Annotated in this window: 116 protein-coding genes (2 of these 116 cut by a window edge); 81 read left to right on the forward strand and 35 right to left on the reverse strand. The window is 69.0% G+C overall.

Annotated elements, in window-relative coordinates; translation table 11 throughout:
- The 3 genes from ACNI65_RS01755 to ACNI65_RS01765 form a co-directional block, all read left to right on the forward strand.
- On the forward strand, positions 1–1,583 hold the 3' portion of the coding sequence (locus tag ACNI65_RS01755; RefSeq protein ID WP_416760828.1) for a molybdopterin-containing oxidoreductase family protein. The gene continues 508 nt to the left of window position 1, outside the view; the window shows 1,583 of its 2,091 coding nt (coding positions 509–2,091); the start codon falls outside the window, past its left edge; its stop codon occupies positions 1,581–1,583.
- 16 nt (positions 1,584–1,599) lie between these two features.
- Positions 1,600–2,670: an aminopeptidase gene (locus ACNI65_RS01760; protein WP_416760829.1), complete on the forward strand. Its 1,071-nt coding sequence runs from the start codon at positions 1,600–1,602 to the stop codon at positions 2,668–2,670.
- A 365-nt stretch (positions 2,671–3,035) separates the two neighbouring features.
- Positions 3,036–3,182: a hypothetical protein gene (locus ACNI65_RS01765; RefSeq protein ID WP_416760830.1), complete on the forward strand. Its 147-nt coding sequence runs from the start codon at positions 3,036–3,038 to the stop codon at positions 3,180–3,182.
- Positions 3,183–3,295: 113 nt separating this feature from the next.
- Here ACNI65_RS01765 and ACNI65_RS01770 read toward each other — a convergent pair whose 3' ends face one another.
- On the reverse strand, positions 3,296–3,547 hold the full coding sequence (locus ACNI65_RS01770) for an acyl-CoA-binding protein (protein WP_416760831.1): 252 nt from the start codon (positions 3,545–3,547) through the stop codon (positions 3,296–3,298).
- A gap of 170 nt (positions 3,548–3,717) precedes the next feature.
- On the opposite strand from ACNI65_RS01770, the gene ACNI65_RS01775 reads away from it, so the two are divergent.
- Complete coding sequence (locus ACNI65_RS01775; RefSeq protein ID WP_416760832.1) at positions 3,718–5,316, forward strand: wax ester/triacylglycerol synthase family O-acyltransferase; 1,599 nt, start codon at positions 3,718–3,720, stop codon at positions 5,314–5,316.
- A 109-nt stretch (positions 5,317–5,425) separates the two neighbouring features.
- Here ACNI65_RS01775 and ACNI65_RS01780 read toward each other — a convergent pair whose 3' ends face one another.
- The 3 genes from ACNI65_RS01780 to ACNI65_RS01790 all read right to left on the reverse strand — a co-directional run bounded on the left by ACNI65_RS01780 (position 5,426) and on the right by ACNI65_RS01790 (position 7,039).
- Positions 5,426–5,758, reverse strand: coding sequence for a hypothetical protein (locus ACNI65_RS01780; RefSeq protein ID WP_416760833.1), 333 nt, complete (start codon positions 5,756–5,758; stop codon positions 5,426–5,428).
- Between the two features lie 136 nt (positions 5,759–5,894).
- Positions 5,895–6,197 carry a hypothetical protein gene (locus ACNI65_RS01785; RefSeq protein ID WP_416760834.1) on the reverse strand — a complete coding sequence of 101 codons (303 nt, stop codon included), beginning with the start codon at positions 6,195–6,197 and terminating at the stop codon, positions 5,895–5,897.
- A 167-nt stretch (positions 6,198–6,364) separates the two neighbouring features.
- Positions 6,365–7,039, reverse strand: coding sequence for a TetR/AcrR family transcriptional regulator (locus ACNI65_RS01790; protein ID WP_416760835.1), 675 nt, complete (start codon positions 7,037–7,039; stop codon positions 6,365–6,367).
- A 102-nt stretch (positions 7,040–7,141) separates the two neighbouring features.
- On the opposite strand from ACNI65_RS01790, the gene ACNI65_RS01795 reads away from it, so the two are divergent.
- The 18 genes from ACNI65_RS01795 (at position 7,142) to ACNI65_RS01880 (ending at position 20,478) form a co-directional block, all read left to right on the forward strand.
- Positions 7,142–8,098, forward strand: coding sequence for an ABC transporter ATP-binding protein (locus ACNI65_RS01795; protein WP_416760836.1), 957 nt, complete (start codon positions 7,142–7,144; stop codon positions 8,096–8,098).
- Positions 8,095–8,877 (forward strand): ABC transporter permease, encoded by a 783-nt coding sequence (locus ACNI65_RS01800; RefSeq protein ID WP_416760837.1) that lies wholly within the window; start codon positions 8,095–8,097, stop codon positions 8,875–8,877. The genes ACNI65_RS01795 and ACNI65_RS01800 overlap by 4 nt, the downstream gene beginning before the upstream one ends.
- A gap of 97 nt (positions 8,878–8,974) precedes the next feature.
- Positions 8,975–9,241 (forward strand): BolA family protein, encoded by a 267-nt coding sequence (locus tag ACNI65_RS01805; protein ID WP_416760838.1) that lies wholly within the window; start codon positions 8,975–8,977, stop codon positions 9,239–9,241.
- 117 nt (positions 9,242–9,358) lie between these two features.
- Positions 9,359–10,012 (forward strand): ATP phosphoribosyltransferase, encoded by a 654-nt coding sequence (gene hisG, locus ACNI65_RS01810; protein WP_416760839.1) that lies wholly within the window; start codon positions 9,359–9,361, stop codon positions 10,010–10,012.
- A 13-nt stretch (positions 10,013–10,025) separates the two neighbouring features.
- Positions 10,026–11,336 (forward strand): histidinol dehydrogenase, encoded by a 1,311-nt coding sequence (hisD, locus tag ACNI65_RS01815; RefSeq protein ID WP_416760840.1) that lies wholly within the window; start codon positions 10,026–10,028, stop codon positions 11,334–11,336.
- A gap of 167 nt (positions 11,337–11,503) precedes the next feature.
- The gene (locus ACNI65_RS01820) at positions 11,504–13,054 is read left to right on the forward strand and encodes a methyl-accepting chemotaxis protein (RefSeq protein ID WP_416760841.1); all 1,551 of its coding nucleotides are present in this window, start codon (positions 11,504–11,506) and stop codon (positions 13,052–13,054) included.
- A 62-nt stretch (positions 13,055–13,116) separates the two neighbouring features.
- On the forward strand, positions 13,117–13,335 hold the full coding sequence (locus ACNI65_RS01825) for a CopG family transcriptional regulator (protein ID WP_416760842.1): 219 nt from the start codon (positions 13,117–13,119) through the stop codon (positions 13,333–13,335).
- On the forward strand, positions 13,332–13,850 hold the full coding sequence (locus ACNI65_RS01830) for a PIN domain-containing protein (RefSeq protein WP_416760843.1): 519 nt from the start codon (positions 13,332–13,334) through the stop codon (positions 13,848–13,850). The genes ACNI65_RS01825 and ACNI65_RS01830 overlap by 4 nt, the downstream gene beginning before the upstream one ends.
- Positions 13,847–14,980 carry a histidinol-phosphate transaminase gene (gene hisC, locus ACNI65_RS01835; protein WP_416760844.1) on the forward strand — a complete coding sequence of 378 codons (1,134 nt, stop codon included), beginning with the start codon at positions 13,847–13,849 and terminating at the stop codon, positions 14,978–14,980. The genes ACNI65_RS01830 and hisC overlap by 4 nt, the downstream gene beginning before the upstream one ends.
- A gap of 51 nt (positions 14,981–15,031) precedes the next feature.
- Positions 15,032–15,628 carry an imidazoleglycerol-phosphate dehydratase HisB gene (hisB, locus tag ACNI65_RS01840; RefSeq protein ID WP_416760845.1) on the forward strand — a complete coding sequence of 199 codons (597 nt, stop codon included), beginning with the start codon at positions 15,032–15,034 and terminating at the stop codon, positions 15,626–15,628.
- Positions 15,625–16,278 carry an imidazole glycerol phosphate synthase subunit HisH gene (gene hisH, locus ACNI65_RS01845; protein WP_416760846.1) on the forward strand — a complete coding sequence of 218 codons (654 nt, stop codon included), beginning with the start codon at positions 15,625–15,627 and terminating at the stop codon, positions 16,276–16,278. The genes hisB and hisH overlap by 4 nt, the downstream gene beginning before the upstream one ends.
- A 51-nt stretch (positions 16,279–16,329) precedes the next feature.
- Complete coding sequence (hisA, locus tag ACNI65_RS01850; RefSeq protein WP_416760847.1) at positions 16,330–17,073, forward strand: 1-(5-phosphoribosyl)-5-[(5-phosphoribosylamino)methylideneamino]imidazole-4-carboxamide isomerase; 744 nt, start codon at positions 16,330–16,332, stop codon at positions 17,071–17,073.
- A 3-nt stretch (positions 17,074–17,076) separates the two neighbouring features.
- The gene (hisF, locus tag ACNI65_RS01855) at positions 17,077–17,847 is read left to right on the forward strand and encodes an imidazole glycerol phosphate synthase subunit HisF (RefSeq protein WP_416760848.1); all 771 of its coding nucleotides are present in this window, start codon (positions 17,077–17,079) and stop codon (positions 17,845–17,847) included.
- Positions 17,844–18,485 (forward strand): 16S rRNA (guanine(966)-N(2))-methyltransferase RsmD, encoded by a 642-nt coding sequence (gene rsmD, locus ACNI65_RS01860; protein WP_416760849.1) that lies wholly within the window; start codon positions 17,844–17,846, stop codon positions 18,483–18,485. The genes hisF and rsmD overlap by 4 nt, the downstream gene beginning before the upstream one ends.
- 9 nt (positions 18,486–18,494) lie before the next feature.
- Positions 18,495–19,004 (forward strand): pantetheine-phosphate adenylyltransferase, encoded by a 510-nt coding sequence (gene coaD, locus ACNI65_RS01865; protein ID WP_416760850.1) that lies wholly within the window; start codon positions 18,495–18,497, stop codon positions 19,002–19,004.
- A 122-nt stretch (positions 19,005–19,126) separates the two neighbouring features.
- Positions 19,127–19,381, forward strand: a complete 255-nt coding sequence (locus tag ACNI65_RS01870) for a YfhL family 4Fe-4S dicluster ferredoxin (RefSeq protein WP_416760851.1) — start codon at positions 19,127–19,129, stop codon at positions 19,379–19,381.
- Between the two features lie 128 nt (positions 19,382–19,509).
- Positions 19,510–20,013: a Panacea domain-containing protein gene (locus tag ACNI65_RS01875; protein ID WP_416760852.1), complete on the forward strand. Its 504-nt coding sequence runs from the start codon at positions 19,510–19,512 to the stop codon at positions 20,011–20,013.
- A gap of 228 nt (positions 20,014–20,241) precedes the next feature.
- The gene (locus ACNI65_RS01880; RefSeq protein ID WP_416760853.1) at positions 20,242–20,478 is read left to right on the forward strand and encodes a hypothetical protein; all 237 of its coding nucleotides are present in this window, start codon (positions 20,242–20,244) and stop codon (positions 20,476–20,478) included.
- On the opposite strand, the gene ACNI65_RS01885 is transcribed toward ACNI65_RS01880, so the two are convergent.
- The 3 genes from ACNI65_RS01885 to ACNI65_RS01895 are packed head-to-tail and all read right to left on the reverse strand — an operon-like array spanning position 20,454 to position 23,256.
- A complete protein-coding gene (locus ACNI65_RS01885) occupies positions 20,454–20,984 on the reverse strand; it encodes a histidine phosphatase family protein (protein ID WP_416760854.1) in 531 nt (176 codons plus the stop codon). The two genes, ACNI65_RS01880 and ACNI65_RS01885, sit on opposite strands and share 25 nt — an antisense overlap.
- A complete protein-coding gene (locus tag ACNI65_RS01890; RefSeq protein WP_416760855.1) occupies positions 20,984–21,778 on the reverse strand; it encodes an adenosylcobinamide-GDP ribazoletransferase in 795 nt (264 codons plus the stop codon). The genes ACNI65_RS01885 and ACNI65_RS01890 overlap by 1 nt, the downstream gene beginning before the upstream one ends.
- Before the next feature lie 17 nt (positions 21,779–21,795).
- Positions 21,796–23,256, reverse strand: a complete 1,461-nt coding sequence (locus tag ACNI65_RS01895; RefSeq protein ID WP_416760856.1) for a cryptochrome/photolyase family protein — start codon at positions 23,254–23,256, stop codon at positions 21,796–21,798.
- A gap of 35 nt (positions 23,257–23,291) precedes the next feature.
- Between ACNI65_RS01895 and ACNI65_RS01900 the strand changes: the two genes are divergently transcribed.
- The 7 genes from ACNI65_RS01900 (at position 23,292) to ACNI65_RS01930 (ending at position 28,774) form a co-directional block, all read left to right on the forward strand.
- Entirely contained in the window at positions 23,292–23,870 is a 579-nt protein-coding gene (locus ACNI65_RS01900) for a YqgE/AlgH family protein (RefSeq protein WP_416760857.1), read from the forward strand.
- Between the two features lie 14 nt (positions 23,871–23,884).
- Positions 23,885–24,298, forward strand: a complete 414-nt coding sequence (gene ruvX, locus ACNI65_RS01905; RefSeq protein WP_416760858.1) for a Holliday junction resolvase RuvX — start codon at positions 23,885–23,887, stop codon at positions 24,296–24,298.
- Positions 24,295–24,795, forward strand: a complete 501-nt coding sequence (pyrR, locus tag ACNI65_RS01910) for a bifunctional pyr operon transcriptional regulator/uracil phosphoribosyltransferase PyrR (protein ID WP_416760859.1) — start codon at positions 24,295–24,297, stop codon at positions 24,793–24,795. The genes ruvX and pyrR overlap by 4 nt, the downstream gene beginning before the upstream one ends.
- Positions 24,796–24,799: 4 nt before the next feature.
- Positions 24,800–25,762, forward strand: coding sequence for an aspartate carbamoyltransferase catalytic subunit (locus tag ACNI65_RS01915; protein ID WP_416760860.1), 963 nt, complete (start codon positions 24,800–24,802; stop codon positions 25,760–25,762).
- Entirely contained in the window at positions 25,759–27,084 is a 1,326-nt protein-coding gene (locus ACNI65_RS01920; RefSeq protein ID WP_416760861.1) for a dihydroorotase, read from the forward strand. The genes ACNI65_RS01915 and ACNI65_RS01920 overlap by 4 nt, the downstream gene beginning before the upstream one ends.
- A complete protein-coding gene (locus ACNI65_RS01925; protein ID WP_416760862.1) occupies positions 27,084–27,833 on the forward strand; it encodes a lysophospholipid acyltransferase family protein in 750 nt (249 codons plus the stop codon). Before ACNI65_RS01920 ends, ACNI65_RS01925 begins: the two co-directional genes overlap by 1 nt.
- A 68-nt stretch (positions 27,834–27,901) precedes the next feature.
- Positions 27,902–28,774, forward strand: a complete 873-nt coding sequence (locus tag ACNI65_RS01930; protein ID WP_416760863.1) for a ribose-phosphate diphosphokinase — start codon at positions 27,902–27,904, stop codon at positions 28,772–28,774.
- Positions 28,775–28,868: 94 nt separating this feature from the next.
- Here ACNI65_RS01930 and gpmA read toward each other — a convergent pair whose 3' ends face one another.
- Complete coding sequence (gpmA, locus tag ACNI65_RS01935) at positions 28,869–29,612, reverse strand: 2,3-diphosphoglycerate-dependent phosphoglycerate mutase (RefSeq protein WP_416760864.1); 744 nt, start codon at positions 29,610–29,612, stop codon at positions 28,869–28,871.
- A gap of 218 nt (positions 29,613–29,830) precedes the next feature.
- Here gpmA and ACNI65_RS01940 point away from each other — a divergent pair, with 218 nt between their 5' ends.
- The 8 genes from ACNI65_RS01940 to ACNI65_RS01975 all read left to right on the forward strand — a co-directional run bounded on the left by ACNI65_RS01940 (position 29,831) and on the right by ACNI65_RS01975 (position 36,654).
- Positions 29,831–31,030 carry a hypothetical protein gene (locus ACNI65_RS01940; RefSeq protein WP_416760865.1) on the forward strand — a complete coding sequence of 400 codons (1,200 nt, stop codon included), beginning with the start codon at positions 29,831–29,833 and terminating at the stop codon, positions 31,028–31,030.
- A gap of 25 nt (positions 31,031–31,055) precedes the next feature.
- The gene (locus tag ACNI65_RS01945; protein ID WP_416760866.1) at positions 31,056–31,484 is read left to right on the forward strand and encodes a hypothetical protein; all 429 of its coding nucleotides are present in this window, start codon (positions 31,056–31,058) and stop codon (positions 31,482–31,484) included.
- Between the two features lie 135 nt (positions 31,485–31,619).
- Positions 31,620–33,134: a methyl-accepting chemotaxis protein gene (locus ACNI65_RS01950; RefSeq protein WP_416760867.1), complete on the forward strand. Its 1,515-nt coding sequence runs from the start codon at positions 31,620–31,622 to the stop codon at positions 33,132–33,134.
- Positions 33,135–33,204: 70 nt separating this feature from the next.
- Positions 33,205–33,624, forward strand: a complete 420-nt coding sequence (locus tag ACNI65_RS01955) for a rhodanese-like domain-containing protein (protein ID WP_416760868.1) — start codon at positions 33,205–33,207, stop codon at positions 33,622–33,624.
- Positions 33,625–33,695: 71 nt separating this feature from the next.
- The gene (grxC, locus tag ACNI65_RS01960) at positions 33,696–33,953 is read left to right on the forward strand and encodes a glutaredoxin 3 (protein ID WP_416760869.1); all 258 of its coding nucleotides are present in this window, start codon (positions 33,696–33,698) and stop codon (positions 33,951–33,953) included.
- A gap of 157 nt (positions 33,954–34,110) precedes the next feature.
- Entirely contained in the window at positions 34,111–34,578 is a 468-nt protein-coding gene (secB, locus tag ACNI65_RS01965) for a protein-export chaperone SecB (protein WP_416760870.1), read from the forward strand.
- 100 nt (positions 34,579–34,678) lie between these two features.
- Complete coding sequence (locus ACNI65_RS01970) at positions 34,679–35,689, forward strand: NAD(P)H-dependent glycerol-3-phosphate dehydrogenase (protein ID WP_416763548.1); 1,011 nt, start codon at positions 34,679–34,681, stop codon at positions 35,687–35,689.
- Positions 35,683–36,654: a Bug family tripartite tricarboxylate transporter substrate binding protein gene (locus tag ACNI65_RS01975; RefSeq protein WP_416760871.1), complete on the forward strand. Its 972-nt coding sequence runs from the start codon at positions 35,683–35,685 to the stop codon at positions 36,652–36,654. The genes ACNI65_RS01970 and ACNI65_RS01975 overlap by 7 nt, the downstream gene beginning before the upstream one ends.
- Before the next feature lie 27 nt (positions 36,655–36,681).
- On the opposite strand, the gene trmL is transcribed toward ACNI65_RS01975, so the two are convergent.
- Together trmL and ACNI65_RS01985 are read right to left on the reverse strand one after the other, a co-directional pair.
- Positions 36,682–37,152: a tRNA (uridine(34)/cytosine(34)/5-carboxymethylaminomethyluridine(34)-2'-O)-methyltransferase TrmL gene (gene trmL / locus ACNI65_RS01980; protein WP_416760872.1), complete on the reverse strand. Its 471-nt coding sequence runs from the start codon at positions 37,150–37,152 to the stop codon at positions 36,682–36,684.
- Between the two features lie 23 nt (positions 37,153–37,175).
- Entirely contained in the window at positions 37,176–37,697 is a 522-nt protein-coding gene (locus ACNI65_RS01985) for a ComF family protein (protein WP_416760873.1), read from the reverse strand.
- 300 nt (positions 37,698–37,997) lie between these two features.
- Here ACNI65_RS01985 and ACNI65_RS01990 point away from each other — a divergent pair, with 300 nt between their 5' ends.
- The 7 genes from ACNI65_RS01990 to ACNI65_RS02020 all read left to right on the forward strand — a co-directional run bounded on the left by ACNI65_RS01990 (position 37,998) and on the right by ACNI65_RS02020 (position 44,073).
- Complete coding sequence (locus ACNI65_RS01990) at positions 37,998–38,915, forward strand: biotin synthase (protein ID WP_416760874.1); 918 nt, start codon at positions 37,998–38,000, stop codon at positions 38,913–38,915.
- A gap of 290 nt (positions 38,916–39,205) precedes the next feature.
- Positions 39,206–40,390, forward strand: coding sequence for a cytochrome c oxidase subunit II (gene coxB / locus ACNI65_RS01995; RefSeq protein ID WP_416760875.1), 1,185 nt, complete (start codon positions 39,206–39,208; stop codon positions 40,388–40,390).
- Positions 40,391–40,488: 98 nt separating this feature from the next.
- Positions 40,489–42,120 (forward strand): cytochrome c oxidase subunit I, encoded by a 1,632-nt coding sequence (ctaD, locus tag ACNI65_RS02000; RefSeq protein WP_416760876.1) that lies wholly within the window; start codon positions 40,489–40,491, stop codon positions 42,118–42,120.
- Between the two features lie 25 nt (positions 42,121–42,145).
- Positions 42,146–42,265 carry a cytochrome oxidase small assembly protein gene (locus ACNI65_RS02005; RefSeq protein WP_416760877.1) on the forward strand — a complete coding sequence of 40 codons (120 nt, stop codon included), beginning with the start codon at positions 42,146–42,148 and terminating at the stop codon, positions 42,263–42,265.
- A 7-nt stretch (positions 42,266–42,272) separates the two neighbouring features.
- The gene (locus tag ACNI65_RS02010; RefSeq protein WP_416760878.1) at positions 42,273–42,884 is read left to right on the forward strand and encodes a cytochrome c oxidase assembly protein; all 612 of its coding nucleotides are present in this window, start codon (positions 42,273–42,275) and stop codon (positions 42,882–42,884) included.
- A 27-nt stretch (positions 42,885–42,911) separates the two neighbouring features.
- Positions 42,912–43,163 (forward strand): DUF2970 domain-containing protein, encoded by a 252-nt coding sequence (locus ACNI65_RS02015; protein ID WP_416760879.1) that lies wholly within the window; start codon positions 42,912–42,914, stop codon positions 43,161–43,163.
- Positions 43,164–43,188: 25 nt separating this feature from the next.
- A complete protein-coding gene (locus tag ACNI65_RS02020; protein WP_416760880.1) occupies positions 43,189–44,073 on the forward strand; it encodes a cytochrome c oxidase subunit 3 in 885 nt (294 codons plus the stop codon).
- Positions 44,074–44,179: 106 nt separating this feature from the next.
- On the opposite strand, the gene ACNI65_RS02025 is transcribed toward ACNI65_RS02020, so the two are convergent.
- A complete protein-coding gene (locus tag ACNI65_RS02025; protein WP_416760881.1) occupies positions 44,180–44,389 on the reverse strand; it encodes a DUF2909 domain-containing protein in 210 nt (69 codons plus the stop codon).
- 67 nt (positions 44,390–44,456) lie between these two features.
- Here ACNI65_RS02025 and ACNI65_RS02030 point away from each other — a divergent pair, with 67 nt between their 5' ends.
- Genes ACNI65_RS02030 through ACNI65_RS02050 form a run of 5 tightly spaced genes read left to right on the forward strand, consistent with a single transcriptional unit; the run spans position 44,457 to position 48,769 of the window.
- Complete coding sequence (locus tag ACNI65_RS02030) at positions 44,457–45,260, forward strand: SURF1 family protein (protein ID WP_416760882.1); 804 nt, start codon at positions 44,457–44,459, stop codon at positions 45,258–45,260.
- A complete protein-coding gene (locus ACNI65_RS02035) occupies positions 45,244–45,978 on the forward strand; it encodes an SCO family protein (RefSeq protein WP_416760883.1) in 735 nt (244 codons plus the stop codon). Before ACNI65_RS02030 ends, ACNI65_RS02035 begins: the two co-directional genes overlap by 17 nt.
- Before the next feature lie 37 nt (positions 45,979–46,015).
- Entirely contained in the window at positions 46,016–47,230 is a 1,215-nt protein-coding gene (locus ACNI65_RS02040) for a COX15/CtaA family protein (RefSeq protein WP_416760884.1), read from the forward strand.
- The gene (cyoE, locus tag ACNI65_RS02045) at positions 47,227–48,135 is read left to right on the forward strand and encodes a heme o synthase (protein WP_416760885.1); all 909 of its coding nucleotides are present in this window, start codon (positions 47,227–47,229) and stop codon (positions 48,133–48,135) included. Before ACNI65_RS02040 ends, cyoE begins: the two co-directional genes overlap by 4 nt.
- Before the next feature lie 28 nt (positions 48,136–48,163).
- Complete coding sequence (locus ACNI65_RS02050) at positions 48,164–48,769, forward strand: SCO family protein (RefSeq protein ID WP_416760886.1); 606 nt, start codon at positions 48,164–48,166, stop codon at positions 48,767–48,769.
- 64 nt (positions 48,770–48,833) lie between these two features.
- On the opposite strand, the gene rpoH is transcribed toward ACNI65_RS02050, so the two are convergent.
- From rpoH to ACNI65_RS02075, 5 genes are all read right to left on the reverse strand, one after another.
- Positions 48,834–49,748 (reverse strand): RNA polymerase sigma factor RpoH, encoded by a 915-nt coding sequence (gene rpoH, locus ACNI65_RS02055; RefSeq protein ID WP_416760887.1) that lies wholly within the window; start codon positions 49,746–49,748, stop codon positions 48,834–48,836.
- A gap of 168 nt (positions 49,749–49,916) precedes the next feature.
- Entirely contained in the window at positions 49,917–52,706 is a 2,790-nt protein-coding gene (locus ACNI65_RS02060; protein WP_416760888.1) for an ATP-binding protein, read from the reverse strand.
- Positions 52,707–52,815: 109 nt separating this feature from the next.
- Positions 52,816–54,327 carry an efflux transporter outer membrane subunit gene (locus tag ACNI65_RS02065; protein WP_416760889.1) on the reverse strand — a complete coding sequence of 504 codons (1,512 nt, stop codon included), beginning with the start codon at positions 54,325–54,327 and terminating at the stop codon, positions 52,816–52,818.
- A gap of 20 nt (positions 54,328–54,347) precedes the next feature.
- Entirely contained in the window at positions 54,348–55,913 is a 1,566-nt protein-coding gene (locus tag ACNI65_RS02070; protein WP_416760890.1) for an MDR family MFS transporter, read from the reverse strand.
- Complete coding sequence (locus ACNI65_RS02075; RefSeq protein WP_416760891.1) at positions 55,906–57,063, reverse strand: HlyD family secretion protein; 1,158 nt, start codon at positions 57,061–57,063, stop codon at positions 55,906–55,908. The genes ACNI65_RS02070 and ACNI65_RS02075 overlap by 8 nt, the downstream gene beginning before the upstream one ends.
- 107 nt (positions 57,064–57,170) lie before the next feature.
- Here ACNI65_RS02075 and ACNI65_RS02080 point away from each other — a divergent pair, with 107 nt between their 5' ends.
- The 4 genes from ACNI65_RS02080 (at position 57,171) to ACNI65_RS02095 (ending at position 60,075) form a co-directional block, all read left to right on the forward strand.
- Positions 57,171–57,884, forward strand: a complete 714-nt coding sequence (locus ACNI65_RS02080) for a CerR family C-terminal domain-containing protein (RefSeq protein ID WP_416760892.1) — start codon at positions 57,171–57,173, stop codon at positions 57,882–57,884.
- A 261-nt stretch (positions 57,885–58,145) separates the two neighbouring features.
- A complete protein-coding gene (locus tag ACNI65_RS02085; protein ID WP_416763549.1) occupies positions 58,146–59,015 on the forward strand; it encodes an alpha/beta fold hydrolase in 870 nt (289 codons plus the stop codon).
- A 143-nt stretch (positions 59,016–59,158) separates the two neighbouring features.
- A complete protein-coding gene (locus ACNI65_RS02090) occupies positions 59,159–59,626 on the forward strand; it encodes a BPSL0067 family protein (protein WP_416760893.1) in 468 nt (155 codons plus the stop codon).
- A gap of 20 nt (positions 59,627–59,646) precedes the next feature.
- Positions 59,647–60,075 carry an STY0301 family protein gene (locus ACNI65_RS02095; RefSeq protein ID WP_416760894.1) on the forward strand — a complete coding sequence of 143 codons (429 nt, stop codon included), beginning with the start codon at positions 59,647–59,649 and terminating at the stop codon, positions 60,073–60,075.
- Between the two features lie 78 nt (positions 60,076–60,153).
- On the opposite strand, the gene ychF is transcribed toward ACNI65_RS02095, so the two are convergent.
- A complete protein-coding gene (ychF, locus tag ACNI65_RS02100) occupies positions 60,154–61,245 on the reverse strand; it encodes a redox-regulated ATPase YchF (protein WP_416760895.1) in 1,092 nt (363 codons plus the stop codon).
- A 173-nt stretch (positions 61,246–61,418) separates the two neighbouring features.
- Here ychF and ACNI65_RS02105 point away from each other — a divergent pair, with 173 nt between their 5' ends.
- The 6 genes from ACNI65_RS02105 (at position 61,419) to ACNI65_RS02130 (ending at position 67,599) form a co-directional block, all read left to right on the forward strand.
- On the forward strand, positions 61,419–62,528 hold the full coding sequence (locus tag ACNI65_RS02105; RefSeq protein WP_416760896.1) for an FAD-dependent monooxygenase: 1,110 nt from the start codon (positions 61,419–61,421) through the stop codon (positions 62,526–62,528).
- Positions 62,529–62,604: 76 nt separating this feature from the next.
- On the forward strand, positions 62,605–63,354 hold the full coding sequence (locus tag ACNI65_RS02110) for a DsbC family protein (protein ID WP_416760897.1): 750 nt from the start codon (positions 62,605–62,607) through the stop codon (positions 63,352–63,354).
- Between the two features lie 8 nt (positions 63,355–63,362).
- Positions 63,363–63,830: a DUF3429 domain-containing protein gene (locus ACNI65_RS02115; protein WP_416760898.1), complete on the forward strand. Its 468-nt coding sequence runs from the start codon at positions 63,363–63,365 to the stop codon at positions 63,828–63,830.
- Positions 63,831–63,906: 76 nt separating this feature from the next.
- Positions 63,907–65,673 carry a M61 family metallopeptidase gene (locus ACNI65_RS02120; protein ID WP_416760899.1) on the forward strand — a complete coding sequence of 589 codons (1,767 nt, stop codon included), beginning with the start codon at positions 63,907–63,909 and terminating at the stop codon, positions 65,671–65,673.
- Complete coding sequence (locus ACNI65_RS02125) at positions 65,658–66,755, forward strand: DUF3108 domain-containing protein (RefSeq protein WP_416760900.1); 1,098 nt, start codon at positions 65,658–65,660, stop codon at positions 66,753–66,755. Before ACNI65_RS02120 ends, ACNI65_RS02125 begins: the two co-directional genes overlap by 16 nt.
- A 55-nt stretch (positions 66,756–66,810) precedes the next feature.
- Positions 66,811–67,599: an enoyl-CoA hydratase gene (locus tag ACNI65_RS02130; protein WP_416763550.1), complete on the forward strand. Its 789-nt coding sequence runs from the start codon at positions 66,811–66,813 to the stop codon at positions 67,597–67,599.
- Between the two features lie 132 nt (positions 67,600–67,731).
- Here ACNI65_RS02130 and ACNI65_RS02135 read toward each other — a convergent pair whose 3' ends face one another.
- Positions 67,732–68,361, reverse strand: coding sequence for a PEP-CTERM sorting domain-containing protein (locus tag ACNI65_RS02135; RefSeq protein ID WP_416760901.1), 630 nt, complete (start codon positions 68,359–68,361; stop codon positions 67,732–67,734).
- A gap of 392 nt (positions 68,362–68,753) precedes the next feature.
- On the opposite strand from ACNI65_RS02135, the gene ACNI65_RS02140 reads away from it, so the two are divergent.
- Positions 68,754–69,035, forward strand: a complete 282-nt coding sequence (locus ACNI65_RS02140; protein ID WP_416760902.1) for a DUF4148 domain-containing protein — start codon at positions 68,754–68,756, stop codon at positions 69,033–69,035.
- 117 nt (positions 69,036–69,152) lie between these two features.
- Here the strand turns inward: ACNI65_RS02140 and lysS are convergent, their stop codons facing one another.
- Positions 69,153–70,694: a lysine--tRNA ligase gene (gene lysS / locus ACNI65_RS02145; RefSeq protein ID WP_416760903.1), complete on the reverse strand. Its 1,542-nt coding sequence runs from the start codon at positions 70,692–70,694 to the stop codon at positions 69,153–69,155.
- Between the two features lie 53 nt (positions 70,695–70,747).
- Here lysS and ACNI65_RS02150 point away from each other — a divergent pair, with 53 nt between their 5' ends.
- Genes ACNI65_RS02150 through ACNI65_RS02220 form a run of 15 tightly spaced genes read left to right on the forward strand, consistent with a single transcriptional unit; the run spans position 70,748 to position 86,631 of the window.
- The gene (locus ACNI65_RS02150; protein ID WP_416760904.1) at positions 70,748–71,812 is read left to right on the forward strand and encodes a Gfo/Idh/MocA family protein; all 1,065 of its coding nucleotides are present in this window, start codon (positions 70,748–70,750) and stop codon (positions 71,810–71,812) included.
- A gap of 1 nt (position 71,813) precedes the next feature.
- Positions 71,814–72,419, forward strand: a complete 606-nt coding sequence (locus tag ACNI65_RS02155) for an acyltransferase (RefSeq protein ID WP_416760905.1) — start codon at positions 71,814–71,816, stop codon at positions 72,417–72,419.
- Entirely contained in the window at positions 72,416–73,552 is a 1,137-nt protein-coding gene (locus tag ACNI65_RS02160; RefSeq protein WP_416760906.1) for a DegT/DnrJ/EryC1/StrS family aminotransferase, read from the forward strand. The genes ACNI65_RS02155 and ACNI65_RS02160 overlap by 4 nt, the downstream gene beginning before the upstream one ends.
- A gap of 41 nt (positions 73,553–73,593) precedes the next feature.
- On the forward strand, positions 73,594–74,166 hold the full coding sequence (locus ACNI65_RS02165; protein ID WP_416760907.1) for an acyltransferase: 573 nt from the start codon (positions 73,594–73,596) through the stop codon (positions 74,164–74,166).
- Positions 74,163–75,464, forward strand: a complete 1,302-nt coding sequence (locus tag ACNI65_RS02170) for a DegT/DnrJ/EryC1/StrS family aminotransferase (RefSeq protein WP_416760908.1) — start codon at positions 74,163–74,165, stop codon at positions 75,462–75,464. The genes ACNI65_RS02165 and ACNI65_RS02170 overlap by 4 nt, the downstream gene beginning before the upstream one ends.
- Complete coding sequence (locus ACNI65_RS02175; RefSeq protein WP_416760909.1) at positions 75,461–76,765, forward strand: lipopolysaccharide biosynthesis protein; 1,305 nt, start codon at positions 75,461–75,463, stop codon at positions 76,763–76,765. Before ACNI65_RS02170 ends, ACNI65_RS02175 begins: the two co-directional genes overlap by 4 nt.
- Positions 76,762–77,907, forward strand: a complete 1,146-nt coding sequence (locus ACNI65_RS02180; protein ID WP_416760910.1) for a glycosyltransferase family 4 protein — start codon at positions 76,762–76,764, stop codon at positions 77,905–77,907. The genes ACNI65_RS02175 and ACNI65_RS02180 overlap by 4 nt, the downstream gene beginning before the upstream one ends.
- 17 nt (positions 77,908–77,924) lie before the next feature.
- Positions 77,925–79,139 carry a glycosyltransferase family 4 protein gene (locus ACNI65_RS02185; protein ID WP_416760911.1) on the forward strand — a complete coding sequence of 405 codons (1,215 nt, stop codon included), beginning with the start codon at positions 77,925–77,927 and terminating at the stop codon, positions 79,137–79,139.
- Between the two features lie 13 nt (positions 79,140–79,152).
- A complete protein-coding gene (locus tag ACNI65_RS02190) occupies positions 79,153–79,878 on the forward strand; it encodes a class I SAM-dependent methyltransferase (RefSeq protein ID WP_416760912.1) in 726 nt (241 codons plus the stop codon).
- A complete protein-coding gene (locus ACNI65_RS02195) occupies positions 79,875–81,062 on the forward strand; it encodes a DegT/DnrJ/EryC1/StrS family aminotransferase (RefSeq protein WP_416760913.1) in 1,188 nt (395 codons plus the stop codon). The genes ACNI65_RS02190 and ACNI65_RS02195 overlap by 4 nt, the downstream gene beginning before the upstream one ends.
- A gap of 53 nt (positions 81,063–81,115) precedes the next feature.
- Complete coding sequence (locus tag ACNI65_RS02200) at positions 81,116–81,709, forward strand: sugar transferase (protein ID WP_416760914.1); 594 nt, start codon at positions 81,116–81,118, stop codon at positions 81,707–81,709.
- Positions 81,710–81,750: 41 nt separating this feature from the next.
- Positions 81,751–83,622 (forward strand): polysaccharide biosynthesis protein, encoded by a 1,872-nt coding sequence (locus ACNI65_RS02205; RefSeq protein ID WP_416760915.1) that lies wholly within the window; start codon positions 81,751–81,753, stop codon positions 83,620–83,622.
- Positions 83,623–83,672: 50 nt separating this feature from the next.
- Positions 83,673–83,867, forward strand: a complete 195-nt coding sequence (locus tag ACNI65_RS02210) for a hypothetical protein (protein WP_416760916.1) — start codon at positions 83,673–83,675, stop codon at positions 83,865–83,867.
- A 23-nt stretch (positions 83,868–83,890) separates the two neighbouring features.
- The gene (locus tag ACNI65_RS02215) at positions 83,891–85,189 is read left to right on the forward strand and encodes a methyltransferase domain-containing protein (protein WP_416760917.1); all 1,299 of its coding nucleotides are present in this window, start codon (positions 83,891–83,893) and stop codon (positions 85,187–85,189) included.
- Complete coding sequence (locus tag ACNI65_RS02220; protein ID WP_416760918.1) at positions 85,186–86,631, forward strand: hypothetical protein; 1,446 nt, start codon at positions 85,186–85,188, stop codon at positions 86,629–86,631. The genes ACNI65_RS02215 and ACNI65_RS02220 overlap by 4 nt, the downstream gene beginning before the upstream one ends.
- Before the next feature lie 72 nt (positions 86,632–86,703).
- Here the strand turns inward: ACNI65_RS02220 and ACNI65_RS02225 are convergent, their stop codons facing one another.
- From ACNI65_RS02225 to ACNI65_RS02290, 14 genes are all read right to left on the reverse strand, one after another.
- On the reverse strand, positions 86,704–87,432 hold the full coding sequence (locus ACNI65_RS02225) for a WecB/TagA/CpsF family glycosyltransferase (protein ID WP_416760919.1): 729 nt from the start codon (positions 87,430–87,432) through the stop codon (positions 86,704–86,706).
- Positions 87,429–88,589, reverse strand: coding sequence for a glycosyltransferase (locus ACNI65_RS02230; RefSeq protein ID WP_416760920.1), 1,161 nt, complete (start codon positions 88,587–88,589; stop codon positions 87,429–87,431). The genes ACNI65_RS02225 and ACNI65_RS02230 overlap by 4 nt, the downstream gene beginning before the upstream one ends.
- 75 nt (positions 88,590–88,664) lie before the next feature.
- Positions 88,665–89,972, reverse strand: a complete 1,308-nt coding sequence (locus tag ACNI65_RS02235; protein WP_416760921.1) for a hypothetical protein — start codon at positions 89,970–89,972, stop codon at positions 88,665–88,667.
- Position 89,973: 1 nt separating this feature from the next.
- Positions 89,974–91,170, reverse strand: a complete 1,197-nt coding sequence (locus ACNI65_RS02240; protein ID WP_416760922.1) for a glycosyltransferase family 4 protein — start codon at positions 91,168–91,170, stop codon at positions 89,974–89,976.
- Positions 91,167–92,486 carry an O-antigen translocase gene (locus tag ACNI65_RS02245; RefSeq protein ID WP_416760923.1) on the reverse strand — a complete coding sequence of 440 codons (1,320 nt, stop codon included), beginning with the start codon at positions 92,484–92,486 and terminating at the stop codon, positions 91,167–91,169. Before ACNI65_RS02245 ends, ACNI65_RS02240 begins: the two co-directional genes overlap by 4 nt.
- Positions 92,487–92,541: 55 nt before the next feature.
- Positions 92,542–93,678 carry a dTDP-4-amino-4,6-dideoxygalactose transaminase gene (gene rffA / locus ACNI65_RS02250; protein WP_416760924.1) on the reverse strand — a complete coding sequence of 379 codons (1,137 nt, stop codon included), beginning with the start codon at positions 93,676–93,678 and terminating at the stop codon, positions 92,542–92,544.
- A gap of 1 nt (position 93,679) precedes the next feature.
- A complete protein-coding gene (locus ACNI65_RS02255) occupies positions 93,680–94,441 on the reverse strand; it encodes a hypothetical protein (RefSeq protein WP_416760925.1) in 762 nt (253 codons plus the stop codon).
- Positions 94,442–94,470: 29 nt separating this feature from the next.
- Positions 94,471–95,715 carry an acyl-CoA reductase gene (locus ACNI65_RS02260; RefSeq protein ID WP_416760926.1) on the reverse strand — a complete coding sequence of 415 codons (1,245 nt, stop codon included), beginning with the start codon at positions 95,713–95,715 and terminating at the stop codon, positions 94,471–94,473.
- Positions 95,712–96,827 (reverse strand): acyl-protein synthetase, encoded by a 1,116-nt coding sequence (locus tag ACNI65_RS02265; protein ID WP_416760927.1) that lies wholly within the window; start codon positions 96,825–96,827, stop codon positions 95,712–95,714. The genes ACNI65_RS02260 and ACNI65_RS02265 overlap by 4 nt, the downstream gene beginning before the upstream one ends.
- Complete coding sequence (locus ACNI65_RS02270; protein WP_416760928.1) at positions 96,824–98,182, reverse strand: AMP-binding protein; 1,359 nt, start codon at positions 98,180–98,182, stop codon at positions 96,824–96,826. Before ACNI65_RS02270 ends, ACNI65_RS02265 begins: the two co-directional genes overlap by 4 nt.
- On the reverse strand, positions 98,179–98,916 hold the full coding sequence (locus ACNI65_RS02275; protein ID WP_416760929.1) for an SDR family NAD(P)-dependent oxidoreductase: 738 nt from the start codon (positions 98,914–98,916) through the stop codon (positions 98,179–98,181). The genes ACNI65_RS02270 and ACNI65_RS02275 overlap by 4 nt, the downstream gene beginning before the upstream one ends.
- A gap of 7 nt (positions 98,917–98,923) precedes the next feature.
- Entirely contained in the window at positions 98,924–99,148 is a 225-nt protein-coding gene (locus ACNI65_RS02280; RefSeq protein WP_088386292.1) for an acyl carrier protein, read from the reverse strand.
- 46 nt (positions 99,149–99,194) lie between these two features.
- Positions 99,195–100,313 (reverse strand): GumC family protein, encoded by a 1,119-nt coding sequence (locus tag ACNI65_RS02285; RefSeq protein WP_416760930.1) that lies wholly within the window; start codon positions 100,311–100,313, stop codon positions 99,195–99,197.
- A gap of 17 nt (positions 100,314–100,330) precedes the next feature.
- Positions 100,331–102,370, reverse strand: a complete 2,040-nt coding sequence (locus ACNI65_RS02290; protein ID WP_416760932.1) for an SLBB domain-containing protein — start codon at positions 102,368–102,370, stop codon at positions 100,331–100,333.
- Positions 102,371–102,513: 143 nt separating this feature from the next.
- On the opposite strand from ACNI65_RS02290, the gene ACNI65_RS02295 reads away from it, so the two are divergent.
- On the forward strand, positions 102,514–103,638 hold the full coding sequence (locus ACNI65_RS02295) for an MraY family glycosyltransferase (protein WP_416760933.1): 1,125 nt from the start codon (positions 102,514–102,516) through the stop codon (positions 103,636–103,638).
- Between the two features lie 121 nt (positions 103,639–103,759).
- Positions 103,760–105,322 (forward strand): DEAD/DEAH box helicase, encoded by a 1,563-nt coding sequence (locus ACNI65_RS02300; RefSeq protein ID WP_416760934.1) that lies wholly within the window; start codon positions 103,760–103,762, stop codon positions 105,320–105,322.
- A 75-nt stretch (positions 105,323–105,397) separates the two neighbouring features.
- Here the strand turns inward: ACNI65_RS02300 and ACNI65_RS02305 are convergent, their stop codons facing one another.
- On the reverse strand, positions 105,398–106,189 hold the full coding sequence (locus ACNI65_RS02305; protein WP_416760935.1) for an SAM-dependent methyltransferase: 792 nt from the start codon (positions 106,187–106,189) through the stop codon (positions 105,398–105,400).
- Positions 106,190–106,246: 57 nt separating this feature from the next.
- Positions 106,247–106,867, reverse strand: a complete 621-nt coding sequence (locus ACNI65_RS02310; RefSeq protein WP_416760936.1) for a Maf family nucleotide pyrophosphatase — start codon at positions 106,865–106,867, stop codon at positions 106,247–106,249.
- A gap of 50 nt (positions 106,868–106,917) precedes the next feature.
- Between ACNI65_RS02310 and ACNI65_RS02315 the strand changes: the two genes are divergently transcribed.
- From ACNI65_RS02315 to ACNI65_RS02330, 4 genes are all read left to right on the forward strand, one after another.
- Positions 106,918–107,478 (forward strand): YceD family protein, encoded by a 561-nt coding sequence (locus ACNI65_RS02315; RefSeq protein WP_416760937.1) that lies wholly within the window; start codon positions 106,918–106,920, stop codon positions 107,476–107,478.
- 211 nt (positions 107,479–107,689) lie between these two features.
- A complete protein-coding gene (gene rpmF / locus ACNI65_RS02320) occupies positions 107,690–107,875 on the forward strand; it encodes a 50S ribosomal protein L32 (protein WP_067065736.1) in 186 nt (61 codons plus the stop codon).
- Positions 107,876–108,073: 198 nt separating this feature from the next.
- Complete coding sequence (gene plsX, locus ACNI65_RS02325) at positions 108,074–109,207, forward strand: phosphate acyltransferase PlsX (protein ID WP_416760938.1); 1,134 nt, start codon at positions 108,074–108,076, stop codon at positions 109,205–109,207.
- Positions 109,204–109,483, forward strand: the beginning of a protein-coding gene (locus tag ACNI65_RS02330) for a beta-ketoacyl-ACP synthase III (protein ID WP_416760940.1). 710 nt of this gene lie beyond the right edge of the window; the window shows 280 of its 990 coding nt (coding positions 1–280); the start codon lies at positions 109,204–109,206; the stop codon falls past the right edge of the window. The genes plsX and ACNI65_RS02330 overlap by 4 nt, the downstream gene beginning before the upstream one ends.

Genomic DNA, 109,483 nt, shown 5'->3' on the forward strand with positions numbered 1-109,483 from the left:
CGGCGACGTATGGACGCAAGGTCGGCATGCACCTGCCGCACTTCGCCGAGGCGAAGCTGATCCTGATCTGGGGCAGCAACTCGATCGCGTCCAACCTGCACTTCTGGACCTTCGCCAACCAGGCCAAGCGCGAAGGCGCGAAGCTGATCTGCATCGACCCGCGCAAGACCGAGACCGCCGACAAGTGCCATCAGCACATCGCCTTGCTGCCGGGCACCGACGGCGCGCTGGCGCTGGGGCTGATGCACGAGCTGATCGCGCATGACTGGCTCGATGCCGACTACATCGCGCGGCATGTCGAGGGCTGGGAGGAGCTGCGCGCCAAGGCGCTCGCGTGGACGCCCGAACGCACCGCGGCCGAATGCGGCATCACCGCCGACGAGGTCCGCGGACTGGCGCGCGACTACGGCGACCGCGCGACGAGCGGCCCGGCGGCGATCCGGCTGAACTACGGCATGCAGCGGGTGCGCGGCGGCGGGAACGCCGTGCGCTTGATCGCGCTGCTGCCGTGCCTGACCGGCGCCTGGCGGCATCGCGCGGGCGGGCTGCTGCTGTCGAGCTCGGGCTGGTTCGCGCCGTTCAAGAACCCCGCGCTGGAGCGTCCCGAGCTGCGCGCGGGAGGTCCGGGCCGGCTCATCAACATGAGCACCATCGGCGACGACCTGCTGCGCGAGGCCTCGCCCGCGTTCGGCCCGAGGATCGAGGCGCTGATCGTCTACAACAGCAACCCGGTGGCGGTGGCGCCCGAGTCGCCCAAGGTGGTGGCGGGCTTCCAGCGCGAGGACCTGCTGACGGTGGTGCTCGAACACTTCATGACCGACACGGCCGATCTTGCTGATTACGTGTTGCCAGCCACGACGCAGCTGGAGCACCTGGACATCCACACGAGCTACGGCCACACCGACGTGCTGGTCAACGAGCCGGCGGTGGCGCCGCTGGGTGAGGCCCGCTCGAACACGCGGATATTCCGCGACCTGGCCGCGGCGATGGGATTCGACGATCCCGCGTTCCACGATGACGACGAGGCGCTGCTGCGTCAGGCGATGCGTGAGGACGTGGACCTGGCGCAACTGCGCGAGCGCGGCTGGTTCCCCTTGCCGCTGCCCGAGGCGCCGTTCGCCGAGGGTGGATTCCCGACGGCCAACGGCAAGGCCGATGCGCGCGGCGCGGACCATGTGCCCAACTACGAGAGCCGGTCCAGCGCGCCGGCGCTGGCGGCGCGGTATCCGCTGGCGATGATCTCGCCGCCGGCGCGCAATCACTTGAACAGCACGTTCGTGAACGTGAAGAGCCTGCGCGACATCGAGGGCGAGCAGGTGCTGGAGATGAGCGCGGCCGACGCGGCGACGCGCGGCTTGAGCGATGGACAGCTCGTGCGCGTGTTCAACGATCGCGGCAGCTATGCGTGCCGCCTGGACGTGAGCGCGCGGGCCCGCGAGGGCGTGGTGCACGGTCTGGGCATCTGGTGGCGCAAGCTGGGCGCGGACGGGCGCAACGTCAACGAGGTCACCCATCAGCGGCTCACCGACATGGGCAACGCGCCGTGCTTCTACGACTGCCTGGTCGAGGTGGCGGCGGCCTGATCCGATGACGAGCCCGATGACATCTAGGATGCGCCGCGGATGGCTCGTGGTGTGGGGCGCGTCGGTGCTGCTGATGCTGACCGCGCTGAGCGGCTGCGCGCAGCTCTCGTATTACGGGCAGTCGCTGTCGGGGCATCTGTCGCTGGTGCGCGCGGCCAAGCCGGTGGACGAGTGGCTCGCGCAGCCCGACCTCGATCCGGAGGTCCGGCAACAGCTGACGCTGTCCAGGTCGCTGCGGGACTTCGCGTCCTCGGAGCTCAAGCTGCCGGACAACGACAGCTATCGGCGCTACGCCGATCTCAAGCGCGGCGCGGCCGTGTGGAACGTCGTCGCCACGCCCGAGCTGAGCCTGCAGCTCAAGACCTGGTGTTATCCGATCATGGGTTGCGCGGGGTATCGCGGCTACTTCGATCCGCACGCGGCGCGCGAGCTCGCGCAGGAGTTGCGCAAGGAGGGCTATGAGCCCTACGTGTACGGCGTGCCCGCGTACTCGTCGTTGGGGTGGAGCAACTGGCTGGGCGGGGATCCGCTGCTGAACACCTTCATCCGTTATCCGGAAGGTCAGCTGGCGCGGATGATCTTCCATGAGCTGGCGCACCAGGTCGCGTATGCCAGCGATGACACGACGTTCAACGAGAGCTTCGCGACGGCGGTCGAGCAGATCGGCGTGGCGCGCTGGTTGAAGGACCGGCCCGAGGCCCTGCGCGAGGACGAGGTGTCGCGTCAGCGCCAGGACGAGGTGCAGGTCTTGCTGAAGGCGACGCGGGCGCGCTTGCAGGAGGTGTTCCGCAGCACGGCCAGCGACGACGAGAAGCGCGCGGGCAAGGCGGCGGCCTTCGAGCAGCTGCGCGCGGACTACGACGCGATGAAGTGCGAGCGCTGGGGCGGCGATGCGCGATTCGATCGATGGATACAGGGGATGACGACGCCGGCGCTGGCGATCCAGGGCAGCTACACGGACCTGGTGCCGGACTTCATCCGGCTGTACGAGCGCCAGGGCGCGGACTTCCCGCGCTTCTATGCCGAGGTGCAGCGCTTGGCCAAGCTGTCGAAGGACGAGCGGCGGGCAGAGTTGGAGCGGCGGTGAGATCTCGCTGACGAGGCGCTGTCGATGAGCTGACAGCCCCCCTCCGAGGAGGGGAGGCTTTGAGCCCTTGCGATATGTCATGCCCGGCTGCTGACTGGCGAGGCGGTGCGATCCTAGAGTCGACGGCTTCTTCGCTCTGGATGGAGTCGCCCGTGATCAATCTGAATCGGAATCCTGCGTCGTCGCGGCGCGGGTCCAACCGCAATCGTCCTGGCCACGTCAAGCTGGTGCCTGCTTGTCTCCATGGCCTCGTGCTTCCGAGGCGGGGCAGCGGAGTGCATGTGACAAGGATTGCCGCCAAGCTGTTGGAGTGGTGGCCGTATGGTAGGCAAAGGGCTCTGTACGACCTGCTGGCCTCCGACAAGTTGCGTTTCAGTCGGACCGCATCGGGCTACGACATCTGTCGGCTGGGCATGCAGTTCGAGTGCTACTACGTGGTCGTCAAGCGAGACAGCGGCCGGATCTGGATCGAAGGCCTGCTCAGTCGCCTGCCCGTCTGGGAGGTGCATTGAGATGCAAAGGCCCTGCATTCCGAGTAGTCGAGCGCCCAGAAACAACAAAGCCGCCCTTGCGGGGCGGCCTCATGCGGTGTCGATGGCCGGCGCGGGTGCCGGCGCCTGACGGCTTACTTCAGGCCTTCGACCAGGTCGATGTAGTCCTGCATCGCCTCGTCGTTGGTCTTGCCTTCCAGCGTCTTCCACGCGTCCCACTTGGCGCGGTTCACGAAGTCGGTCATGCCGGGGCGATCACCCTCGACGTCACCGGTCGTGGCCTGCTTGAACAGCGCGTACAGCTTCAGCAGCGTCTGGTTGTCCGGCCGCTCGGGCAGGGTCTTGGAATCGGCGACGGCGGCGTCGAATTGGTCCTTGAGGCTCATGTGGGTCTCCCGTGGCGGTGATCAGGCGTCCCGTTGGCGACAATCGGGACGGACGGCCGCGATGTTACCCATCCCACCCCCTGGTGCCGACTGGGGCTGCCTCTCTAGATGACGCATCATCCGCACTGCGTCGCCCCGTCCCCAGAACAACGCCCGCCCAGGAGACCGCATTGCCCACCCCCGCCGTGTCGACCCCGCCGTCCTCCCGCCGCAGCGCCAAGCCCAAGGCCGCCAAGGCCGCCAAGGCCGACACGGCCGCGAAGGTCGCCAAGGCCGCGCCCCGGCGCTCCGGCACCAACGGCGCCAATGGCCTGCCGCCGGGCGCGGAGCCGATGTCCAAGGTCGACACCGCCTGGCTGCGCCTGGACACCGAGGCCAATCGGATGGTCATCCACGGGGTGCTCTTCCTGAAGCCGGCCCTGGCGTTGCAGCCGCTGCGCGAGCGCGTCGCCGAGCGCCTGCTGCGCTTCCCCCGGCTGCGTCAGCGTGTCGTCGAGTCCGGTGACGCCGCCTACTGGGTCGAGGACGCGGAAGTGGACATCACGCGCCACGTGGTCGCCGAGCCGCTGGCCCGCAAGCGCGGCCGATCGCTCGAGGGCGCGCTGCAGGACCGCCTCGCCGAACTGGCCGCCGAGCCGCTCGATCCGTCGCGGCCGCTGTGGCAGCTCCACCTGATCGAGCATTACGACGGCAGCAGCGCGCTGATCGCGCGCGTGCATCACTGCATCGCCGACGGCATCGCGCTGATCGCGGTGCTGCTGTCCATCACCGATGGCGGCGCCGTGCCGCCCGAGGCCGCGATGGCATCGAAGGCCGCGGCCGGGGCTGATGCCAAGGGCAAGGCGAAGGGCGCCGCGAAGGCCCAGGCAGCGGCGGTCTCCGAATCCGCCGAGCCGGAATGGCTGGCCGACGCGCTGGTCAAGCCGATCAACGCATGGACCGTGCGCGAGATCCAGCAGCGCGCGCTGGAGGGCGAGCCGCAGGCCTCGCCGGCCGAACGGCTGGGCCGCCAGGTGCTCGAGGACGCCGCCGCGCTGACCGACGCGCCCGATGACGCCAAGACGCGGCTCAAGGGCAAGGCCGGACGCGCCAAGCGCGTGGCCTGGGGCTCGCCGATCTCGCTGGACGCCGTCAAGGCGGTCGGCAAGGCGATGAATGTGTCGGTGAACGATGTGTTGCTGAGCTGTGTGGCCGGCGCCATCGGGCTCTACCTGCGCGAGCACGGCGACGACACGCAGGGTCAGGAGATCCGCGTGCTGGTGCCGGTCAACCTGCGGCCGATCGAGACGGCATGGCAACTGGGCAACCGCTTCGGCATGGTGCCGCTGCCCTTGCCGGTGGGCATCGCCAATCCGGCCAAGCGGCTTTACGCGGTGCATGCGCAGACGCAGGCCGTGAAGCAGAGCCTCCAACCGGCGCTGTCGCTGGGTCTGATGGCCACGTCGGGCACGGTGGAGAAGGCCGCGCAGCGGGCGATGCTCAAGACCTTGTCGCGCAAGGCCACGGCCTTGATGACGAATGTGCCGGGACCGACGCAGGCGCTGCAGTTGTGCGGCTCGGCGGTGGAACGGGTGATGTTCTGGGCGCCGCAGCCGGGTGACATGAGCCTGGGCATCAGCATCCTGACCTACGCGGGCCAGGTGCAGTTCGGGCTGATCGCGGATGCGGGCGTATGTCCGGATCCGGAGCGCATCGTGGCCCACTTCGATCCGGAGTTCCAGCAACTGCTCACGCTCGCGCTGATGCTGCCCTGGGCGCACAAGGACTGACCCCGGACGCGTTCGCCCGCCGATGAGAAAAGCCGCCCGAGGGCGGCTTTCGTGCTGTTGCCCGCCGCGTTGCCGAAGCGCGCGGCGGAGCTGGCCAGGTCAGCGGGTCTTACTTGGCAGCGGCCTTCTTGGCCGGTTGCGGACGGCCGGCGGCGGTCGGGTAGGCGGACATCACCTTGACCGGATCGGCGCTGGCCAGGTATTCGGCGTACTGGGTCTGACCGCAGGCGACGGCCTGGCCCGAGGTGGCTTCACCGCGGTATTCACCGCGGTTGTAGACGAAGCGGTACTCGTTGGCGGCGGCGGCCTGGTCGAACTTGACGGCGTTCTGCGAGGCGCACTCGGCGCGCAGGGCCTTGGCGTCGGCGTTCTCGGCGGTGGCGGCTTGGGCCAGCGGGGCGATGAGGGCCAGCAGGGCAGCGGAGATCAGGAGGCGCGTCATGGAGTCGTTCCCTTGGTGTCGGTGGATGCGATCTCCCTAATTTATAGGGTGCCGCTTGTCCCCGCCATCCGCGACCAGGGGGTCCGGTTTCGCACGAATCCAGGGTTTCTGCGGAGGACCGGACCTTGGCTTGCTGCTAGTCCGGTGTGCCATCCGGCGAGGTCGATGCGTGCCACCGCGCTTCGCAGCTGTACCACGTGAGGCAGCTCCACATGACGGAGAGGAAGACGTACACAGCCGCGATGACGCCCCAGGCCGGAATCGAGATCGGTGTACCCCGCGCGATCAGGAACCCGATCACCGGCGCGGCCATCGTTGGCATCACGCGCAGCAGTCCGAAACGGATCGTGAACGACAGCGGCCCTGCCTGCCTCAAGTCGCGCCAACGCGGCATCAGGTGGGCCGGGGACCAGGGCGCGGTCCATTTCCAGGTCGACATCGTTGCCTCTCCAGCGGTGGTCCATCCACCGTTCGCGGAGCTTAGGCATCGCCCTCCGAGGCCGCATGGCTCATTTCGGTCAGATTCGCTGACCGATCCGAGTCAACGTCATCGACGTCGGACAAGTGGTAGACGCGCATCGAGTCCCGAAGGTGGGACTCTCGGGTTCAGGCTTGGCCGCCACCCGCCTGCGGCTGGTACTTCCCCGCGAGCTGGAACAGGTGGTCGCGGGACGTCGGCTCCAGGTAGGGCAGCAGCAGGCCCAGCACGTGGAAGGCGCCGCGCATCAGCGCCTCGCCGGCGCGCTCGGGCTCCAGCGCGTTGCGCGGGTCGCGCACGTATTCGTAGCTCAGCCAGTAGCTCAGCAACACCACCATCGCATTGGCCGTCGGCACCGCCTCGCGCACCTGCATCGTCAACGCGCCGCTCGCCTGCAGCCCGCCCAGCATCCCCACCATCGCCTGCGTCTTCTGCTCCAGCACATGCTGGAAATGCGTCTCCAGCTTGCGGTTCTTGGACAGCAGGTCGTTCAGATCCCGGTACAGGAAGCGGTGCTGCCAGATCAGCTCGAACAGCATGTGGAAGAACAGCCACGCGTCCTCCACGTTGCGCACGTTGCCCACCGCGCCCAGCAGCTCCGACAAGGCCTTGTCGTAGCGGTTGAACAGCGCGTTGATCAGCTCGTCCTTGGCCGGGTAGTGGTAATACAAGTTGCCGGGCGAGATGCCGAGCTCCGCCGAAATCAGCGTCGTGGAGACATTCGGCTCGCCGAAGCGATTGAAGAGGTCCAGCGTGACTTCGAGGATGCGTTCGGCGGTGCGGCGCGGCTTCTTGGTGGCCATGGGCCCGAGGAATGGTGTGGGGTGGACGGTGCGGGGAGTGGGCGCATTCTGTCATGACCCCAGGCGGGCACGGGACGGACCCCCTGCCTACAATCGCCGCCCATGCCCGCAAGCCCCCCACAACAGCCGGCCGCCATGCCCGCGCCGGCCGGCGGTCCGCCCGCCCTGCGTTTCAACAACGTCAGCAAGACCTACCGCGCCGGACAGTTCCGAGCGCTGGACGGCGTCAGCTTCGACATCCAGCCCGGTGAGTTCTTCGGTCTGCTCGGCCCCAACGGCGCCGGCAAGACCAGCCTCATCAGCATCCTCGCCGGCCTCTCCCGCGCCAGCGGCGGTGATGTCTCGGTGCTCGGCCACGACGTCGTCGACGACTATGCCAACGCCCGCAAGAAGCTCGGCATCGTGCCCCAGGAACTGGTCTTCGACCCGTTCTTCAGCGTGCGCGAGACCCTGCGCATCCAGTCCGGCTACTTCGGCGTGCGCAACAACGACGACTGGATCGACGAGCTCCTGCACAACCTGGGCCTCTCCGACAAGGCCCACAACAACATGCGTCAGCTCTCCGGCGGCATGAAGCGCCGTGTGCTCGTCGCGCAGGCGCTGGTGCACCGCCCGCCGGTCATCGTGCTGGACGAGCCCACCGCCGGCGTCGACGTCGAGCTGCGCCAGACGCTGTGGCAGTTCATCGCGCGCCTGAATCGCGAAGGTCACACCGTCCTGCTCACCACGCATTACCTGGAAGAGGCCGAGGCCCTGTGCCACCGCATCGCGATGCTCAAGCAGGGCCGGATCGTCGCGCTGAACCGCACCTCGGAGCTGCTCGCGGGCACCGCCTCGACGATGCTGCAGTTCAAGACCGACGCCGCGCTGCCGCTCGCGCTGGCCGAACGCGCCCGCATCACCGGCCGGATCGTGCAGCTCACCGCGCACGACGCCGCCGAGGTGGAACGCATCCTGGCCACGCTGCGCGAGGCCGCCGTGCCCATCGAGGACCTGGAGATCGGCCGCGCCGACCTCGAGGACGTCTTCCTGGAAATCATGCAAGGGGGCCGCGCATGAGCGCCAGCCATTTCCCCATCCGCCTCGAAGGCGCGCGTCCGCTCTTCTACAAGGAGGTGCTGCGCTTCTGGAAGGTCGGCTTCCAGACCGTCGGCGCCCCGGTGCTGACCGCCGTGCTGTACCTGCTGGTCTTCGGCCATGTGCTGGAGGACCACGTCAAGGTCTACGGCAGCGTCGGCTACACCAGCTTCCTGATCCCGGGCCTGGTGATGATGAGCGTGCTGCAGAACGCCTTCGCCAACAGTTCCTCCTCGCTGATCCAGAGCAAGATCACCGGCAACCTGGTGTTCCTGCTGGTGACGCCGCTGTCGCACTGGGCCTGGTTCCTGGCCTACGTCGGCGCGTCGGTGATCCGCGGGCTGATGGTCGGCGCGGGTGTGTTTATCGCCACCGTGTGGTTCGCGCCCCCGGGCATGGCCAATCCGCTGTGGGTGCTGGCCTTCGCCATCCTGGGCGCCGGGCTGATGGGCTCGCTGGGCCTGATCGCCGGGCTGTGGGCCGAGAAGTTCGACCAGATGGCCGCCTTCCAGAACTTCATCGTCATGCCGATGACCTTCCTGTCGGGCGTGTTCTATTCGGTGCACTCGCTGCCCGCGTTCTGGCAGGGCGTGAGCCACCTGAACCCGTTCTTCTACATGATCGACGGCTTCCGCCATGGCTTCTTCGGCGTCAGCGACGCCTCGCCGTGGCTCAGCCTGGGCGTCGTGGCGATCGCCTTCGCCGCGGTCGCCGCCGTGGCGCTGGAGCTGCTGCGCCGCGGCTACAAGATCCGCCACTGATCCTGTCCTGAAACCTCGCCCTGAAACCCGTCATCGCCACCCGCGAAGCCCTGCCGCCGCGGGCGGCGAGGGCGTCCGAGTAGAATCCCGCCCCATCATGGCCGATCCGACCCCCGCAGAAGTCCAGAGCTACATCGCCCAGGGTCTCGCTTGCAGCGAGCTCCAGGTGGAGGGCGACGGGCGTCATTTCTTCGCGACCATCGTGTCGGCCGAGTTCGAGGGCCTGAGCCGGATCAAGCGCCACCAGCGCGTGTACGCGGCCCTGGGCGATCGCATGCGCGAGCAGATCCACGCGCTGTCGATGAAGACGCTGACTCCCGCCGAACACGCGGCCCAGGGCGCCGCGCTGCATCACCATCACTGAAAGCCACCCGGCTTCGAGGCGGGTGGCGGTGTGGCGCCGTCCGGTGAACCCGCTGCCGTCCCGCTGAACAGCCTGAAGCGCTCCCCGCTTGGAGCGCGCGTTCACCGAGGACACCGCATGATCACGCTGGCACTCTCCAAAGGCCGCATCTTCGAGGAAACGCTGCCCCTGCTGGCAGCCGCCGGCATCTCCGTGCTGGAGGACCCGGACAGCTCCCGCAAGCTGATCCTGCCGACCAACCAGGCCGACGTGCGCGTCGTGCTGGTGCGCGCCACCGACGTGCCCACCTATGTCGAGTACGGCGGCGCCGACCTCGGCGTGGCCGGCCGCGACGTGCTCATCGAGCACGGCGGCCAGGGCCTGTACCAGCCGCTGGACCTGCGCATCGCCGCGTGCCGCATGAGCGTGGCCGTGCGCGACGACTTCGACTACGACCACGCCGTGCGCCAGGGCTCGCGCCTGCGCGTCGCCACCAAGTACACGGCCATCGCGCGCCAGCATTTCGCCGACAAGGGCGTGCACGTGGACCTGATCAAGCTCTACGGCTCGATGGAACTGGCCCCGCTGACCGGACTCGCCGACGCGATCGTCGACCTCGTCTCCACCGGCAGCACGCTCAAGGCCAACCGGCTCGTCGAGGTGGAACGGATCATGGACATCTCCTCGCGGCTCGTGGTCAACCAGGCCGCGCTCAAGCTCAAGCGCGAGGCCCTGAAACCGCTGATCGACGCGATCGCCACCGCCATCCCTTCCTCGGCCGCCGCTGCCTGACCCGGAGCCCGCCATGCTGAACCTGCGATCCCTGAGCACGGCCGATGCCGATTTCGACGCCGCGTTCCAGCGCGTGCTGCACTGGTCCGCCGAGACCGACGCCGCCATCGAGTCCCGCGTCGCCGAGATCCTCGCCGACGTCCGCGCGCGCGGCGATGCCGCGGTGCTCGAGTACACCGCCCGCTTCGACCATCTCCAGGCCGAGTCGCTCGGCGCGCTGGAGCTGACACGCGAGGAGCTGAAAGCCGCCTTCGACGGCCTGCCTGCCGCGCAGTCGCAGGCGCTGACGCAGGCCGCCGAGCGCGTGCGCCGCTATCACGAGCGCCAGAAGCAGGCCTGCGGCGAGAGCTGGAGCTACCGCGACGAGGACGGCACGCTGCTGGGCCAGAAGGTCACGCCGCTGGACCGGGTGGGCATCTACGTGCCCGGCGGCAAGGCCGCCTATCCGTCCAGCGTGCTGATGAACGCGATTCCCGCGCAGGTCGCCGGCGTGCCGGAGATCGTGATGGTCGTGCCCACGCCGCGCGGCGAGAAGAACCCGCTGGTGCTGGCCGCGGCCTACGTGGCCGGTGTGCATCGCGCGTTCACGATCGGCGGCGCGCAGGCCGTGGCCGCGCTGGCCTACGGCACCGCCACCGTGCCGCGCGTGGACAAGATCACCGGCCCGGGCAACGCCTACGTCGCCAGCGCCAAGAAACACGTCTTCGGCCAGGTCGGCATCGACATGATCGCGGGGCCCAGCGAGATCCTCGTGCTGGCCGACGGCACGACCCCGCCCGACTGGGTCGCGATGGACCTGTTCAGCCAGGCCGAGCATGACGAGCTCGCGCAGAGCATCCTGCTGTGCCCGGACGCCGGCTACATCGCGCAGGTGCGCGAGGCCATCGAGCGTCTGCTGCCCGGCATGCCTCGCCGCGACGTGATCCGCGCGTCGCTGGAGGGCCGCGGCGCGCTGATCCACACGCGCTCCATGGACGAGGCCTGCGAGATCAGCAACCGCATCGCGCCCGAGCACCTGGAGGTGTCCAGCGCCGATCCGCATCGCTGGGAGCCGCTGCTGCGCCATGCCGGTGCGATCTTCCTGGGCGCGTACACCAGCGAGTCGCTGGGCGACTACTGCGCCGGGCCCAACCACGTGCTGCCCACCTCGGGCACGGCGCGGTTCTCGTCGCCGCTGGGCGTCTACGACTTCCAGAAGCGCTCCAGCCTCATCGAGGTCAGCGAGGCCGGCGCGCAGGTGCTGGGCCCGATCGCCGCGACGCTGGCCTATGGCGAGGGCCTGCAGGCGCACGCGCAGGCCGCGGAGTTCCGCCTGAAGCGCTGACCCCCGTCCCGGTCCCGCCGCCCGCCGCCCGCGCAGATTTCACGCCCGCACGGCGGGCAAACCCTGGGTCGCGGATAAAGCGCCACATTTGCCGCTGTTTCGCGTTTCGCCCTTTCGTGCGAAACGCCTAGCATGCTTCGAACACATTCCTCACAGGACGTCGAAGCATGAAGGTCTCGGATCTGCGCGTCGGAGTGCGCATCACGTTGGGTTTCGCGGCGGTGCTGCTGGCCACGGTGCTGGTGGGGGTCGTGGCGATCACCCGCATGCAGGTGATCCAGAATAACGTCGAGGAGATGGGCTCGGACTGGGTCCCCTCGATCAACGCGGCCAATGCGATCCGCGGCCAGCTCAATGAGCTGCGCCGGGCCGAGATGGCCATGTGCCTGAAGGACGTGGTCCTGGAGGTCGAGCAGGAGCAGGAGCGCATCAAGAACCTGCGCGACAAGGTCCTGCCCGACCTGGCCAAGCAGTACGACGCGCTGGTGTCCTCGCCGGAGGAGGACGCCGCGTGGAAGGAGGCCAAGAGCAAGTACGCCGCCTTCCTGTCCGTGCAGGACAAGCTGATCACCGCGCGCAAGGCCGGCAACCGCGGCGAGTACCAGGCCACCGTCAACGGCGAATCGCAGCAGGCCTTCTTCGCGCTGGTCATGGCGATGCAGAAGCTCGTGGACGTCAACACGCGCGGCGCGGACGAGAGCGTCACCGAATCGCGCGCCGCCTACAAGACCGCGCTCACGACGATGATCGTGCTGATCGTCGCGGCGCTGGCGGCCGGCAGCGTGCTGGCCTTCTACCTGACCCGCAGCACCGTGCGGCCGCTCAACGAGATGGTCGGCGTGGCCAGCCGCGTGGCCGAGGGCGACCTGACCGTGGACATCGACACCTCGCGCCGCGACGAGCTGGGCCAGCTCGCGCAGGCGCTCTCGGCGATGCAGGGCGCGTTGAGCCGCTCCCTGTCCGCGGTGCGGGAGAGCGCCGAGAGCATCGCCATGTCCAGCGGCGAGGTCGCCGCGGGCAGCAGCGATCTGTCGGCGCGCACCGAGCAGATGGCCTCCAGCCTGGAGGAGACCTCCGCCACGATGCAGGCGCTGACCGACACCGTGCGCCTGAACGCGGACTCGACGCGCCAGGCGAGCCAGCTGGCGCTCAACGCCAGCCAGGTGGCCGATCGCGGCGGCGCGGTGGTGTCCGAGGTGGTCAACACCATGGACCAGATCAATGCGTCGTCGCGCAAGATCGCCGACATCATCGGCACCATCGACGGCATCGCCTTCCAGACCAACATCCTGGCGCTGAACGCGGCGGTGGAAGCCGCCCGCGCGGGCGAGCAGGGCCGCGGCTTCGCGGTCGTGGCCAGCGAGGTCCGCTCGCTGGCGCAACGCAGCGCCGAGGCCGCCAAGGAGATCAAGACCCTGATCGGCGCCAGCGTCGAGCGGGTGGACGTCGGCTCCAGGCTGGTGAGCGACGCGGGCGAGACCATGCGCGAGATCGTCGCCGCCGTGCAGCGGGTGACGGACATCATCCAGGAGATCTCCTCGGCCACGCAGGAGCAGAGCACCAGCCTGATGGAGGTCGGCCAGGCCGTGCAGCGCCTGGACGAGGTCACCCAGCAGAACGCGGCGCTCGTGGAGGAATCCTCCGCCGCGTCCGAGTCGCTGCGCGAGCAGGCCGGCAGCCTGAAGCACGTGGTCGCGCAGTTCAGACTCCACGGCTGAAGCAGGGCTTCACGGGACACGAAGTTCGTGGAACACGAACTTCGTGTTACTCTGCGGCCCTCATGAAGAACGTCACCGTCACCATGGAAGACAGCGTCGCCGAGTGGGCGAGGCTGGAGGCGGCGCGGCGCAACACGAGCGTCTCGCGCCTGGTGGGCGAGCTGCTCGCCGAGAAGATGCGTCATGACGACGCCTACGAGCGCGCGCTGCAGGACTGGTTGCACCGCGAGCGCACCTGGTCCTCCGACGGCGCGCCGTATCCCGGCCGGGAGCTGCTGTGAGCGCCCCGATCGAGCTGACCGGACCGGTCTTCGTCGACACCTCCGTCCTGGTGCTCAGCGAGGACGGCGCCGATGCCGCGCGCCGCGCCCGGGCCATGCTGTGGCTGCGCGTGCTGTGGCAGCAGCGCCTGGGCCGCACGTCCAGCCAGGTGCTCAATGAGTTCTACCGCTCGGTGACGACCCGCATCACCCCCGCGATGCCCAATGGCGACGCGCGCGCCGAGGTGCGCCGCTACCAGCGCTGGACGCCGTGGTCCACGGACCACGCGACCGTCGAATCGGCCTGGTCGCTGGAGAGCCGCTTCGCGCTCCCCTACGCCGACGCGCTGATCGTGGCCGCGGCCAAGGCGCAAGGCTGCGAGGTGCTGCTGAGCCTGGCCCTGCCGCATGGCCAGCTGTATGACAGCGTGCTGATCGTCGATCCGCTGCGGGTGCTGCCGGCGGGTGTGTCGCCCGCGGATGCTCCCCTGGATACCCCCTTGGACACCGCCTCCCCGCCGGTGCTTGCCCCATGACCGCCGAGACTGACGCCTCCCCGGACCACGCCCTGAAGCGCGCCCTGGGCGTGCTGCGCGCCGACGTGCGCGCGATGCAGGCCTATCAGGTGCACCCGTCTTCCGGCCTCATCAAGCTGGACGCGATGGAGAACCCGTTCCGGCTGCCCGCGGAGCTGCAACGCGCGCTCGGCGAGCGCCTCGGCGCGGTGGCCATCAACCGCTATCCCGGCGAGCGCACGCAGGACCTGGCCCAGGCGCTGGCCGCGCACGCGGGGCTGGACGCGGACAAGGGCCTGATGCTGGGCAACGGGTCGGATGAGCTGATCTCGCTGCTGGCGATGGCGGTGTGCCGGCCGGGCGAACGCGTCGCCGTGCTGGCGCCGGTGCCGGGCTTCGTCATGTACGCGCTGTCGGCCAAGTACCAGCACCTGGACTTCGTCGGCGTGCCGTTGACGGCCGACTTCGAGCTCGACGAGGCCGCGATGCTCGCCGCGATCGCCGAGCATCAGCCGGCGATCGTCTTCCTGGCCTATCCGAACAACCCGACCGCCAACCTCTGGGACGCCGCCGTCATCGAGCGCATCGTCCAGGCCGCGCCGGGGCTGGTCGTCATGGACGAGGCCTATCAGCCGTTCGCCGCGCGCGATGCGATGGCGCTGATGGCGCGGTATCCGCAGGTGCTGATCATGCGCACGATGAGCAAGTTCGGCCTGGCCGGCGTGCGCATCGGCTACATGATGGGCGACGCGGCGCTGATCGGCCACATCGACAAGCTGCGCCCACCCTACAACGTCAGCGTGCTCAATGCCGAGGCCGGCCTCTTCGCGCTGGAGCACGCCGAGGTCTACGAGCGCCAGGCCGTGGTGCTCCGCGACGAGCGTGCCGCGCTGCAGGCCGCGCTCGCGCGGCTGCCGGGCGTGCACGCGTATCCGAGCGAGGGCAACATGATCCTCGTGCGCGTGCCCGACGCGGACCGCCTGCATGCGGGCATGAAGGCGCGCGGCGTGCTGGTCAAGAACGTCTCGGGCATGCATCCGCTGCTGGCGCGCTGCCTGCGCCTGACCGTCGGCTCGGCCGAGGAGAACGCCGCGATGCTGGGCGCGCTCGAGGCGTCCTTGGCCGCGCTGGCCGCGGTGCCTTCCGCCTGATGTCAGACTGAATCCTTTCACTCCGTCCTTCCTGAACCCCTGGGAATCCCCATGAGCTCCGAACGCATCGCCGAAGTCCGCCGCGACACCAAGGAAACGCAGATCCGCGTGCGCGTGAATCTCGACGGCACCGGGCAGTCGTCGCTGAACACCGGCATCGGCTTCTTCGACCACATGCTCGACCAGATCGCCCGGCACGGCCTGATCGACCTCGACATCGAGGCCAAGGGCGACCTGCACATCGACGGTCACCACACCGTCGAGGACGTCGGCATCACGCTGGGCATGGCGGTGGCGCAGGCCATCGGCGACAAGAAGGGCCTCACGCGCTACGGCCACAGCTACGTGCCGCTGGACGAGGCGCTGTCGCGCGTGGTGGTGGACTTCTCCGGCCGGCCGGGCCTGGCGATGGAGGTGAAGTTCACCGCCGGATCCGTCGGCGCCTTCGACACGCAGCTGACCTACGAGTTCTTCCAGGGCTTCGTGAATCACGCGCTGGTGTCGCTGCACGTGGACAACCTCAAGGGCCACAACGCGCACCACCAGTGCGAGACGATGTTCAAGGCCTTCGGCCGCGCGCTGCGCATGGCGATGACGCTGGATCCGCGCTCGGCGGGGGTCATCCCGTCGACCAAGGGGACGCTGTGAACGCACCGCGGACCGTGGCCGTCGTCGATTACGGCATGGGCAACCTGCGCTCGGTGTCGCAGGCGGTGATGGCCGCGGCGCAGGACCAGGGCGTGCGCGTCGTCATCACGGCGCGGCCCGAGGAGGTCTACGCCGCCGAGCGCGTCGTGCTGCCGGGCCAGGGCGCGATGCGCGACTGCATGCGCGAGCTCCACGAGAGCGGCCTGCAGGAAGCGGTGCTCGACGCGGCCGCCCGCAAGCCGCTGATGGGCGTGTGCGTGGGCATGCAGATGCTGCTGGACCACAGCGAGGAGCAGGACACGCCGGGGCTGGGCCTGATCCCCGGACGCGTGAAGCGCTTCCGGCTCGAGGGTCAGCTGCAGCCGGACGGCAGCCGCTACAAGGTCCCGCAGATGGGCTGGAACCGCGTGCACCAGACGCGGGCGCATCCGGTGTGGGGCGAGGTGGCGGACGAGAGCTGGTTCTACTTCGTGCACAGCTTCTACGCCGAGACGTCGGACCCGCGCGACAGCGCCGGCCAGAGCGACTACGGCACGCGCTTTACCTGCGCGGTGGCGCGGGATAACATTTTTGCCACCCAATTCCACCCCGAGAAAAGTGCCGCGTCCGGGCTCGCCCTGTATCGCAATTTCCTGCACTGGTCGCCCTGAGGCGCGCGTCTTCCTCCTCCTTCCCTTCCTCCACCCCAAGCTCATCGGTCCATGCTGCTGATTCCCGCGATCGACCTGAAAGACGGCAAGTGCGTCCGCCTCAAGCAAGGCGACATGAACGACTCCACGACCTTCGGCGAGGATCCGGCCGAGATGGCCCGCCGATGGGTCGATGCCGGCGCGAGACGCCTGCATCTGGTGGACCTGAACGGCGCCTTCGCCGGCAAGCCGGTCAACGAGGCCGCCATCAAGGCGATCCTGCGCGAGGTCGGTGACGACATCCCGGTGCAGCTGGGCGGCGGCATCCGCGACCTGGACACGATCGAGCGCTACCTCGACGACGGTCTGTCCTACGTGATCATCGGCACCGCCGCGGTGAAGAACCCCGGTTTCCTGAAGGACGCCGCGTCGGCCTTCGGCGGCCACATCATCGTGGGCCTGGACGCCAAGGACGGCAAGGTCGCCACCGACGGCTGGAGCAAGCTCACCGGGCACGAGGTCATCGACCTGGCCCGCAAGTTCGAGGACTACGGCATCGAGGGCGTCATCTACACGGACATCGGCCGCGACGGCATGCTCACGGGCATCAACATCGACGCCACGGTGAAGCTCGCGCAGGCCTTGTCGATCCCGGTGATCGCCTCGGGCGGACTGTCCAACATGGCCGACATCGAGCAGCTCTGCGCGGTCGAGTCCGAAGGCGTCTCGGGCGTCATCTGCGGGCGCGCGATCTACACGGGCGACCTCGACCTGGCCGCCGCGCAGCGTCGTGCCGACGAGCTGAACGGGGGCTGAGCGGTGCTGGCCAAGCGGATCATTCCGTGCCTGGACGTGACCGGCGGTCGCGTCGTCAAGGGCGTCAACTTCGTCGAGCTGCGTGATGCGGGCGACCCGGTGGAAATCGCCGCGCGCTACAACGAGCAGGGCGCCGATGAACTGACCTTCCTCGACATCACCGCCACCAGCGATGGCCGCGACCTGATCCTGCCGATCATCGAGCGCGTCGCGTCGCAGGTCTTCATCCCGCTGACGGTGGGCGGCGGCGTCCGCTCGGTGGCCGACGTGCGGCGGCTGCTGAACGCGGGGGCGGACAAGGTCAGCTTCAACTCGGCGGCGGTCGCCGATCCCGAGCTGATCCGCGCGGCATCGGACAAGTACGGCGCGCAGTGCATCGTGGTCGCGATCGACGCCAAGCGGCGGGCCAATGCCGACGGCAGCGCCGGCTGGGATGTGTACACGCATGGCGGCCGCAAGAACACGGGCCTGGACGCCGTCGAGTGGGCCACGCGCATGGCGCAGCTGGGCGCGGGCGAGATCCTGCTGACCAGCATGGACCGCGACGGCACGAAGAGCGGCTTCGACCTGGCGCTGACGCGCGCGGTCGCGGACGCGGTCAGCGTGCCGGTGATCGCCTCGGGCGGTGTCGGGTCGCTGCAGGACCTGGCCGACGGCATCACGCAGGGCGGTGCCGACGCGGTGCTGGCCGCGAGCATCTTCCATTACGGCGAGTACACCGTCGGCGAGGCCAAGGCGCTGATGGCGGCGCAGGGCATTCCGGTCCGCCAATGACGATCCGGCACAGCAACCGGCCCGGTCCGCGCGTCACGGTGGGCGAGGGCGCGGTCAAGCCGCGGCCGCCCAAGGCCGCGGGTCCCGGCGAGGTCCGCATCGTGGGCGGCGTGTGGAAGCGCTCCAAGCTGCCGGTGCCCGTCAGCGAGGGGCTGCGGCCGACGCCGGATCGCGTGCGCGAGACGGTCTTCAACTGGCTGGGTCAGGACCTGGCCGGCTGGCGCGTGCTGGATGCCTTCGCGGGCAGTGGCGCGCTGGGCTTCGAGGCCGCGTCGCGCGGCGCGGCGCAGGTCGTGCTGCTGGAGCGCGATGCCAGGCTGGCCACGGCGCTGCGGGCCAACCTCAAGCGCCTGGACAAGGACAACACGGTGCCGATGACGATCGCGAACGCCGACGCGCTCGCGTGGATGCAGCGGGCGGCACCGGGCAGCTTCGACCTGGTGTTCCTGGATCCGCCGTTCGCGCAGGTCCTGTTCGCGGCCGCGCTGACGGCGGCGGCGCCCTTGCTGGCCGAGGGCGGGCTGATCTACCTGGAATCACCGGAGCCGGTGGAGCCGCCCGCGGCGCTGGGCTTGTCCGTGTGGAAGGAAGGGCGTGCCGGGGCGGTGCATTACCGCTTGTTGCGCCGCGGCGGATAATCCGCCCCCATGACTTCCCAGACGCTGCTGACGGCCGTTTATCCCGGCACCTTCGATCCGATGACGCTCGGACACGAGGACCTCGTGCGCCGCGCCAGCCGGCTCTTCGAGCGCCTGGTGCTCGCGGTGGCGGCCGGCCATCACAAGAAGACGATGTTCAGCGTGGACGAGCGGCTGGACATGGCGCGGCAGCTGACGGCGGCGTATCCCAATGTCGAGGTGGTCGCGTTCAAGGGCCTGCTGCGTGACTTCGTCATGGACAACGGCGGCAAGGTCGTGGTGCGCGGCCTGCGGGCGGTGTCCGACTTCGAATACGAATTCCAGATGGCCGGCATGAACCGGCAACTGATGCCGGACGTGGAGACGGTGTTCCTGACGCCGTCGGACCATTACCAGTTCATCTCGTCGACCTTCGTGCGCGAGATCGCGACGCTGGGTGGAGAGGTGTCCAAGTTCGTCTCGCCGCTGGTGCGCGAGCGGCTGGAAGAGCGCATCGCCAAGAACCGCGTGGAGCAGTAAGCCATGGCGTTGATGATTACCGACACGAGAGGCGGAAACAGGCAAGGCATGCCTTGCCCCGCCGAGCGCGGCGAGCGCTTGCAAGCGCTTGCCGTCTTCGTCGGTCGCTGGGAGGTCGCAGTATGGCCCTGATGATTACCGACGAATGCATCAACTGTGATGTGTGCGAGCCCGAGTGCCCGAACCAGGCGATCTCGATGGGCGAGGAGTACTACCAGATCGAGCCGGGCAAGTGCACCGAGTGCGTCGGGCATTTCGACGAGCCGCAATGCGTGATGTTGTGTCCGGTGGCCTGCATTCCGGTGAATCCCGGGCATGTCGAGTCGCGCGAGACGCTGATGCAGAAGTACATCCGGCTGACGCAGCAGTCCGCCTGACTGTGTTGCCTACTTGAATGGGCAATTGAAGCGCCGTTCGCCGCGGCGCACCATCGCCTCCTTCTGATTCCGGTGGCCGAGTGAGCGTCGTGAGACGCGCCGGAATCGGTTCAACGGAAGGAGCCGTGATGGCGGACATCGATGATGTGGCGGATTACTTGATCGTGAAGCTGTGGGAGGCCGGCGAGCGTCCCAGCGTGCATCGTTTGCACAAGTTGCTCTATTACGTGCAGGGCTGGCACCTCGCCTTGCACGATCGCCCGCTGTTTCCGGAGCGATTTCAAGCCTGGGTGCATGGGCCCATCTGCAAGCCGCTGTTTGAGCGATTCTCCGCAGATCGATCGCTGTATGGCGTGGTGGAGCCGAAGGACGCGCGTCCGTCCTTTACTTTTGAAGTGCTGAGCTTCGAGGAGCGACAGCATGTCGACCGAGTGCTGAACGACTACGCGATCTATCCGACCTTCCAGTTGATGTGGATGACACGGCAAGAGCGCCCCTGCCTGAAGGCGCGAGGCCCCCTGGCGCTTGGGGACCGCTGCGAGCGGGAACTCGACGAGTGCGAGATGCGCGCGTACTTCATTGAAGAGCAAGGGGTCGAGCATGAAGACCGCCGCACCGAAGCCCGCTCTTGAGCGTCACCGCCTGGGTTCCGGCGCGGGCCTCCCGAGTGTCACCCGGCCCGGCCATCTGTCGGCGAAACAGCCGAGGGCGCCAATGAACCCCCGGTGAGGGATCAGGGACTTCGTGAAGGGACGCTTCGTCTCCACGACATTGATTGGAAGGGTCGAGGCGTTCCGATTGCGCCTCAGGATCTGGATTGGCTGGAAGACATCTATCGGCCGCTTGGGAGCGACTTCGCGTTGATCCAGATTGCCATTTCCAAGGCAGAGGGCCGTCTGATTGGATTCTTCGATGAGGAGGCCATCTTCCAGATCGTCCTCTTCGACCCCCTCCACAACGCCCAACCCAGCAAGTTCAACGACTACAAGGTCCGGCTGTCCAAGCCGCTGGGCTGCGAGGTCACGGCGCCCGTTGCAGCCGTTGCATCCACTGCGGCCGCAGAGCCCAGCGCTCACAGCGACCAACGCTCACCGTAGGCGGGAGGCCGGGGCCATTGGTCGGCGGAGGGTGGGGCGTCGGGATGCTCCTGGCTCCAGCGGCGGGCGAGCATCCATCCGCCATGGCTCACCACGAGCGCGCCGCCTGACCAGCGCGATGCGCGCGTGAGCAGCGCGGTCAAAGGCTCACCGCCCGCCGGTGCGAAGCGCGCGAAGTCCGCGACCCACGCGTCGATCTCCGCTTTCGGAATCGCCGCCCAAGGCCGTCCGTCCCAGGCGCCGAAGTCGAGTTCCGCCAAGGTCGCGTCCACATGGTGTCGCCAGCCCCAGCGCCGCAGCCATCGGCCGACATCGGCGCATCGCTGCAGCGGCGAGGTCCACACCTCATGCGCCAGGCGATGCCGCCGCGCATGCGCCTGGATGCGACGCGCGAGCCGCTTGGCCCGGCGGCGGTCCACCGGCAGGTCGCAGCGCGCGCCCATGCACAAGCCTCGCGCGCCGTCCGGTTTCGGATGGCGCCAAACGGCGATGGCGCCGCCTGTCATCACGACACCGGGAACAGCGGTGCCAGCGCCAGGAACGCGAGCAGCGCGCCCAGCTCCACCACCTGCTGCGTGGCGCCGAGCGTGTCGCCCGTGTAGCCGTGCAGCCGGCGCTCCAGCATCGACTGCATATACAAGGTCAGCCCTGCCGCCACCACCACCGCGCCCAGCATCAACGGCACGTTCTCGGGCGTGACCCACGCGATCACCGCGGTCGCGAGCACCACCAGCCCGAGCGCGATCGTCAGGCCCGGCCCGCTGATCTGCGTGGCCAGCGGCTTGGCCTTGGCGTGCTCCGCGTCCCCCGCGTAGGGCAACGCGTGCAGCAGCCAGACCGGCGCGGCGCGCGAGGCCACATGCGCCCACACCGTGGCGATCACCGCCAGCAGCGGGTCGATGTCCGCCAGCCCCAGCAGCACCGCCGCCTTCAGGCCCAGCACCAGGATCAGGCCCAGCGCGCCGTAGCTGCCGATGCGCGAGTCCTTCATGATCGTCAGCGCCTTCTCGCGCGACACCGCGCCGCCCAGCGCGTCGCAGCTGTCGGCCAGGCCATCCTCGTGGAAGCCGCCGGTCAGCCAGACGCTGGCCGCCATCGCCAATCCGACGGCCACCGTCGCCGGCACGACCTGCAGCGCGCCCCACAGCACCAGCGCGGAGAAGCCGCCCACCACCGCGCCCACGAGCGGGAAGTAGCGCGCGCACTGCTGCAGCCAGGCCGACTCGAATCCCACCCATCCCGGGATCGGCACACGGGTGAAGAACTGCAGGGCGATGAAGAAGAGACGGAGCTGATGCATGTTTTTCTTTTGGGACTTCACTCGAAGCCGCGGTCCTTCACGACGGCATAACGCGACATCGTCGCCATCCGCGCGGTCTCGTGGCGGACGATGGGTTCGGGGTAATCGCGGCCCAGCACCACGCCGCAGGCCGCCAGCACCTCCGGCTTGGCCAGCCACGGTGCGTGGATCAGCTTGGCCGGCAGCTTGTCCAGTTGCGGCAGATAGCGCTTGATGAACTTGCCGTCGGGGTCGAACTTCTCGCTCTGGTTGACCGGATTGAAGATCCGGAAGTAGGGCTGCGCGTCGCAACCGCTGGACGCGGCCCATTGCCAGCCGCCGTTGTTGGCGGCAAGGTCGAAGTCGATCAGCTTCTCGGCGAAATAGGCCTCGCCCCGGCGCCAATCGATGCCCAGGTCCTTGATCAGGAAACTCGCCACGACCATGCGCAGCCGGTTGTGCATGTAGCCCGTCTCGTTGATCTGATGCATCGCCGCATCCACCAGCGGGTAACCGGTGCGGCCCTGGCACCAGGCGTCGAAGTCCGCGTCGGCGTCGGGTCCGTCGGCCCAGGCGATGCGGTCGTACTCGGGGCGGAAGGCGCGCTCGGCCACGCGCGGATGGTGATGCAGCACCTGGTGATAGAAGTCGCGCCAGATCAGCTCGGACAACCACACCTGCGCGCCCGCGCTGTGCGTCTTTCCATGGCCTCGCCGCCAGGCCTCGCGCGCCAGCGTCCGGATCGAGATCGTGCCGAAACGCAGGTGCGTGCTCAGGTAGCTCGGGCCCTTGGCGGCGGGGAAGTCGCGCGTGTCGCCGTAGCGGTCGATGCGCGAGAGGAACTCGTCGAAGAGCCGCCGCGCGCCCGCGCTGCCGCCCGCGAGCGCGGCGCTCAGTCCGGCCGGCTCGAAGCCGATGTCGGCGAGTGACGGGATGCCGCGGCGGCGCTCGACCTCGGCACCGCGGGCCAAGTGCGCCGCGTATCGCTCCACGGGATACGCGCTGAGGAAGAAGGGGTTGATCTCGCGCAGCCAGGCGTTCTTGTAGGGCGTGAAGACGCCGTAGGGCTTGCCCGCACCGGTAAGGATCTCCGAGCGCTCGAAGACCACGTGGTCCTTGAAGCTCTCCACCGACACGCCGCGCGCCAGCAGCGTCTGGCCGACGTCGGCGTCTCGGCGCAGCGCGTCGGGATCGTCGTCGTGGTTGAAGTAGAGCGCATCGACGCCCAGCTCCGCCGCCAGCGCCGGGATCTGCTCCCGCGCGGCGCCATGGCGCACGATCAGGCCGGCGCCGGGCGCGAGCGCGGCCAGGTCGGCGTCCAGCACCCGCAGCGCGTCGAGGATGAATTCCACTCGGCGGTCCGCGCGCGGCAGGGGGGCCAGGATGTCGGTGTCCAGCACGAAGACGCAATGGACCCGCTCATGACGTTTGAGCGCGTGATACAGGGCAGCGTGATCATCCGCGCGCAGATCGCGCCGGAACCAGACAAGGGCGTTCATGGGGACGGAGTGTCGGTGAAATAGAATCCGCCCCTATGTCCAAGGAACGCATCGACCTCACCAACCAGTTCCTGATCGCCATGCCGGGCATGGTGGACGAGACCTTTGCCGGCTCCGTCGTCTACCTGTGCGAGCACAACGAGAAGGGCGCGCTGGGCCTGGTCATCAACAAGCCGATCTCGCTGACCCTGGGCAACCTGTTCGAGAAGGTCGAGCTGGAGCTCGCCGACGTCGACATGGCCGCGCGGCCGGTGTTCTTCGGCGGGCCGGTGCAGACCGAGCGCGGCTTCGTGCTGCATGAGCCGCTGGACGAGCAGGGCAACCACTACAACGCCACGCTGGCCGTGCCGGGCGGGCTGGAGATGACCACCAGCCGCGACGTGCTGGAGGCGCTCTCCAGCGGCGCCGGCCCCAAGCGCGTGCTGGTCACGCTGGGCTACAGCGGCTGGGCCGCCGGTCAACTCGAGGAAGAGCTCGGCCGCAACGGCTGGATCACCGTCGATGCCGCGCCCGACATCATCTTCGACACGCCCATCGAGGAGCGCTACGACAAGGCGCTCGCGCTGCTGGGCATCGACCCGCGGATGCTCAGCCAGGAGGCCGGGCACGCATGACCCCCGGAAGCGCCATGACCGCCATGAGCCCAGCTTCCCCCGCTTCCTTCGTTGCCCCCCTCGGATTTGATTTCGGTACCAAGCGCCTGGGCGTGGCCACCGGCAACCGGATGCTGGGCAGCGCGCGGGGCTTGCGCACGATCACCGAGCAGGGCGATGCCCGATGGGCCGCGATCGCGGCGCTGATCCAGGAATGGCAGCCCGACGCGCTGGTCATCGGCGTGCCGCGGCACCCCGACGGCGCACCGCATGAGATGACCGCCCGCGCGCTCAAGTTCGCGGGCCAGCTGCGCGGCCGCTACCGGCTGCCGGTCGTGGAAGTCGACGAACGCTACACCAGCGCGGAAGCCCAGTCCCAGGGCGCGCGCGACCTCGATGCCGCCAGCGCGGCATTGATCCTCGAACAATTCTTCCGGGAACACCCATGAGCACATTGCACCTCGATGCGGAAGCGCTCTACGCCGACCTCGTGCGCGGCGTCCAGCGGCTGCTGCAACCCGACTGCGCGCTGGTCGGCATCTGGTCGGGCGGCGCCTGGCTGGCCGAACGGCTCCAGCAGGACCTGAAGCTGCCCGGTCAGCACGGCGTGATCTCCAGCGCGCTGCATCGCGACGACTTCGGCAGCAAGGGCATGAACGCGAGCGCGGACCACACCAAGCTGCCCTTCGAGGTCGAGGGCCGCCACATCGTGCTGATCGACGACGTGCTCTACACCGGGCGCACGACGCGCGCGGTGATCAACGAGCTCTTCGACTTCGGCCGGCCCGCCAGCGTCACGCTGGCCGTGCTGGTGGACCGCGGCGGCCGCGAGCTGCCGATCGAGCCGGTGTTCTCGGCCGCGCGCGTCGCGATCAAGCCCAGCCAGCGCCTGAGCCTGGCCAAGGATCCCTCCGGCCGATTCAGCTTCGACGTGAAGGAGGACTGACGCCATGCTGAGCAAACGCAACCCGCAACTGAACAAGCATGGCGAGCTGATCCATCTGCTCTCCACCGAGGGCCTGCCCAAGGCCGTGCTGCACCAGATCCTGGACACGGCGGGCACCTTCCTCTCAGTCAACGACCGCGAGGTCAAGAAGGTGCCGCTGCTGCGCGGCAAGTCGGTGTTCAACCTGTTCTTCGAGAACAGCACCCGCACCCGCACCACCTTCGAGATCGCCGCCAAGCGCCTCTCGGCCGACGTCATCAACCTGGACATCGCGCGCTCGAGCGCGGCCAAGGGCGAGACGCTGCTGGACACCGTGGCCAACCTGTCGGCGATGCACGCGGACATGTTCGTCGTCCGCCACAGCGAGTCGGGCGCGCCGTATCTGATCGCGCAGCACTGCGCGCCGCACGTCCACGTGGTCAACGCCGGTGACGGCCGCCATGCGCATCCGACGCAGGGCCTGCTGGACATGTACACGATCCGTCACTACAAGAAGGACTTCACCAACCTGACGGTGGCGATCGTCGGCGACATCGTGCATTCGCGGGTGGCGCGCAGCGACATCCACGCGCTCACGACGCTGGGCGTGCCCGAGATCCGCGCGGTGGGTCCGAAGACGCTGGTGCCGGGCGACCTCAAGGACATGGGCGTGCGCGTGTGCCACGACATGGCCGAGGGCGTGAAGGACGCGGACGTCGTCATCATGCTGCGCCTGCAGAACGAGCGCATGAGCGGCGCGATGCTGCCCAGCACGGGCGAGTACTTCAAGAGTTTCGGCCTGACGGCGGAGAAGCTCGCGCTGGCCAAGCCCGATGCGATCGTGATGCATCCGGGCCCGATCAACCGGGGCGTGGAGATCGCCTCCAACGTCGCCGACGGCGCGCACAGCGTGATCCTGCCGCAGGTGACCTTCGGCATCGCGGTGCGCATGGCCGTCATGTCCATCCTGGCGGGGAACGAAGCATGAAGATCCTGATTCAGAACGGCCGTCTGCTGGATCCCGCCTCGGGGCTGGACCGCGTCGGCGACCTGGCCATCGCCTCGGGCCGCATCGTCGGGCTGGGCGAGGTGGGCGACTTCAACGCCGACCGCGTCATCGACGCCACCGGGCTGGTGGTCGCGCCGGGTCTGGTGGACCTGGCCGCGCGCCTGCGCGAACCCGGCCATGAGCATGAAGGCATGCTCGAGAGCGAGCTCGCCGCGGCCGCGGCAGGCGGCGTGACCAGCCTGGTCTGCCCGCCGGACACCGATCCCACGCTGGATGAGCCCGGCCTCGTCGAGATGCTGAAGTTCCGCGCCCGCAAGCTCAGCCGCTGCCGGCTGTTCCCGCTGGGTGCGCTCACGCGCGGCCTGGCCGGCGAGGCGCTCACCGAGATGGCCGAGCTGACCGAGTCCGGCTGCGTGGGCTTCTCGCAGGCGCATGTGCCCATCCGCAACACGTTGACGGTGCAGCGCGCGATGCAGTACGCGGCCAGCTTCGGCTACACGCTGTGGCTGCATCCGCAGGATCCGTGGCTGAGCGGCGGCGTCGCCGCCAGCGGCGCGGTCGCGACGCGGCTGGGCCTCTCTGGGGAGCCGGTCGCCGCCGAGACCATCGCGCTGCACACCATCCTGGAGCTGGTGCGCGTGACCGGCTGCCGCGTGCACCTGTGCCGCCTGAGCAGCGCGGCCGGCGTCGAGCTGGTCCGTCAGGCCAAGAAGGACGGGCTGCCGGTGACGGCGGACGTGTCGATCAACTCGCTGCACCTGAGCGACGTGGACATCGGCTACTTCAACTCGTCGATGCGGCTCACGCCGCCGCTGCGTCAGCAGCGCGACCGCGACGCGCTGCGCGCGGCGCTGGCCGACGGCACGATCGACGCGCTGGTCAGCGACCACAACCCGGTCGCGGCCGATGAGAAGACGCTGCCCTTCGCCGAGGCCACGCCCGGCGCGACCGGCCTGGAGCTGCTGCTGAGCCTGGCGCTGCGCTGGGGCCAGGACGAAGGCCTGTCGCTGGCGCGGACACTGGACACCATCACCGGCCGTCCGGTGAAGGTGCTGGGCCAGGCGCTGGGATCGCTGGCCGCGAGCGCGGGCCGGCTGGTCGAGGGCGGGGTGGGCGACGTGGTCGTCTTCGACGCCGAGGCCAGCGGCGCGGTCACGCCCGAGCGGCTGGTCAGCCAGGGCAAGCACACGCCGTTCTCGTTCGACCTCACCGGCTTCGAGCTGCCGGGCCGGGTCTGCTACACGCTGGTGGCGGGCACGGTCGCGTTCGAATCGCACGTCACCGACGTCGAGCGCGCCTGATGTCCGCGCGGGTCGGCGTCCTGGTCGGCGCGTGGCGGGCGGCGCGGATGCTCGCGCACATCGCGCATGGGGTCTATCTGGTGCAACTGCGGTGGTCGGGCTTCGAGCCGTCGCGGCGCACGCAGCTGGTCGGCTGGTGGTCGCGCAAGCTGCTGCGCTTGCTGGGCGTGCGGCTGGAGGCGCCGGGCGATCAGACCCCGACACCGCGCCTGATCACGGCGAATCACGTGTCGTGGCTGGACATCGCCGCGATCCACGCGGTGATGCCGGAGGCGAGGTTCGTCTCCAAGGCCGACATCGCGACCTGGCCGATCGTGGGAGCGCTCGCGACGGCGGTGGGCACGCTGTACATCGAGCGCGCGAGCAAGCGCGACGCGCTGCGCGTCGTGCACAAGACGGCCGAGGCCCTGGCCAGGGGCGAGACCGTGGCGGTGTTCCCTGAAGGCACGACCGGCGGCGGCTACCCGCTGCTGCCCTTGCACGGCAATCTGCTGCAAGCCGCGATCAGCACGCACACGGCCTTGCAACCGGTGGTGCTGAGATGGCATCAGCCCGGGACGCCGTACAGCGAGGCGGCGCAGTACATCGGCCAGATGACGCTCTTCGAGAGCCTGTGGCGCATCCTGACGGCACGGGATCTGGCCGTCGAGGTGAGATCGCTGCCGGCGATGCCCACGGAAGGCCTGGACCGCCGTCACCTGGCGGAGGCCCTGGCCGCGCGCATGAATGAGGCGCTGCCTCGGCCGTAGCGCGCTCATCGCCCGCTACCGGGAATGCCGGATGCCCTGGGGGCCCGGTTTGGTGCGAGGATCCCGCGATGCTGCTGTGCTTCGATGATGAACAGGACCTGGCCACGCGTTTGGCCAGGGAGTTGGGCCGCCCGATGGGCGTGGTCACGAGGCATCGCTTCCCGGATGGGGAGATGCGCGTGGTGCTGCCCAAGCCCTTGCCGGCGGACGTGATCGTGCTGCGCGGCATGCAGCATCAGCCCAATGACCGGCTGGTGGAGCTGCTGATCGCCGCTCCGGCGGCGCGCGGCTGGGGCGTGAGACAGCTGATGCTGGTGGCGCCCTATCTGGCGTACATGCGGCAGGACATGGAATTCACGCCCGGCGAGGCGGTGAGCCAGCGGCACATCGCGGCCTTGTTGTCGACGCAGTTCGACCGGGTGGTGACGGTGGATCCTCACCTGCACCGGATCGCGAGCCTGGATGAGGTGATGCCGCCGGGGCGGGGCGTGGCCTTGTCGGCGGCGGCCTTGCTGGGCCGGTTCATCGCGGCGCAGGTGCCCGGGGCGGTGCTGGTCGGTCCGGATGAGGAATCCGGCCAATGGGTGGCCGAGGCGGCGCGGTCCGCCAAGCTCGAGCATGCGGTCGGACGCAAGGTGCGCTTCGGCGACACGCAGGTGAAGCTGGCGTTCCCGGAGCTGGACGTGCGCGGCAAGGCGGTCGTGCTGCTGGACGACATGGCGTCGACGGGGCGCACGCTGATCGGCGCCGCGCGCGAGGCGCTGGACCGCGGCGCGGCGAGCGTGGATGTGGCGGTGACGCATGCGCTGTTCAACGGCGATGCCTTGCCGGCGCTGCGCGAGGCGGGCGTGCGTCACATCTGGAGCAGCAACGCCGTGCCCCATGAGACCAACGCGGTCTGCGTGGCCGAGCTGCTGGCGACGGCGCTGCGGAGGAAGTAGGCCCAGGCCCACGCGCCCAACAAAAAAAGCCCGGCATCGCCGGGCTTTCTGCTTTCAGGGCGCGATCGGGACGATCAGCGCCAGCGTGAAGACGTCACGCCTTGCCCTGGTTGGCCACCGCCGCGGCCGCCTTCGCGGCCGCTTCCGCGTCGCCCAGGTAATAGCTCTTGATGGGCTTCAGGTCCTTGTCCAGTTCGTAGACCAGCGGAATCCCGTTGGGAATATTCACGCCAACGATGTCTTCGTCGGCAATCCCATCCAAATACTTCACGAGGGCCCGGATCGAGTTGCCGTGGGCCGCGATCAGCACGCGTTGGCCCGACAGAATGGCGGGTGCGATCTGTTCGTTCCAGTAGGGCAGCACGCGGGCCACGGTGTCCTTCAGGCACTCGGTCAGCGGAATGTCCGTGGGCTGCAGGCCGGCATAACGGATGTCCCCGCGCTCGCTGCGCGGGTCCGACGCTTCCAGCGCCGGCGGCGGAGTGTCATAGCTCCGACGCCAGACGAGCACCTGCTCGTCTCCGTATTGCTTGGCCATGTCCGCCTTGTTCAGACCCTGAAGTCCGCCGTAATGGCGTTCGTTCAGCCGCCAGCTGTGCCGCACCGGCAGCCACTGGCGGTCCATCTGATCCAGGCAATGCCACAGGGTCCAGATGGCGCGCTTGAGCACCGAAGTGTGGGCCACGTCGAAATCGACACCGGCCTCCTTCAGCAGACGGCCCGCCTGCTTGGCCTGCTCCACCCCGGTGGGCGTCAGATCCACATCGGTCCATCCGGTGAAACGGTTCTCGAGATTCCAGGTCGATTCGCCATGGCGAATCAGCACGAGCTTGTACATGGGTCTTGGGTGAGTTCGTGAGGTTTGGCCGGGTTCCGGCAGGCCCGGCGGATTCTAGAGGCAGCCCCCGAGGGCCCCGGCCTCAAGAACCCTTCCGCAGGGCCGACAACTGCTTTCGTACCGTGCGAAAGGCGTCTCCGATGCCCCAAAACGGTTCGTGAAAAGAACATGCCCGCGTTGGGCGTTAACGCTGTACAGGAGTACTTGCAATGATGGTGATGAAGAGCTTCCGACTGGCGCCCGTGGCGCTGGCGCTGCTGGCTTTCGGCGCGCAGGCGCAGGGTCAGTCGGAGTCGATGTTCTCGTTCTCGGGCTTCGGCACGGTCGGCCTGACCGGCGCGACCAAGAATGGCGCCGAGTACGTCATCCCCGGCCAGGTGCATGGCGCGGACAAGGACCTCAGCGGTGAGGTCGACTCCAAGCTTGGTCTGCAGGGCACGGCCAAGTTCAACGCGCAGTTCTCCGCCACCGTGCAGGTCCTGACCAAGCAGACCGGCAAGGGCGACTGGACCCCGGCGGTCGAGTGGGCCTTCGCCAAGTGGCAGGCCACGCCGGGCCTGGCGATCCGCGCCGGCCGCATGGGCGCGCCGTTCTTCGCGGTGTCCGACTTCCGCGACGTGGGTTACGCCAACACCTGGCTGCGCCCGCCCATCGACGTCTACGGCCAGGTGCCGGTGAGCCACTTCGACGGCGCCGACGTCAACTGGACCACGCAGGTGATGGGCAAGACCGTGTCGGTGCAGGCCTTCGGCGGCGAGAGCTCCGCCTACGTGCGCCAGGTCAAGGTCGAGATCAAGAAGCTGGTCGGCGTGAACTTCACCGCCGAGCTGGCCGACGGCCTGAACCTGCGCGTCGGTCACGCGCAGGGCAAGCTGAGCGCGCACAGCGCCAGCGCCACGCAGCTGGTCAGCGTGCTGCGCCAGACGCCGTTCGCCTCGGTGGGCAACGAATTCGACGCGACCGACAAGGACGCGAGCTTCTCCGGCATCGGCCTGACCTATGACGAAGGCCAGTGGGTCGTCGCCGCCGAGTACACCAAGCGCCGCACCGATTCGTTCGTGCCGGACACCACCGGCTGGTACACGACGGTCGGATACCGCGTCGGCAAGTTCACGCCGTACGCCACGCTGTCGCAGCAGAAGACGGACAGCTCCAACGTCAACAACACGATCCCGGGCACGGTCGTCGTGGGCGGCCTGCCGCTGCGCGCCGTCGTGGACGCGGCCACCGCCGCGCAGAGCACCCCGCAGAAGACCATCGGTCTGGGCGTGCGTTGGGACGCCTGGCGCAATGTCGCCGTGAAGGCCCAGTACGACAGCATCAAGACCACCGGCGCCGGCCAGTTCTACAACGTCCAGCCCGGCTTCAACAACGAGCGCGTCGGGGTATACAGCCTCGCCGTCGACTTCGTGTTCTAAGCATCAGAGACAACAAGAGGCCTCCATGCAGTTCAACATGATCAAGCCCGTCATCGGCGCCGCCCTGTTCGCGGCCGCCGTGGCCGCGCAGGCGCAAGTCGCCGTCGTGGTCAATCCCAAGAGCCCCATCGCCTCGATGACCGCCGACCAGGTGTCGAGCATCTTCCTGGGCAAGTCCAACCAGCTGCCCAACGGCAGCGCCGCGCAGGCGGTGGATCTGCCGGAAAGCGCCGGCGCGCGCGAGACCTTCTACACGAAGGCCACGGGCAAGTCGTCCGCCCAGGTGAAGGCCGCGTGGTCGCGCCTGGTGTTCTCGGGCAAGGGCACGCCGCCCAAGGAAATGGGCAGCGCCGCGGACGTCAAGAAGTTCGTCGCCGCCAACGCCGATGCCATCGGCTACATCGAGAAGTCGGCGGTCGACGGCTCGGTGAAGGTGGTGCTGAGCGTCGATTGATGCCGGCAGCGGGCGGCCTCGCGCCGCCCGCGCGCCGTCCCCGCCCTGACGGGTCCGCGCAGACGGACCGCAGGGCGGAGCCGGACGGCCGACCTGGGGAGGTCGTTGGAGACAGAAGATGAATTGGAGTCAGGCATGAACTTGAAGACCCGTATCGCGATGCTGCCCGTGCTGGCGGCGATCGTCTTCGCGGTGGGCATCGCGGTGGTGCTGTTCTTTTCGTCGCGGACCTCGGGCGCCATCCACGCGCTGGGCGAGGCCGACTATCCGTATCTCGTGGCCACCAACCAGGTGGCCGCGCAGCTCGAGGCGCTGAGCGGGACCATCCAGTCCGCGGTCGCCGAGGGTGAGAAGAAGCGCCTGGACGAGGCCGCCGAGCGCGCCGCGGCCATGCGCAAGGTGATCGCGTCGATCAAGACGATCCCGGGCCGTGCCGATGCCGGCGCGAAGCTGGAGAGCGGTTTCGAGGCCTACTACGCGGCCTCCGTCGAGACCGCGCAGCTGTTCCTGGGCATCAAGCAGGGCGACCAGGCCGGCGCCATTCCCAAGATGCAGGGCGCGCAGAAGGCGCTGGAGCAGTCGCTGGGCGAGGCGCGCGCCGACGCCAAGACGACCTTCGACGCGACGCTGGAGCGCGCGGAGAAGGGCGTGGGCTCGGGCCTGTGGGCCACCGTGCTGAGCGGGCTGATCGTGGTGATCTGCCTGGGCGCGGGGTCGTGGCTGCTGATCACGAGCGTGTGGCGTCAGCTGGGCGGTGAGCCCGAGTACGCGCGCGACGTGATGCGCCAGATGGCCGGCGGCGACCTGTCGCAGGCCATCCGCGTGGCGCCGGGCGCCGACTCGAGCCTGCTGGCCGCGGTGCGGGACATGTCGCAGGGCCTGTCGGCGATCGTCGGCAACGTGCGCAGCGGCACCGACTCGATGACGGTGGCCTCGCGCGAGATCGCCGCGGGCAACCAGGACCTGTCGGTGCGCACCGAGAAGCAGGCCGGCTCGCTGGAGCAGACCGCGTCCAACATGCAGCAGCTGACCGAGACCGTGCGCCAGAGCGCCGACGCGGCCAGCCAGGCCAACCAGCTCGCGGGCAGCGCCGCCACGGTGGCGAAGAAGGGCGGCGAGGTCGTGGGCCAGGTGGTCTCGACGATGGACGAGATCAGCGCGAGCTCGCGCCGCATCGGCGACATCATCGGCACGATCGACGGCATCGCCTTCCAGACCAACATCCTGGCGCTGAACGCGGCGGTGGAAGCCGCCCGCGCGGGCGAGCAGGGCCGCGGCTTCGCGGTCGTCGCCGGCGAGGTGCGCTCGCTGGCGCAGCGCAGCGCGGAAGCGGCGCGCGAGATCAAGACGCTGATCGGCGCGAGCGTCGAGCGCGTGGAGTCGGGCTCGCGCCTGGTGAAGGACGCGGGCGCGACGATGGAGGAGATCGTGGCCAGCGTGCAGCGCGTCTCGGACATCATCAGCGAGATCACCGCGGCCTCGGCCGAGCAGAGCCAGGGCATCGGCCATGTGAACGAGTCGGTGGTGCAGCTCGACCAGATGACGCAGCAGAACGCAGCGCTGGTGGAGGAGGCCGCCGCCGCCGCCAACAGCCTGGAGCAGCAGGCCCGTGCGTTGCAGTCGGCAGTCTCGACCTTCAAGCTCTCCTGATCGCTGAACGCGCCGGGAGCGGCGGGGTTCCTATAATCCCCGGCTTTTGATTCAACCAACGGGCCCCGCCTTGAAGTTCCTGATTGAAAACTGGTATCTCGTGCTGACGGCCCTGGTGTCCGGCGGTCTGCTGCTGTGGACCTCGATGCGCGGCAAGATGGGCGGCGTGGTCGTCGCCGAGGCGGTGCGCCTGGTCAATCGCGAGAAGGGCGTGCTGATCGACGTCTGCGAGACCGAGGAATATGCCGCCGGTCATGCGGGCGGCGCGCGCAACGTGCCGCTGTCCACGCTGACTGGCACGGAGCTGCCGGCCAGGCAACTGCCCAGCAACAAGGCCCTGCCGGTGGTGCTGATGTGCCAGACCGGCGCACGCGCGCAGCGCGCTGCTGGCATTCTCCAGAAACAGGGCTACGCGAACGCGGTCGCTGTCCAGGGCGGTCTGAAGGCCTGGCGCGAAGCGAGTTTGCCCATCGAGAAGTCCGCGGCCTGATCGCCCTGGCTGCCGCACCGGCACCGCAATTGCCGGTACACAGGACGCTCGTTCGACTTTGGAGATTGGCGATGGCCGCCGTGAAGATGTATACGACCCTGGTCTGCCCGTACTGCGTGCGGGCCAAGCACCTGCTCAAGCAGCGGGGCGTGGACCAGATCGAGGAGGTGCGCGTGGACCTGGATCCGTCGCAACGCGACTCGATGATCCAGCTGACCGGCCGGCGCACCGTGCCGCAGATCTTCATCGGTGAGACGCACGTCGGCGGCTGCGACGACCTGATCGCGCTGGATCAGCGCGGCGGGCTGCAACCGCTGCTGCAGGCCTGATTCCCACGGGGACGACCCGCGAACCGAACCGCTGAGACGATCCGCGAATCGACCCGCCGAACGCCGTCGCAAACCCTCACGGGACTGTCGCGAGCGCTCGGTCATAATGCCCGCCACTGGCTCGCCGCTGGCGGGCTTTTTCATTTGGATGACCCTCATGGCCGACGACATCAACGCTCCCGTGTTCCAGATCCAGCGCATGTACCTGAAGGACCTGTCGCTGGAGCAGCCCAACGCCCCGGCGATCCTGCTGGAGCAGGCCCAGCCGCAAGTCGACATCAAGCTCTCGCTGGCCGCCGAGCCGATCGCCGAGGGCCTATTCGAGGTCAGCGTCACCGCCACCGTCACGACGACGGTGCAGGACAAGACCCTGTTCCTGATCGAAGCCAAGCAGGCCGGCATCTTCGAGATCCGCAACCTGCCGCAAGAGCAGCTCGAAGGCATCCTGGCCATCGTCTGCCCGCAGATGATCTACCCGTACCTGCGCGCCGTCGTGTCCGACGTGTGCACCCGTGCCGGCTTCCCGCCGGTGCTGCTGACGGAAGTGAACTTCCAGGCCATGTTCGAAGCCCAGCAGGCGCAGCTCGCCGCCGGCCAGGTCAACGGCGAAGCCGCCCCGAACTGAGCCTCGTGCCCATGAGCGCGCCGGCCCCGCGGATCCGTCCGCTGGCCGGCGTGTTGCTTTCCGGACCTCCAAGTTTCGATCCACGATGACCGCTACGCGCATGAAGATCAGCGTGCTGGGCGCGGGTGCCTGGGGCACCGCGCTGGCGATCGCGGCGAGCGCGCGCCACGAGGTGACGCTGTGGGCGCGCGACGCGGCCGCCGTCGCCGCGATGCGCGCGGATCGCCGCAACACGCGATACCTGCCCGACTCGCCGCTGCCCGAGGCGCTCGCGCTGACCGAGGACCTCGACGCCGCGCTCGCGCACGGGCGCGAGGGTCTCGTGGTGATCGCCACGCCAATGTCGGGCCTGCGCGGCATGCTCGAGCGGCTGCCGGCAGGCACGCGCGCGCAGTGGCTGTGCAAGGGCTTCGAGGCGGGCACGGGGCGGCTCGGCCACGAGATCGCGCGTGAGGTCGCGCCGCATCTGGCGACCGGCATCCTGTCGGGGCCGAGCTTCGCGCAGGAGGTCGCGGCCGGCCAGCCCACGGCGCTGGTGTCCGCCTCGGGCGATGCCGCGCTGGCGCAACTGGGCGTGAGCGCCTTCCACAGCGAGCGGCTGCGGGTGTACTCGTCGGCCGATCCGGTGGGTGTGGAGGTCGGCGGGGCGGTCAAGAACGTGATGGCGATCGCGGTGGGGATCGCCGATGGGCTGCGTCTCGCCGCGGAGGCGCGCGGTCAGCACGGCCCGGGCCTGAACGCGCGCGCCGCGCTCATCACGCGCGGGCTGGCGGAGATGCAGCGGCTGGCGCTGGCGCTGGGCGCGCAGCAGGAGACGCTGCTCGGCCTGGCCGGACTGGGCGATCTGGTGCTGACGGCGACTGGCGATCTGTCGCGCAACCGGCGCGTCGGGCTGCTGCTGGCCGAGGGCCTGGACCTGCCCGGCATACTCGTGAAGCTGGGGCATGTGGCTGAAGGCGTGTACAGCGCGCCGACGGTGCTCGCGCGGGCGCGCGGCGCCGGCGTCGACATGCCGATCACCGCGGCGGTCGTCGAGGTCCTCGAGGGCCGCATGACGACGCACGCGGCGATGGACGCGTTGATGGGCAGGCAGGCGAAGTCGGAATGGTGAAGCGCCGCGCGCTGATTGCTGTCGGCGCGCTCGCCGCGGCGCCGCTCGTCGGGCGGGCCGCGGCGCCATGGCCCTCGCGGCCGATCCGGCTCGTGGTGCCGTTTCCCGGCGGCAGCTCGCCGGACCTGATCGCGCGGGACCTCGCCGAGCCGCTCGCGCAGGCGCTCGGTCAAGCCATCGTCATCGACAACAAACCCGGTGCCGGCGGCAACATCGGCACCGGCGTGGTCGCCAAGGCCGCGCCTGATGGGCACACGCTGCTGTTCACCATCCAGGGTCCGCTGATCACCGCGCCGTTGCTGGCGAAGTCGCTGCCTTACGACCCGCGGCGAGAGCTGCGCGCGGTCAGCCTGATCGCGAGCTCGCCGAATGTGCTGGTGGTGTCGCCGTCGCTGGGCGTGGACACGCTGGCGCAGTTCGTGGCGCTCGCGCGGCGCCGCGCGGGCGAGTTCAACTACGGCAGCATCGGCAACGGGAGCGCGGCGCATCTGGCGATGGAATCCTTCATCGCGCGCGCCGGGCTGCGGCTGGTGCATGTGCCCTACGCGGGCTTCCCGCAGGTCGTCAACGCGATGCTGGCGGGGCAGGTGCAGGCCGGATTCATGGTGCCGGCCATCGCGATGCCGCAGGTGCGGGCGGGCAAGCTCAAGGCCTTGGCGGTGACGAGCGCCGGGCGGTTTGCCGCGCTCGCGGAACTGCCGACGGTGGCCGAGTCGGGTTATGCGGGCTTCGAGGCGACTTCCTGGCAGGCGATGCTCGCGCCCGCCGGCACGCCGACGCCGATCGTCGAGCGGCTGAGCGCGGAGGTCGTGCGCATCGTGCGAGGCGACGCGTTCCGGCGCGCGCTGCTGCCGCTGTACTTCAGCGCCGCGGGGACTTCGCCCGAGGGCCTGGACAGCCTCATGAACGACGAACGCAAGCGCTGGGGCGCGCTGATCCAGCAGCTCAAGCTGGAGCGCGAGTAGCGCCTCAAACGTCTCAAACGTCTCGTCTCAAACGCCTTCGGCGTAGCCGTTCTGACGCCAGCCCTCGAAGACCGAGACCGCCACCGCGTTGCTCAGGTTCAAGCTGCGCTGCCCCTCGCGCATCGGCAGCCGCACGCGCTGCTCCAGCGGAAAGGTGTCGCGCAGCGCCGGCGGCAGCCCCGCCGTCTCGCAACCGAAGACCAGCCAGTCGCCCGGCCGCAGCGCCACCGTCGGCAGCAGCCGGCTGCCGCGCGTGGTGAACGCGAACAGCCGCGTCGCATCGGGCTGCTCGGTCGTAAGGAAAGCCTGCCAATCCGCGTGTCTCTGCACGGTCGCGTACTCGTGATAGTCCAGACCCGCGCGCTGCAGCAGCTTGTCTTCCATCGAGAAGCCCAGCGGCTCGATCAGGTGCAGCCGGCAGCCGGTATTGGCTGCCAGCCGGATGACGTTGCCGGTGTTGGGCGGGATCTCCGGATGGACCAGCACGATGTTGAACATGGGACGGCTTCTTTCCTTGTGGACTACGGCGTGCGCGCGACGACCCAGGCCTGCACGTCGGCCGCGCCTGCGCGGCGCAGCGCCAGGGCGGCCTCGCGCAGCGTGGCGCCGCTGGTCATGACGTCGTCCACGAGCGCGATCCGCAGCCCGTGCACCGGCTTCACGACGGCGAAGGCGCCGCGCAGGTTGCGCCGGCGCGCCGCCAGCGGCAACTGCGCCTGCTGTTCGGTGTGACGCAACCGCAGCAACGTGCGCGCGCAAAGGCGGGATTGTCGCTCCGTCGCTGATGACCGCGGCGGCAGCACCAGCCGCCGCGCGATCTCGTGCGCCTGGTTGTAGCCGCGCTCGCGCAGCCGCTCGGTCGACAAGGGCACCGGCAGGATCAGATCGGGCGGCTCGCCCGTCATGAAGCCTTCGGCCACCAGCGCTCGTGACAGCCGCAGCGCCAGCAGGGACGCGGCATCCAGGCGATCGCCGAATTTCAGCCCCAGCAGCAGGTGGTCCCACGGGAACGCGTAATCCATCGCCGCGATGCAGCGCGACAAGGGTGGTGCGCCACGGACATGGCGCGCGCAGCGTCCACAGCAAGCGGCTTGCGTCCCCGCCGGCAGCCGCAGGGCGCAGAGCGCGCAGCGTGGGCCGGTGTCCACCGGATGCAGCGCGTCGCAGTCCGCGCACAACGGCCCGCGACACCAGCATCGACACAGCGCGCACTGCCCGGGCCAGTCCACCGCGACCAACGCCCGCCAAGTCGCTCGGAGCCGCGCGATACCGCACGCCATCGAGGATCGCGTCAATGCCCGGCGCCGGAACAGGTCAAGCATGGCCGCCTACAATCCCGCCCCATGACTGGAGATGAGGCCTTGCCGCCGAGCACACAGCAGATCGATGCGGGCGCGGCGCAACGGCAGCGTCGCCGCCTGGCCGCGTCCGAGGACGCGCCCTGGCTGCATCAGGAGGTCGCCACGCGCATGCTGGACCGGCTTCCCGTGATCCGCCTGCAACCGACCGCCGTGCTGCAGAGCCGCCCCGCCACCGGCGGCGGCGACACCGGCCTGCGCGCGCACTACCCGCAGGCCACGCAACTCTGGTTCGATCCCGACGCCGAGGTCCGCGCGCTGCTGCAGCAGCGGCTCAAGCGCGGCTTCATGCAATCGGTGATGGACAAGCTGCGCGGCGGCGCCTCGACCGAGGTCGTCGCCGAACCGCCCGCGGGCGCCGCGCAGCTCGCGTGGTCCAACATGGAACTGCACGCCGAGGCGGACAAGCCCGCGCTGGTCAAGCGCTGGCATGCGGGCCTGGCCGTGGAAGGCTGCCTGATGTTCTCGTGCCTCGGCCCGGACAGCTTCATCGAGCTGCGGCCGATCTTCGCGCGCGAGGGCTGGGGCCCGCCGGCGCCGGACTGGGTCGACATGCATGACCTGGGCGACCTGCTCGTGCATGCGGGCTTCGCCGATCCGGTGATGGACCAGGAACACCTGCGCCTGACCTGGGGTTCGCCGCAGGACCTGCTGCGCGATCTGCGCGCGCTGGGCGGCAACCTCGCGCCGGCGCGTCTGCGCGGTCTGCGCACGAAAGCGTGGCGCGAGCAGCTGCTGCGCGCGCTCGAATCGCTGCGCGGCGCGGACGGCCGTCTCGCGCTGAGCATCGAGCTGGTCTATGGCCATGCGTTCAAGCCTCAGCCGAAGGTGAAGGTCGCGGCCACCACCGAGGTGTCGCTGGACCAGATGCGCGCCATGGTGCGCGGCGCGGGCAAACACTGACCCCCATCGCGCGCGGGCTCGGCTAGGGCTCGCGTGAAGGCGTCGTGACAGAGGAGAAGAGGGCCTCAGTCCGAGGGTAATCCTGGGCCGTTCGCATCGCCGGGGCCAGTCATAGTGCGGCAGGGGGGTGGGCTAGAATCCGCGCCCGACTGGAGTACGTCTGCTGGCCCCGTAGGTTTCTGCCACCGCTTGGCATCGAAGCCCGCGCTACAAGCGGGATCGAGCGCCGAAGCCGCCTGGAGGAGACCCGGGTGACACGAGCTTGAGAAAGACTGGATAAAGAGACGACCATGACGATTGAACACAGTTGTGTGCAACTGGGGCGCCGCTGCAGCCAGCTTGCGTTCGGCCTGACGGCCGCGCTGGCCAGCCAGGTCGCCTTGGCGGTGAACGACCTCCCCGGGGGGCCGGCCGTCAATCAGCTGAATCTGCATCCGCCGGTCACCAAGATCGCGCACGAGCAGATGTGGTTGCACAACTTCATGCTGGTCATCTGCCTCGCGATCTTCATCGCGGTCTTCGGCGTGATGTTCTATTCGATCTTCAAGCACCGGAAGTCCAAGGGCGCGGTGTCGGCCAACTTCCACGAAAGCGTGAAGGTCGAGATCGCGTGGACCATCGTGCCCTTCATCATCGTCATCCTGATGGCGCTGCCCGCGACCAAGGTCGTCGTGGCGATGAAGGACACCACCAACTCCGACATCACCATCAAGGCCACCGGCTACCAGTGGAAGTGGGGCTACGACTACCTCAAGGGTGAGGGCGAGGGCATCGGCTTCGTGTCGACGCTGGACGCCTCGCACCGCGCGCTGTCGGACTCTGGCCATCCGGGCCAGGTCGACAACTACCTGCTCAAGGTCGACAACCCGCTGGTGGTGCCGGTGGGCAAGAAGATCCGCATCATCACCACCGCCGACGACGTCATCCACGCGTGGATGGTGCCGGCCTTCGGCGTCAAGCAGGACGCGATCCCCGGCTACGTGCGCGACACCTGGTTCAAGGCCGAGCAGACCGGCGACTTCTACGGCCAGTGCGCGGAGCTCTGCGGCAAGGAACACGCCTACATGCCCATCCACGTCAAGGTGCTCAGCGCCCAGGACTACAGCGCCTGGGTGGGCGGCGAGATGAAGAAGATCGCCGCCAAGGCCGATGACCCGAACAAGGTCTGGACGATGGACGAGCTGATGGCCCGCGGCCAGAAGCTGTTCGACGCCAACTGCGCGGTCTGCCACAAGGCCGACGGCAAGGGCGCGGGCCAGTTCCCGGCGCTGGACGGCTCGGCGATCGTCAAGGCCGAGGACCACGCGCAGCAGCTGCACCTGGTGCTCAACGGCAAGGGCCAGATGCCGGCCTGGAAATCCGTGCTCAAGGACAGCGAGATCGCCGCCGTGGCGACCTACACGAAGAACGCCTGGTCCAACAAGACCGGACAGATCGTCCAGCCCGCGGAAGTCGTGGCCGAGCGCGCGAAGTGACGCGCCGCCTCTGACATTTCGCCTGATCCGCTGACCGCAAGAACGCGTATGAACGCCTGCCTGCCCCACGAGGGGCGGGCCGCCACCGAGGATTTGACATGAGTGCAGTGCTCGACCACCCGACCGGTCATGCCCATGACCATGACGATCATCACGACCACCACGCCCCCACGGGCTGGCGGCGCTGGGTCTTCGCCACCAACCACAAGGACATCGGCACGCTGTACCTGCTGTTCAGCTTCACGATGCTGATGATCGGCGGGACGCTGGCGCTGTGCATCCGCGCCGAGCTGTTCCAGCCGGGCCTGCAGTTCTTCAATCCGGAACTGTTCAACCAGTTCACGACGATGCACGGCCTGATCATGGTCTTCGGCGCGATCATGCCGGCCTTCGTCGGCTTCGCGAACTGGATGATCCCGCTGCAGATCGGCGCATCCGACATGGCCTTCGCGCGGATGAACAACTTCAGCTTCTGGCTGATGATCCCGGCGGCGCTGATGCTGGTGGGCTCGTTCTTCATGCCCGGAGGCGCCCCGGCCGCCGGCTGGACGCTCTACGCGCCGCTGACGCTGCAGATGGGCCCGTCGATGGACGCCGGCATCTTCGCGATGCACATCCTGGGCGCGTCGTCGATCATGGGCTCGATCAACATCATCGTGACCATCCTCAACATGCGCGCCCCCGGCATGACGCTGATGAAGATGCCGATGTTCGCGTGGACCTGGCTGATCACGGCCTACCTGCTGATCGCGGTGATGCCCGTGCTGGCCGGCGCGATCACGATGACGCTGACGGACCGCCACTTCGGCACCAGCTTCTTCACGCCCGCGGGCGGCGGCGACCCGGTGATGTACCAGCACATCTTCTGGTTCTTCGGCCACCCCGAGGTCTACATCATGATCCTGCCGGCGTTCGGCATCGTGAGCCAGATCGTCCCGGCCTTCGCCCGCAAGCGCCTGTTCGGTTACGCCTCGATGGTGTACGCGACGGCCTCGATCGCGATCCTGTCCTTCATCGTGTGGGCCCACCACATGTTCGCCACCGGCATGCCGGTGACGGGCCAGCTGTTCTTCATGTACGCGACGATGCTGATCGCGGTGCCCACCGGCGTGAAGATCTTCAACTGGCTGGCGACGATGTGGCGCGGCTCGATGACCTTCGAGACCCCGATGCTGTGGGCCGTGGGCTTCATCTTCGTGTTCACGATGGGCGGCTTCACCGGCCTGATCTGCGCGATGGCGCCGATCGACATCCAGATCCAGGACACCTATTACGTCGTGGCCCACTTCCACTACGTGCTGGTCGCGGGCTCGCTGTACGCGCTGTTCGCCGGCGTCTACTACTGGGGTCCGAAGTGGACCGGCGTCATGTACTCGGAGACGCGCGGCAAGATCCACTTCTGGGGTTCGCTGATCACGTTCAACGTGACCTTCTTCCCGATGCACTTCCTGGGCTTGGCGGGCATGCCGCGCCGCTACGCCGACTACCCGATGCAGTTCGCCGACTTCAACGCGCTGGCGTCGATCGGTGCCTTCGGTTTCGGTCTGATGCAGGTCTACTTCTTCGTGTTCGTGGTCGTGCCGATGATGCGCGGCAAGGGCGAGAAGGCACCGCAGAAGCCGTGGGAAGCGGCCGAGGGCCTGGAATGGGAAGTGCCGTCGCCGGCGCCGTTCCACACCTTCGAGACGCCGCCCAAGCTCGACGTCACCGCGACGCGGATCATCGGCTGATCGCCGGGAACGAGGAGCGGCAGCGATGGCCCCGACGCCCGAGCAACGCAAGAGCAACCTGCGCCTGGCGCTGATCCTGGCCAGCGTGGCCGCCGTCTTCGCGATCGGCTTCGTGGCCAAGATCGTGCTGCTCGGCGCCGCCTGACGACGTCATGAGCAGCACCACCGACAAGCGCTCGGGCTGGATCCGCAGGGAGAACCTGCGGATGACCGGCAAGCTGCTGGTCGTGGTGGCGGTGATGTCGTGTTTCGGTTACGCGCTGGTGCCGATGTACCGCGCGATCTGCACGGCGCTGGGCATCAACGTGCTGTCGCTGTCCGAGCGCCAGCACGCGGTGCGCGCCGAGGACGTGAAGAACACGCAGATCGACTACAGCCGCCAGATCACGATCGAGTTCGACGCCAACGCGCGCGGCCCGTGGGACTTCAAGCCGGCCAGGCGCCACCTGACGGTTCACCCGGGCGAGCTGACGACGGTGATGTACACCTTCCAGAACATCCAGTCGCGGACGATGTCGGCGCAGGCGATCCCGAGTTACGCGCCCAAGCAGGCGACGCCGTATTTCAACAAGCTCGAATGCTTCTGCTTCAACGAATACACGTTGAAGCCGGGAGAGCAGAAGGAATGGCCGGTGGTGTTCGTCATCGACCCCAAGATCCCGAAGGATGTGCGCACGATCACGCTGTCGTACACCTTCTTCGAGATCGCGGGCAAGGGCAAGGCGCAGGCGGCGGTGACGGCGCCGCCCGGGCCCCGGTCCTGAGCGGGCTGTCGACCGGTGGAAACGACGATGTCCGAAGACCTGAAGCCGGGTGAGGATCTGAAGCAGGCGATGCAGCGCAAGGGCTCCTTCCTGGGCACCTTCCGGGCGGTCGCGTGGTCCTTCTTCGGTGTGAGGAAGGGCTCGGAGTATGAGAAGGATGTGTCGCAGCTCAATCCGCTGCATGTGATCGTGGCCGGCGTGCTCGCCGCGGCCCTGTTCGTGCTGGGATTGATCCTGCTGGTCCGCTGGGTGGTGAGCAGCGGTGCGGCAATGAACTGAGAACTGAGTTCGAGGAGAAGAACGCATGTCGGCAACGACGACTCATGGGCAGCAGCCCTACTACTTCGTGCCGGGTCCGTCGCGGCACCCGGCGATGGCCGCGTTCGGCCTGTTCTGGGTGATCCTTGGCGCGGGCCAATGGATCAACGGCCATGACTGGGGCAAGTGGTCGCTGCTGTTCGGGCTGCTGTGGTGGGCATTCACGCTCAAGCAGTGGTTCGGCGACGCGATCCACGAGAGCGAGACCGGCCAGTACAGCGACCGCATCGACGTGTCCTTCCGCTGGAGCATGGGCTGGTTCATCTTCTCGGAGGTGATGTTCTTCGCGGCCTTCTTCGGCGCGCTGTTCTGGTCGCGCGGCTACAGCATCCCGACGCTGGGCAGCCTGGACAACGCGCTGCTGTGGCCCGACTTCAACGGCCTGTGGCCCAGCGTGGCCCCGGGCGCGACCGCCTCGCCGGGCGGCACGGTGGACGCGTTCTCGACGATGGGCCCGTGGCCGATCCCGACGATCAACACCGCGCTGCTGCTGACCTCGGGCGTGACGCTGACCATCGCGCACCATGCGCTGATCGCGGGCAAGCGCGCCAAGACCATCGGCTGGATGTGGGCCACGGTGATCCTGGGCATGGTGTTCCTGGGCTTCCAGGGCTACGAGTACTTCCATGCCTACACCGAGCTGAACCTGAAGCTGAACTCGGGCATCTTCGGCTCGACCTTCTTCATGCTGACCGGCTTCCACGGCTTCCACGTGTTCGTGGGCATGCTGATGCTGCTGTTCATCACGCTGCGGCTGATGAAGGGCCACTTCACGCCCGAGCGCCACTTCGGTTTCGAGGGCGCGGCCTGGTACTGGCACTTCGTGGACGTGGTCTGGCTGGGCCTGTACGTGATCGTCTACTGGATGTGAACGCGCCGCGCGGCGCGATCGCCTGAACGAAGAAGCGCCGCTCGATGCGGCGCTTCTCTTTTGCGAAGGGCGTCTCAGGCGATGATCGACGCCCGGCCGGGGCTGTTCATTTCCCGATCGGCAGCCCGGTGGGATGGATCCATCCCATCCACGCGCTGAACAGGATGAACAGGAACAGCGCCACCGACAGCCCGACGCGCACCGCCAGCGCGCGGGCCATGGTGGCCTTGCCCTTCTGCTTGCGCAGCATCAGGACGCCGGCCGAGAACAGCGCGCCCAGGATGCCGATGAACGCGATGAGGACGATGACTTTCATGGCGGACGATTATTCCCACTCGATCCCGGTGCCACCATCGGGCCGGCCCCGAAGGCGCCTCGGCCTCGTGGTCATCGCCACCGTGCTGGGCACGGCCGCGGCGCTCGCGCTCGGGGTGTGGCAACTCGATCGCGCCGATCAGAAAAAGGCGATGCAGCGGGCGATCGACGAACGCGGTCAGCTCGCGCCGATCACCACGCCCGCGCTGCCCGGTGCCGACCGGCCCGCTGACGCGGACCTCGTGCATCGCCGCGCGACGCTCACCGGCCAATGGGACGTCGCGCACACCGTGTACCTCGACAACCGCGTGATGACGGGCCACACCGGCTTCTACGTGGTGACGCCGCTGAAGCTGGCAGGCCGGGCTGAGGCGATCCTGGTGCAGCGGGGCTGGGCGCCGCGCAACGCGCGACAGCGCGAGGCGCTGCCCGCGGTCCTCACCCCCACGGGCGATGTGCGGATCGAGGGCCGGCTGGCGGCGAGCGTCTCGCAGGCCTATGCGCTGGGGCGGGACGCGCCGGCGGGGACTATCCGGCAGAATGTCGACCTCGCGGCCTTCCAGGCCGAGACCGGTCTGCGCCTGCTGCCGCTGGTGCTGCTCCAGACGGAGCCGGACCGGGCGGGAGACGATGCCTCGACGGGCGCGCCGCCACCGGCGGCGGGTGCCGCGGGTGCCGAGTCGCCCGATGGGCTGCTCCGTCACTGGCCGCCGCCCGCGGTCGACGTCCACAAGCATTACGGGTACGCCTTTCAATGGTTTGCGCTGGCTGCGCTGATCCTGGGTCTTTATGTCTGGTTCCAAGTCCTCGCTCCCTACCGCGCTGGCCGAGCCGCCCGCATCCCCGAGATCTCCGATGAACGCGATGCCTGAGCGCCCCCACGCCGACCATCATGGCCACGACGCGGCCCCGGCTCCGACCGACACGCCGCTGCCGCCCGACGGCCCGGTGACGCTGGCGGTGCACTCGGTGCCGATGCCCGAGCTCGACCCGCCCAAGCGATCGCGGTGGACGCTGTGGCTGGTGCTGCTGACGTGCGCGGCGCCGGTCATCGCGTCGTACTTCAGCTTCTACGTGCTGGACCTGCGCGGCAAGGCGTATAGCGACCTGATCCAGCCCACGCGCGACCTGCCATCGACGCTGGCCTTGACCGACCTGAAGGGCGCGCCGGTGAGCGCCGACGCGCTCAAGGGCCAGTGGCTGCTGACCTACGTGCCGGACCGCGCCTGCGACACCGGCTGCGAGCGCATGCTGTTCATGCAGCGCCAGTTGCGCGAGATGCTGGGCAAGGACCGCGATCGGCTGGACAAGCTCGTGCTGCTGCCCGACGACGTGGCGCTGACGCCGGCGCAGGTGGACGCGCTGACCGCGCATGGCGCGCCGGCGACGGTGCTGCGCGCGCCGCGCGCGGCCCTCGAGGGATGGCTGATGGCCGCGCCGGGACATCGGCTCGGCGAGCACCTGTTCCTGGTCGATCCGATGGGGCGGTGGATGTTGCGCTCGCCGGCCACGCCGGAGCCGTCGCCGCTGAAGAAGGACCTGGAGCGCCTGATGCGCGCCAACGCCGGCTGGGACAAGCCCGGGCGTTGAGCCGGGGCGGAGCCGGGATGTCGAGGAAGCCGCGCGGATGAACTGGTCGCTGGGATTCGATTTCGAGCCGCTGCTGGAGCTGCTGGCGGTGGCCGCGCTCGTGGGCGCGGTGCCGCTCGTCGTTTGGCAATGGCGGCATCGGCATGACCCCATCGCCAGGCGGCTGCGCGCGCTGACGACCCTGGCGACCTTCCTCACCTTCGACCTGATCCTGATCGGCGCGCTCACGCGGCTGACCGACTCCGGCCTGGGCTGCCCCGATTGGCCGGGGTGTTACGGCAACGCTTCGCCGATCGGCGCGCGCGCGGAGATCCACGCCGCGCAGACGGCCATGCCCACCGGCCCGGTGACGCACGGCAAGGCGTGGATGGAGATGCTGCACCGCTACATGGCGGGCGGCGTCGGGTTCCTGCTCGTGGCGCTGGCCGCGCTGAGCTGGTGGGTGTGGTGGCGCGCGAGGCGCGCTTCGGCTCACGGGTCGGCGCACTCGTCGGTCGGTGCCGAGTCGAGCTCCGTGTCGCCCTGGTGGGCCACGCTGTCGCTGGTGTGGGTGCTGGTGCAGGGGCTCTTCGGCGCCTGGACGGTGACGATGAAGCTGTTCCCGGCGATCGTCACGATGCACCTGCTGCTGGCGCTCGGGCTGCTGATGCTGCTGGCCTGGCAGGCGGAGTCCTACGCCCCGCGGCCGCTGCGCTGGCCCGCGGGCCTGCGGCGGGCGTTCGTCGCGTTCACCGGGCTGGCGATCGTGCAGGTGGCGCTGGGCGGCTGGGTCAGCACGAACTACGCGGTGCTGGTCTGCCAGGATTTCCCGACCTGCCAGGGACAATGGCTGCCGCCGACCGACTTCGGCCATGGCTTCACGCTGTGGCGGGAACTGGGCCGCGGCGCCTCGGGCGGGTGGCTGCCCTTCGAGGCGCTGACCGCGATCCACTTGACGCATCGCGCTGGCGCGATGATCGTGTTCGCGGCCCTGCTCGCGCTGGCCTGGGCGCTGTGGCGCCTCGGCGCGAAGGACGCGGCCGGGCGCGTGGATGACGATGGCCGCGAGGATGGTCGTGAAGCGCGCCGCTGGGCGCGGCGGCTGATCGCGGTCGGCGCGTGGCAGCTGGCCTCGGGCCTGTCCAATGTCGTGCTCGGATGGCCGTTGCTGGCCGCCCTGGCCCATACCGGCGGCGCCGCGGCGCTGCTGCTGATGTGTTCCCTTGTGCTGGCGCGCCTGCGCGCGGGCACCCTGACGAAGAGAGTGACATGAGTTCCGCGACGCCCGCCGTCATGCCGTCCCGCTGGTGGCAGTTCTATCAACTGACCAAGCCCAAGGTCGTGCAGCTGATCGTGTTCTGCGCGGTCATCGGCATGGCGCTGGCGATCCCCGGCCTGCCGCAAGGCGAGGAGTGGGTGCGGCTGCTCGCGGCCACCGCCGGGATCTGGCTGGTCGCGGGCGCGGCGGCGGCCTTCAACTGCCTGATCGAGCAGCACATCGACGCCAAGATGAAGCGCACCGCGTGGCGTCCGACCGCGCGCGGCGAGCTCAGCCGCAACCAGACGCTGCTGTTCTCGGGCGGGCTGTGCGCGCTGGGATCGGCCATCCTGTACGCGCTGGTCAATCCGCTGACGATGTGGCTGACCTTCGCGACCTTCGTCGGCTACGCGATCATCTACACGGTCATCCTCAAGCCGATGACGCCGCAGAACATCGTGATCGGTGGCGCGTCGGGCGCGATGCCGCCGGTGCTGGGCTGGGCGGCGATGCGCGGCGAGCTCGGCGCGGAGGCCTGGCTGATGTGCCTGATCATCTTCCTGTGGACGCCGCCGCACTTCTGGGCGCTGGCGCTGTACCGCAGCGAGGACTACCGCAAGGCCGGCCTGCCGATGCTGCCGGTGACGCACGGCAATGCGTTCACGCGGCTGCAGATCTTCCTGTACACCTGGATCCTGTTCGCGGCGACGCTGCTGCCCTTCCTGACCGGCATGAGCGGCTGGCTCTACCTGGCCGCGGCGGTGGTGCTGGGGCTGATGTTCTGCCATCACGCGTTCAAGCTCTGGAAGGCGTACTCGGAGGCGCTGGCGCGCAAGACCTTCCTGTTCTCGATCCTGCATCTGTCGCTGCTGTTCGGCGCGCTGCTGCTGGACCATTACCTCAGCCCCTGGCTCTCCTGAGCCGCTCTCTCCCGGATCGGAAGTGCTGATGATCTCGCGACGTTTTCTCGGGCTGGGCGCCCTGTCTGTGATGGGCGCGGCGGCGCTGCCCCTGCTGTCGGGCTGCACCAAGCCGCCCAGCTTCCAGGGCGTGGACCTGACCGGCGCGGCCTACGCGCGGGGCTTCAGCCTGCCGGACCAGAACGGCAAGACCCGCACGCTCGAGGACTTCAAGGGCAAGGTGGTGGTGGTGTTCTTCGGCTTCACGCAGTGTCCGGATGTCTGCCCGACCACGCTGGCCGAGCTGGCGCAGGTGAAGAAGGCGCTGGGCGCGGACGGCGACAAGGTGCAGGGCGTCTTCATCACCGTTGACCCGGAGCGCGACAAGCCGGAGCTGCTCAAGGCCTACCTCGAGAGCTTCGATCCTGGTTTCGTCGCGCTGCGCGGCACGCCCGAGCAGCTCAAGGACGTGGCCAAGGAGTTCAAGATCTATTACGCCAAGGTGCCGGGCAAGACGCCCGACAGCTACACGATGGACCACACCGCGGCGAGTTTCCTGTTCGATCCGCAAGGTCGGATCCGCGTGTTCTCGCGCTACGGATCCGGGGCGACGGCGCTGATGTCGGACATCAAGGCCCTGATCGCCGGGCAGTAAAACCGCCGGGCAATAAAGCAGAAGGCCCCGCGAGCGGGGCCTTCTTCATGGGCAAGGAGCGATCTCAGGCGGTTTCCGCCGTCATCGCCTTGCGCATCTTCTTCATCGCGGCGACTTCGATCTGACGGATGCGCTCGGCGGACACGCCGTACTCCGCCGCCAGTTCGTGCAGCGTCATGCCGCCCGAGCCGTCGTCGTTCACGTTCAGGTAGCGCTCGGTGACGATGCGGCGGCTGCGGTCGTCCAGCTGCTCCAGCGCCTGCTGCAGACCATCGCTGGCCAGGCGGTCGCGCGAGCGCGATTCGATCACCCGCGTCGGTTCCTGCGTGTCGTCGGCCAGATAGGCGATCGGGGCGTAGGTCTCGCCGTCGTCGTCGGTCTGCGGCTCCAGCGCCACGTCACCGCCCGACATCCGGGTCTCCATCTCCACCACGTCCTCGGGCTTGACGTTCAGGTCACGCGCGACCAGGTCGATCTCGGCTTCCGTCAGCGAGGCGCGTTGCTGGTTGTCCGCGTGCTCCTTGAGCGCATGCTTCTTGGAACGCAGGTTGAAGAACAGCTTGCGCTGGGCCTTGGTCGTCGCGACCTTGACCATGCGCCAGTTCTTCAGGATGTACTCGTGGATCTCGGCCTTGATCCAGTGCATCGCGTAGGACACCAGGCGAACATTCTGATCCGGGTCGAAGCGCTTCACCGCCTTCATCAGGCCGACGTTGCCTTCCTGGATCAGGTCGCCCTGAGGCAACCCGTAACCGAGGTACTGGCGCGAGATCGACACCACCAAGCGCAGGTGCGACAGCACCAGCCGGCCGGCGGCCTCCACATCGCCCTTTTCCTTCAGGCGCGTGGCGTAGTCCTTCTCTTCCTCAGGCGTCAGCAGCGGGATGCGATTGATCGCCGTGATGTAGGCATCCAGGTTCCCGAGCGACGGCACCAGGGACCAGGGATCGCGGACCTTCAATGCAAGGGTGTTGGACATGTGAGTTCGTTTCTCCTGTACCGGTCCCGGTCATCCGGGCCAGATGGACGGGAATATTAGCACTCATGGCCGACGAGTGCTAAGCCTCCCAAATTCAGGCTGGTTCCAGAGGGCCCACCTGCAAAAACAAGTGTGAACCCCCTGGCTTAGAAATGGCTTAGCAGGTGTTCAGGCGTCGCCAACTGATTGATTCGCAAGGGATTCCGGCAATTCGAAGCTGAACGTGGAGCCCTGGCCCACGGCGCTTTCCACCCGCAGCCGGCTGCCCATCAGTTCGAGGAGGCGCTGTGTGATCACCAGCCCGATCCCCGTCCCCTCGATCCCGCCGACCTCCCGCCCCAGGCGGTTGAAGGGCTGGAACAGCTGACCCAGCTGCGCCGGTGTCAGGCCGGGGCCGGTGTCGGTCACGCTGACCTCGATGGTCCCCGCCGTGAGCCGGCGGGCGCGCAGCCAGACCTTTCCGCCGTCCTGGTTGTACTTGACGGCATTGCTGAGCAGGTTGGTCAGGACCTGCTTGAGCCGCGTGGCGTCGGCCATCACGGCCCGCGCGTCGGGCGCGAGTTCCACCTCGACCACCACCCCGCGCCGCTGGCGCTGGGTCTCGACCATCGCCAGGCTGTCCGACACGAGCGGCGCCAGGTCCCGCGGCTCGATCTTGACGCGCAGTCCGCCAGCATCCAGCCGGGACAGGTCCAGCGTGTCGTTGATCATCTCCAGCAGGTGCCAGCCCGATTGCTGGATCTGCGCCAGCCATCCGCGCTGGCGCGCGCTGAGCTCCGGATCGTGGTCCGCCTCCAGCAACTGCGAGAACCCCAGCATCGCGTTGAGCGGCGTGCGCAGCTCGTGGCTCATCCGGGACAGGAACTCGTTCTTGGCACGATTGGCGGCCAGTTCCGCTTCATGGGCCCGTTCCAGCTCCGCCAGCCGGAGCTGCTCGCCGATGTCCTCGACCACGCCCAGCAGCCGGTAGGGCCGGCCCTGATCGTCGCGCAGCAGGCTCACCGTCGAGCGCACCGTGACCACCTGGCCCTGCGCGCCGACGTAGCGCTTGATGCGGCTGTAGCGCCCGAGCTCGCCGCGGATCAGCGCCATGCCCAGGCGGCTGTCCTCGGCGCGGTCGTCGGGATGGGTGATGGCCATGATCGAGCGCGCCTTGAGCTGCTCCATGCTGAAGCCCAGCAGGTGGCAGAAGTAGGGGTTGATCTCCTGCGGCCGCGCGTTGAGGTCGGCGGAGACGACGCCGATGGGCGCGTGCTCCACGATGGTCCGGAAGCGCTCCTCGCTGTCGCGCAGCCGCTGCGTGGCTTCCTCGACGCGCTTGGCGACGCGCGCGGTGCTGCCGGTGACCGACAGCAGCAGCAGGCCCAGCAACGCGGTGCCCACCAGGCCGGCGATCGCGAAGGGCAGGGCGGCGCTGCCGTCCAGCGCGGGCAGGCCGGCGGGGTTGTAGACGACCAGCCGCCACGCGCGGCCGGCGAAGTCCATCGCGCGCGACTGGCTGGGCAGTGTGGCGGGCAGGTTCAGGCAGCGCTCGTCGCCGGCCAGCAGCACGCGGGTCGACCCCGGCGTGGCATCCAGCAGGCAGTAATCGAGCTTGATCGGCCGCGACGGCAACGCATCGTGCAGCAGCGCTTCAGGACGCATGGTCGCGAAGGCCACGCCCAGCGGCCGGCGCGCCCGGCCGGTCGCGTCGCGCGGGCCGCTGCTGCCGCCCTCGTAGATCGCGCGATAGACGACCACGCCCATCAGCGTCACGCCGACGTCCTGCGACAGCGGGAAGCTCTCCGTCGCGGCGGGCTGGCCGGTGGCGATCGCACGGTCCTGGCCGGCGCGCGCCTGCGGGATGTTGCGGATGTTGGCGCCCAGCGCCGGCCGGTTGCGGCCATAGGGCGCGATCAGCCGGATGGGCAGCAGGTCGGCGGCCGGGTCGGGCGTGAGATCGCCCGGACGGCGGCGCTCGTAGACCCGGTAGGCGCTGTAGCCGTCTGCCTGCGCCGCCCGCTCGAACGCGGCGACCTCGCCCGGCGCGACCAGCGGCGCCCAGCCCACCGCGTGGACCGCGCCGCCCGCGCGGGCGCGCTCCGCATGGGCGCGCTCGAAGTCGGCGCGGGTGATCCCCGGCGCGACCAGCAGCAGGCTGTGGTTGGCCTCCAGCGCGGTCAAGGGCATGGCGAGCGTGTCCGCCAGCGTGTTCAGCGCGTTGGCGGCTTCCAGGTCGAAGGCATGGCGGCGTCGGCCTTCCTCGTTGCGCGCGACGTGCATCGTGGCGGCGAACAGCAGCCCGCAGGCGACCACCAGCGGCAGGGCCACGCTGAGCCGGCGCGGCGCCCAGTGCTTGCGCGGCAGTCCGAAGATCGCCAGAGACACCGGCGCGCCGATCAGCACGCCGATCGCGTCGCCGACCCACCACGAGAGCCAGGCGGCGGCGATCTGCGCCGGGCCGATCGCCTCGGTGAGCCACAGCGCCGCGACGCCGAAGCTCGGTCCGACCAGGCAGGCGATGCCGGCGGTCGCGGCCAGGAAGCGCACGAGCTCCGCGGGTTCGCACAGGGGCGGATGGGGGCCGACCCAGCGTTGCGCCAGCCGGGCGCCGAGCCACGCCTGCAGCGCGCCGCCGATGCCCACGAGCAGCGGCTGCAGCGGATTGAGGTGGGCGCGTTCCAGCCCGATGGCCAGGCTCACGGTCACGCCGCCGGCGAGGATCCCCGGCAGCACGCCCGGTCCCCAGCGCAGCACGGCGGCCACGGCCAGTCCGGCGGCGGGATAGATCGGGGAGACGAAGTCCGGCGGCAGGATCAGCTTGAGCGCCAGCACGCCCAGCACCGCGTAGACGAGCGCGAGGAGGACGTTCAGCAGCGCCAGGCGGGCCAAGGCGGCGGCGCCGGGCGGCTCGGCGACGGAATCGTCGGCCGACGGGGTGGGGGAGTCAGACGTGGCGAGGGAGGACGCGTCGGTCATGCGCCCAGCGTACCGCCGACGCGCGACGGCGAAACGCGGAGTTGCGCTGTCCCGCCAACCCTGTCACCGGAATCCGACACGACCCCGCCGAATGCGGGGGGGCGTGGCCTCAACTCGGGTCGGCCCAACCCAGACCCAGGCTCTTCTGAAGAGCGACGAAGTCCTTGAGCAGCTCGGCCTCGCCGTCCAGCGACTTCAGGCGCGCGTCGATGTCGCGCCGCCGGGCGTCGAGCAGGTCGATCTGGCTGGCGGCGCCGGCGGCGCGGCGTTGGCGCGCCAGCTCGAAGGCCCGGTCCGTCGAGTCCTGCTGCGCCTGCAGGTGGGCGACGGCCTGGCGCTGCCGGCCGAAGCGCGCCAGCGAGGTGTTGGCGTCCTGGAGCGCCCCCAGCACCGCGGCGCGGTAGTTGGCCAGGGCCTCGTCGCGCCCGGCCTCGGCCTGACGCACCGCGGCGGCGGTGCGGCCGAAGTCCAGGAAGTTCCAGCTCAGGTAGGGCACCGCGGCCAGCGCCAGGTTGTCGGCGCGCAGCAGCTGACCGGGCGAGGTCGCCGCCACGCCGACGTTGCCCAGCAGGCTCAGCTTGGGGAAGTACTTCGCCGTCTCCTGGCCGATCTGCGCGGTGTGGCCGGCCAGGCGGCGCTCGGCGGCGCGCAGGTCGGGCCGGCGTCGCAGCAGCGTGGCGGGATCGCCGATGGCAACGGACGAAGGCACCTGCGGCCAGGCGATCCCGGCGGTCGACATGGACGACGCGGACGACGCGGATGCCGCGGACGACGCGGTCGGCATCAGCCGGGCATCGAGCGCGCCGGGCGCCTGGCCGGTCAGCAGCGCGATCCGGTCCAGCGACGCGGCGATCTGCGCCGCCAAGTCCGCCAGCGAGGCCTGGGTCGCCTCGGACTGCTGCGCGCGCTGCTCGACGTCGTCGGCCGAGGACACGCCCTGGTCGCGCCGCTGGCGCACCAGGGCCAGCGCCTGCGCCTCGTCGTCGGCGGTGCCGCGCAGCAGCGCCTGCCGCCGCTGCTGGGCGCGCAGGCCGACGTAGGTCGAGGCCACCTCGGCGGTCAGCGAGACCTGCGCGTCGGCGAGGTCGGCCTGCACCGCCTGCGCCGAGGCCGACGCGGACTCCACCGCGCGGCGGGTGCCGCCGAAGAGGTCGACCTCCCAGGTCGCGTCGAAGCCCACGCTGTACAGGTGCAGCGAGGTCTCGTGATCGGTGCCCGGCCCCTGCCAGACGCCGGCGCCGAGCGCGGTGGCCGAGCCCTTGGGCCGGTCGGCGGCCTCCTGGGCGCCGAGCGCGGCCCGGGCCGCGCGCAGGCGGGCCTCGGCGGCCTGCAGCGTCGGGCTCTGAGCGAGCGCCTGCTCGATGAGCGCGTCCAGCGCCGGGTCGTTCAGCGCGGACCACCAGCGGGACCGGAGCGGGGAGGCGGCCGCTTCGGCTTGGACGCCGTCATCGCGGGCGAATCGGCCCTGCGCGAGCGCGTCCGCGGCGACCGCGGGCGGGCCGGTGTAGTCGGGGCCGACGGTGGTGCAGCCGCTCAGCATCAGCATCGCGGCCGCCGCCGCCGCGATCGCGGACAGCGTGGTCAGGCCGGTGAGGAGACGGGGGAATCGGAAATCATTCATGGGGATCTCGGTGGACGCGTTCAATGCGCGTCGTTGGATGCCGGCGACTGGCCCGGTCGCGGCGTCTTCAGCGTGAGCGCCAGCGGGATGCACAGCAGCAGCGCGCCGGCGAGGAGGTAGAAGGTCTCGGAGAAGGTCATCACGCTGGCCTGCTGATGGATCGTCAGCACGATCTCCTTGAGCGCCTGCATCTGCGCGTAGGCGAAATCGCCGACCTGCGCGAAGTGGCTCGCGGCGCTGCCGGCCACGCGTTCCTGCACCAGCGTCGAGTTGGCGTTGAGCGACTCGCCCAGGCGCTCGACGTGCAGGCTGTTGCGCCGGTCGATGAAGGTGCCGATCACCGCCAGGCCGACCGAGCCGCCGAGGTTGCGCGCCATGTTGTAGATGCCGGCGGCGTCGCCCGATTCCTCGCGCGTGACGGTGGCCATCGAGGCCTGGTTGAGCGGCATCATGCAGAGCATCTGTCCCACGCCGCGCAGCAGCTGCGAGCCCACGAAGTCGTGGCCCACGCTCTGCGCGGTGAGGCTGATGTCGAGCAGGCAGCTCGCGGCGAAGGCCACCAGCCCGAGGATCACCATCACGCGCAGGTCCACGCGCGAGATCAGCCGCGGCAGGATGGGCATCATCACGAAGGCCGGCAGGCCCGCCAGCAGCATGATCGCGCCCGACTGCTGCGCGTTGTAGCCGGCGATCAGCGCCAGGAACTGCGGCACCAGGTAGGAGATGCAGTACAGCCCCGCGCCGACGGTGAACACGATGACGATGACGCTGGCGTAGTGCCAGTTGCGCATCAGCTTCAGCCGCAGGATGGGCTTGGCCGCGTAGCGCTGCGACAGCGCGATCAGCAGCATGCCCGCCGCGGACACCAGGCTCAGCACGACGATCAGCGAGGACTCGAACCAGCGCTCGCGCTGGCCTTCCTCGAGCACCACGGTCAGCGTCGACAGGCCGACGGCCAGGCCCACGATGCCCAGCCAGTCCGCGCGGATGAATTCCTCCAGGTGCATGCGCTGCGCGGGCAGTCCCAGCAGCAGCAGCGCCAGCAGCGCGGCGCACACCGGCACGTTGATGAAGAAGCACCAGTGCCAGCTGGCGTTCTCGGTCAGCCAGCCGCCCAGCACCGGGCCGAGCAGCGGCCCCAGCAGCACGATCAGCCCGAACAGCGTCATGCCCACGGGCAGTTGGTGACGGGGCAGCCGCGTGCGGATGATGGTCTGCGCGGTGGGGATCATCGCGCCGCCGGTGAAGCCCTGGCCGATGCGCGCCAGGATCAGCATCGGCAGGCTGCCTGAGAGCCCGCACAGCACCGAGAAGAAGGTGAACAGCGCCGCGTTGCCGACCAGGAAGTTGCGCAGCCCGAAGACGCGGGTCAGCCAGGCCGCCAGCGGGATCATGACGATCTCCGACATCAGGTAGCCGGTGGAGATCCACGTGCCCTCGGTGCCGGTGGCGCCGATGGAGCCCTGGATCTGCGGCAGCGCGGAGTTGGTGATCGAGATGTCCAGCGTCGCCATCAGCGCGCCGAGCGCCCCGGCCGCGACGGCGATCCAGTCGCCCGCCTGGGCGTTGGGCTCGCGCTCAGCCATGGCGTGCTTCGCTGGCGTCGCCGGATTCGCGCGAGCCGCGCGTGTCGACATCGGTCGTCACCGACAGGCCCGGCAGCAGGCGCTCGCGCAGCGCGGGCGCCGTCGCGGGATCGAGCTGGAGCCGGATGCGCACCGGCACGCGCTGGACGATCTTGGTGAAGTTGCCGGTGGCGTTCTCCGACGGCAGCAGCGCGAACTGCGCGCCGGTGCCCGGCGAGAAGCTCTCGACGGTGCCGCGCAGGTCGAGGTCGGGCAGGGCGTCGACGTGCAAGGCCACGGGCTGACCGGCGCGCATGCGGCCGATCTGGGTCTCCTTGAAGTTGGCGACGAGGTAGACCTCCTGCGTCGGCACGACGGTCATCATCCGCGTGCCCGGCTGCACGAACTGGCCCACCCGCACGGTGGTGTCGCCGACGCGGCCGTCGATGGAGGCCCGCACGACGGTGTCGTCGACGTCCAGGTGGTTCTGGCGCAGCGCCGCCTCGGCGGCCTCGACCTGCGCCCGGGACTGCGCGACCTGCGCCTCGCTGGACTTCAGGCGGCCGTCGGCGGCCTTCACCGCGGCCTCGGCGGCGGCGAGCGTGGCGACGGCCTGATCGCGCGTGTTGCGCAGCTCGGCCAGGCGCTCGGCGGTGGTGGCGCCGGTGGCGGCGAGCGGCGTGTGGCGGGCGACCTCGTCCTGCGCGTGCGCCAGCGCCAGGCGCGAGGCTTCGGCCTGCGCGCGGGTCTGCGCGAGCTGACCCTGCTGCTGGAGGATGTCCGCCTCGAAGCGGCGGATGTCGGCCTTGCGGCCATCGATGGTCGCCTGCGACTGGTCGGCGGCGGCCTGGTACTGGCGCGGGTCCAGCTTGACCAGCGGATCACCGCGCTTCACGGCCTGGTTGGCCACGACATAGACCTGCGTCACGTAGCCGCCCACCTTGGGCGCGGCGGTGACGCTGTCGGCCTTGAGGTAGGCGTCATCGGTGGTCTCGATGAAGCGGCCGGTGGTCCACCAGTGGACGCCGTACGCGCCGGCGGCTATCAGCGCGGCCGCGGCGATCACGAGCAGGACCGGCTTGCGACGGGCGGGGGCAGCGGAAGGCGGGACGGAAGGGGCGGCGGAAGGGGAGGAGGGCGCGTTCGGGCCGGCGGAAGTGGGGGAGGACATGGGCGTGGCCGGCGGATGCGGCTCGAAGAATTATTCCGGTCGATATCTTTTTCCAGTTGGAAGATTTCTGTCAACTGGTATATTTTTGACTTCAGCCAGCTTTACACATGACCGAACGTCCCGTCCGAGCCCCCAGACACCGCGCCGATGCCGCCTATGCGCGCGGCGAGGAGACGCGCCGCCGCATCATCGAAGTGGCGCTGCGGCTGTTCAGCGAGCGCGGTTTCGAGGGCGCGTCCACGCGTGAGATCGCCAAGGCGGCGGGCGTGAATGCGCCGGCGCTGCAGTACTACTTCGACAACAAGGAAGGCGTGTACCGGGCGTGCGCGCAGTACATCGCGGACAGCTCCGCCGCGCATTTCGGGCCGGTGGTGCTGGAGACGAAGGCCGTGCTGGACGATCCGGACGCGACGCCCGACCAGCTCTTCGAGGCCTTCGGCCGGATGCTGGACGCGCTGACCGATTTCCAGCTGCTCCCCGACGACGCCGAGTACCGCCGGCTGTTCATCGCGCATGAGCAGATCGGGCACGCGCCGGGCGTGCTGTTCGAGATCTTCGACAAGACGCTGCGCCCGCAGATGGGCGAGCTGTCGGCGCGCGTGGTGGCGCGTTACTGCGGCATGCCGTTGAAGGATCCGCTGCTGGCGATGCGCGTGATGATGCTGTGCGGGCAGGTGATGGTGTTCTCGCTGGGGCGCCGCACGATGCTGACCAAGCTCGGGTGGGAACGCTTCGGGCCGGAGGAGGTCGCCACGATCAAGCGCGCGTCGCGCGAGCACAGCCGGGTGCTGATGGACCAGTGGCGGGCCGAGGCGCGCTGAGCCCCGTAGAGCGCCGCTGAGCCCCGCTGTTCGGCGAAGGCGAACGCCAGTTTTGCGGGACGACGGCTTCCGCGATCGGGGTGGGGCGACCACACTGCGACCCACGCAGACCCCGATGCGGTGCCGCTTCAGGCCCCCGGAACCGCTGCGACGGAGAGCCTCGTGAGCCATCTCTTCCAGACTTCCTCTCAACGCGGCTGGCGGCGGCTCGCCGCCGTGGCGCTGATGAGCGCGGCGGGCGTGCTCGGCGCGCTGGCGCCGATGGGCGCGGCGCAGGCGGCACCGGGCGCGTATCCGAAGAGCTTCGAGATCCGCGACCTGCGCGCCGGCGAGGTGACGATGCATGTGCGCGTGGGCGGCAGCGGACCGGCGGTGGTGCTGCTGCACGGCTTCGGCGACACCGGCGACATGTGGACGCCGCTGGCGGTGGAGCTGGCGAAGACGCATCGCGTGGTGGTGCCGGACCTGCGCGGGATGGGCTTGTCGTCGCAGCCCGCGGGCGGCTATGACAAGCGCACCCAGGCGGGCGACATCCGCGCGGTGCTGGAGCAATTGGGCATCGACCAGGCCGACGTGGTGGGCCATGACATCGGGACGATGGTGGCGTATGCCTACGCGGCGCGATATCCGGACAAGACGACGAAGCTGGTGGTGATGGATGCGCCGGTGCCGGGCGTCCCGCCGTGGGAGCAGATCGTGCGCCTGCCCGCGCTGTGGCACTTCGATTTCGGCGGCAACGACGCGTTGCGGCTGGTGAAGGGGCGCGAGCGCATCTACCTGGACCGGTTCTGGAATGAATTCGCGGGCGATCCGTCGAAGGTCGACGAGGCGACGCGGCGGCATTACGCCAAGCTGTATGCGCGGCCGGGGGCGATGAAGGCGGCGTTCGCGCAGTTCCTGGCGATCCGCAAGGACGCGGAGGACAACGCGGAGTCGGTGAAGACGAAGCTGACGATGCCGGTGCTGGCGATCGGCGGGGAGAAGTCGTTCGGCGCGAACGAGGCGATCGTGATGCGCAACGCGGCGACGAACGTCACCGAGCTCGTGGTGCCCGGAGCCGGCCACTGGCTGATGGAGGAAGCGCCCGCGGTGACGGTGAAGGCGGTGAGCGAGTTCCTGGCCCCGCGTTGATGCCGTGATGGCGGCGCGCTCACGCGATCTTCACGATCGGATGTGGCGATGCCCCGCGGTCATGCGGGCAGGTGACGAAGGTCAGTAGGGCGTCGGCGCGCCGATCCCTAGACTCCGCCGCATCCGTCATCTTCAGGACTCCCATGACCGCGGCCGCCATTGCGACACGAAGCTACTTCGAACACTTCGGCGTCGTGCCGAACATCTCACGACATGTGGGTGAGCCGCCCGTGCTGCGGCCTGACGGCAGCATCCAGTGCGCGGAGCTGGTGAAGGCCTTGGCCGCGGCGCCGCGCACGCAGCCCGACAACTGGAAGAAGGGGACAGCGCTGACGCCGTCGGTGGTGAGTTCGCTGCAAACGGGCACGCCGATCGCGAGCGGCTGGAATGCTGCCGGCTTCTATCCGAACGGGTCGACGGGGCAGCATTCGGGCTTCTTCTCCGGCGTGGTGAAGGACAAGAGCGGCACGGTGATCGGCTTCAAGATCGTCGAGCAGTACCGTGGCGCTGAAGTGATCAAGGAACGTGAGGTCTACTTCGACCCCACGGCCCACAAGAAGGCCAATACCTACTTCTATCGCGGTCTCGACTACGCAACGATCCAATGGTGAAAGTCCTTCTTCAAGCGGCGTTGCCGCTCACCTTGCTGCTCGGCGGCGCCGCCGTCCTGGCAGCTCCCCCGGCGTTCTCCTGCCCGGCTGAACTCGGACCGACGGAGCAGCGTGCTGTCGCGGTCGCGCCTGACGGCTGGTCGGCGACGGTCGAAGGCGAGGGGCCGACCCGCCATGTGCTGACAGGATTCCAGATCAACTTCGGCCCGGTGACGAAGTCGGACGGCGCGATCTACGATGACCTGAAGCAAAAGAAGGATGCCAAGGGAGGCGTCACGGAGACGGCGACCTGGAAGGTGGCCGAGCTCGAGGACGCGTACGCGGTGTGCTCGTACCACCGCACGGCGGTGGTGCTGGTGCGTCCGCTCAAGGGCTACAGCGAATGCAAGCTGGTCAACCAGCGCACGCGTGATACCGCGTTCAGGCTGAAGGAAGCCGGCTGTCGCTGAGACGCCTGCCCCTGCCAAGGACAACGCCCGCATCCGCGGGCGTTCACTTGAAGAGGGCGGCCGGGAGGCCGCGCTCGATCAGACGTTGAACAGGAAGTTCAGCACGTCGCCGTCCTTGACGACGTAGTCCTTGCCTTCCGCGCGCATCTTGCCCGCGTCCTTCGCGCCCTGTTCACCCTTGAACTGCACGTAATCGTCGAAGGCGATCGTCTGCGCGCGGATGAAACCGCGCTCGAAGTCGGTGTGGATCACGCCAGCCGCCTGCGGCGCCGTGTCGCCGATGTGGATCGTCCACGCGCGCACTTCCTTCACGCCCGCCGTGAAGTAGGTCTGCAGGCCCAGCAGCTTGAAGCCCGCGCGGATCAGCCGGTTCAGACCCGGTTCGTCCTGGCCCATCTCCGCCAGGAACATCGCCCGATCCTCATCCTCCATCTCCGACAGCTCCGCCTCGGTCTTCGCGCAGATCGCGACCACCGGACCGTTCTGCGCCGCCGCGTATTCCTTCAGGCGATCCAGGAACGGGTTGTTCTCGAAACCGTCCTCGGCCACGTTGCCCACGAACATCGCCGGCTTGGCCGTGATCAGGCACAACGGCTTCAGGATCACCAGCTCTTCCTTGCTGAAGTCGATCGTGCGCACCGGCTTGGCCTGGTCCAGCGCCGCCTGGCACTTCTCCAGCACCTTCACCAGCGCGATCGCCTCCTTGTCACCCGCGCGCGCCACCTTGTTGTAGCGGTGCAGGCTCTTCTCCACCGTGCCCAGGTCGGCCAGGCACAGCTCGGTCTGGATCACCTCGATGTCAGCGATCGGATCGACCTTGCCGCTCACGTGGATCACGTTCGGATCCTCGAAGCAGCGCACCACGTTCACGATCGCGTCCGTCTCGCGGATGTGCGACAGGAACTGGTTGCCCAGGCCTTCCCCCTTGGACGCGCCCGCCACCAGGCCGGCGATGTCCACGAATTCCACGATCGCCGGCACGATGCGCTCCGGCTTCACCACCTCCGCCAGCGCCGCCAGGCGCGGATCCGGCAGCTCCACGACGCCCACGTTCGGCTCGATCGTGCAGAAAGGGTAGTTCTCGGCGGCAATGCCGGCCTTGGTCAGCGCGTTGAAGAGGGTGGACTTGCCGACGTTGGGCAGGCCCACGATGCCGCATTTGAGGCTCATGGTTCGCTTTCGGGGGAAATGCTGGAGATCCGGGTGTTCGGGCCCGCCGCTCGGCATCAGGCCGGTCGCGCGCGGGCGAAACCGGCATTTTAGTCAAGCCGCCAATCCCCACCGAACGCCCGCTCAGCCGGCCCCGGGAATCCGCCTCGCGCCGCTGCCTACAATCGCCGCCCATGGAAATGTTTGACGTCCTGGTCCGCGGCAACGGCTGCGTCGGCCGCAGCCTGGCCCTGGCGCTGGGCGCGCGCGGCTATCGCGTGGCGCTGCTGACCCGCCCCAGCCCCGCGAGGACCAGCGCCGACGTGCGCGCCTATGCGCTCAATGCCGCGTCCGTCGCCCTGCTGACCCGGCTGCGCGTCTGGGAAGGCCTGGCCGAGGACGCCCGCACCCCCATCCACGACATGCGCATCCACGGCGACCGCGCCGGTGCCGAGCTCCACTTCAGCGCCTGGCAGCAGGGCACCGGTGAGCTGGCCCACATCGTCGACGCCGCCGCGCTGGAGGACCAACTGGACGCCGCGCTGCGCTTCGCGCCGCATGTCCAGCGCGTCACCGAACCCGTTCCCGCCGCGCTGCAGGCGCTGTGCGAGGGCCGCGACACCGCCGCCGCCCAGGAATTCGGCGTCCATTACGAACGCCACGACTACGGCCACCTCGGCGTGGCCACCCGGCTCATCGCCAGCAAGCCGCACCAGGGGCAGGCCTGGCAGTGGTTCCGCTCGCCCGACGTGCTGGCGCTGCTGCCGTTCGATCGTCCGTCGCCGGGCCACAGCTACGGGCTGGTCTGGTCGATGCCGCAGGACGAGGCCCGCCGGCTGCTCGCCGCCGGCCCGGCCGAGTTCGAATCCGCGCTGCTCGAGGCCACCGGCGGCGCCGCGGGGTCCTTGCAGCTCGCCGGCGAGCGCCAGGCCTGGCCGCTGCAGCTGTGCCGCGCCGACAGGCTCTGCGGCCCCGGCTGGGTGCTGCTGGGCGACGCCGCCCACCTGGTGCATCCGCTGGCCGGCCAGGGCCTGAACCTGGGCCTGGCCGACGTGCAGGCGCTGGTGGACGTGATCGCCCAGCGCGAATCCTGGCGTGGCCTCGGCGACGAGAAGCTGCTGCGCCGCTACGAGCGCGCCCGCATCGCCCCGACCTGGGCCATGGGCGAACTCACCGACGGCCTGCTGCGCGGCTTCGCCAGCCAGGCGCCCGTCATCGCCCGGTTGCGCAACGAGGGCCTGCGCCTCGTCGAGCGCGCCGGCCCGCTCAAGAAATGGCTGACCGACCGCGCGCTGGGGCACTGACCGGCCCCGCCTGTCGCACTCTCCGCGCACCCCTCTGCCTGGCGTCACGCCGCTGAACCGCTTTCGAAAGTCCTCCATGAAGTTGCTCCCGTCCTTCTCCGCCCTGGCGCTTGCCGCGCTGGGCCTCATCGGCTGCTCGGCCCAGGCCAACGAGGACACGATCCGCAAGAACCTGACCGCGGTGATGCCCAAGGAGATCAAGATCGACGAGGTGCGCGTCAGCCCCATCGCCGGTCTGTGGGAAGTGCGCATCGGCTCCGAGATCCGCTACACGGACGCCACCGGCCAGTACCTGATCGAGGGCGAGATCCTCGACCTGAAGAACCGCAAGAACCTCACGCAGGAGCGGCTGGACAAGCTCACCGCGATCGACTTCGCCGCGCTGCCGCTCAAGGACGCGATCGTCTGGAAGAAGGGCGACGGCAAGCGCCGCATCGCCGTCTTCGCCGACCCGAACTGCGGCTACTGCAAGCGCTTCGAGAAGTCGCTGCAGGAGATGGACAACCTGACCGTCTACACCTTCGTCATCCCCATCCTGGGCGGCGACTCGCCCGACAAGTCCCGCGCCGCCTGGTGCGCCAAGGACAGCACCACCGCCTGGCGCACCTGGATGATCGACGGCACCGCGCTGCCCAAGCCGGACGCCAAGTGCGACACCGGCGCCATCGACCGCAACCTGGCGCTGAGCCAGAAGATCCGCGTGACCGGCACCCCGGCCATCCTCTTCGAGGACGGCACCCGCGCACCGGGCGCGCTCAGCCCGCAGCAGCTCGAGCAGCGCCTGCAGGCCATCCAGGCGCCGGGCAAGACGCCCAAGAAATCCTGAGCCGACCGATGAACGACCGCACCGCCTCTCCCGCCCCGGCCCGCGCCGGCCCGGCCCCCATCAACCCGATCGCCAAGCGGATCGCCTACGCGGGCCTGATCCCGTTCGTGCTGGGCGCGGCGCTGGTCTGGCTGGTGCGGGAGGACGCCCATCCCTACGTCACGGACGGGTTGTCGCGCTACGCGGCGATCGTCATCTCCTTCCTCGGCGCCATCCATTGGGGCCTGGCCTTCCGCCAGACCGTGCCGTCTCCCGCACCGTTCATCTGGGGCGTGGTGCCGGCGATGCTGGCCTGGATCGCCTCGACCATGCCGGCCTACGCGGGCCTGGCCGTCGAGGGCTTCCTGCTGATCGGCTGCTACATCGCCGATCGCAAGCTCTATCCGGCGTTGGGCGCCTCGGCCTGGCTGACGCTGCGCTTCCGGCTGAGCACCGTGGCCGCGCTGAGCTGCTTCATCGCCGCCCAGGGCACCTGAAAACCCTGACGGGTTCTTGAACGAGAACCGCCCAGCCGCGCCCCGCGACGGGGTCAGGCTTGGTAGGCTGTCCCCCATGACCGCTCGCCCCACGATCCATTACCGCATCGCCGTCGCCGACCCGCATGCGCATCGCTTCGAGGTCACGCTGACGGTGCCCGCGCCCGACCCCCGCCAGGTGCTCAGCCTGCCGGTGTGGATCCCGGGCAGCTACCTCGTCCGGGAGTTCTCCCGCCACCTCGGCGCCGTCACCGCGCGTCAGGGGCCGCGCGAGGTTCCCGTCACGCAGACGGCCAAGAACCGCTGGGAGTTCGAGTGCGCCGGCCGCGGCGCGCTGGTCATCAGCTACGCGGTCTACGCCTTCGACACCTCCGTGCGCGCGGCCTTCCTCGACGCGGGTCGCGGCTTCTTCAACGCGACCAGCCTGTGCCTGCGCGCGCACGGCAAGGACGAGCTGCCGCATCGCGTGGAGCTGACCGGCCTGCCGCCGGACTGGGACATCGCCACCGCGATGGCGCCGGTCGAGGGCGCGCCGGGCCAGTTCGAGGCCGCCGGCTACGACGAGCTCGCCGACCACCCGTTCGAGCTGGGCACGTTCTGGCGCGGCGAGTTCGTCGCGGGCGGCGTGCCGCACGAGTTCGTCGTGTCGGGCGCGCTGCCGATCTTCGACGGCGAGCGCCTGCTGCGCGACGCGCAGAAGCTCTGCGAGGCGCAGATCGCCTTCTGGCACGGCGCCAAGGGCCGCCCGCCGATGTCGCGCTACGTCTTCCTGCTGAACTGCACCGACGACGGCTACGGCGGCCTGGAGCACCGCGCCAGCACGGCGCTGATCGCCTCGCGGCGCGATCTGCCGCGGCTGGGTCAGACCGAGGTCTCGGACGGCTACGTCAAGCTGCTGGGCCTGATCAGCCACGAGTACTTCCACACCTGGAACGTCAAGCGGCTGCGGCCCGACGCCTTCGAGCGCTACGACTACGAGCAGGAGCATTACACCGACCTGCTGTGGTTCTTCGAGGGCTTCACCTCGTATTACGACGACCTGTTCCTGGTGCGCAGCGGGCTGATCGACGAGGCGCGTTACCTCAAGCTGATCGCGCACACCTTCACGCAGGTGCTGGGCGCGCCCGGACGCAAGCACCACAGCGTGGCGCGTTCCAGCTTCGAGGCCTGGACCAAGTACTACCGCCAGGACGAGAACACGCCCAACGCCGTCGTCAGCTACTACGCCAAGGGTTCGATGGTGGCGCTGGCGCTGGACCTGTCGCTGCGCGGCGCGGAGAAGTGCGACAAGCCCGCATCGCTGGACGACCTGATGCGCGCGCTGTGGAAGGACACGGGCGGCGGTCCGGTCAGCGAGGCCCGCATCCTGGCCAGGCTCGCGGAGCTGGGCGGCGAGACGATCGCGCAGACGCTCGCGGGCTGGGTGCACGGCACCGAGGATCTGCCGCTCCCGCCGCTGCTGGAACGGCTGGGCGTGCGCTGGTGCCTGGACAAGCCGACGCTGGCGCAGCGCCTGGGCCTGCGGGTGTCGGAGGCCGATGGCATCGTCACGATCAAGAACGTGCTGCTGGACGGCGCCGGGCTGGCCGCCGGGCTGAGCCCGGGCGATGAGCTCGTCGCCTGCAACGGCTGGCGCGTGCGCAAGCTCGATGACCTGCCGCTGACGCTCGACACCTCCGATCCGCATCACCTGGAGCTGCTCGTGACGCGTGACCAGCGCATGCTGACGCTGGTGCTGACGCTGCCCACGCAGGACAGCGCCGCGCGTCCGGTCTGCCTGGGACTGCTGGACAAGGCGCCGGCCCGGGCGCAAGGCCTGCGGCGCGCATGGCTGGGCGGCTGAACGCCAGCACGGCCGCGATCGCCGGATTGACCGCCGCGGTGCTGGCGGTCCATCTGGGGCTGCTGATCGGGGCGCGCTCGCTGCACGAGCAGTGGTCGCCCACGACCCCCGAACCCGAGCGGCTGAAGGCCGCCTTCTTGCGCGAGCTCCAACCCGCCGCGCCGCCGCCGCCCGCGCCGGCCACGCCTCCTGACGGGACACCGGGCACGCCCAGACGCGTGATGCCACCGGTGTCGCCGGCGGTCGAGGGCCTCGCGCCGCTGCCCGGCGAGGACGCGGCCAGCGAGCCGCCGTCGCTGCAGGCCCTGGCGATGCCGCCGCCGCTGGCGGTCTCGGACGCGGTCGGCACCTGGATGCCGGGCCCGGAGTGGCCGCTGTCCACCGAGCTCGACTACCGCCTGACCGGTGATTACCGCGGCGCCATCCATGGCGATGCCCGCGTGCAGTGGCTGCGCGACGGCTCGCACTATCAGGTCCACCTGGAAGCCTGGGTCGGGCCGCGGATCGCGCCGCTGATGTCGCGCCGGCTCAGCAGTGACGGACAGATCACCGCGGCGGGTCTGCTGCCCCGGCGCTTCGACGAGGTCACCGGCGGGCTGGCGGGCGGGAATCGCCAGCTGACGCTGCGTTTCGATGACGGCGGGGTCGTGATGGCCAATGGGCGTCGCGAGCCGCTGCCCGACGGCGCGCAGGACGCCGCCAGCCAGTTCGTGCAATTCACCTGGATGTTCCTGACCGGCCGCCAGGAAGTGGCCGGCGACGCGCTGATCCAGCAGACGCTGGCGCTGCCGCGCAACGTCCACCTGTGGCGCTACCGGATCAAGGGCCTGGAGGAGGTCGCCACGCCGCTGGGGCCGATCCCGGCCTGGCATGTGGACTCGGAGATGGGCGACACGCGCGGCGACCTGCAGGCCGAGTTCTGGCTGGCGCCGTCGCTGCAGTACCTGCCGGTGCGGGTGCGGCTGTGGCAGAACCGCGCCAAGGACCCGCGCACGCATTTCGACCTGGTGCTCAAGGCGCCGCCGCGTCAGGCGATGGCGCCGGCCACGACCGCGAGTGGGGCGGCCAGCGCGCCCCTATAGTTGCCGCCATTCCAGATCAAGGAGACCTCCCATGATGATTGAAGCCCTGAACGGCGTGACCTTCGAGAACCTCCTCGTCGAGGTGGCCGGCACCGGCGAGCGCAAGACCGGCGTGATCCGGCTCAATCGGCCCAAGCAGCTCAACGCGCTGAACGATCCGCTGATGGACGAGCTGGGCCGCGCGCTGCTCGCCTTCGATGCGGACGACGGCATCGGCTGCATCGTGCTGACCGGCAGCGATCGCGCCTTCGCCGCGGGCGCCGACATTCCGACGATGGCGCCGCACACCTTCCTCTCGGCGTTCAAGAGCGGGCTGATCTCCAAGAACTGGGAGACCATCCTGCAGGTGCGCAAGCCGGTGATCGGCGCGGTGGCCGGCTTCGCGCTGGGCGGCGGCTGCGAGCTGGCGATGATGTGCGACTTCATCATCGCGGCCGACACGGCGCGCTTCGGTCAGCCGGAGATCAAGCTGGGCATCATCCCCGGCGCCGGCGGCACGCAGCGCCTGCCGCGCGCGATCAGCAAGAGCAAGGCGATGGACATGCTGCTGACGGCGCGCATGATGGACGCGGCCGAGGCGGAACGCGCCGGGCTGGTGTCGCGCGTGGTGGCGGCGGAGCAGCTGATGGCCGAGGCGCTGACGGCGGCGGAGACGATCAACGGCTTCAGCGGTCCGTCGACGATGCTGATCAAGGAATTGGTCAACCTGGCGTTCCAGGGGCCGCTGACCGATGGCGTGGCGATCGAGCGCCGCTACTTCCACGCGCTGTTCGGCAGCGACGATCAGCGTGAGGGCATGGAAGCCTTCCTGGCCAAGCGGGCACCGAGCTTCAAGCACAGCTGAACTTGACTCCCTCTCCTGCGAAGCGGGAGAGGGTGGGGGTGAGGGCTCGTGGCGGCCAAAGAAAAAGCCCGGGCGCCGTGAGGCGTCCGGGCTTTGTCGTCTGCGCGCCGTCTGGGCGCGCGGATCCGTCGATCAGGCCTTGCGGCGGCGGGCAACGCCCAGACCAACCAGCGCCAGACCCACCAGCGCGATGCTGGCCGGTTCCGGCACGTTGTTGGTCAGGATGAAGTCGGCGCTCGTGCCCGTGTGATACGTGTTGCCCTGCTGGAGCAGGTTGCCGCCACCACCGGTGTAGCCCCACACGGCCAGGTTGGTGTTGTAGAAGCTGACGTAGTAGGTGCCGGCGTCCAGGTTCAGGCCGCTCACCTTGTCGGTCGTGGCCATCAGCGCGGTGCCGGTCAGGGTGGTGGTCGTGAAGTCCGCGTTGCCCAGCGACTGGCTGAACAGCTCGGTGCCGGGCACGTTGCCGTTGGCCGTCCAGATCGAGAAGTTCAGGCCCGAACCCCAGTACGGGGCCAGCGAGTACAGCGCGACGCTGAAGCCGGTGACCGACGAGGCGCTGCCCAGCGTGAACTGGTCGAAGATGCGGTACTGGTTGCTGCAGGACGAGCACCACGGCGACGTGAACTTGGTGACGTCGGTGGGGTTCGCGACGGACTGGAACACGACGTCGGCAGACGCGGCGGTCGGCAGGCCGGCGAGGACCAGGGCGGTGGCGCCCAGCAGGACACGGGTGCGGGCGATGAAGGAGCGGAAGGTCATGGTTTTGGTTCCCAACGGTAATGTTTACCGAATAGCAGGACCCATGCCACGCTGAAAAATCCTTTCAAATCAATGACTTGAAATTTCAATCTTCAAACTAGGGGGGTGGCTGTAAAGATCTGCGACACCCGCATTCCGGGGCCCGAAAGGACCATTCGTGACGGATCGCACACGCCACATTGGCCCCCTCCATCGGCCGGATCACGCGTCGCTGGCTAATCGTTGACTCCCGTCAATAGCCTTGTGCGGTAAGCCGATTCGATTGTTGACGATCCATGAACGGATCTTTCCACAATACCTAGTGTTTCCCCTGAGCGGCGACGCCTAGAGTTCAGCCCATGGACGACGCGGAGTGCGGAGTCCGGTGCAACGAACCGAGAGAGGAACCCGCCATGAACACGCTCATCAAGACCACCCTGATCGCCGCCGCCTTCCTGACCGCTGGCGCGACCTTCGCCGCCGAACCGGTCCAGAAGACCCGCGCCGAAGTCATCGCCGAACTGCAAGCCGCCCGCGATTCCGGCGAGACCGCCGCGCTGAGCGCCGAGCAAGCCGGTGTCGCCGGCCTGAGCAACGGCATCGCCGCCCCCTCGTCGACCCAGATCGCCGCCAAGAAGGCCGCGGACAAGGTCGCCAAGAAGGGCGCCACCACCGAAGGCAACGCCGCCAAGTAATCCGGCGACGCGTTCCCCTGACACTGCCGGGCGCACCGGCCGGCCGGGGAGCCAACGAGAAAGGGACACCTCGCGGTGTCCCTTTTGCTTTTGGATGGCCCCTCGGGGCCTCCGAGATCAGCCCTCGCGGCGCAGCGCCGGGAAGAGGATGACGTCGCGGATCGACGGGCTGTCGGTGATCAGCATCATCAGGCGGTCGATGCCGATGCCGCAGCCGCCGGTCGGGGGCATGCCGTACTCGAGCGCGCGGATGAAGTCGGCGTCGAAGAACATCGCCTCCTCGTCGCCGGCGTCCTTGTTGGCCACCTGCGACTGGAAACGCGCGGCCTGGTCCTCGGCGTCGTTCAGCTCCGAGAAGCCGTTGGCGTACTCGCGGCCGGTGATGAACAGCTCGAAACGCTCGGTGATCGTCGGATCCGCGTCCGAGGCGCGCGCCAGCGGCGAGACCTCGACCGGGTAGTCGACGATGAAGGTGGGCTCCCAGAGCTTCTCCTCGACCGCCGCCTCGAACAGGCCGAACTGCAGCGCCGACAGGCCCCAGTGCTTGGGCGCCTCTTCACCCAGCTCCTTGAGCTTGGCGCGCAGCACCTCGGCGTCATCGGCCTCGGCCTCGGTCACGCCCGCGTGCACGATCAGCGACTGGCGCACCGACAACCGGGTGAAGGGCTTCTCGAGGTCGACCGGCTTGCCGGCGTAGGTGACCTGCGCGCTGCCGGTGGCGGCACGCGCCGCGTGGCGGATCACTTCCTCGGTGAAGCTCATGACCTCCTGGTGGGTCCAGTAGGCCGCGTAGAACTCCATCATCGTGAACTCGGGGTTGTGCCGGACGCTGATCCCCTCGTTGCGGAAGTTGCGGTTGATCTCGAAGACGCGCTCGAAACCGCCCACCACCAGGCGCTTCAGGTAGAGCTCCGGCGCGATGCGCAGGTACATCTCCTGGTCGAGCGCGTTGTGGTGCGTGATGAAGGGCTTGGCGTTGGCGCCGCCCGGGATCGGGTGGAGCATCGGCGTCTCGACTTCCAGGAAGCCGTTCTCCACCATGTACGAGCGGATCGACGACACCGCCTTGGAGCGCGCGACGAACCGGTCCCGCGCCTTGCCGTCGGAGATCAGGTCGGCGTAGCGCTGGCGGTACTTCTGCTCCTGGTCGGCCATGCCGTGGAACTTGTCGGGCAGCGGGCGCAGCGACTTGGTCAGCAGGCGCAGCGTCGTCACCTTGACCGACAGCTCGCCGGTCCGGGTGCGGAAGAGCGTGCCCTCGGCGCCCAGGATGTCGCCCAGGTCGAAGTGCTTGAACTCGGCGTAGGCCTCCTCGCCCAGCGCGTCCTTGGACAGGAAGAGCTGGATTGCGCCGGTCGCGTCCTGCAGCGTGGCGAAGCTGGCCTTGCCCATGATGCGCTTGAGCATCATCCGGCCGGCCACCGTCACCGTGACGGCCTGCGGCTCCAGCTCCTCATTGGCGAGCTCGCCGTACTGCGTCTGCAGCGCTTCAGCGCGGTGCTGGGGTTTGAAGTCGTTGGGGAAGGCCGCGACCCCCTTGGCCTGGGCTTTCGCGCGGACGGCGGCGAGTTTCTCGCGGCGTTCGGCGATCAGCTTGTTCTCGTCTTGGGCGGGTGCCGGCGTGTCGTTGCCGTGCTGGGGGTCTTGGGACTGGCTCATCATGGGCTGCAAAAAAGGCAGGGCGCGATTTTAGGCTTTTAAAATCGCGCCCCATGTCCTCGTCCCCCATCCTCGACCGCCCGGTGCGTGTCGCCCTCGTCGGTTGCGGCCGCATTTCCAAGAATCACGTCGAGGCGCTGACCCAGCACCGGGGCCGCGCCGAGCTCGTTGCCGTCTGCGACACGCGCCCCGAGGCCGTGCAGGCCGCGCTGGCCCAGACCGGCCTGCCGGCGGAGCGCGGTTTCGCCTCGCTGGACGCGCTGCTGGCGGGCTCCGACGCCGACCTGATCGTCCTGGCCACGCCCAGCGGGCTGCATGCCCAGCAGGCCATCACCTGCGCCGCGGCCGGCCGCCACGTGCTCAGCGAGAAGCCGATGGCGACCAAGTTCGAGGAAGGCCAGGCGATGGTCCGCGCCTGCCGCGACGCCGGCGTGAAGCTCTTCGTCGTCAAGCAGAACCGGCTCAACGCCACGGTGCAGCTGGTCAAGAAGGCGTTGGACGAAGGCCGCTTCGGCCGCATCTTCATGAGCACCGTCAACGTGTTCTGGACCCGCCCGCAGAGCTATTACGACGCCGCCCGCTGGCGCGGCCGCTGGGACATGGACGGCGGCGCCTTCATGAACCAGGCCAGCCATTACGTCGACCTGCTGGACTGGCTGGTCGGTCCGGTGGACAACGTGCATGCCTACACCGCCACGCTCGCCCGCGACATCGAGGCCGAGGACACCGGCGTGCTGGCGCTGCGCCTGCGCCACGGCGGCCTGGCCAGCATCAACGTGACGATGCTGACCTACCCGCAGAACATGGAAGGCTCGATCACCATCCTCGGCGAGAAGGGCACCGTGAAGATTGGCGGCACCGCGGTCAACAAGATCGAGCATTGGGCCTTCGACACGCCGCATCCGGACGACGAGCAGGTGAAGAACGCCAGCTACGAGACCACCAGCGTGTACGGCTTCGGCCACGCCGCGTATTACGACAACGTCATCCAGACGCTGCGCGGAGAGGCGCAGGCGCAGGTCGACGGCTACGAGGGCCTGCGCTCGCTGGAGCTGCTGATCGCGGCCTACCGCAGCGCGCGCGACGGTCAGCGCGTCGGCCTGCCGCTGGTGTTCTGACATGGGCTGGTGGCAACACGCGAGCGCCATCGTCGACGACGGCGCGCAGCTGGGCGAGGGCACCAAGGTCTGGCACTTCAGCCACGTGTGCGCCGGCGCGCGCGTCGGTGAGGGCTGCTCGCTGGGGCAGGGCGTGTACGTCGGCAACGACGTGACGATCGGCCGCAACGTGAAGATCCAGAACAACGTGTCCGTCTACGACGCGGTGACGCTGGAGGACGACGTCTTCTGCGGCCCGTCCATGGTCTTCACCAACGTCTACAACCCGCGCTCGGCGGTGACGCGCAAGCACGAGTACCGCCGCACGCTGGTGAAGCGGGGCGCCACGCTCGGCGCCAACTGCACGATCGTCTGCGGCGCGACCATCGGCGAGTACGCCTTCGTCGGCGCCGGGGCCGTCGTCAAGGGCGACGTGACGCCCTACGCGCTGATGGTGGGCGTGCCCGCGCGCCAGATCGGCTGGATGAGCCGCCATGGCGAGAAGCTCGACCTGCCGGTGCAGGGCAGCGGCCGCGCGGCCTGCCCGGCCAGCGGCGATCTCTATGAACTCGACGGCCGGGCGCTGCGCCTGGTGGATCCCTCGGCGCCCTCGGAGCAGCAGACATGAGCCTTCCCTTCATCGACCTCAAGGCGCAGTACGCGGCGCTCAAGACCACGATCGACGCGCGCATCCAGCGCGTGCTTGACCACGGCCAGTACATCATGGGCCCCGAGGTGCAGGAGCTGGAGACCGCGCTGGCCGCCCACGCCGGCACGAAGCACTGCATCACCGTGGCCAGCGGCACCGAGGCGCTGCTGATCGCGATGATGGCGCTGGACCTGCAACCCGGCGACGAGGTCATCACCACGCCGTTCACGTTTGCCGCTACCGCCGAGACCATCGTGCTGCTGGGCGCGGTGCCGGTGTTCGTCGACATCGAGCCCGACAGCTGCAACCTGGACGCCTCGCTGATCGAAGCCGCGATCACGCCCCGCACCAAGGCCATCATGCCGGTGAGCCTGTACGGGCAGGTCTGCGACATGGACGCGATCAACGCGATCGCGGCGAAGCACGGGAACATCCCGGTGATCGAGGACGCCGCGCAGAGCTTCGGCGCGTCGTACAAGGATCGCAAGAGCTGCGGCCTGTCGACCTGGGGCGCGACGAGTTTCTTCCCGAGCAAGCCGCTGGGCTGCTACGGCGACGGCGGCGCGCTGTTCACCGATGACGACGCGCTGGCCCAGGCCGCGCGCGAGATCCGCGTCCACGGCCAGAGCCAGCGCTACACGCACACGCGGGTGGGCGTCGGTGGCCGCATGGACACGCTGCAATGCGCGGTCGTGCTGGGCAAGCTGGAGCGCTTCGACTGGGAGATCGCCCAGCGCCTGGCCCTCGGCGAGCGCTACCAGCAGCTGCTGGGTGAGCTGCCGTTGCAGCGCCTCGCGGTCCGCGAGGATCGCGATTGCGTCTGGGCGCAGTTCACCGTGCAGCTGCAGAGCGCCGGGCAGCGCGAGACCGTCGTTGCCGCGCTCAAGCAGGCCGGCGTCCCGACGGCGATCCACTATCCCAAGCCGCTGCACCTTCAGCCCGCCTACGAGCAGCGCTGCCGCGTGGCCACGGCGCTGCCGCACGCGGAAGCCGCGGCGCAGCGCGTGATGAGCCTGCCGATGAGCCCCGACCTCACCGAGGCGCAGCAGGATCAGGTCGTGGCTGCCCTGAGCGCCGCTGTCAGCGCCGCCTTGAACGCCGCGCCGGCCTGAACCCACTCGTCCTCACTTACCCACCACCAGGCCCCCACCCGATGCTGCTCGGCTACACGATCGATGCGCTGCGCGCGCGGATCCGCGCGCGGGTCGCGGCGTGGCTGGGCCTGCGCGTGGGCGCCGGTGCGCGCATCCACCCCGGCGCGCGCGTGCGCTGCGGCTCGGGCAGCGCGCTGGGCGAGGGCAGCATCCTGTACCGCGATGTCCAGATCCTGGCGACCGGCTCGGGCCGATTCAGCATCGGCGCGCGCAGCCACCTCGCGCCCGGCGCGTACGTGCTGGTCGGCGGACAGCGCCTGAGCATCGGCGATGACGTCGCCATCGGCCCCGGCCTGATGCTGTTCTGCGAGTCCAACGCGCTCGCCGACGCCGCCTCGGGCGCCGGTCTTCACCGCGAGCAGTACCACCGCGCCGAGGTCCGCATCGGCCACAACGTGTTCCTGGGCGCCCGCGTGACGGTGCTGCCGGGCAGCGTGATCGATGACGGCGTCGTCGTCGCCGCGCATGCGGTCGTGCGCGGCCATCTGCCCGGCGGCTGGGTCTACGGCGGCGCGCCCGCGCGGCCGCTTTACCGGATCGACGGCGCGCGCGCGCCGTCGGCCGGCTCGTGAAGGGACACGTCGCCGGCGCGCTGCGCTGGCGCGACCTGATCGCCGCGGTCGGCCACTGGCTGCGCCGCGGCCCCGCCAGCGTCGACGACTTCCGCGCCGCGTTCGCGCGCAGCCTGGGCGTGGAGACCGACGCGGTCCGGCTTCTCGGCAGCGGCCGCGCCGCGCTGCATGCGTTCACCGCGGCGCTGGACCTGCCGCCCGGATCCGAGGTGCTGCTGCCGGGCTACACCTGCGTGGTGGTGCCCAACGTCTTCATGCACCTGGGCCTGACGGTGCGTTACGTCGACATCGGCGAGCGCGACTTCAACCCGAGCGCCGAGGCGATCGCCTCGGCGATCGGCCCGGCGACGCGCGTCGTGGTCGTGCCGCACAACTTCGGCTTCGTCACCGCGGGCCTGGACGCGCTGCGCGCGCGCTTCCCCGAGGTCGTGTTCATCGAGGATGCCGCGCATGCCTGGGGCGGCACGGACGCGACGGGGCAGGTGGCCGGCACGCTCGGACACGCCGCGTTCTTCAGCTTCGAGTACTCCAAGCCGCTGACTACCGGCATCGGCGGCGCGCTGGTGATCGCCGACGCCGCGCAGCGCGCGCGCGTCTCGCCGCGCCTGCCGGACCTGCGCGCACCGTCGGCGCGAACGGTCTTCAAGCAGGCGCTGACCTTGACCTGGCATCGGCTGACGATGAGCCTGCCGCGGCCGGCGCTGGTCGCGCTGATCGCGTTGCTGCGGGCGCCGTCGCGGATGCTGGGCCTGGTGGCCAAGACGCCGGACAGCGAGGTCGCCGGCGACACGCAGCCCGACTACCGCGCCGGCCTGCATCCGTTCAGCGCCGCGATCGGTCTGACACAGGCGCGTCGCTTCGCCGAGATCCACGCACTGCGCCGCGCGCAGGCGGCCGACTACGACGCGCTGCTCGCGGACCTGCCGGGATGGGAGCGGCCTGATCCCAGTCCCGATCGCGCGCCGGGCGCGGTGCTGCTGCGTTATCCGGTGCTGCTGCCCGACACCGCCACGCGCGACGCCGCGATCGCCGCGCTGGAGGCGGCCGGCATCGTCGGCGGCACCTGGTTCGACGACGTCGTGCATCCGCGCGGCAGCCGCCGTTATGGCTACACCGAAGGCGAGTGCCCGAACGGCGAGCGCGCCGCGCGCACCGTGCTCAACCTGCCGCTGGGCCGCCACGCGCGGTTGAGCCCCGCGCAGCGCGCCGCGGTGCGGGCGATCGCGGAACAGCACGGCGGCCGCCATCGTCACGATGGCCGCGGCGGCGCCACCGCCCGCGAGGAGCCCACGCGATGACCGTGCGCCGTCGCTTCGCGCAACTCGCCGGCGCGTCGATGCTGACGCAGGCGATTCCGATGCTGGTCGCGCCGCTGCTCACGCGCTGGTACGGCGCGGAGGCGCTGGGCCACTGGGCGCTGTTCGTCGCGCTGTCGGCGAACCTGGCCACCATCGCCAATGCCCGCTACGAATTCGCGATCGTGCTGCCGCGCCGCGACGGCGAGGCCGCGCTGGTGCTGCAGCTGGCGCTGTGGATCGCGCTGGCCATGGGCCTCGTGACCGCGCTGGGCGCCGGCGCGTGGCACCTGGGCATGGCCCATCACGCGAAGCTGGGCGGGCGCTGGAACTCGCTGACGCAGCTCGATCCGTGGTTGTGGATGCTCGCGCCGGTGGTGGCGCTGGCCGGCATGCAGCAGGCGCTGAGCCTGTGGAACAACCGCCAGGGCCGCATCGACGTGATCGCGCAGGCCCGCGTGCTGCAGCAGGGCGTGATGGCCGCGGCGCAGTCGGCCGCCGCGCTGGGCGGCTTCGCCGGCCTGGCGGCGCTGGTGCTGTCGCAGAGCCTGGCGGCGCTGCTCGCGCCGCTGTGGCTGCTGGCGCGCGGCAGCCGCTGGCGCCGCGCCACGCGGCTGGACCAGTCGGGCCATTCCTGGCATTGGCGCCATCTGCGCCGGCTGGCCTGGCGCTACAAGCAATTCCCCTTGCTCAACAGCCCGCATGCCTTCGTCAACGCGGCGCAGGAGACGCTGGTGCTGGCGCTGATCGCGGCCTGGGCCGACGCGGCGACGGCCGGCTATTACGCGCTGATGGTGCGGTTGGTGAAGGCGCCGGCGACGCTGGTGGGCGGCGCCTTGTCCGAGGCGCTGCTGGGCCAGCTCGCGCGCGACTGGCAACAGGGCATCGACCTGCGCCCGCGGCTGCTGCGCGGCATCCGGCTGCTGGCGATGGTGGCGCTGCCCGGCATGGTGGTCCTGATGGCGGCCGGACCGGCGCTCTTCGGCTGGCTGCTCGGCGCGGACTGGGCCCGTTCGGGCGAGTACGGTCGCTGGATCGCGCCCTATGTCGCCGCGCATTTCATCGCCGCGCCGCTGACGGTCACGCCGATGGTGACGGGGCGTCAGCGCGGGGCGCTGGTCTTCAGCCTGATCGGCAACGCGCTGTACGTGCTGCCGGTGGCGCTGGTGCTGAGCCACGGCGGCGCGCTGACGACGGCGCTGGGCGCCATCGCGGTGCTGCTGCCGATCTATTTCGCGATCTATCTGACGTGGCTGGTGCGCGGTGCCGCGCCCCGGACCGCGCCGCACGGAGTGCCTGCATGAGACTGGTCCTGATCGGGGACGGTGAGAGCCCCCATCTGCTGAAGTGGGCGCGCGCGCTGTCGCAGCAACGCGAGGTGGAGCTGTGGGCGGCGTCCACGCGCGGCTTCGCGCCCGAGTTCCATTTCCTGATCCCCGAGGATCGTCGCCTCGCGCTGAACACCGACCCGGCGCATGCCGGCGGCAACATCGCGGTGCTCAAGCAGTTGCCCGCGCTGGGCGCATGGCTGCGCAAGGTCGATGCCGACTGGCTGCACGCGCACTACCTGACCTCGCACGGCACGCTGGCCTGGGCCGCGCGCCGCGGCTGGAAGCTGCGCGCGCGCATCGCCGGCTCCGCCTGGGGCAGCGACATCCTCGTCGCGCCGAACCAGGGCTGGGCCTACAAGTGGCTGACGACGCAGGTGCTCAAGGCCTGCGCGGTGACGACCTCGGACTCCGAGCACATGAGCGCCCGCATGCGCGAGCTCGGCGCGGCCGAGGTGATGACCTTCCCCTTCGGCCTGGAGCAGCTGCCCAAGCAGAACGTGCGCAAGCAGCCGTGGCTGTTCTACGCCAACCGCGGCCTGGAGCCGATCTATCGCCCGCATCGCGTGATCGAGGTCTTCGCCGCGATCGCCGCGCGACAGCCCGAGGCACGGCTGGTCGTGGCCAACGACGGCTCGCTGCGCGGCGCGCTCGAGGACCAGGTCCGCTCGCTGGGCCTGTCCGAGCGCGTCGAGTTCGTCGGCCGCCTGGACGCCACCTCGCAGGGCCGGCGTTACGCGCCGGCGCGCTGGTTCCTGAGCCTGCCCGAGAGCGATTCGGTGTCGGTGTCGGTGCTCGAGGCGATGGCGCACGAATGCCTGCCGATCCTGTCCGACCTGCCCGCCAACCACGAGCTGCTCGGCACCGCCGGCAGCCTCGAGCTGGTCCAGCCCGACACGCTGCTCGGCCGCCACGGCCTGATCCTCAAGGACGGTGAGGACCTCGCCACCTTGCCCGAGCGGCTGCAGCTGCTCGTGGGCGAGTCCGATGTCGCGGGCCGCGCGGTCGATGCCGACCGGCTGGGCGCGGCCAACCGCGCGTGGGTGGCGCAACATGCGATGTTCGGCCCCGCCGTCACCCGATTCATCGACCGCCTGAAACAGACCTCGGCCGCCTGAGTTTTTTCGAAGTCCCCATGAAGCTGCTGCTCATCAACCATTACGCCGGCTCGCCGAAGCACGGCATGGAATTCCGCCCGTTCTACCTGGCCCGCGAATGGGTCCGGGCCGGGCACCAGGCGCTGATCCTGGGCGCGTCCTACTCGCACGTGCGCACGACGCAGCCCGAGCCCGGCATGGCCGCGATGAGCGGCGTGAACTACCTCTTCTACGACACGCCCGAGTACCAGGGCAACGGCACGGGCCGGGTCAAGAACATCTGGTCCTTCTGCCGCCAGGTCTGGAAGGACGCCGACATCCTCGCGCGCGAGTTCGCGCCCGATGTCGTCATCGCGTCCAGCACCTACCCGATGGACATCTGGGTCGCGCGACGCGTCGCCAAACTCGCCAAGGCCAAGCTCGTCTACGAGGTCCACGACCTGTGGCCGCTGTCGCCGATCGAGCTCTCGGGCATGTCGAAGTGGCACCCGTTCGCGATGCTGTGCCAGAAGGCCGAGAACGATGCCTACCGCGACGCCGATGTCGTCGTGTCGATGCTGCCCAAGGTCCATGCGCACATGGCCGCGCACGGGCTCGATCTCAAGAAGCTCCACATCGTGCCCAACGGCATCACGCTGGACGAATGGTCCGAGCACGGTGAGCCGCTGGAACCCGCGATCCAGGCGCACCTGGACGCCGAGCGCGCCGCCGGCCGCACCGTGGTCGGCTACGCCGGATCGATGGGCGAGCCCAACGCGCTGGACGTGCTGCTCGACGCGGCCAGGTTGCTCAAGGACCGGGCGCTGAGCTTCGTGCTGGTCGGCGGCGGCCACCTGCGCGATCAGCTCGAGGCGCGCGTGCGCGACGAGGGGCTCACGAATGTCGCGATGTTCCCGGCGATCCCCAAGGCGCAGATCCCGTCGCTGCTCAAGGGCTTCGACATCGCCTACATCGGCTGGCAGCGCACGCCGATCTATCGCTTCGGCATCGCCCCCAACAAGCTGATGGACTACATGATGGCGCAGCGGCCGGTGCTGCACTCGGTGGAGGCCGGCAACGATCCGGTGGCCGAGGCCGGTGCCGGCTTGACCGTGCCGCCGCAGGATCCGCGCGCGGTCGCGGACGGGCTCATCGCGCTGGCCGCCGTGCCCGCCGAGGAGCGCGCCGAGATGGGCCGACGCGGCCGCGAATTCGTGCTGGCGAATCACACCTACCCGGTGCTCGCGCAGCGTTTCATCGACGCAGTACGTTGAGACCTCCGATGACATGACCCAGGACCGAGAACTCCAGGCCATCGCCCAGCGTTATGCCCGCCGCGATCAGCGGCTCGCGGGACTGGAGCGCTACAGCCTGCTGCGCCCCGAGGTGTGGCAGATGCTGCATGAGCGCCAGGCCGCGATGCTGCGGCTGCTCGCGGCGCATCGCGCGGCGCAGCCCGATCCGGCCGCGCCGGTCAGCGGCTGGCGCATGGCGGAAGTCGGTTGCGGGGCCGGCGGCAACCTGATGGACATGTTGCGGCTGGGACTGCTGCCGGAGCACCTGACCGGCATCGAGCTGCTGCCCGAGCGGCTGGAGGCCGCGCGCGCCGCGCTGCCCCAGCAGGTGCGGCTGCTCGCGGGCGACGCGTCGCAGGCCGAGGTCGAGACCGGCAGCCAGGACCTGGTGATGCAGTCCACGGTGTTCTCCTCGATCCTGGACGACGGCCTGCAACAGCGGCTCGCGCAAGCGATGTGGCGCTGGGTGCGGCCGGGCGGGGCGGTGCTCTGGTACGACTTCATCGTCGACAATCCGCGCAATCCCGATGTCCGGGGCGTGCCGCTGACACGCGTGCGCGCGCTGTTCCCCGAGGGCCGGACGACGGTGCGCCGCGTCACGCTGGCCCCGCCGATCGCGCGCGCCGCGTGCCGGGTCCACCCCGGCGCCTACCGCGTCCTCAACACCTTGCCCTTCCTGCGCAGCCACGTGCTGGCGCTGATCACCAAGACACCATGAGCCAGAACCCCGACCAGAAGCTCCCGTTCCTCCCGTTCGCGCTGCCCGAGCTGGGCGAGGAGGAGATCGCGGAAGTCGTCGACACGCTGCGCAGCGGCTGGATCACGACGGGCCCCAAGGCCAGGCGCTTCGAGCAGGCCTTCGCCGAGTTCCTCAACGAGCCGCAGATCGAATGCGTCGCGGTGAACTCCGCCACCGCCGGCCTGCACCTGGCGCTGGAGGCGCTGGGCATCGGCCCCGGCGACGAGGTCATCACCACGACGCACACCTTCACCGCCACCGCCGAGGTGGTGCGCTACATGGGCGCGGACGTGAAGCTGGTGGACATCGATCCGAAGACGATGAACATCGCGCTCGACCAGATCGAGGCCGCGATCACGCCGCGCACCAAGGCGATCATCCCGGTGCATTACGCCGGGCTGGCCGTGGACATGCTCACGCTGCTGGACATCGCGCGCAAGCACGGACTGAAGGTCGTCGAGGATGCCGCGCACGCGCTGCCCACGACGCTGGAGAAGGAGCTGATCGGCACGATGGGCAGCAATGCCACGGTGTTCAGCTTCTACGCCAACAAGACGATGACCACGGGCGAGGGCGGCATGCTCGTGACCCGCGACGCGGAGCTGGCCAAGCGCGCGCGCGTGATGCGTCTGCACGGCATCAACCGCGACGCGTTTGACCGTTTCACGGCCAAGGTGCCGAGCTGGTACTACGAGATCGTCGCGCCGGGCTTCAAGTACAACCTGACCGACATCGCCGCGGCGATGGGTCTGCACCAGCTCAAGCGGCTGCCGGCGTTTCAGCAGCGCCGCGAGCAGATCGCCGCGCGCTACTTCGAGGCGCTGGCCGACCTGCCGCTGATCCTGCCGCCGCAAGCCCCCGAGGGCGACGTGCACAGCTGGCACCTGTACGTGCTGCGCCTGGCCGATGCGGCCGTGGAAGCGGGCGTGTCGCGCGATGTCTTCATCGAGCGCATGTTCGAGCAGGGCATCGGCTGCAGCGTGCATTACGTGCCGCTGCACCAGCATCCGTACTGGAAGGAGCGCTACGGCCTGACGCCGGAGATGTTCCCCGAATCGCAGAAGGCCTATGAGCGCACGGTGACGATCCCGCTGTACACGGCGATGACCGACGAGCAGGTCGAGCGCGTGATCGCCGCGGTGCGCCGCAGCCTGGGCTTCTGAGCGCGTCGGACCTGAGGCAGGGATAGGAACCAGGACAGGGACAGGAACGGCCGATGGCCAAGCGACTCTTCGACATCCTCTGCGCGGGCGTGGGCCTGCTGCTGCTGAGCCCGCTGCTGCTGGCGGTGGCGGTGTGGGTCAAGCTGGACTCGCGCGGGCCGGTGATGTTCCGCCAGGAGCGGGTGGGGCGGTTCGGCGTGCCCTTCCGCATCCACAAGTTCCGCACGATGCGGGTGGACGCGCCGACGCTGGGGCCGCAGATCACGATCGGCGACGACGCGCGCATCACGCGCAGCGGCCGCTGGCTGCGCGCGAGCAAGGTCGATGAGCTGCCGCAGCTGTGGGACGTGCTGCGCGGCGCGATGAGCCTGGTGGGGCCGCGGCCCGAGGTGCCGCGCTACGTCGCGCTGTACCCGGACGCGCTGCGCGAGCTGGTGCTGTCGGTGCGCCCGGGCATCACCGATCCGGCGTCGCTGAGCTTTCGCAACGAGAGCGAGCTGCTCGCGCGCGCGGCCGATCCGGAGCGCGAGTACGTGGAAGTGGTGATGCCGATGAAGCTCGGCCTGGCGGCGGACTACGTGCGCAACGCCAGCCTGGCGGGCGACATCCGGCTGATCCTCGCGACGCTGGGCGCGATCAAGGCCTGAGCGAACACGAGAACAAGAGACCAAGAGGCCAAGAGAACACGATGAACTGGTTGTCCCTGGATGCCTTCCTGACGCGGATCCGTCCGTACCGCGAGGCCTTGGCGCTGGCGCTGGACATGGCGGCGGTGGCGCTCGCGTGGCAGGCGACGTATCTGTTCCGGCTCGGTTTCGAGCGCTGGTTCGAGGCCCGGCCCGATTACGACCACTGGGTGATGCTCGCGATCGTGGGGCTGTACGGCGTGCTGCTGAAGTTGTTCCGCGTACCCAAGGGCATGTGGCGATTCAGCGGTTTCGGCGAGGTCAAGCGGCTGGCCGCGGTGTGCGTGATCGCCGGGCTGATCGGCGCGGTGGCGGTGCTGATGGCGCAGCTGACCAAGGTGCCGCGCGCGGTGCTGGCGCTGCATCCGGTGTTCACGCTGATGGCGCTGGCGACGATGCGCATGGGCTACCGCATGCTCTACGAGCACATGCGCAGCCGCATCAGCGGCAGCGCGCAGGAGCAGCGCCGGGCGCTGGTGATGGGCGCGGGCGACGCGGGCCGGCTGCTGGTGGCGGGCATCCAGCATCAGCAGGGCTGGGTGGTGGTGGGCTACCTGGACGACGCACCGGAGAAGCGCGGGGCGCGTGTCGCGGGGGTGCCGGTGATCGGGGTGCTGGAGGATGCGACGCGGCAGGCGGACCTGCACGGCATCACGCATGTGATCGTGGCGATGCCGGCGGCGACGACGGCGCAGCGCCGCCGCGCGCTGGACCTGGCGGGCAAGACCGGGCTGGCGGTGCTGACGGTGCCCAGCAGCGAGGAGCTGCTGGCCGGGCGCACGGTCAACCAGGTGCGCGACATCGAGCCGGAGGATCTGCTCGGGCGTGAGCCGGTGGAGCTTGACGAGGGCGGCATCAGCGAGTGCCTGGGCGGCAAGGTGGTGCTGATCACCGGGGCGGGCGGGTCGATCGGGTCGGAGCTGTGCCGGCAGGTGGCGCGGTACGGCCCGTCGCGGATCGTGCTGTACGAGCTGAGCGAGTTCGCGCTGTATTCGATCGAGCAGGAACTCAGCGAGAAGTTCCCGCATATCCCGCTGGTGCGGTTGATCGGGGATGTGAAGGACCTGGCGCATCTGCGCTTCACCTTCGGCAAGTACCGGCCGCAGGTGGTCTTCCATGCGGCGGCCTACAAGCATGTGCCGTTGATGGAGGAGGAGAACGCGTGGGGCTGCCTGCGCAACAACGTGCTGGGCACCTACCGCGCGGCGCTCGCGGCGATGGAGGTCGAGGCCGAGCGCTTCGTGCTGATCTCCACCGACAAGGCCGTCAACCCGACCAATGTGATGGGGGCGAGCAAGCGGGCGGCGGAGATGGTGTTGTCCAGCCTGGCGGCGCGAAGCGGACGAACCAAGTTGATGGCCGTGCGTTTCGGCAACGTGCTGGGCTCCAGTGGCAGCGTGATTCCCAAGTTCAAGGAACAGATCGCCAAGGGCGGTCCGATCACCGTGACGCATCCGGAGATCACGCGGTACTTCATGACCATCCCCGAGGCGGCCCGCCTGGTGCTGCAGGCCGCGGCCATGGCGCGCGACGGCGAGGTCTACGTGCTGAACATGGGCGAGCCGGTCCGGATCGTCGATCTGGCACGCAACATGCTGCGGATGACGGGACGCCGTGACAACAGTGTGACAATCGAGTTCACTGGGCTCCGGCCCGGCGAAAAGCTCTACGAGGAACTGCTGGCCGATGCCGACGTGACCCTGGCTTCTCCGCATCCGCGCCTGCGGATCGCGAAGCTGCAGGAAGCGGCCTCTGCCCGGTGGCTGGACGAGATGGTCGACTGGCTCACGCCGCGATCGCCCGATCTGCCCGAACTGGAGATTCGCCGGCGGGTCCAGTCCTTCGTACCGGAGTACCAGGCACGCGGTCGCTGAGGCGGCGGGCCACGACGGTGTGAAGTTCCCAGGGACTGAAAAAAGATCACATGAAACACCGTCGCCTCTTCCTCCTGCTGCTGCTCGGCGGCACCGTGCCGCTCACCGCCCATGCCTACGTCGACCCCGGCACCGGCATGCTCGTCTGGCAAGGTCTGATCGCCGCGGTCGGTGCGTTCCTCGTGTTCGTGCGCAATCCCGTGGCCGCCTTCAAGCGCCTGATCGAACGCTTCAAGCGCAAATGAGAGATCCGGCTGCCCGCCTCGTCATGGAGGCGGATCGGGTGGTGCGCCATCTGCGCGCGCCGCTGCGCGAGAACCATTTCCTTCGTTCCGAGCTGGCGCAGCGTTGGCGCGCGCGCGGCGATCTCGTGGATTTCGAGATCGTGGACGAGCACACGGTGACCGCCCGACGGATCCCGTTCGTCAGCCTCCCGTCGGAATGGTGCGACCAGCAGCTCTTCCAGGCGGCGGAGCTCACGCTGAGGCTGCAGCAGGAAGCCTTGGAGGCCGGCTTCGACCTGAAGGATGCCTCGGCCTGGAACGTCATCTTTGACGGCGGCAAGCCGGTCTTCTGCGACCTGTTGTCCTTCGATCCGCTTTCGCACAAGCGCTGGTGGCCGGCGGGGCAATTCGCCCGGCATTTCATCCTGCCCCTGTTGCTGTCCAAGCGTCGCGGCCTTCCGGTCGGCAAGGCGTTTCAAGCCTGGCGGGACGGCGTGCCTCACGAGGTGGCTCGACGAATGCTCGGTCCGGGTCGGTTCCTGACGCGCTACTGGCCGTTGACCGCGGCAGGCGCGGCCGGCGGTGCCGCTCCGGCTCCTGTCGCCCGGAACGGCTCGGCGGACCTGGCAGGCATCCGCCGATTCCGCGCGGGCCTGAACCAGTCGCTCGACTGGATGCTGCGCGGGGTTGATCCGGGCCAACGCCGGCCTGACCCCAGCACCTGGGGCAACTATGTGAGCGAGCGCGGCCATTACACCGCCGACGACCTCTCGGAGAAACGGCAACACATCCAGCACTGGCTGGCTGAGCTCGCACCCCGGCGCGTGCTCGACCTGGGCTGCAACTCGGGCGAGTTCTCGCGTCTGGCAGCTGCCGCGGGCGCGCATGTCGTCGCGGTGGACCTGGATGCGGGCGCGATCGCGCGAGCGGTGGCTCAGCCGTCGCTGCAGATCAGTTTCGTGGTGGCGCAACTGGACGACCTGCGGGGTGGCTTCGGCTGGAACGCCGCGGAACATGCAGGTCTGCCCGAACGGCTGCGAGAGGGGGCCGACCTGGTGATGATGCTCGCGCTGATCCACCACCTGGTCCTGGGGGCGTCGATCCCGTTGACCGAGGTGGTCCGGTTCGCCAGGAACTGCACCCGGCGCTGGCTGGTGGTCGAGTTCATTGCCCCTGAAGATCGCCAGATCGCCCTGATGCAAGGGCAGCGCAATCGGGAGGACGCGTTTCCGACCGTGGCGGAGCAGCAGCAGGCGTTCGAGGCCGCCGGACTGGTGCTGCGTTCGAGCCAACCCTTGGCCGGCGCGACCCGCACGCTGGCGCTGTTGGAGCGCGTCGAATGACGGACGCCGCGCCGGCAGCTCGGGAGACACCGACGACGGGCCCGGGCCCAGGCCTCGACCGGGCATGCACCGCGGCCGCGGCCGCGGTCTGGACCTCGGCCTGGATCGAGGTGCTCGTGAGGGATCGTTATCACGCGCTCTACTCGCAACTGGACAACATGGCCTGGCTGATCGCGCTGGGCGGCTTCTATCTGCTGGAACGCCTGGTCGCACGCTGGGCTCCGAAGGCCTGGGCGGCGACCTTGTCCGCGCGATACCTGGTGCTGGCCGCGGTGCTGTGGGCCTGGATCGTGCTGTTCGGTGGTGCCAGCGGTCAGCGTTTCGTCGCGGGTGTCATCCTCTCGGCCGCGCTCGCGGTGGGGCTGCTGATCGCGATGCCCTGGCTGCTGCGGCGCATGCCGGCGGCGTCCGCCTCTGCGCTCGCAACTCGAGGGCCGATGGCCATCGCCGTGGCGGCGATGCTCTTCGTGCTGCTGCCGCCAGCGATGGCGCTCTGGAGCGCGCCGTCCCTCAGCTGGCCCTCGCGACAGGCGGCAACCGCCCCGGCCGCGTCGCAGACCTCGCCGGCCTTCGGACGGGATCGGACCGTGTTGATCCTGCTGTTCGACGAGCTCAATGACGCGGCGGTCGGGGGCATCCAGGCGGCGTTGACCGCGCAGGGACTGCACGTGGCGCATCGCCCGCTGGAGCCGGTCGGCGATGGCACCGCGAAGGTCGTCCCGGCGATGTGGCTGGGCCGACCGTTCAAGGACCCCAAGCCCTGCAGCAACTCCGCGATCTGCAGCGGGCGGGACATCCTCGATTTCTCGAAGGTCCTGGCGAGTCGTCAGGACATCGATGTCGTCGGTTTCTACCATCCCTATTGCGCGATGCAGGGCCTGCGGTGGTGCCGGCGCGAGTCCCCCTTGGGCGTGTTCGACTGGTCGGATCGCTGGGTCTGCGCGGTTCGTCGGCGCATGGGGCTGACGATGCCCGAGCGCTGCCACCGTGAACAGCACCTGAGCTGGACCAGGCTGGTGGAGCGGACGGAGCAGGCCTATTGGCAGGCGCCGTTCTGGCAGCAGGGCGGCATGCTGTACGCGCATCTGCCGTTCCCGCACCCTCCGGCCTCGGACTCCCGGCAGACCTTCGTGGAGCAGTACGCCGCCGGGACGAGCAAGGCGGCGCGGCTGGCCTCGGCGTCGGTCGAGCGGCTGCGCGCGGCCGGCATCAAGGACATCGCGGTGATCGTCACGTCCGACCATCCGCTGAGGGTCGACGGCTGGTGCAGCAACGGCACCTATTCCGCGCGGCGTTGCCAGGGCAGCGAGCAGCTCAAGGACAGCAAGGTCCCCCTGCTGGTCGCCGCCGATGGTGCCTTGCCGGAGCTGGCCCCCTTCAACAGCAATCAGCAAGTGTTCGACGTGCTCGACGCGCCGGTCTCCGCCGTCACGACGCCCTGAGCCACGATGCCCTGAGCCGCGACGCCCCGAAGCACGACGCCTTGAGCCTCGAGGGCCCGTCGGCCCCGGGGATCAGCGGAAGATGTACTTGAACATCAGGAAGCTGCGCAGCAACCGCTTGATGCGGAACCATTGAGGTTGCGCCAGGACGCGGTAGACGCCCTCCAGCCCGATCTTCTGGATCCAGACCGGCGCGCGCTTGATACGGCCCGACAGGAAGTCCAGGCTTCCGCCGCAACCGATGCACAGGCGCACGCCCAGGGGTTCCAGCCAGGCCCGTTCCTCATCCATCCAGAACTCCTGCTTGGGAGCGCCGAGCGCCACGAAGATGTAATCGGGTCGATAGGCCTCGATGCGGGCCCGACATTGGCGTCGCCAGTCCTCGGGGAACGGATAGGCGGCCAACGGGGGCGAGAAACCCTCCACGTCCGCACCGAAGCGCTCCCGCGCGACTTGCACCGCGGCGGCATTGGCCTCGGACGTCGCACCGAGCAGGAACACCTTCCGTCCCGTCCTGGCGGCTTCCGCCAGCAGTTCAGGCACGAGGTCCGAGCCGCTGATCTTCTCGATGGCGGCGCCGCGGGGCTGCGCCAGCCGGCGAGCCACGGCGAACGGAATCTGGCCGTCGAAGGTCGCGCAGTTCTCGTTGATGATCCGGGCGAAGCGCGGGTCCTCGTGCGCGGTGACGATGAAGTCGGCATTCACCGTGATGACCAGGGCCAACGGGGGGAAGGCCGCGATCGACGCGCGAGTCGGTCCCTGGAAGGTGAGCCCGGCGAAACGCACGGACGAGGGGTTCACCGGGCGGTCTGTTCGGTCCATTGATTGAATTGCTCCGGAGAAAAATGTCGCTGCAGGTAGGGCTTGGCCGCGGCGGCGGCACGTTGCCAGGCGTCGCGATCGGTGGTCAGGCGGCGCACCGCGTCGGCGAAGTCCTGGGGGTCATCGGCGACCACGACCGCGTCTTCCCAACCGGCCGGAAAGCCCTCCGCGCCGAGCGATGTGGTCACGACGGGCAGTCCGCGCCCCAGCGCGTTCAGGATCTTCATCTTGATGCCGGAGCCCGACAGCAGGGGCGCGACGAACACACCGGCCTGCTGATAGAGCGGTGACAGGTCGGGCACGCGTCCGTGCCATCGCACCTGGGCATGGGGGGCTTCCGGGGGCGTACCGTTGATGTAGCCGCCGGCGACGTCGGTGATCAGGCCGGCGGGCAGCAGCGGCGCCACGTGGTCCTCGTACCAGCGCGCGCCCTCCGCGTTGGGCGCCCAGGACATGGTGCCGACAAACAGGGCGTTTCCGCCGAACCTGCCATAGCTGCCGTCGTCGACCGGCACCCAGGGCAGGAAGGCCCGCGAACGCGTTTCAATGCCTCCCAGGCGCATGACCTCGTCCATGTCGGTATGGGAGATGAAGTGCAGCTCGTCCGCCGAGCGGCAGATGTCGCGCAGGTAGGCGGCCGAGCGCCGTCCCTCGGACTGAAGCACCTGACGCATCGGGAACCGGGCGCGCTCGGCCGCGCGGACAAACAGCAGATGCTCCGCGTTGTGCAGGTTGAGCACGCGGTAGCCGGGATGGGCGAGCTCCTGCATCGCCGGCCACATGAGCCAATGGTCCACGTAGGTGATGTCGAAGTGCTGCTTGCTCAAGGACCTCGCCATGTCCAGGAAGGCCGGATCGACATTGCGCCAGATCGCGAGGGGCAGCCCCTCGATCCAGGACCTCGCGAGGCCGGGAATCGTGCGCGGGCGGAGCGCGCCTGCATGATGGACGGCCTGCAGGCCGAAGCGCTCGCGACACTTCCGGATCGCGGCCTCGGACGCCGTGATGGCCAGCACCGTGACGTCGAAACGTCGCGCGAGCAGTTCGATGCGCTCCAGGGTCACGATCAGCCCGCCCGAGTCCCCTGATTCAGGCAGCGTGGGCGTGATGAACAGCAGTTTCTTTTTCGTTGTCATGGCGGTGGGCGTGGTCTCGCGCCTCGACGTCTCCTCGGTCGGGCCACGGGGGAGACGTCTCGCGGCAGCGTCGGTTCAGGAGGTGGCGGGCGCCGTGACGGGGTTGGCGTCGGTGGCCGGTTGCGGGTCGCGGGCGGCTGTCGTCGCCGGTGCCTGGACGCCGGGCTCCACCCTGCGATGCAGCACGGCGCCGATGAGGATGAAGATGAACGCGTTGCCGGACAGACCGAGCGAGGACGCCGACAGGAAGAACGACAGGGTCCAGCAGATCAGGCCGGCGATCGCCGCGGCGTAGATCGGTTGGCGCGTGCGCTGGTATCGGCTCAACAGGCTGATGTACAGGCTGTTCAGGATCAGGATGTAGACGATCGACATCAGCCCCAGCTGCGCGGCGATGTTGCCGAACCCGCTCTCTGCGCCGATCTCCGCGCTTTCGAGCTCCGCGTCCGCGTAGTTGCCTCCCGCGCCCAGGCCGAGTCCCAGCCACTTGTTCTGCATGACGATCTCGACGAGCGAGGAGATGCCCTTGAGGTGGGCCAGCGCGCCGGCGTCGATGCCCAGGGCGATGACCGTCGCGCTCACGACGATGCAGGCGGAGACGAACCCGAGAAAGAGGCCGGGCCGCAGATGGTTGCGCAACGCATAAGCCCCGAAGGCCAACGGTATCGACAGCGCGAAGAACTTGGAGACGGTCAGCAGGCCGATTCCCGCGATCAGCACGGCCCAGAAGCGCTCACGGGCGCCGCCCATCAGACTGAAACACAGGGCGGCGACGAAGAAGGCGGCCAGGGTGGTCGGCTCGAAATAGAACGAGACCATGCGTCGGACCTCGCCGAAGAGCGCGAAGAGGTCCCAGCTGTAGAAGCGTCCGTTCTCGCCGATGGTCGGCGTCGAGAACGGGTCGACGCTGAGCGCATCCCAGTAGGAGGTGATCCCCACGAAGTCATTCCAGAAGCTGTCGGGAAGGAAGACCTCCACCGCGCCGAAACCCCACAGCACGACGAGGATCGGTTTGAGGAACTGGAAGTAGGACAGTTCGGAGCGGAAGCCGGTGCCGAACTCGCGGAAGATCAGCAGCACCAGCAGGAACGACAGGTGGCGCCGGAAGTTGAACACCCGATCGCTCATCGGCGCATCCGACAGGACGAAGGCCACCAGGTTGAAGGCGATGGCCAGCAGGATCAGCCAGTCCAGGGTTTCCAGCTTGAGCCGGGCCAGGCGGCCCAGCAGGCTGGGCAGGATCAGCAACACGCCGCCGATCAGCAGCAGATCCTTCACCGCCAGCATCTGCTGCGCGAAGGGCAGGTCGGCCGCGTAGATGAAGTAACTCGCCAACGTGGCGAAGTTGAGCGCCAGGGTGAACAGGATCGTGTAGACACGCATGTCAATGCTTTCGCAAGCCAAGGCGTTTCAACGCCACGACGCCATCGCGGTGCGCCGCGGCCGATGCGCGGAAGATGGCATGCCGCACCGCGCCCAGGGCCGGGCGCGCGGTGGAGGCCGCCGTGAATGATTCGATGTATTGGCGCGCCACGCTGGCCGGGAAGAACAGCGACATCTTGGCCCGGCCCGCATCGCCGATCGCCTCGTAGGCCTCGGGCGTGGCCTGCAGCAGCTCGATCAGGCGATCCCCGATGTCCTGACGAGGCAGTGCCAGGCTGGGCTCGAAGAAGCTGATGCCCTCGATCTCGTGCGGGAAGCCGAAGGTCTGCGGCAAGTCCGCGTATTCGATCGCCGGCACGGACGGGACACCGCAGGCGGCCGCTTCCATCATGCTCAGCCCCGAACCGACGAAAGCGAACGCGCCGGCCAGGACCTCCGGAATGCGCCGGTAGTCGACGTTGCCCAGCAATCGCACGTGCGACTCCAGCTGGAGCTCGGTGATTCTTGACGCCATGCGCGCCTGCAGCATGCCGGTCCCGTAGACGTCCCAGGACACGTCGTGACCCAGGTCGCGCAGGCGTCGAACGACGTCCAGCATGGTGACGTTGTAGGTCTTGAAATGATCGAGGCGCCCGATCGAGACCAGGCGCAGCGGGCCGCCAGGATCGCGCGGCGCCCGGCGGGGGAAGCGCTCTCCGTCCACGATCAACGGGATGATGGGCGCATCCGCCATGCCCGGCGTCAGGCGCCGGTGTTCGTCGCGGCAGGCGTCGTTGGCGAAGATCACGTTCGGGACAGGCATCTGCGCGAATGAGGCGCGGACCAGTCGGTTGTGCAGATTCAACGGCCCCCGGTCGAGGCAGTACATCCGTGTCTGGTAGGCCCCCGCGATCACGCGGTCGGCCTCGAAGTCGCCTCGGCTGAGGCCCCGCAACACGGCGAGGAAGGTATCCGTGTTGGTGAACATCACGACGTCGAAGCGACGCGTCGGGGCAGGACCGCCTCGGCGCAGCTCGTGGAACGGCTCGACGGTGGCCCCCAGTGCCCGGAGATCGGGCAGCAGGGCGTTTGCGCCGTCGGGATCGAGCAGGAACACATGGACGTCATGGCCCATGCGCTTGAACTGGCCGATCAGCGAGAGCAGGAAGGTCTCGACACCACCGATGTGAAAGTGCTGGTTGACGATGGCGATCTTCATGTTGGGCTGTGAGGGCCAGCCTCAGGAAGGTTGTCGGATGCCGCGCCGCGGCGTTCAGCGGTCCGGCTGGCCTGGCGGATCAGCACGAGCATGGTGCCCGCGACGAGCACGAAGTAGGTCATGTACGCAGCCGCGTAACTCCAGGCGACACCGGCCGGACCGTGCTCGATGCCCACGTGTCGCGCCATGACCCAGAACAGCGCCGCCTGCACCAGCTCGGCCGCCATGGACAGCTTGTAGCGGCCTGTCGCGAGGAAGGCGTAGGTGATGAGATAGCTCGCGATTTTCGCCACGTCGCCGATCAGTTGCGGCATGAACAGGTCGGTGACGCCGAGGAAGGCGGACGAAAACAGCAAGGGGACGATCTGGAAACGAAGCAGGTAGATGGCGGCGCAAAGGCCCACCATCGCCGGGAGCAGGACACGCCCATAGCGCAGGATCACCGCCGCGCAGGCAGGGATGGTCGGCGCGGCCGCCAGGCGCGGGAAGTAGAACGCGCTGAGGAAGAGCAGGCCGAATTGCAGGTACGCGTCAGAGAGACGCACCATGGCTTGCCACACCCCCACCATCTCCCAACCCGCGGACGCTGCCAAGGCGTTGCGCACGGCGATCTGCGCCGTGGGCATGCCCACGACGGTGATCAGCGACAGGAGGCTGAAGTGGATCCACGGCTTGAGGTCCGCGATCTCAAAACTCGGCTTGCCGAGCGGCGCCCATTCGGGGAGGTGGCGACTGGCGAGGAAGTGCAGGAACAGCCACTGGCTCAGCGCGCCCAGCAACATGCCGACCAGGGTGCCGGGAAGCCCGAATGCCAGGCATCCGATCGTGACGGCGATGGCGCCCACGACGCCAGCGGCCAGGCTGGACTTGGCGAACAGGTCCTGGCGCCCCCGTCCGTTGACCACGGCGCTCAGGGCCGCGATGTGGAACAGCCCATATTGCCCGACGGCCAGTGCGATCAGCAAGGCACCGGCTCCCGCCGTCGGCAGCAGGCGCTCGCCCAGGAACTGATGTCCGACCAGCACGATGGCCAGCATCGCGACGCTGCAGATGCAGGCGTAGCCGTGCGCCGACCTCAGCTTGTGACGCACATCGCTCAGCGGCGTATCCGGGTCGGCGACGGCCTTGATGATGCCCGACGCTATGCCGCCACCGGCGAGCATCGTGCTGATCAGCAGCAGATTGTTGAACTGACCGATCACCCCCGTGCCCGCCAGGCCCAGGGTGACGGCAGTGATCTTGACCGTATACAGCGCCAGTAGCATGCGCGTCGCCGTGGAGGCGGCGAGCAGCGCAGTGGACTTGTAGGCTTTCATTGCCGCTTGACGCCGATGCGTCCTCTCCTGTCAGGACGCATCGGTCCGGATCCGGTCAGCGGCGCTGAAGCGCGCCGAGGATGGCCGCGGTCACGCGGTCGACATCCGCATCGCTCAGCTCATAGAACAGCGGCAGGCGCACCAGGCAGTTGGTGTAGCGATCGCTGTGGGGCAGCGCCCGACCGTCGTGCTTCTGCTGGAAGTACGGGCTGTCGTGCAGCGACAGATAGTGGAAGACCGCGTGGATGCCTTGCTCTTTCAGCGCGGCGATCAGCGCCGTGCGCTGGTCCAGGTCGCGGCAGACCAGATAGAACATGTGCGCGTTGTTGGTCGCGTACTCCGGGATGGTCGGCAGCGTGATGCCGTACTCCGGCAGCGTCGGTGCCAGTTGATCCCAGTAGCGCTGCCAGATCGCCTTGCGACGTTGCTGGATGGTGTCCAGGTTCTCGAGCTGCGCGAACAGGTAGGCCGAGACGATGTCGGAAGGCAGGAACGACGAGCCGACGTCCACCCAGCCGTACTTGTCGACTTCACCGCGGAAGAACGAGCTGCGGTTGGTGCCCTTCTCGCGGATGATCTCGGCCCGGCCGATGTAGCGCGGGTCGTTGATGGCCAGCAGGCCGCCTTCTCCGGAGATCACGTTCTTCGTCTCGTGGAACGAGAAGGCGGACAGCGCGCCGATGCTGCCCAGCGGACGGCCCTTGTAGAACGAGTCGATCCCTTGGGCGGCGTCCTCGATCACCGTCACGCCGTGGCGGCGCGCGATCTCGTCGATGCGGTCCATGTCGCAGGCGACACCGGCGTAATGCACCACCACGATGGCGCGCGTGCGCGGCGTGATCAGCGCCTCGATCTGGGCGGCGTCGATGTTCGGGTTGTTCGGCTCACTGTCGGCGAACACCAGCTTCGCGCCGCGCAGGACGAACGCGTTGGCGCTGGACACGAAGGTGAACGACGGCACGATGACCTCGTCGCCCTCCTTGATGTCCAACAGCAGGGCGCACATCTCCAGCGCGTCGGTGCACGACGTCGTCATCAGCGCCTTGGCGAAGCCGTAGCGTTCCTCGAAGAACGCGTGGCACTTCCGCGTGAACAGACCGTCGCCGGAGATCTTGCCGGACGCCACGGCCTGCGCGATGTACACCAGTTCGCGCCCATGGAGATAGGGTTTGTTGAAGGGGATCGTGGTCATGTCAGTAGCGCTTGTGGAAACCGAGGAGGAGCGCATCGAACTGGAACTCGAAGCGCCGATAGAGATTGAGGATCGGCACGTTGGCCGCCGAGATCAACGTGTGGGCTTCGCGGATGCCGCGCAGGCGGTTCAGTCGGAGCGCCTCCGCCCACAGGGGCACGCCCAGCAGCGCGTGGCTGCGCTTGACGCCCGTCAACACGAGGTCGGCGACCGTGTCGGTGGCGCGTTGCACGTGCAGTCCGATCACCTCGCCCTTGAGCCGATAGGTCAGGACCTCGTGCTGCTGGGCCACCAGGTCCAGCAGCCAGAGCCGGTAGCGCTTGGCCGCGTCCTCGGGCTGCACCCACGGATCCTCGTGGATGCGGCCGTGCAGGAAGTCCTCCGCGAGGATGTCCTGCAGCGCGGGATAGTCCTCCTCGCGCGCGGGCTCGAGCACGGGGCCCGGCCGGATCAGGCGATCGAAGGCCTCGGTCGACTGGATCCGGGTGTGACGGATGCGGTAGCTGGCCTCGGCGAAGTAGAAGCCGGCCTGATGCAGCGTCCGCTTGTCCTGCGCGGACGGCGTGAAGCGGCCGTAGGCGAAGCGCACGCCCTCCGCGGCCGCCCATTCATCGAATCGTGCAAGCAGCGACGCGAGGGTGGCGTCGTCTGCGCCTGCCGGATCCAGCAGGGTGATCTCCGCGCAAGGATGCCCGAAGACGCGCTCGTCCCAAGGGGTACGGCGGCATTCGAGCGCAGCGGTATCGACGGTGAAGCGGGGCATGTCAGGTCTCTGGAAAACCGGCGGATCAGTCAGCCGTTCGGCAGCAGGATGTTTCGGCTGAAGGTGGTGATGAGGTCCTGGCCGTCCCACACGGGCGCGAACGACAGGGCCTCGCCGAACTTGGCGAAGCGGTCGACGGCGCGAGCGGGCAGCGCCAGCGCCAGCTCGACCAGCTCTTCGCGCGGGAATCCGTGCACGGCCAGCGTCTGCTCCTTGTCCGAGAGCTGGGGCGCCAGGGCGGCCAGGCGCGGGAGCCGCGTTTCAAGGAACAGGCCGTTGCCGCAATGCAGCGTCTTGGCGGTCTCGTCCAGCGCGGCCTCCAGGCGCAGGCGCATCGGATGCGCGCCACGAAGCTCGCCGGCGACCGCGGGGCGGGCCAGCTTGGCGGCGGCGTACTCGAAGCTGGCCGCGACACGGGCCATGTTCATGGCCTCGGAGTTCTCCGGCTGCCGACGGGCCAGCTCGGCGTCCACAGCAGTCCAGAAGCGCGCGGCGGCGGCGTCGATGGCCGCTTCCTCGCCGACCCAGGCCACCAGCCTCGGTGACGAGCAGGCTTGCTGCGCGAACCAGAAAGCGTCGTTGTAGAAGCCCGCGGCCAAACGCGCCAGCGCGGCGTCGTCGGCTTCGAGCACCGCCGAGGCGCGAATCGCGCAGGCGGAGAAACGGTCCGGGAAACAGATCTCGGTGGCCGTGGGCCGGAGCGGAATCGCCCGCAGCGCCCGCACCGTGGCATCGCCGCCCCAGACCACGCGGATCAGGCACGACTCCGAGATCTGGCGAGTCAGTTGCTCATCGTGCGGATAGGTCAGCAGCACGATGCGGTCCCGCACCGGGATGCCGACGTCCTCGGCCAAGGTCTGCGCCAGCGCGCCGACCAGGAACTCCAGCGGCGCGCTCGCCTTCTGCGAGACGCGGACGAGGTTCACGTTGCCCGCGAGCAGCGACAACAGCCACGAGTACATGAACACCGAATCCACGTTGCTCGGCGCCAGGTGGAAGGCCAGGCCGCGGCCGAGCTTGAGCTGCTCCGGGGTCTCGAACGGGTACTTGCCGGCGAGGGTCTGCAGGTTGGCGCCGCGGAACCAATGGCCCAGCGCGGCGAGCTCCGGGTGCTGGCGGATGCCTGCCGAGGTCAGCAGCTTCTGCGAGAAGCGGCGCACGAAGGCCACCGCCCGCTCGTCGAAGGGGCGCCAGGCCGATTGCGCGCGCAAGGTGGACAGGACCTGCGCGATGGGCGCGCCTTCGGGGGCGCCGAGGATGTATCGGATATTCATGCCATGACTCGCGTGTCGCTGCAGCCGCGCATCTCCACCTGCTGCAGTCGGCCGTGGACGGAGAAATGGCTGCCGTGCCGGCCGCAAGGACAGTCGTCCCTGCCGTGCCGCGTGCCGACGTCCTCGGTCAGCAGCGAATGGCCCGGGTAGCTCAGCGGAATCGCGCTGAGCACCTGGATCACGCCTGGGGTTCCGTCCGCCACCGGCTGCAGCGTGTGGGGGTCGCGGATGATGATGTCGGCGTAGGCCGGGCTGTGGAGACGGCCGTGCTCGCATTCCATGAAGATCGAGCCGACCTGCTCCACCATGCCGTAATAGTTGTGCACGTGGTCGATGCCGAACTGCTCATGCAGCCGCGCCTTGAACTCGTTGTTGTCCACCTGCTGGTCCAGCAGCCGCTTCCAGCCGCCGCCGTGGATCAGCAGGCTGCCCTTGGGGAAGCGCAGGCGAACGCCTTGGCGCAACGCGCTCTGGTAGAGGCCCTGCCAGATGACGAAGGTGAAACCGAAGAGCAGGACGGGCGTGTCGGCGTGACGGTCGAGCCAGGCTTGCAGGCCCTGAACGTCCAGCGACAACGCGTCATCCAGGCAATGGAAATGGTCGCGACCATAGGTGGAAAAACCCAGGATCCCGGCCGCGCGCGCATTGAAGCGCTTGCGATCATTGAGCAGGCTGCTGGAGTCGACGATGACCATCGGCCAGCGCTTCTTCCCCAGGAACGACGCCATGATCGCGCTGAGCACCCGCGTCTGTCGGATCGAGGTCTCGCGGTCCAGATAGATGCGCGAGACCGCCTGGCCGGTCGTGCCGCTGGAGGTCAAGGTCTTGATGACGTCCTGCTCCGGCACGCTGCGCAACTCGGCGGTCTTGAACAGGCGCACCGGCAGATAGGGCACCTGATCCAGCGCGACGGCGTCGCCCTCGGCGAAAAGCCGTTCGACCATCGCCGCGTAGGGCGCGCCGCGCTCACGATGCCAGCGGGTGAGTTCGTTCATCGTGGACAGCAACGCGGGCCCCTTCACCGACTCGGGATAGTCGTAGGGGCGCGAGATGTCCAGAGGAAGCGCCGGTCCCTGGGCGGGGCCGGGAGGGAGCGTGTCGGAAGACGTCATTGACTGCTCAGCAACGGGCTGTAGTCCTTCTTGCCGGTGGGCAGGAGGGGCAGATGGTCCACAAGCCTCAGCTTGACCATCGAGTGGTGGATCATGAACTGATCGCGGAGGAAGGTCTTCGCGGCGTCGATCGCGGCGGCGTCGCCTGACTCGATCCAGACGACCAGGCCGTCGTCCTTGCCGCCGACGGACACCAGGCCGGGCAAGTGCGCCTGCAGCGCCTGCTCCACCTCGTCCAGGCCGATGCGGTTGCCGCTGATCTTGACGAATCGCTTCAGCCGGCCGGTGATGTAGAAGAACCCGTCCTCGTCGACGCGACCCAGGTCGCCGGTCGCGAGGCGGCCGCCGAGTTCGTCGCCCAGCGCCAGGTCGGCCGGATGCTGCGCATAGCCCAGCATCACGTTGGGGCCTTCATAGATCAGCTCGCCACTGTCCGGCGCGACGTCGAGTCGGCCGCCAGGGATGGCGATGCCGATCGAACCGATCTTCCCGGCCAGGCGCTCCGGCGGAACGAAGCTGATGCGCGCGGACGCCTCGGTCTGACCGTACATCACGAAGAAGCGCAGCCCGTTCGCCTCGGCGGCCTCGGCCACCAGCCGGGTCATCCGGTCGTCCAGCTTGCCGCCAGCCTGCGTGAGCGTGCGCAGCGCGGGCGCCGGGCGTTTGAAGAAGCCGGTCCGCGCCAGCATCTGGTACATCGAAGGCACGCCCGCCAGCGAGGTCACGCGATGGTCCTCCAGGCGCTGCAGGAATTCGCGGCTCATCACGCTGTCGTTGTTCAGCACCAGCGTGCCGCCGGCCGCGAGGTGGCTGTTGATCACCGACAGGCCGTACGAGTAGTTCATCGGCAGCGAGGTGATGGCGCGCTCGTCACCGGACAGGGTCAGATAGGCGGCAATCGAGCGCGCGTTCGCGTCCAACGCTTCTCGCGACAGGCGCACCAGCCGAGGGCTGCCCGTGCTGCCGGACGTGCTGAGCAGCAGCCCCAGTGCCGGATGCAGCACGGCGGCAGGCGTGCCGCGCGACGGCTGCGGCACCGGTCCGGTCGGGCCGGCGCGGCCGGCGATCCAGTCCGGCCCGTAGTGCGCCGCGAGCGCCTCGAGCTGGTCGGCCGGCATGTCGGCCGACAGCAGCAGCGGGACATGACCGCGGCGCAGGCAGGCCAGCAGCAAGGCGATGTCCTCGACGCGGTTGGCGCACAGCAGGAAGCCGAAACTGCGCGGGCCGAAGCCGGTCAGTTGCTCCTCGAGCGCACGCACGCGCTCGAGCAGCGCGGTCCGGTCGACCGCCGTGCCGTCGACGTCGACCAGCACCACGTCGCCCGGCGCATGAGCGGCCAACTCCCAGAAACTCATAGGCTCATCCCGCCGTCGATGCCGATCACCTGACCGGTGATATAGGCGGCGCGATCGGAGGCCAGGAAACGGACCAGATCGGCGACCTCGGCGGCACCGCCCATGCGGCCCATGCGAACACGGGCAAGGTTCTGCCGATGAACGTCTTCCTGGTGCTGGCGGTTGAGGTCGGTGTCGATGTAGCCCGGCGCGACGGCGTTGACGCGGATCTGCTGCGCCGCCAGTTCCTTCGCGGCGGCGAGCGTGGCCCCGATCAGGCCGGCCTTGGCGGCAGCGTAGGGGACCTGCCCCTCGAAGCCGAAGCGGCCGACGATCGACGACATGTTGACGATGGCGCCGCGGCCGTTGCGCGCCATCAGCTTTGCCGCGCCCTGCATGTGCAGGATGGCGGCGGCCAGGTTGACGTCCAGCGTGCGCGACAGCGCCTGCTGCGAGATCATCCCGAGCTTGGCCGGCTCCATCACGCCGGCATTGTTGACCAGCACGTCCAGGCGACGGCACTGCTTGAAGATGTCCTGGAAGGCCTTGCCGATGCTGTCGCTGTCGACCATGTCGTAGCCGAACACCAGCGCGCTGGCGGCCGCTTCCGGCGGAAGCGAGGCCAGCAGGCCGTCAAGCGATTCGCGCCGGCTGGCATGCAGCACCAGCCGGTAGCCATCTTCCGCCAGCGCGCTGGCGCAAGCTGCGCCGATGCCGCGGGAAGCTCCGGTGACGAAGGCGACGCGTTCCTGCATGGGGAAATCAGAGGTACTTGGCGACGATCTGCTTCGCCTTGGCGAAGCTGCTCATGTCGATCACGTCTTCGGCGTCGATCATGATGTCGAAGGATTCCTCGATGGCGGCGATCAGCGCCATGTGGGCCACCGAATCCCAGTTGGGAAACTCCGAGTAGGTGGTCGCGTCGGTGATCTGGTCCGGCGTGGTGCCGAGTGCGTCGGCGAAGGCGGTGCGGAGTTGGTCTTCCATGGAACTGCGGAGGTAAGAGGATTGAATGTCCGTCAAGGACGGTGGATCAGATCGTTTCGCGGCGTGCCCTGCGACGTGCAGCGACGACGACGATGATCATTGAGGCGAAGAGACCGGCCACGGCGCCACCGATCGCCGTCATCAGGCGACGAGGCTTGGACTTGCGATCGGGCGGCTGAGCGGGGTCGATCACCTGGATCAGCGTGCCTTCGCGGCTTTCGTCGGACTTCGCGAGCTCGAACTGCCGCGCGAAGATCTCGAACAGCGCTTCCTCGTACTTGTAGTCCCGATACTTGCTCACGTAGCCGTCGCCTTGCGGACGACCCGCGGTGGCATCTTCCAGCTTGGCCACCTGCGCCCCCAGCGCCTCGAGCGTCGCCTTGGCGCGCTGCACTTCCGGGGCGTTGTCCGCCAGCGAGGTGCGCATCGTGCGCAGGCGGATTTCCGCCGCGGTCTGTTCGGCCTTGAGCTTCGCGTAGCCCTCCGCCGCGGCCCGTGGCTCGGAACGCAGGTCCGCCGAGCTGAAGCCGCTGCCTTGCAGGGCTTGCTGAGCAAGCGTCAGTCGATCACGGGTCTGCTTGAGCTGTGTCTCGAAGAAGGCGCGGCGCTGAGACGCTTCGGTGAGCGCCAGGCTGCTCGTCATCCGGCGCAGTTCATCGATGTACCGATTGGCGATCGCCGCCGCGCGCTCGGGGTCGTGATCATCCACCTCGATGTAGATCATCCCGTCCTTCTTGCCGGTCTGGATGCGCACGCGGTCTTCCAGGGTCTTGCGGGCGGAGGAGCGCAGCTTCGCTTCGTACACGTCCATCAGCTTGAACTGATCGATGACGCGGTCGCTCACGGTCACGCTGGTCATCAGGGAGATGTACTGGTCGGCCGGACTCTTGATCGCGCCCGAATTGCCCGCCAGCGACGCCAGAGCGCCCAACGAGGCGAGTGCCGCGGCGGCATTGCTCTGCTGCTGCTGAGGCGGCAGGAAGGAGGCCTTGGCGGTGAAGGTCGGAGCGATCAGGAAGGTGGCGCCGAGGGTGAGGGCGCCAGCCACCACGGTCGAGACGGCCAGGGTGCGCCAGGACCTCACGAGCGGGGCCAGGAGGGCGCCGACCTCGTCGTCGTCCTGGACGGCGGCTGCGGGCGAGGTCATCGAGGAAATGCTGTTCAAGATGGGCTTTCCGGACGTCAGTTCTTGATGGTCTGCAGCGCGGCGATGCCCAGGCCGAAGTTGGCCAGGATCTGCGTCCAGTCCTTCGCGTCCTGGATGAACGTCGACTTGTTCATCTGCTCCGGCACGAAGACCGTGTCACCCGGCAGCGCCTGCAGTCCGGCCAGGTTGGAGCCATAGCCCAGCCAGCCGCTGCTCGTCTGACGCGCGCTCACGACCGTGCCGTTTGCGCGGATGACGAAGGCGCCGCTGGCATCGGCACCGCGGGTCGGGCCGCCGGCCAGCTTCATGACATCGTCCACCGAGGCGTTGTTCGAAAGCAGGAAGCTGCCCGCGTTGAACACGCTGCCGAAGACGCCCACCGTCGTGGGCCTCGCCGGGATCAGCAGGCGGTCGCCATCCTCCACGGTCAAGCTCGGCAGTTGACGGGTATCGGACTCGAGTTGCAACACCACGCGTCCGGTCGGACGCACGGCGCGCAGTCGCGCCACCAGGCGCTCGGAGCCGGCGGCGCGCTGGGCATTGCCCGCCGCTTCGTCGGCCGTCGTCGCGCGCTGCGTGCTGGCGTACTTGGTGAACTCCGTCTCCAGGTCGCGCAGGGCCCGTTCGTAGTTCTCCTGTTGGGACTGGCGAACGCTCTCGCGCGAGAAGTCGGTGCCGAAGACATACGCCTGCGAGGTCAGGCCGCCGGCCGCCGCGATGGCGTCCTGCAGCGTGCTCGTCGGCGGCAGCACGTATTCGCCGGGGCGGGCCACTTCGCCCTCCACCGTCACGCGCTTGAACTGCTTGCCCACCGGCAGCGCCGTGTTGACGCTGCTGAACGCACGGATCACGTCGCCATTGCTGGCGATCGTCTTCAACTGCGCGGGCAGCTGCAGCTCGCGCACGCGGCGGTCATTGCGGTCGCTCAGCTGCTCGATCGACACGCGCGAGCGGTCGGCCACGGCGCTGAAGCCGCCCGACATCGCCAGCACGTCGTCCAGCGTCTCGCCGGGCTTGAGCTCGAGGATGGACTGCTTGTTCACGCTGCCCAGCACCGCCACCTGCGGGCCGATCGGGCCGATGTGCAGCACGTCCTCCGCCTGCAGCGCGCGGTCGCTCGCCTTGTCGCCCTTGAGCAGCAGGTCATAGGCGTCGAAGGTGGAGACGACTTGGCCGTTGCGGCGCAATTCGATCTGGCGGAAGCTGCCCGCGGCGGACGGCCCGCCGGCGCGGATCAGGCCGTTGACGATGGTGGCCAGGCCGCTCACCGAGTACGCGCCCGGCTTCGAGGTGAAGCCGGTGACATAGATGCGGATCGTGCGCAGCTTGCCCAGCGAGGTGCTGACCTGGAAGTTCTTGAACACCTGGCCGATGCGCGCGCGCACGACCTCGTTGAGGTCGCCGTAACGCACGCCGGCGACCAGCACCGGGCCCACGCGCGGGATGGTCACCCGGCCGGCGCGGTCCACCGTCAGGCGCAGGTCGGCGTCGATCGATCCCCAGGCCGTCAGCTGGATCTCGTCACCGATGCCGATCAGATAGTCGGCAGAGGCCTGACGCGGGCCTTCGGTGTCGATGCCCATGCGGCCGTCGAGCATCAGGTCCGCGCCCAGCCGGCGCACGATGTTGTCCGCCGAGACCGAGGCCGATTTGCCCGCTGCGTTGGTCTGGGTCTGGCTCACCGCGTTCACGTCGACCGCGCTGATCTCCGAGCGACGCAGCTGTTCCAGCGTCCCGGGATCGGTCAGGTCGATGCCCAGCAGCTTGTTGACGTAGATCTCGAACTCGCCCGGCACGTACTTGGGCGCGCGGCTCATCGCGGCTTGCTGAGCTTGCTGAGCTTGCTGCGAGGCTGCGCTCGTGTCCTGCATCGCGCGCGTGGTCGAGTTCAGGCGGATCGGTCCGGAGATCTCGTTGCCGGACTCCGTCGAGCCTTGCCCGGTCGAACTCACCTGCGCGAAGGCCGGCAGCGCCATCAGGCAGGCCGTCAACAGCGCCAGCGCGGGCTTATGGAGAGGTCGGCGTGCGCGAGTCGTCGACACCGGCGAAAGGGCGCGTTGGGCGCGAAGTTCCATGCGTGATCTCGTCTCAGATGTACCTGGCCGCATCAGCGCCGCCTCGAAACAAGGCGTGACGGATCGACCAGCGCGGCATTCTATGGCAGCGCTGTGGCGCCAAAACCGCCATGAGCCCGAAGCCGATCGTTACACTGCCGCCCATGTTGTATTTGCTCATCCCGTTCGCGCTGGCGGCGGCGATCACCTTGTACGTCGTGCACTCGTCCACCGTGCACGGGCATCTGTCCGCCGACCACGACCTGTCCGGTCCGCAGAAGTTCCACGCGAGACCGGTGCCGCGCATCGGTGGCGTGGGCATCTTCATCGGGTTGGTGGGCATGGTCGCGCTGGCCTGGTTCCTCAAGCACCCCCAGGCCAAGACCGGCCTGCTGCTGCTGCTGGCTGGACTGCCAGCCTTCGGCGCCGGACTGATCGAGGACTTCACCAAGAAGGTCTCCCCGCGCGAGCGCCTGATCGCCACGGCGGTCTCCGCCGGGCTGGGCTGCTGGCTGCTGCAGGCCATGATCACCCGCACCGACATCCCCGGCCTGGACTTCATCGTCGGGACCACCGTCGGCGCCGTGCTGATCACGGTCTTCGTCGTGGCCGGCGTGGCCAACTCGGTCAACATCATCGACGGCTTCAACGGCCTGTCCTCGATGTGCGTGAGCCTCATGCTGCTGACCCTGGCTTACGTCTCCTACCAGGTCGGCGACACCGAACTCGCGCTCTGGGCCCTGGCCGGCGTGGGCGCGATCCTCGGCTTCTTCGTCTGGAACTACCCCGCGGGCCTGATCTTCCTGGGCGACGGCGGCGCGTACTTCATGGGCTTCTACCTGGCGGAGATCGGCATCCTGCTGATCCATCGCCACCCGCAGGTATCGCCGCTGTTCGCGCTGATGGTCTGCATCTACCCGGTCTTCGAGACCGTCTTCTCCATCTACCGCCGCCGCTTCCTGCGCAACACCAGCCCGGGCGACCCGGACGGCATCCATCTGCATTCGCTGATCTACCGCCGGTTGATGCGCTGGGCGATTGGCGCCCGCGACGCGCGCCAGATGACGCGCCGCAACTCGATGACCGCGCCCTACCTGTGGACGCTGTGCATCACCTCGCTGGCGCCGGCGCTGCTGTTCTGGGACTCCACGCCGATGATCGCGGCCTGCATGCTGTTGTTCGGGGTCGCCTACGTGGCGCTGTACTGGCGCATCGTGCGTTTCCGCACCCCGAAGTGGATGGTCTTCCGCGGCGACCAGCGCAAGCTGACCGACCGCTCGACCTCCTGACCCTCGCGACGCTCCGACGTCGCTTCCCGACACGCGCCGACGACCGCCTCCATGCGGTCCGGCACGCGTGCGATCCGTGGTTTCCCGGGGATTCCGGGGCCATGGAGGATAATCCGCGCCCATGACCGACACCACCCCGACGCCAAGCCCCCGTTTCGACACGCTGCCGCTGGACCAGAAGCTGCTGCGTGCCGTGGCCGACCAGGGCTACGCGACGATGACGCCCATCCAGGCCAAGGCGATCCCGATCGTCCTCGCCGGCCGCGATGTGATGGGCGCCGCCCAGACCGGCACCGGCAAGACCGCCGCGTTCTCGATCCCGCTGCTGCAGCGCATGCTCAAGCACGAGAACTCGTCGATGTCGCCTGCCCGGCATCCGGTGCGCGCGCTCGTGCTGGCCCCCACCCGTGAGCTGGCCGACCAGGTCGCCAACAACGTCAAGGCCTACGCCAAGCACACCAACCTGCGCGTGGCCTGTGTCTTCGGCGGCGTCGACATGAAGCCCCAGACGCTGCAGCTCAAGGGCGGCGTGGAGGTGCTGATCGCCACCCCGGGCCGTCTGCTGGACCACATCGAGGCCAAGAACGCGGTGCTCAACCACGTCGAGTACGTGGTGCTGGACGAGGCGGACCGGATGCTGGACATCGGCTTCCTGCCCGACCTGCAGCGCATCCTGAGCTACCTGCCCAAGACGCGTCAGACGCTGCTGTTCTCGGCGACCTTCTCGCCCGAGATCAAGAAGCTCGCGCAGAGCTACCTGCAGGAGCCCGAGCTGGTGGAGGTCGCGCGCCCGAACGCCACGGCGTCCACCGTCGAGCAGCGCTTCTTCAGCGTCGACGACGACGACAAGCGCGCCGCGATCAAGCAGCTGCTGCGCCAGCGCGAGATCAAGCAGTCGATCGTGTTCGTGAATTCCAAGCTGGGCGCCGCGCGCCTGGCCCGCGCCTTCGAGCGTGACGGCCTGAAGACCGCCGCGCTGCACGGCGACAAGTCGCAGGACGAGCGCCTGAAATCGCTGGACGCGTTCAAGCGCGGCGAGGTCGAGCTGCTGGTCGCCACCGACGTGGCCGCCCGCGGCCTGGACATCGCCGACCTGCCGGCCGTCTTCAACTTCGACGTGCCCTTCAACGCCGAGGACTACGTGCACCGCATCGGCCGGACCGGCCGCGCCGGCGCCTCGGGGCTGGCCTTCACGCTGGTCACCCGGGCCGATGCGCGCCTGGTCGGCGAGATCGAGAAGCTGATCAAGCGCAAGCTGGACCTGGAGCCGATCGAGATCGAGGGCGAGCGCCGCCGGTTCGATGGCGACCGTGGCGATCGTGGCCCGCGCGGCGAGCGCTCCGACCGGGGTGATCGTGGCGACCGTGGCGACCGTGGTGATCGCGGCGGCCGAGGCGAGGGCGAGGGCGGCGAGCGCCGCGAGTTCCGTCGCGAGCGCGAGGATCGTCGCGACGAGGCCTATGGCTCGCAGCCGCCGGCCCGCGCGCCGCAGCGCCAAGCCGCGTACGACCCGCTGTTCGACAAGCCCTACGAGGCCGGCGATCGCGCCGAGGTGCCGTCGTGGGAAAAGGGCACGGGCCAGACGCCGCGCGGCGGCCTGTCGTCCAACATCAAGCCCAAGAAGAAGGTGGCCGCGCTGTTCGGCGCCAAGAAGCCGCCGGTCACGGCCGACAGCGAATCCTGACCGCGGCACACGCGCCTGGCCCGGACTCCCTCGCCCGCGAAGCGGGAGAGGGTGGGGGTGAGGGCTCGTGCGAGGTCAGCGGATCCCGAGCAAGGCGAACACCGCCGGCACCTTGTCCGGCAGCGCCTTCGGCGCCTGGCGCCACTGCTCGACCGTGGCCGTGTGCGTCCACGCGTCCTTCAGGCTCAGCCCGCAGCTCACCGACAGCAGCGTGCCGGGCCTGAGCGCCCCCAGCAGCGCCTGCAGCAGCGCGCCGTTGCGATAGGGCGTCTCGATCATCAGCTGCGTCTGCTGCTCGCGCGCCGAGAAGTTCTCCAGCGCCTTGATCCGCGCGGTGCGTTCCGCGGCCTCCAGCGGCAGATAGCCGATGAACGCGAAGCTCTGCCCGTTCAGCCCGCTGGCGGCGAGCGCCATCAGCAGCGAGCTCGGCCCCGTCAGCGGCACGACCTGGACCTTGGCCGCGTGCGCCGCGGCGACCAGCTTGGCGCCGGGATCCGCGATCGCGGGCATGCCCGCCTCGGAGATCAGGCCGATGTCGTGTCCCGCCATCGCCGGGTCCAGCAGCGCCAGCCACTGCTTCTCCTCACTCGATGAACTGATCGCCGCCCCCGCGGCCGGGCCGCGGCCCTTGGGCGGGCGCGGCAGTTCCACGATGCGCTGCTCCTGCAGCGCGACCGCCAGCGGATGGATCGCGCCCACGCGCTTGAGGAAGGCCCGCGTGGTCTTGGCGTTCTCCGCCGCCCAATGCGTGATCGCCGCGGCGCGCGCGATCACGGCGTCGGGCAGGACCTCGCGCAGGTCGACCTCCTGGCCGTCCATGCCGAAGTCCAGGGTGTTGGGAACGAGGAAGAGGCGGCCGCGGGTCATCGGATGTCGGTGAAGTCAGAGAGGGGGAATGGGGTGGGGCGAGCGCGGGGAGGGCGCTCAGCCGAGCTGGCACAGCACGTCCAGCCCACCCTGGCGCAGCAGCTCGGCGGTGCGGATCAGCGGCAGGCCGATGAGCGCGGTCGGGTCATCGGACTCGATTGACGCGAGCAGCGCGATACCCAGGCCTTCGGCCTTGGCGCTGCCGGCGCAGTCATAGGGCTGCTCGGCGCGCAGGTAGCGCTCGATGTCGGCGTCGCTCAGATCGCGGAGGCGCACGCGCACGGGGGCAAGGTCTTCTGCGGCGAATCCGCTGGCCTGACACACGACCGCCAGCGCGGTCTGGAACACGACGGTGCGGCCGCGCATCGCCCGCAGCTGCTCGACGGCACGTTCATGCGTGCCGGGCTTGCCGATGGGCTGGCCGTCCAGGTCGGCGACCTGGTCCGAGCCGATCACCAGCGCCTGCGGGAAGCGGGCCGCCACAGCGCGCGCCTTGGCCATCGCCAAGCGGCGGGCGAGGGCCTCGGGGGTCTCGCCCGGATGCGGGGTCTCGTCGACGTCCGGGGCCGCGGTCTCGAACGGCAGGCGCAGGCGCTCCAGCAGCTCGCGCCGGTAGCGCGACGTGGAGCCCAGGATCAACGGACGGATCGCGGGGTCGGGCCGGGAAGGGGTGGTCATGGCGCGGGATTCTCCCATCGGGACGGAGGCGACTCGTACACTTGCGCCCCATGAAACCGCGTTCGTTCGATCCATTGAAGCTTGATGTCGGAGTCCTGGCCCGCGAAGGGGCCGTGCTCGAGGGCGAGTGGCCCGCCACCAGCCTGCCGCGCCTGGCCGAGGCCGCCGCGCCCGAGTCCGATCCCGCCCAGTGGCCTGCTGTCACCTGGTCCGCGCACGGTGAGCTGCGCACGCCCAAGGGCGGCGAGCCGCAGATCTGGCTGGAGCTGTCCGCCGGCGCGCAGGTCTCGCTGACCTGCCAGCGTTGCCTCAAGCCGGTGCGCGAGGACCTGGCGGTGTCGCGCTGGTTCCGCTTCGTCAAGGACGAGGACCAGGCGGCCAACCTGGACATGGACTCCGACGACGACGTGCTGGCGCTGCCGCGCCACCTGGACCTGCGCGAGCTGGTCGAGGACGAGCTGCTGCTGGCGCTGCCCGTGGTGCCGCGCCACGACGAATGCCCCGAGCCGTTGCCGCATGCCAACGACGAGGAGGACGAGGCCCCCGCCGAGGAGCGGCCGAACCCGTTCGCCGCGCTCGCGGCCTTGAAGAAGGGCGGCGGCAAGGCTTGAACGCCGCAAGGGTTTGCCCGTTGAGCAGTCGCTGTGCTATAGTTTCCGGCTTTCCCGGCTAGAAATACGCGTCCATGTGGGCGCCGCGCCGGGACCGAGGCGTCGGTAGCGGAGCATCCTCGTGGGATCCGCGGCACAGCTCGAGTTCTCTCGAGAGCCCGAGCAAGCCTCGAACCACCGAAGCCAGCCGAAGCCTTTAGGAGAATCAATCATGGCCGTTCAGCAAAACAAGAAGTCCCCTTCCAAGCGTGGCATGCACCGCTCGCACAATGCCCTGGTCACCCCGGGCACCGCGATCGAGCCGACCACCGGTGAAGTGCACCTGCGTCACCACATCAGCCCCAACGGCTTCTATCGTGGCCGCAAGGTCCTGAAGACCAAGGCCGACGCCGCCTGATCGATCTGATCAGCCGGTCCGGACGGCGCCGCAAGGCCCTCCGCCTGGTCCCACAAGCAAGAAAAGCCCGGTTCCGCCTCATGCGTGGCCGGGCTTTCGCATTTCCGGTCCTTCTTCCGGAAGGGTTCCCCTGTCGCGCACGCTTCTTGCGAGGTCGCTACAGTCACACCTCCGACCGGTGATTCTTCTCAGGTTTCGATGACCGCAATTCCCGCCACCCGCTCATCGCCTTCCGCCGAGCCGCTCCGCCTGGCGGTGGACTGCATGGGCGGCGACCACGGCCCGTCCGTCACGCTCCCGGCCTGCAAGGCCTTCCTCGCCGCGCATCCGCAGGCGGAACTCGTGCTGGTCGGCCTGCCCGACACGCTCCAGGAGGCCGCCTCGTGGCCTCGCGTGCGTGTCGTGCCGGCCAGCGAGGTCGTCAGCATGGACGACCCGATCGAGGTCGCGCTGCGCCGCAAGAAGGATTCCTCGATGCGCGTGGCGATCTCGCAGCTCAAGCCGGGCAAGGACGGCTCGCCGGCGCTGGCCCAGGCCTGCGTGTCCGCCGGCAACACCGGCGCGCTGATGGCGGTGGCCAAGTACCTGCTCAAGACGCTGGACGGCATCGATCGCCCGGCCATCGCCACGGTGATGCCCAACCAGATCGGCGGCTTCACGACGGTGCTGGACCTGGGCGCCAACGTCGACTGCGGACCGGAGCACCTGCTGCAGTTCGCCGTGATGGGCAGCGCGCTGGTGTCGGCCGTCGACGGCAAGGACAACCCCAGCGTCGGCCTGCTCAACATCGGCGAGGAGATGATCAAGGGCAACGAGACGATCAAGCGCGCCGGCGAACTGCTGCGCGAGGTCGCCGCCCATGACCAGCTCAACTTCCACGGCAACGTGGAGGGCAATGACATCTTCAAGGGCACGACGGACGTCGTCGTTTGCGACGGATTTGTCGGCAACGTGGCGCTAAAAACCGCCGAAGGGCTGGCCAGCATGATCTCCAGCTTCATCCGCACGGAGTTCACGCGCACCCCCTGGACCAAGCTCGTGGCGCTGCTCGCGATGCCGGTGCTGCAGCGTTTCAAGAACCGCGTGGACCATCGCCGGTTCAATGGCGCGGCCTTGCTGGGACTGCGCGGGCTGGTGTTCAAGAGCCATGGATCGGCCGATGCCTTCGCTTTCGAGCAGGCGTTGAACCGGGCGTATGATGCGGCCCGCAACCGGCTCCTAGACCGGGTTCACGATCGCATCGTCGCGACGCTGCAGGCGCTCCCAGCGCCTGCCAATGAGGAGGGCGGCGATGCAGGAGACAAGGCGGCTACCGCCGTCCACGCTGCATGACCACTGCTTCCAAGCGCTTCGCCCGCATCCTCGGTACGGGCAGCTACCTGCCCGCCAATCGCGTCACCAACTCGGCCCTGGCCGAACGCCTGGCCCGCGACGGGATTGAAACCTCGCATGACTGGATCGTCGAGCGCACCGGCATCCACGCCCGGCATTTCGCCGATGCGCACGTCACCTCCAGCGACCTCGCGCTGCCCGCGTCGCTGGCCGCACTCGAATCCGCCGGCGTGCGCGCCGACGAGATCGACCTGATCATCGTCGCCACGTCCACGC

The organism is Roseateles sp. So40a, from assembly GCF_048081605.1.
Classification (GTDB): domain Bacteria; phylum Pseudomonadota; class Gammaproteobacteria; order Burkholderiales; family Burkholderiaceae_C; genus Roseateles.

Excerpts from the sequence above, each read along its gene's own strand:
- ACNI65_RS01760 (WP_416760829.1), top strand. The coding sequence starts at position 1,600 with ATGACATCTAGGATGCGCCGCGGATGGCTCGTGGTGTGGGGCGCGTCG.
- ACNI65_RS01770 (WP_416760831.1), bottom strand. The coding sequence starts at position 3,547 with ATGAGCCTCAAGGACCAATTCGACGCCGCCGTCGCCGATTCCAAGACC.
- ACNI65_RS01780 (WP_416760833.1), bottom strand. The coding sequence starts at position 5,758 with ATGACGCGCCTCCTGATCTCCGCTGCCCTGCTGGCCCTCATCGCCCCG.
- ACNI65_RS01785 (WP_416760834.1), bottom strand. The coding sequence starts at position 6,197 with ATGTCGACCTGGAAATGGACCGCGCCCTGGTCCCCGGCCCACCTGATG.
- ACNI65_RS01790 (WP_416760835.1), bottom strand. The coding sequence starts at position 7,039 with ATGGCCACCAAGAAGCCGCGCCGCACCGCCGAACGCATCCTCGAAGTC.
- ACNI65_RS01795 (WP_416760836.1), top strand. The coding sequence starts at position 7,142 with ATGCCCGCAAGCCCCCCACAACAGCCGGCCGCCATGCCCGCGCCGGCC.
- ACNI65_RS01800 (WP_416760837.1), top strand. The coding sequence starts at position 8,095 with ATGAGCGCCAGCCATTTCCCCATCCGCCTCGAAGGCGCGCGTCCGCTC.
- ACNI65_RS01805 (WP_416760838.1), top strand. The coding sequence starts at position 8,975 with ATGGCCGATCCGACCCCCGCAGAAGTCCAGAGCTACATCGCCCAGGGT.
- hisG (WP_416760839.1), top strand. The coding sequence starts at position 9,359 with ATGATCACGCTGGCACTCTCCAAAGGCCGCATCTTCGAGGAAACGCTG.
- hisD (WP_416760840.1), top strand. The coding sequence starts at position 10,026 with ATGCTGAACCTGCGATCCCTGAGCACGGCCGATGCCGATTTCGACGCC.
- ACNI65_RS01820 (WP_416760841.1), top strand. The coding sequence starts at position 11,504 with ATGAAGGTCTCGGATCTGCGCGTCGGAGTGCGCATCACGTTGGGTTTC.
- ACNI65_RS01825 (WP_416760842.1), top strand. The coding sequence starts at position 13,117 with ATGAAGAACGTCACCGTCACCATGGAAGACAGCGTCGCCGAGTGGGCG.
- hisC (WP_416760844.1), top strand. The coding sequence starts at position 13,847 with ATGACCGCCGAGACTGACGCCTCCCCGGACCACGCCCTGAAGCGCGCC.
- hisB (WP_416760845.1), top strand. The coding sequence starts at position 15,032 with ATGAGCTCCGAACGCATCGCCGAAGTCCGCCGCGACACCAAGGAAACG.
- hisA (WP_416760847.1), top strand. The coding sequence starts at position 16,330 with ATGCTGCTGATTCCCGCGATCGACCTGAAAGACGGCAAGTGCGTCCGC.
- rsmD (WP_416760849.1), top strand. The coding sequence starts at position 17,844 with ATGACGATCCGGCACAGCAACCGGCCCGGTCCGCGCGTCACGGTGGGC.
- coaD (WP_416760850.1), top strand. The coding sequence starts at position 18,495 with ATGACTTCCCAGACGCTGCTGACGGCCGTTTATCCCGGCACCTTCGAT.
- ACNI65_RS01870 (WP_416760851.1), top strand. The coding sequence starts at position 19,127 with ATGGCCCTGATGATTACCGACGAATGCATCAACTGTGATGTGTGCGAG.
- ACNI65_RS01875 (WP_416760852.1), top strand. The coding sequence starts at position 19,510 with ATGGCGGACATCGATGATGTGGCGGATTACTTGATCGTGAAGCTGTGG.
- ACNI65_RS01885 (WP_416760854.1), bottom strand. The coding sequence starts at position 20,984 with ATGACAGGCGGCGCCATCGCCGTTTGGCGCCATCCGAAACCGGACGGC.
- ACNI65_RS01890 (WP_416760855.1), bottom strand. The coding sequence starts at position 21,778 with ATGCATCAGCTCCGTCTCTTCTTCATCGCCCTGCAGTTCTTCACCCGT.
- ACNI65_RS01895 (WP_416760856.1), bottom strand. The coding sequence starts at position 23,256 with ATGAACGCCCTTGTCTGGTTCCGGCGCGATCTGCGCGCGGATGATCAC.
- ACNI65_RS01900 (WP_416760857.1), top strand. The coding sequence starts at position 23,292 with ATGTCCAAGGAACGCATCGACCTCACCAACCAGTTCCTGATCGCCATG.
- ruvX (WP_416760858.1), top strand. The coding sequence starts at position 23,885 with ATGACCGCCATGAGCCCAGCTTCCCCCGCTTCCTTCGTTGCCCCCCTC.
- pyrR (WP_416760859.1), top strand. The coding sequence starts at position 24,295 with ATGAGCACATTGCACCTCGATGCGGAAGCGCTCTACGCCGACCTCGTG.
- ACNI65_RS01915 (WP_416760860.1), top strand. The coding sequence starts at position 24,800 with ATGCTGAGCAAACGCAACCCGCAACTGAACAAGCATGGCGAGCTGATC.
- ACNI65_RS01920 (WP_416760861.1), top strand. The coding sequence starts at position 25,759 with ATGAAGATCCTGATTCAGAACGGCCGTCTGCTGGATCCCGCCTCGGGG.
- ACNI65_RS01925 (WP_416760862.1), top strand. The coding sequence starts at position 27,084 with ATGTCCGCGCGGGTCGGCGTCCTGGTCGGCGCGTGGCGGGCGGCGCGG.
- ACNI65_RS01930 (WP_416760863.1), top strand. The coding sequence starts at position 27,902 with ATGCTGCTGTGCTTCGATGATGAACAGGACCTGGCCACGCGTTTGGCC.
- gpmA (WP_416760864.1), bottom strand. The coding sequence starts at position 29,612 with ATGTACAAGCTCGTGCTGATTCGCCATGGCGAATCGACCTGGAATCTC.
- ACNI65_RS01940 (WP_416760865.1), top strand. The coding sequence starts at position 29,831 with ATGAAGAGCTTCCGACTGGCGCCCGTGGCGCTGGCGCTGCTGGCTTTC.
- ACNI65_RS01945 (WP_416760866.1), top strand. The coding sequence starts at position 31,056 with ATGCAGTTCAACATGATCAAGCCCGTCATCGGCGCCGCCCTGTTCGCG.
- ACNI65_RS01950 (WP_416760867.1), top strand. The coding sequence starts at position 31,620 with ATGAACTTGAAGACCCGTATCGCGATGCTGCCCGTGCTGGCGGCGATC.
- grxC (WP_416760869.1), top strand. The coding sequence starts at position 33,696 with ATGGCCGCCGTGAAGATGTATACGACCCTGGTCTGCCCGTACTGCGTG.
- secB (WP_416760870.1), top strand. The coding sequence starts at position 34,111 with ATGGCCGACGACATCAACGCTCCCGTGTTCCAGATCCAGCGCATGTAC.
- ACNI65_RS01970 (WP_416763548.1), top strand. The coding sequence starts at position 34,679 with ATGAAGATCAGCGTGCTGGGCGCGGGTGCCTGGGGCACCGCGCTGGCG.
- ACNI65_RS01975 (WP_416760871.1), top strand. The coding sequence starts at position 35,683 with ATGGTGAAGCGCCGCGCGCTGATTGCTGTCGGCGCGCTCGCCGCGGCG.
- trmL (WP_416760872.1), bottom strand. The coding sequence starts at position 37,152 with ATGTTCAACATCGTGCTGGTCCATCCGGAGATCCCGCCCAACACCGGC.
- ACNI65_RS01990 (WP_416760874.1), top strand. The coding sequence starts at position 37,998 with ATGACTGGAGATGAGGCCTTGCCGCCGAGCACACAGCAGATCGATGCG.
- coxB (WP_416760875.1), top strand. The coding sequence starts at position 39,206 with ATGACGATTGAACACAGTTGTGTGCAACTGGGGCGCCGCTGCAGCCAG.
- ctaD (WP_416760876.1), top strand. The coding sequence starts at position 40,489 with ATGAGTGCAGTGCTCGACCACCCGACCGGTCATGCCCATGACCATGAC.
- ACNI65_RS02005 (WP_416760877.1), top strand. The coding sequence starts at position 42,146 with ATGGCCCCGACGCCCGAGCAACGCAAGAGCAACCTGCGCCTGGCGCTG.
- ACNI65_RS02010 (WP_416760878.1), top strand. The coding sequence starts at position 42,273 with ATGAGCAGCACCACCGACAAGCGCTCGGGCTGGATCCGCAGGGAGAAC.
- ACNI65_RS02015 (WP_416760879.1), top strand. The coding sequence starts at position 42,912 with ATGTCCGAAGACCTGAAGCCGGGTGAGGATCTGAAGCAGGCGATGCAG.
- ACNI65_RS02020 (WP_416760880.1), top strand. The coding sequence starts at position 43,189 with ATGTCGGCAACGACGACTCATGGGCAGCAGCCCTACTACTTCGTGCCG.
- ACNI65_RS02025 (WP_416760881.1), bottom strand. The coding sequence starts at position 44,389 with ATGAAAGTCATCGTCCTCATCGCGTTCATCGGCATCCTGGGCGCGCTG.
- ACNI65_RS02035 (WP_416760883.1), top strand. The coding sequence starts at position 45,244 with ATGAACGCGATGCCTGAGCGCCCCCACGCCGACCATCATGGCCACGAC.
- ACNI65_RS02040 (WP_416760884.1), top strand. The coding sequence starts at position 46,016 with ATGAACTGGTCGCTGGGATTCGATTTCGAGCCGCTGCTGGAGCTGCTG.
- cyoE (WP_416760885.1), top strand. The coding sequence starts at position 47,227 with ATGAGTTCCGCGACGCCCGCCGTCATGCCGTCCCGCTGGTGGCAGTTC.
- ACNI65_RS02050 (WP_416760886.1), top strand. The coding sequence starts at position 48,164 with ATGATCTCGCGACGTTTTCTCGGGCTGGGCGCCCTGTCTGTGATGGGC.
- rpoH (WP_416760887.1), bottom strand. The coding sequence starts at position 49,748 with ATGTCCAACACCCTTGCATTGAAGGTCCGCGATCCCTGGTCCCTGGTG.
- ACNI65_RS02060 (WP_416760888.1), bottom strand. The coding sequence starts at position 52,706 with ATGACCGACGCGTCCTCCCTCGCCACGTCTGACTCCCCCACCCCGTCG.
- ACNI65_RS02065 (WP_416760889.1), bottom strand. The coding sequence starts at position 54,327 with ATGAATGATTTCCGATTCCCCCGTCTCCTCACCGGCCTGACCACGCTG.
- ACNI65_RS02070 (WP_416760890.1), bottom strand. The coding sequence starts at position 55,913 with ATGGCTGAGCGCGAGCCCAACGCCCAGGCGGGCGACTGGATCGCCGTC.
- ACNI65_RS02075 (WP_416760891.1), bottom strand. The coding sequence starts at position 57,063 with ATGTCCTCCCCCACTTCCGCCGGCCCGAACGCGCCCTCCTCCCCTTCC.
- ACNI65_RS02080 (WP_416760892.1), top strand. The coding sequence starts at position 57,171 with ATGACCGAACGTCCCGTCCGAGCCCCCAGACACCGCGCCGATGCCGCC.
- ACNI65_RS02085 (WP_416763549.1), top strand. The coding sequence starts at position 58,146 with ATGGGCGCGGCGCAGGCGGCACCGGGCGCGTATCCGAAGAGCTTCGAG.
- ACNI65_RS02090 (WP_416760893.1), top strand. The coding sequence starts at position 59,159 with ATGACCGCGGCCGCCATTGCGACACGAAGCTACTTCGAACACTTCGGC.
- ychF (WP_416760895.1), bottom strand. The coding sequence starts at position 61,245 with ATGAGCCTCAAATGCGGCATCGTGGGCCTGCCCAACGTCGGCAAGTCC.
- ACNI65_RS02105 (WP_416760896.1), top strand. The coding sequence starts at position 61,419 with ATGGAAATGTTTGACGTCCTGGTCCGCGGCAACGGCTGCGTCGGCCGC.
- ACNI65_RS02110 (WP_416760897.1), top strand. The coding sequence starts at position 62,605 with ATGAAGTTGCTCCCGTCCTTCTCCGCCCTGGCGCTTGCCGCGCTGGGC.
- ACNI65_RS02115 (WP_416760898.1), top strand. The coding sequence starts at position 63,363 with ATGAACGACCGCACCGCCTCTCCCGCCCCGGCCCGCGCCGGCCCGGCC.
- ACNI65_RS02120 (WP_416760899.1), top strand. The coding sequence starts at position 63,907 with ATGACCGCTCGCCCCACGATCCATTACCGCATCGCCGTCGCCGACCCG.
- ACNI65_RS02125 (WP_416760900.1), top strand. The coding sequence starts at position 65,658 with ATGGCTGGGCGGCTGAACGCCAGCACGGCCGCGATCGCCGGATTGACC.
- ACNI65_RS02135 (WP_416760901.1), bottom strand. The coding sequence starts at position 68,361 with ATGACCTTCCGCTCCTTCATCGCCCGCACCCGTGTCCTGCTGGGCGCC.
- ACNI65_RS02140 (WP_416760902.1), top strand. The coding sequence starts at position 68,754 with ATGAACACGCTCATCAAGACCACCCTGATCGCCGCCGCCTTCCTGACC.
- lysS (WP_416760903.1), bottom strand. The coding sequence starts at position 70,694 with ATGAGCCAGTCCCAAGACCCCCAGCACGGCAACGACACGCCGGCACCC.
- ACNI65_RS02150 (WP_416760904.1), top strand. The coding sequence starts at position 70,748 with ATGTCCTCGTCCCCCATCCTCGACCGCCCGGTGCGTGTCGCCCTCGTC.
- ACNI65_RS02155 (WP_416760905.1), top strand. The coding sequence starts at position 71,814 with ATGGGCTGGTGGCAACACGCGAGCGCCATCGTCGACGACGGCGCGCAG.
- ACNI65_RS02160 (WP_416760906.1), top strand. The coding sequence starts at position 72,416 with ATGAGCCTTCCCTTCATCGACCTCAAGGCGCAGTACGCGGCGCTCAAG.
- ACNI65_RS02165 (WP_416760907.1), top strand. The coding sequence starts at position 73,594 with ATGCTGCTCGGCTACACGATCGATGCGCTGCGCGCGCGGATCCGCGCG.
- ACNI65_RS02175 (WP_416760909.1), top strand. The coding sequence starts at position 75,461 with ATGACCGTGCGCCGTCGCTTCGCGCAACTCGCCGGCGCGTCGATGCTG.
- ACNI65_RS02180 (WP_416760910.1), top strand. The coding sequence starts at position 76,762 with ATGAGACTGGTCCTGATCGGGGACGGTGAGAGCCCCCATCTGCTGAAG.
- ACNI65_RS02185 (WP_416760911.1), top strand. The coding sequence starts at position 77,925 with ATGAAGCTGCTGCTCATCAACCATTACGCCGGCTCGCCGAAGCACGGC.
- ACNI65_RS02190 (WP_416760912.1), top strand. The coding sequence starts at position 79,153 with ATGACCCAGGACCGAGAACTCCAGGCCATCGCCCAGCGTTATGCCCGC.
- ACNI65_RS02195 (WP_416760913.1), top strand. The coding sequence starts at position 79,875 with ATGAGCCAGAACCCCGACCAGAAGCTCCCGTTCCTCCCGTTCGCGCTG.
- ACNI65_RS02200 (WP_416760914.1), top strand. The coding sequence starts at position 81,116 with ATGGCCAAGCGACTCTTCGACATCCTCTGCGCGGGCGTGGGCCTGCTG.
- ACNI65_RS02205 (WP_416760915.1), top strand. The coding sequence starts at position 81,751 with ATGAACTGGTTGTCCCTGGATGCCTTCCTGACGCGGATCCGTCCGTAC.
- ACNI65_RS02210 (WP_416760916.1), top strand. The coding sequence starts at position 83,673 with ATGAAACACCGTCGCCTCTTCCTCCTGCTGCTGCTCGGCGGCACCGTG.
- ACNI65_RS02215 (WP_416760917.1), top strand. The coding sequence starts at position 83,891 with ATGGAGGCGGATCGGGTGGTGCGCCATCTGCGCGCGCCGCTGCGCGAG.
- ACNI65_RS02220 (WP_416760918.1), top strand. The coding sequence starts at position 85,186 with ATGACGGACGCCGCGCCGGCAGCTCGGGAGACACCGACGACGGGCCCG.
- ACNI65_RS02230 (WP_416760920.1), bottom strand. The coding sequence starts at position 88,589 with ATGACAACGAAAAAGAAACTGCTGTTCATCACGCCCACGCTGCCTGAA.
- ACNI65_RS02235 (WP_416760921.1), bottom strand. The coding sequence starts at position 89,972 with ATGCGTGTCTACACGATCCTGTTCACCCTGGCGCTCAACTTCGCCACG.
- ACNI65_RS02240 (WP_416760922.1), bottom strand. The coding sequence starts at position 91,170 with ATGAAGATCGCCATCGTCAACCAGCACTTTCACATCGGTGGTGTCGAG.
- ACNI65_RS02245 (WP_416760923.1), bottom strand. The coding sequence starts at position 92,486 with ATGAAAGCCTACAAGTCCACTGCGCTGCTCGCCGCCTCCACGGCGACG.
- rffA (WP_416760924.1), bottom strand. The coding sequence starts at position 93,678 with ATGACCACGATCCCCTTCAACAAACCCTATCTCCATGGGCGCGAACTG.
- ACNI65_RS02255 (WP_416760925.1), bottom strand. The coding sequence starts at position 94,441 with ATGCCCCGCTTCACCGTCGATACCGCTGCGCTCGAATGCCGCCGTACC.
- ACNI65_RS02260 (WP_416760926.1), bottom strand. The coding sequence starts at position 95,715 with ATGAATATCCGATACATCCTCGGCGCCCCCGAAGGCGCGCCCATCGCG.
- ACNI65_RS02265 (WP_416760927.1), bottom strand. The coding sequence starts at position 96,827 with ATGACGTCTTCCGACACGCTCCCTCCCGGCCCCGCCCAGGGACCGGCG.
- ACNI65_RS02270 (WP_416760928.1), bottom strand. The coding sequence starts at position 98,182 with ATGAGTTTCTGGGAGTTGGCCGCTCATGCGCCGGGCGACGTGGTGCTG.
- ACNI65_RS02275 (WP_416760929.1), bottom strand. The coding sequence starts at position 98,916 with ATGCAGGAACGCGTCGCCTTCGTCACCGGAGCTTCCCGCGGCATCGGC.
- ACNI65_RS02280 (WP_088386292.1), bottom strand. The coding sequence starts at position 99,148 with ATGGAAGACCAACTCCGCACCGCCTTCGCCGACGCACTCGGCACCACG.
- ACNI65_RS02290 (WP_416760932.1), bottom strand. The coding sequence starts at position 102,370 with ATGGAACTTCGCGCCCAACGCGCCCTTTCGCCGGTGTCGACGACTCGC.
- ACNI65_RS02295 (WP_416760933.1), top strand. The coding sequence starts at position 102,514 with ATGTTGTATTTGCTCATCCCGTTCGCGCTGGCGGCGGCGATCACCTTG.
- ACNI65_RS02300 (WP_416760934.1), top strand. The coding sequence starts at position 103,760 with ATGACCGACACCACCCCGACGCCAAGCCCCCGTTTCGACACGCTGCCG.
- ACNI65_RS02305 (WP_416760935.1), bottom strand. The coding sequence starts at position 106,189 with ATGACCCGCGGCCGCCTCTTCCTCGTTCCCAACACCCTGGACTTCGGC.
- ACNI65_RS02310 (WP_416760936.1), bottom strand. The coding sequence starts at position 106,867 with ATGACCACCCCTTCCCGGCCCGACCCCGCGATCCGTCCGTTGATCCTG.
- ACNI65_RS02315 (WP_416760937.1), top strand. The coding sequence starts at position 106,918 with ATGAAACCGCGTTCGTTCGATCCATTGAAGCTTGATGTCGGAGTCCTG.
- rpmF (WP_067065736.1), top strand. The coding sequence starts at position 107,690 with ATGGCCGTTCAGCAAAACAAGAAGTCCCCTTCCAAGCGTGGCATGCAC.
- plsX (WP_416760938.1), top strand. The coding sequence starts at position 108,074 with ATGACCGCAATTCCCGCCACCCGCTCATCGCCTTCCGCCGAGCCGCTC.